The following is a 111,447-nucleotide window of genomic DNA, read 5'->3' as shown; positions in this document are numbered from 1 at the left end:
GTCGGCGCAGAGGGTATCGGCGCTCGCTTCATGGCGCGCGATGCAGGCGGCCAGCGCCGGATAGTCCGACAGCGGTTCACCCGGCAGCGACGGGTCGGGATTGTCTTCCATGCGGGCCACGCTGCCCGCCACGATGATGGCCCGCGACCGCACGAACACCTGGCCACGCACGGTGGTCAGTGCCAGCACACGGGTCTGCGACGCGGAAGCGAGTTCCTGAACTGCCGAGATCACGGAGATGTCGAGCATCGTATGGTCGCGGTGCCCGGTCATGTCCACCATGTGTTTCAGTAGGGAATCCATTGTCGATCTCTGGAAAGTAGTCACACAAGATTCTTCATACCAACATTGCGTCAAGCAATTCGCGTCCGTCTACAAGAAGCCAAGATTTATTTGGTGGCATGACGCTCTTTACCGCAGGGCGAGAGGCCTTTCCAAAGAAGAGCTAAGCAGGATAATGTCTTTTTGCCTAATAGGCAATTAACGTATGCAATATTTCATGTAAATACATGAGATTCATGCACTGCGTTGCAAAAAACTTGCCTTGACGAAGGCTTTCAATCCTGATCGCAACATTTGTTTGCGTCAGCCGTCATGTCAACAAGGTTTGATAATTTCCACATGGAAACTTGTGGCGCGTCAATTTGCCAAAACGTGGACGCTTTATAGTCAATGCAATGGCGCAGAAATTTACGGCAGGAAACATATTAGCAGGAATGGGCAATGTTTCACACCCGATTGTGCCAGGGACTTGTGATTCACTTTTGGGAGCTTGTCATGCATACCTTCCTGTCGGCAGTACAGCAGTTTGTTAAGGATGAGGATGGCATTACGGCAATCGAATATGGCTTGATTGCGGCCTTGATGGCTACCGCCATCACGGCCGGTTTCTTGCTGATCAAGACCAACTTGCTGGCCGTCCTCACCGACATTTCCTCGAACCTGGTGTTGACGCCCTAAGCGGGGGCCCGCCGCTGGCTGGCCGGTGGCGGGTTTTTTTTCGGGAGGTATGCCATGCCTGCATTTGCCTTGTGCGACCTGCTGTTGTTGTGCTTTGTGACGGGGGCCGCCGTCAGTGATTTGATCCGCCGCAAGATACCGAATGGTTTGGTGTTGTCCGGCATCCTCGCCGCGCTGGTCTTGCACCTGTGGCTGTGGCCGCAAAGCGTGCCGTCGTTGTGGCTGGGCGGCATGGCGACGGGCTTCTTCCTGTTTCTGCCTTTATACGTGCTGCGCGGCATGGCCGCCGGCGACGTCAAGCTGATCGCCATGGTGGGCGCTTTTGCCGGTCCCTGGCCCGTGCTGCAGATCTGTTTCGCCACCTTTGTGCTGGGCGGCCTGATGGCCGTGCTGATGATCACGTACCAGGGCAAGTGGCGTGCTTGCCTGGGCAATCTGCGCCAGCTGCTGTGGCCAATGATCGCGCGCATGGCCGGCATACCCCTGGCGCCCGCCGCACTGGGCAGCGGTGCCAGCGTGGGCAACATGCCGTACGGACTGGCCATTGCCCTGGGCTGCCTGGTGGTGCAAGGGCGGCATTATTTCTGATTGGCATTCATTGCTCTGAATCAATAGGCGCCAGCCCCCGCTCGCTAGAATGAATTCTGTTCAATGCAGTCTTAACCGGCTTGGAGACACAGCATGACCGAGGTCGTTTATTCCATGAGCAGCGAGAGTGCGCCGCGCCCTGCCGACGCGAACCTGATGCCGCCCTTGCCGCCGCAGCCGAAGAGCTTGCGCGAAACGGGACTGGAGCGGCCGTTGGTGGTCGAACTGATTGCCAAGCTGATGTTTGTGAGCGGCAAGACGCACCTGTCCGCACTGACGACGCGCTTGCGTCTGTCGATCAATGTCTTGCGCGAAGTGCTCGATTTCATGGTGGCCGAGCAGATGGTCGAAGTGGCCTGGCGCGGCGAATCCGAGATCGACGTGCAATACCAGCTGACGGGCGCCGGCAAGCACTGCGCCAGCACCTTCCTCGAGCGCTGCGCGTATATCGGCGCCGCCCCCGTCACCCTGGAAGCGTACCGCGCCATGGTGGCGCGCCAGTCGTGGCTGGCGCAGGAACAGCGCGTCGGCAGCGATGACCTGGCTGCCGTGCTGGGCAGCGCCCATGCGGGGCCGGGCATGCTCGACCTGGTGGGCGCGGCCCTGCATTCGGGGCGCTCGCTGCTGCTGTACGGTCCGCCCGGCAGCGGCAAGTCGACCCTGGCGCTGCAACTGGGACAATTGCTGCATGGCCTGGTGGCCGTGCCCTACGCCATCGTTGTCGGCCAGGATATCGTCCAATTGTACGATCCGGCGCAGCACCTGCCGCCCGCGCCGCAGCATGTCAGCCATGCGCGCCAGGCGCTGGAGCGGCGCAGCACCGATATTCGCTGGGTGCTGTGCCAGCGTCCCGTGATCCATGTGGGCGCCGAGCTCGACGCGGGCATGCTGGAACTGCGCCATGACGCCAGCGGCGGCTGCTACCAGGCGCCACCCCATGTGCGGGCAAATAACGGCATGATGATCATCGACGACCTGGGCCGCCAGCGCCTGGGCGCGCAAGAACTGCTGACGCGGCTGATGCAGCCGCTGGCGCGCGGCAGCGATCAGCTGGGCTTGCCCGGCGGCGTGCAGATCAGCGTGCCGTTCGACAACGCCCTGGTGCTGGCCACGAATGTGCCGCCGGGCGAGCTGTTCGATCCAGCCTTGCTGCGCCGCATCGGCTACAAGGTGCAGGTGGGACCGCTGGCCGAGAGCGCCTATCGCGCCCTGTTCCGCCAGCAGTGCCGTCTGGCCGGCATGGTCATCGACGAGCTGGCCCTGAACCACCTGCTGCAGCTGCATGGCGCGCAGGGACGACCCTTGCTGGCCAGCTACCCACAGGAATTGCTGGGGCGCATAGGCGACTTTGCCGGTTTTGCCGGCTGTGAAGCGCGTCTGACGGTGGCCGCCCTGGAGCAGGCCTGGAGCAGCCTGTTTGCCAGCTGCGACATGTCGGCCGCCAGCCTGTGTGAGCGTATCGCATGAAAAACCGACGCGCTCTGCTGATGATGGCCCTGGCGGTGGTGCTGGGCCTGCTGGCTGTGCTGCTGGCCTCGCACTGGCTGCTGCGCCAGACGCCGGCCGGCAAGGGCAAAATCGTCGTCGCCGCCAGCGATGTCAACCTGGGCCAGCGCCTGACGCCCGACATGCTGCGCCTGGCCGAATGGCCGGCGGCAAGCTTGCCGCAAGGCGCGCTGCAAGACCCGGCGACACTGGCGGGACGGGTGCTGAAAACCAGCGTGCTGCGCGGCGAACCGCTGAGCGTAGCCAAGCTGGCGCCGGTCGGCACCCTGGGCGGCCTGTCGGCCCTGATCACGGAAGGGCGGCGCGCCATCACCGTGCGCGTCAACGATGTGATCGGCGTGGCCGGCTTTGCCTTGCCGGGCAACTATGTCGACATCATCGTGAGCACCCAGCAGGATGCCGGCGACCGCGCGTTTCCGCAAAGCCGCAACATTTCCAAGATCGTCCTCGAACGCATCCTGGTGCTGGCCGTGGCGCAGGAAGTGGGACGCGACGAGACCAAGCCGCGCGTGGTCAATGCGGTGACCCTGGAGGTGACGCCGGAGCAGGCCGAAAACCTGGACCTGGCGCGCAGCGTGGGCAGCCTGTCGCTGGTGCTGCGCAACCAGGTCGACCCGCAACCGGGCGTGACGGCGGGTGCTACCAAGCTGACCCTGCTGGGCGGAGCGCACGAAGCCGAGCCCGCTCCCGCCGTCGCCGCACCTGTGCCTGCCGCCGCGCCGCGCCCGGTGCGCGTGGCGAAGGCGCCGCTGGAACCGCTGCGCCTGTGCAGCGGCGTCATCGACGGGACGCGCCAGTCGCGCGAATGTTTTTAGCTGCCTTGCTCAACCATGGATACGCTCATGAACCGCGCCCTGCTGACACTGTGCTGCCTGCTGTTGCCGCTTGCCGGCGCGGCGGCCGATCCTGGCCCGCGCTGCGGCGGAGAAGCGGCTACACCCGGCAACTTGCAGCTGCAGGTGGGCAAGTCGAGCATGTTGCGCCTGCCCGAGGCGGTGCTGGCCCGCAGCGTCGGCAATCCGGCGGTGCTGCAAGCCATGCTGGTGGCGCCCGACACTTTATATGTGGTGGGCGTCGACGTGGGCAGCACGAATATGATCATCCAGGGACGCAGCGGCGTGTGCAGCGTGGTGAACGTCAGCGTCAGCATGGACCCGGCCGGCTTGCAAGCCACCCTGACGGCCCTCATGCCGGAAGAAAAAGCCATCCGCGTGACGGCCGTGGCCGATACCCTGGTGCTGTCGGGCACGGTGCAGGATGCGGGCGCCGTGCTGCGCGCCGTCGAGCTGGCGCACGCGTATGTGCGGCGCGCTACGCCGCCGCTGGCGCTGCCCAAGCCCGCCGATGGCGCTGCCTTGCCGCTCGCCGCCACGGCGCCCGCTGGCGGCGCGGGGGGCGCGAACAGCCGCGTCATCAATATGCTCGACGTCAGTGCGCCGCAGCAAGTGATGCTGGCCGTGCAGATTGCCGAAGTGTCGAAGTCCCTGCTGGAACGTCTGGAAGTAGGCGCCACCTTGCGTTTTGCGTCCGGCAGCTGGGCCACCACCTTGCTGTCGAATTTCCTCAGCGGCACGGCCAATGGCTTGCTCGACGTGCGCAAGTCGAATGGCCAGCAGCTGACCATCGAAGCGCAGAAACAGGATGGCCTGGTGCGCATCCTGGCCGAGCCGACGGTGATGGCAATCAGCGGGCAGGAAGGCAGTTTTTTGGCTGGCGGCAAGATCTTCATTCCTGTCGGCCAGGACAACAACAAGATCACGCTGGAAGAGCGCGAGTATGGCGTCGGCCTGCGCTTCACGCCCACCGTGCTGTCGGGCGGGCGCATCAACCTGAAGGTGGCGCCGGAAGTGTCGGAACTGTCGCGCGAGGGGGTGGGCATTTCCGCCGCCGGCGTCAGCGGCCGCTCGATCCTGCCCGTCATCACCACGCGGCGCGCCTCGACCACGGTGCAGCTGTACGACGGCCAGAGCTACGCTATCGGCGGCTTGATCAAGAACAACCAGGTGAGCAACATCACGGGCGTGCCCTGGCTCAGCGAAGTGCCCATCCTCGGCGCGCTGTTTCGCAGCACGGATTTCCAGCATGACCGCACGGAATTGCTGTTCGTCATTACCGCGCACCTGGTGAAACCTTTGCCGGCCGACGCCGTGCTGCCGACGGCGCAGCTGGCGCCCCCTTCGCGCACGGACTTGATGTTGGGCGGCAAGATGGAAGGGACGCTGGCGCCGCCGTCCGTGCCGCCGCCCTTGCCGGCACTGCGCGCGGCCACTGGTTTCGAGTTGAAATGAGACGGGGAGAGATGCCATGCCGAACTCGCTTTTGATGTCGCTGCGGCGCCTAGCGGCGGCGCTGCTGGCGCTGCTGCTGGCCGCCTGCGCGCATGGCAGCACGCCGCAGCTGGACCGGCGCTTCGGCGACGCCGTGCGCCTGGCCATGGCGCAGCAGGTGCGCGAGCCGGCCAGCGCCGGCAATCGCCTGCCGGCCGATGGCCTTGATGGCCCCAGCGCGCACGCCGTCATGCAGCGCTACCGCGCCTCGTTTGCCGAACCGAACGGCCAGGCGCCGCAGCCCGTGCAATTCATGCTGGGAGGCGGTAATGGCAAATAGACGCCAGCGCCAGCGTGGGGCGATGCTGATCGCCTTTTCCATCCTGCTCATCGTGGTGTTGGGTTTTATCGGCCTGGCGCTGGACGTGGGGCAAGTCATCGGCCGCAAGGCGGAATTGCAAAACCTGGCCGACAACGCGGCGATGGCGGCGGCGGCGGAACTGGTGGGCACGCCCGAGGGCCTGCTTGTTGCTGTGATGAAAGCCAAGAGCAGTGCGGCCGACAGGAGCGCATGGCGGCGCCGCATGGAGGGCGCCATCCTGTCGGACGCCAGCATCCGCTTCGCCAGCGCGCCCGACGCGCCCGCCAGCGAGTGGCATGCGGCGGGTGCCGTGCCCGATCCTGCCACGGCGCTGTTCGTGCGCGTCGATACGCAGGCCAATGACCCGTCGCTGGGTCGGGTGGCGACGGCGTTCCTGGGCGCCTGGTCGCCGGCGCTGCGCACGCTGGACACGGGTGCGCGCGCCGTGGCGGGGCGTAGCAGCTTGCACCTGATGCCGCTGGCTGTCTGCGCGCTGTCGGGCAGTGCCGCCAGCTCGCGCACGAATGCGGCCTTGCTGCCGGCCGTCGAGCTGCTGGAATATGGCTTTCGCCGCGGCGTGGCGTATAACTTGTTGAAGCTCAATCCGCACGGACCGGCGGCCGAACATTTCGTGCTCAATCCGCTGGGCCGGCCGGGCATGCTGGGATCGTCGTTGCAGGTCAGCGAATCGAGCGTGTTGCCGTTTGTCTGCAGCGCCACGGTGCTGTATCCGCGCATCGGCAGTGCGTCGGTGCACGTGCACCGGCCCTTTCCCGTCGCGCTGTGGCCGGCCTTCAACGCGCGCTTCAACCAGCATGCGGGCAGCGGCTGCCATCCGGTCGTGGCGCCGCCCGACACGAACATCCGCGCGTATCCGAATACGGCGGCGAACTGGTGGATGACGAATGCGCCCGATGCGCCCAGTGCCCTGAGCACGGGCAATCCGCTGCTGTCCGTGGCCGATCCGGAATCGAAAGCGACGCCTCCCACGGTCGGCAGTTATGGACCGCTGTGGTCGTTTGCCAGGGCAGCCAAGTACAGCAACCCGAAGCCGGCCGGCGGTTATCTGCCGTTTGCCACCAGCGACTGGCCCAAGCTGTATCCGGCCACCCCGGCTGCCCCGGCTGCCAAGTCCAGCTATCCCACCGACAAGTCGCCGTACCTGACGCTGGCTTACCAGACGGCGCCGGCCGGCAACACGGGGGGGGCGCAGCGGCGTTTGCTGCACATCGCGCTGCTGGCCTGTCCCGTGCCGGCCGGCAGTGACGTGCTGGCCCAGGTGCGCGGCATCGGCCGCTTCTTCATGACGGCGCCGGCCAGCAATGGCGTGCTGAGCGCCGAATTTGCCGGCCTGGCCACCGAGGGATCGCTGATCGGCCCGGCGGAGTTGCTGCAATGAAGCCGCTCTGCCGCGCGCTACGCCGCCAGGGCGGTGTCGCCGCCATCGAGCTGGCGCTGATCCTGCTGTTTTTCATGGGACTGCTGCCCTTCGTGCTGCTGTTCGGCCGCGCGCTGCTGGTGTACACGGCCCTGCAAAAAAGCGCGCACGATGCGGCGCGCTACATGGCGACCATGCCGCTGCCGCAGATGGCCAAGTTCGACACGGCGAACCAGGGCGCCGCCTTGGCCCGGCAGATGGTGGCCGAGGCGATGGCGGAAAGCTGGCCGAACATGAACTCCGCATGGGTCAATGTGGACTGCGTGTACGCCGATGATTCCTATGCCTGCGGCAGTTACGCGACGGCGCCGCTGCAGGTGCGCATCAAGGTCACCGTGGACATGCCCGTTGATTTTCTGCCTGAGCTGACCCGCAAGTGGCTGCCGCAGCTGGCGCCGATCCCCTTGCGTGCCAATGCGACATTGCGCTATGTCAATTAACCTGCGCCCCTGCCGGCAGCGCCAGGGCGGCGTTTTCGCCGTCGAATTCGCCATGCTGGCGCTGCTGTTTTTCCTCTTCCTGTTTGCCATGCTGGAAGTGGCGCGCGCCGTGTACCTGTGGAACATGGTGCATGAGATCACCCGGCGCGCGGCGCGCGCCGCCGCCGTCACCGATTTCAGCAATGCCGGCGCGCTGCAGGCCGTGCGCACGCAAGCCGTGCTGCGCGCCACGCCGGGCGCGTTGCCGCTGGGCGGCGGCCTCAGCGACGCGAATGTGCACATCGATTATTTGTCGGAGAGCGGCGGCGGCGCCGCGCTGGCAGCAGTGCCGGTGACGGTGATGCCAGGCTGTCCGCAACGCAACCGCATCAATTGCCTGGATGATCCGCATGGCGCCAGCTGCATCCGCTTCGTGCGCGCGCGCCTGTGCCTGCCGGGCGATGGCGCGCGCTGCGAGAGCGTGCCGTACCGGCCCGTCCTGCCGCTGCTGGGGATGATGTTTCCCTCCGGCGCAGGCGCCATACGTTTTCCCAACGGGACCACCATGGCGGTGGCCGAGTCGCTTGGCTATTCGGACAATCCCGGTTTTTGTCCATGAGCGCCGATCCGCGGGCGCAGCCGAATGTGTTGTATTAAATGAAGGAGGGGCGATGAAAGCCTTGATGATTACCCGCGACGCCAGCTTGCACGATGAAATCGCGGCGCAAGGCGCGGCCCGCATGCCCGTGCTGCGGCTGCTGGAACGGCGTAGCGGCCTGCGCGACGCCGTCGAGCGCATGCTGCCCGAAGCGCCCGAGCTGGTGATCGTCGACGCCAGCGGCCTTGACGCCGAGGAGGCGGACTTGCTGGAACGGCTGGCGCGCCAGTATCCGCTGGCCGTGCTGATGCTGCTCACGCGCGGCCAGCAGCAGGATGTGCTGATCCGCGCCATGCGCGCCGGCATGCGCGAAGTGCTGCAGCTGCCGTTGGTGCACAAGGCTTTCCATGAAGCGATGGACCGCGTGGATATCCAGGCCGGCGTGACGCAGATGCGCGACGGCAAGGTCCTTGCCTTCATTTCCTGCAAGGGCGGCAGCGGCGCCACCTTCTTGTCGACGAATTTTTCCTACGCGCTGGCCAGCCTGGCCGGCTGCAAGGTGCTGCTGATCGACCTGCACGGCCAGTTCGGCGACGCCACCCTGTATGTCTCGGACCAGAAGCCGGCCATGACCCTGTCCGACATCTGCGCCCAGATCGCGCGCATGGACGGCGCCTTTCTCGCCTCGTGCCTGGTGCACGTGACGCCGAACTTCGGCGTACTGGCGGCGGCCGACGACCCGGCGCACAAGGTCGACATGCAACCCGAGCACATGGACCGCATCCTGGCCGTGGCGCGCCAGCACTACGACTACATCGTGCTCGACGTGGGGCGCCAGATTGATGCGCTGTCGCTGCGTGCGCTCGACAACGCCGACGCCATCTACCCGGTGCTGCAACTGGCCTTGCCCGACATCCGCGACGGGCGCCGCCTGCTCGACATTTTCCGCTCGCTCGGCTATCCGGGCGAGCGCCTGCGCCTGATCGTCAACCGCTATGAAAAGGGCGGGCGCCTGCGCCTGGCAGACCTGGAACAGGCGCTGGGCGCGGAAGTGGTGCACACGGTGCCCAACGATTACGTCGCCGCCACGGACTCCGTCAACCAGGGCATCCCGTTGCTGCAGCTGTCGCGCACCAGCGCCGTGGCGCGCAGCCTGGCCGAGCTGGTGGAGCTGGTGACGGCGCGCCGCGTGACGGAAAGCCGCGGCCTGTTCGACCGCCTGTTCAGCCGCAGCGAGGCTTAGGACAGGGAGATATGTCAAGGCTCCCGCCGGGGGCCATCATGGGAGCCGAGATGACTTTACGCGAACGCCTGGCGGCGAATGAAACGGTGCGCCCCGCCAGCAATGGGCAAGGGGCGCTGGCGCTGCACGCTTACCAGGAGCTGAAGAAGACCATGCACCAGACGATACTCGACCGTATCGACCTGGAGCGCCTGAAACGCCTGACGGCCGAGCAGTTCAAGCACGAGCTGGCGCTGCTGGTGCAGCGCGTCATCGAGGAAGAGCGCATCGTGTTGAACCAGCACGAACGGCATAGCCTGGTGCTCGACATCCAGCACGAGATGCTGGGCTTTGGCCCGCTGGAACCCCTGCTGGCCGATGCCAGCGTGTCCGACATCCTGGTCAATACCTGCGACAAGGTGTATGTGGAGCGGGGCGGGCGCTTGCAGTTGACGGACGTGACCTTTCACGACAATGCGCACCTGATGAAGATCATCGAAAAGATCGTCTCGCGCGTGGGACGGCGCGTCGACGAATCGAGCCCGATGGTCGACGCGCGCCTGCCGGACGGCTCCAGGGTCAACGCCATCATTCCGCCGCTGGCCGTCGACGGCCCGATCCTGTCGATCCGCCGTTTTGCCGTGCAGCCGCTGACGATCGCCAACCTGCTCGACTACAAAAGCCTGACGCCGCCCATGGTGCAGGTGCTGCAGGCGCTGGGTCAGGCCAAGGTCAACATCCTGATTTCGGGCGGCACGGGCAGCGGCAAGACGACCCTGCTCAACGTGCTGTCCGGTTTCATTCCCGGCAGCGAGCGCATCGTCACCATCGAGGATGCGGCCGAACTGGCGCTGCGCCAGCCGCACGTGGTGCGCCTGGAAACGCGTCCGCCAAATATCGAGGGCAAGGGCGAAGTGAGCCAGCGCGCGCTGGTGCGCAATGCGCTGCGCATGCGGCCTGACCGCATCATCCTGGGCGAGGTACGCGGCGCCGAGGCGCTCGACATGCTGCAGGCGATGAACACGGGCCATGAGGGTTCGCTGGCGACCATCCACTCGAACACGGCGAGGGATGCGCTGGCGCGGCTGGAAAACATGGTCGGCATGGCCAGCGTGAACCTGACGCCGCGCGCCACGCGCCAGCAGATCTGTTCGGCCGTGACGGTGGTGATGCAAGTGTCGCGCCTGACCGATGGCGCGCGCAAGCTGGTCAGCCTGCAGGAAGTGACGGGCATGGAAGGCGACATCATCGCCATGCATGAAATCTTCCGTTTCGAGCAGACGGGCGTGGATGCCGATGGCAAGGTGCAGGGCCACTTTTGCGCCACGGGCGTGCGGCCCCGCTTCACGGAACGCCTGCGCATGTTTGGCGCGCCGGTGCCTGACAGTGTCTTCGACCCGGACCGTATCTATGAATAGAAAAAGGGACGCATCATGGACCTGGTCTTCTACGGCTTTGCCGTGCTGTTGTTCGCCGCCTGCATCCTGATGGTGGAAGGCGCCTGGCTGTGGTGGGCGGGCACGCACGGCAGCGCGGCGCGGCGCATCAACCGGCGCTTGCGGCTGATGGCGGCGCGCGGCGAGGCGGGCGGGGAGCGGGTCTCCATCCTCAAGCAGCGCCGCTATGCGCGTGCGCCTGGCCTGGAGCGTTTGCTGCGCCGCGCGCCGCAGGCGGCGCAGCTCGACCACCTGCTGCTGCAATCGGGCTTGTCCTGGTCGGTGGCGCAATTCATCGGCGTCACTGCTGCCCTGTTGCTGGCGGCCTTGCTGCTGTTGGTTGCCTGGTCCATGCCCTTGCCTGGCGCCTTGCTGCTGCTCTCCAGCGCCGTGAGCGGACCGTGTCTGTTGGTGCTGCGCGCGCGCGCGGCGCGGCTGAAAAAGATCGAGGCGCAATTGCCGGAAGCGGCCGATTTCCTGGCCCGCGCGCTGCGCGCCGGCCACTCGTTTTCGAATGTGCTGCAAATGGTGGGCGATGAATTGAGCGAGCCGATCAGCGGCGAATTCAAGATGGCGCATGAAGAAATCAATTACGGCGTGCCGATGAACGAGGCGCTGCAAAACCTGGCCGCGCGCATTCCGCTGACGGACTTGCGCTACCTCGTCATTGCCGTGCTGGTGCAGCGCGAATCGGGGGGCAACTTGGCCGAAGTGCTGGTCAGCATCGCGCGCATCATCCGTGCCCGTTTGAAACTGCTGGGACAGGTGCGCGTGCTGTCGGCCGAGGGGCGCATGTCGGCCTGGGTGCTGGGACTGATGCCGGTGGTGATGATCGGCGTCATGGCGCTGGTCAACCCGCAATACATCCGCCTGCTGTGGACCGATCCCAGCGGCATCAAACTGCTGTGGTACGCGGCCGGCATGGTGGCGCTGGGCGTGGTCTGGATGCGCAATGTGATACGGATCAGGATATAACAACAGGGGGGTGGCATGAACGGTTCGCAACTGCTGTTTCTCGTGATTGTCTTCGTCGTGGTGGTGGCGCTGGCCCTGCTGGCGTGGCTGATCTTCTTTCCCGGCACCTTGCGCCAACGCCTGTTTGGCGCCATGGCGCCGGCCGCCAGCGACGCGGTGGCCGACCATGGCTGGGTGGAGCGGGTGGCACGCGTGGCGCAGCCGTTCAGCAAGCTGTCGCTGCCGGAAGAGGGCTGGGAGCGTTCGCCGCTGCGCACGCGCTTCATGAACGCGGGCTGGCGGCAAGCGAGCGCGCCAGCTCTGTACTTTGCGGCGAAAACCGTGCTGGCCCTGCTGTTTCCCACCGTCTTGGGGCTGTATGCGGCCAGTGCCATGGCGGCGCAGTTGCGCAGCGTGCTGCTGTTGCTGCTGTGCGTCAGCGCCACCGTCGGCTATTACCTGCCGAACCTGGTACTGGCCAGCACGGCCAAGCGGCGCCAGCGCGACATCTTCGAAAACATCCCCGATGCGCTCGACTTGCTGACCGTGTGCGTGGAAGCGGGCCTGAGCCTGGAGCGCGCGCTGGTGAAGGTGTCGGGCGAAATCCACATCAAAAGCGTGGTGCTGGCGCAGGAATTGCAGCTGGTGCTGATGGAAATGCGCGCCGGCTTTTCCAAGGAAAAGGCGCTGCGCAACCTGGCCCTGCGCAGCGGCGTGGAAGATGTCGATACTCTCGTCGCCATGTTGATTCAATCGGAACGTTTCGGCACCAGCATGGGCGATTCGCTGCGCGTGCATTCGGAAAACCTGCGCAGCAAGCGCAGTCTGCTGGCCGAGGAGGCGGCGGCGAAGATCGCCCTGAAACTGCTGTTCCCGCTGATCTTTTGCGTCTTCCCCACTCTGATGCTGGTGCTCATGGGGCCAGCCGTGATCGAAGTCTATCGCGTGCTCGTGCCGGCCATGGCCAGCCGCTGAAAGGAGTCACCATGCGCTTGACGCTCTCCCGCCTGGCCGCCGCCTGTGCCTGCCTGGGCCTGGCCGCCTGTACCACGCAATTGGCCCATGTACCGGTGCCGGCGTGGCCTGACGCCGATGCCGCCTATGTGGCGGGGCGCCAGCATTTCGAGCGGGGCGATCTGCCCGCTGCGCAAGCGGCCTATGAGCTAGTCCTGCGCCATGTGCCGCGCCACGTGAACGCGCGCAACGGCCTGGCCGTGCTGCACGCGCAGCGGGGCGAACAGGACGCGGCCATCGCCCAGTGGCAGGCGCTGACGCAGGAAACGGGCATGGCGCGGCCGCAGCAGGCCTATCTGTTCAGCAATCTCGGCCATGCCTATTATCTGAGCGGGCGCGATGCGCAAGCCTTGTCCGCGCTGGAACAGGCGTGTTTGCTCGATCCGCTCAATGCGCTGGCCTGGCGGCATCTGGCGCAGGTGCTGGAGCGCCTGGGACAGCACGAGCGCGCCGCCCTCATGCGGCGCCAGGCGGCCAGCTTGCAGGAACGCGACTTGCGGCGCGACATGGACTTGTTGCGCGGCGCGGTGCCGCAGCAGCTGGTGTCCGCGCCTGCGCCGGTGCAGGATGCGCCCGCCATGGCGCGCGTGGAGATCACGCAGAGCGATGGCATGGCGCAGCTGCGGCGCGTGCCCGTCGCCGCGCCGCTGCGGTCCGTGGCGGCGGCTGGTGCGCCGCATTCGCGCCTGGAAATTGTGAATGGTAACGGCGTGCCGGGCATGGCCGCCGCGCTGGCGCGCAGCCTGGCCGGCGCTCCCGTGCAAGTGGTGCGCCTGGCCAATGAAACCCGCTTCCAGGTAGCGCGCACGCGCGTCGAATACCGGCCCGCGCAAGAACAGGCGGCGCGCCAGCTGGCCCGCCAGCTGGGGACGCAGGTGCAGACCCAAGCCGCCGACTGCCCTGCCAGCGAGCTGCGCCTGGTACTGGGGCGCGACCTGCGTGACCCGGCCGTGTTGCACCGCTATTATCTGCAGCAATTGCAGCTGGCGCGCCAGGCGCTGGCACGGCTCGGTTAGAACGCCTCTGCTGGCGTAAAAAACACGCGGCGCCTTGGCGGGCGCCGCGTGTTCGAGCATGCCGGTTGCTATGCCGGTTGTTATGTCGGCTGGCGCCGGCGCGTGAAGGCCAGGGCGGCCAGCCCCAGGCCCAGCAGGAACAGGCTTCCCGGCTCCGGCACGGCCAGGGGATCGATGACGACGATGTCGGTGCGCGTGGATTTGGAAAAGTTCAAGGTATAGCTGCCGGCGGGCATGGCGAAGTTCGAGGTCAGGGAAAACAACGCAAAGCCATTCGTGAAGGCGCGCCCGGTAGCGGGGTCATTCGTGCCGGCCGTCAGGTTCAGGCTGAAGGGGTCGAGGCTGCCGGCGCCATGGTTGCCGTTGATATCGCTGCCATTGTTCGGGTTGCCGTCGGGAGCGAACTGGAAGATTACGCCATCGGCATTCGCGTTCGACAGGCAGCCGACGGGGCTGGCGCTGTTGCAGGAGATATTGAAGATATCCATGATCGACACGCTCGACTTGTCGCCCAAGGTCGTCACGCTGGTGCGCAGGTCGCGCCGTCCCATGAAACTGAAGGTGATGAAGCCGGCGCTCGACAGGCTCAGGTTGATGGAACCGGTGAGCGTGTCGCCGGCCATGGCCGTGGCGGCGCCGACGGTGTTGCGCTGTGCTTCCGCCACGGCGCGCACGGTGGCGCCGCCATTGAGCATGTTGCCGAAGGCGTGCGCATCGCCGCGTGCGAATTCCAGCGTGGTACTGGGACTGGGTGCGTAGCGGTTTTGCGGCAAGCCGCTGCAGCCGCCGCCCGAACACACTTGCAGCACGTCGGCATTGGCGGCCGGCCCGGTATTGACGGCGCGCGGATTGACGGCTACGCCACCCTCGAAGAAGGCGCTGTCGCTGGCATTGCGGTTGGCGCCCGCCAGCGACAAGCTACCGGTACTAGTGGTGATGCGGAAATTGTTCAACTCATTGACGGCCAGGCCGTAGGCGCCGGCCTGCGCCTGGCCGCTGGCCAGCAGGCTTGCCGCCGCCAGTGCGCCCAGCCAGCCCAGGGTCTTGCTTCGTGTGTGATCGACGTTCATCGCAGCCTCTTATCGTGGTCAGTCTCGGAAAATCCGGGGGACAAAGAATCCAGAATGACTTGCCTGGATTCATTTCGTAGACACAGATAAGCAGCTTGCGTGCCACACAAAAAAAGTAAATTGAATCAACTACTTGCGTAAAGCGAACTGAGCTGGATAGGGCGAACTGTAAGAAAGGCCGACGCCGCTTGGCGGGCGGCGTTGGCCAGCCTCAGGTACCGCGGTGATAGCCCAGGTGGCCACCCGAATTGCTTGCGCAACCGCAACCGATGCGCGCCACTTCCTCACCGTCCGTCAATTTCCAGTTGGTAATGGTCGTGTGCTGCCAGTCGATGTCGCTTTTCTTGACAGGTTTTACCGTCAGCGTGCGTTGTTCTGCATCCGTGTATTCCATCAGCTCCTCGTCATCGGCGATGTCGAAATGGCGGTGGATCAGGGAAATGCCGAAGCGATCGAGTGCGCCGTAGCGTTGCAGCACGTCGCGCAATTCGCGGAAGCAGGCCAGATCTTCGGGCAGCAGCGGGTCGACGGCGGAAATATCGGCAACGGGTTGCCATTGCATGGCATGGATGTTCAGGCTGTGCATGATAGGCTCCTGTGCCCCGTGATGAGTGGCCCAGGCTGTCGGAGGGGCGCCGGCACGCCTGGCGAAATACCCATCGTGGCCGCAAAGCTGGTTCGGCGCTTGCGCCAGATCAAAGGTGCGGCACATCGTATCTCGTCCGATAATTGCCCGGTAAAATAGGCCATGGCAAACAAAACCCCCACCTTCCCCGGCGCGCGCACGGGCCGCGGCCAGGTCCTGGCCGTGCTGCTGTCGAACCGCGACCAGTCCGGCACCGAACCCCTGCAAGGCCGCGTCTCCCTGGCCGCCATCGTCAAAGCGCTCAAACGCAAATACCACTGGCCCATCGAGACGCACAGCTTTCCCGCCAACACGCAGGACGGCCGCGCCAGCTGGGCGACCGTCTACAGCTTGCCGGAAAAGGTGATTCAAGCCGCGCTGGAGGCCGGCGGCCGGGAGTGGCTGGAGAGCCAAACAGTGGTCGGGCGACGGTGAGCGTGCCGCAATGCGTTATTCGAGCCGGAAGCCGACCTTCAGCGTGACCTGGAAGTGCGCCACCTTGCCATCGACAATATGGCCGCGTGATTCGCTCACTTCATACCAGTCCATGTGCTTGACCGTGAGTGCCGCCTTGGCAACGGCATCGCGTATCGCCTGATCGCTGCTCTCGGTCGATGTGCCAACCAGTTCGATCAGCTTGTAAGTGTGTGCGGACATGATGTTTCCCCAGGTAGGCAAGCCAGACATCGGAAAGTTCTTCTTCGCCAGCAAGTGCCCATAGTGCGCCTAAATGCGCTGGACGTCATTGCGCGGTGCAGCAATGCGTCACGGGAGTGGTTCGCAGGAGGGCGAAAAGAAAAAAGGGCTACAAGCCGAAGCCTGTAACCCTTAGCTTTCCTACTGAATTCTGGTGCCGACTGCCGGTTTCGAACTGGCCACCTGATGATTACAAATTCCTCCGCGCCAATAACACTGGATGACACTATCTAATGAAATCAGGCACTTACCCTGTATGAGCTAACACTGCTGCCTTGGTGAGCTAACAGTAGCGTTGACACTTCGTTGACATGACTTACCACGCACTACCTGAGACTAGTGTGAGCATCGACGTAAATGCAGGGTCGCGGGCCGGCCGGCATCGTCGCTGGCCGGGACGACCGGCCAAAACGCTCCTGCATGCCACCGCGATGCAAAAGGGTTCCGCTTCGCTACAGCCCTAACGGGCCTCAAATCGCCCTTTTTCTGGCTGGTTTGTCGTCAATGCCGGTTTGCCACAAAGAAGCAACGTCGTATTGTCCGATAGACCCTAACTCACAGCAGCTCGGATAATTTCTTGTCAGTGCCAGATTGCAACGTGACAATACTGTTGGGTTCAGACGCAAACCAGACAAACGAGTTCCAGGCTAAGTTATGCACGAGCGCTCGATATTGACTAGCACTTCGGTCAGCGAACGCCGTCACGTATGCCAAATTCGTAGTTTCGAATCCTGCTTCAAGTGCGATGGCCTCCAACGCCACTTTACGTTGCTGGCTTATCGGGCCGTCCGAATGGACAACCTCAACGAAAACAACCAGTATATCTCCACTAACTGGACTGAGATCAACCAGGATAACGTCCGGAAGGCTCTTGGACTGATCAATATGCAGATGCAACTCCGCTACTAGTGTTTCATCAATGATTTTGTTTGCGCTCTCGGACAACCAGAGCACGGCTGGTTGCTCAAGGAAGTTGACGGCAAACTGCTCCACGACGGCCTTCGTGATATTTGAGCTTTCCCCATGTGCGAGAGTAATCGCAGCACCATTTGGAAACATGACCGGCACTCGGTGGGTCGACGCTGCAGCATTTCTCCGAATAATTGTTGCCCGTGCGCGCGCAGTGGCCGAAAGGAATCGCAATTGCCATGCAGCTATTGCGGCAACCAACGCCTCGTCTTGCAAACTCTCATCGAAAAGAGCAGCAAACTCAGATCTAAGGGCATATTTCGGTTTTGATGATGTTGTAGGCACACCAGGTCGTTCCATGACTGCTTGGTTTGGTATCAATCCTTGTGCGATTCCTTCATCTCGAATTTGTTCGCGGGAATTGACAGCATACCAAGCTGTGGGGGAGCGATTCTTCTTCCTGTTGGAAAGCATATGTACACACCATGCTTCGCGCTCAGTATGGTCTATGAGGGCAAGCTGCTCGTCTGACATATCTGTGACTTGGCTTGGACGTATCCATTTTTCAGTGCCATAAATAGCACCGCAGTAAAGCATGACCAGCACAGTTTTCGCGGTCGCCTCCCTAATGCAATATTGTCTGTGTTCGACCCCTTCAATAAATATCAACGGCAAGCGCTCAAGGACGGTAGCAAGTGATGGAACAATCGGCCACGTCATTCGCACATCCCATAGAAACGTTCGATGGCGTTCTGAATGGTCAGTGGATTCGCTCGATTCTGTATCAGCGTTTGGAGTTGCTTCATCTGCGGTGTAGTAGGTAAGGGTAAGGCATTTAGCTCATAAGCCGAAACCGCAACGCTTCCGCTGATACAACGGAAAGCAATATCTGCCGCTCTTGAGTTTAGCAGTGCAGCAATAGTCTCCGGCAAGAGTTCTGTCTTGGCATCGCGCGCGTAGACCATATTGACGTGGTTCTCGACCACAACAGCGCCATGCTTAGCAAGAAAGTCGGTAGGTAACGCTGCACATATGAGGCGCCGCTCTTGCTCTTTGGACGTGGTTCGTTGGACCAACACGCACTCTCTTTTTGTCAGTAAATGCTCTTGCTTGCTAAGTATTTCGATAGCAGGAGCATGATTTTTTTTCTTGGCAGAAAAGATAAACTCAGCATTGGCAATTGACTCAGCCCATACGAGGGGATATACCTTCTTCCCTTTTATCTTTTCCTTCAATTGTGACTTGTGCCGATTCCAGACTAGAGGCCCTGTACTAACGTCGTAGCCGAGATCTGTGAGTCGCGTACTCATTTTTCGCAGCGCGCAGAAAAATGACGCCTGCTCAATTGAGCGTGGTAACAACCATGGACCACCGTCGGCGTCGAGACTGTACTCGCCAATCAATGTTGCGATGGCTTTGTCGTGCGAACCTGTCGTTACTTGCGATACCGTTACGGCGGATTGGGCCGCTTTTTTTCGATAGGACGTAAGTGCAGTTTCCTGCAGAACGTCATCAAAAACTCCATCTCGCCCGAACACGATGTCTATCGCATGAGCAGGTGCCTCTTTACATAATAATGCGCGAAGCGCCTTGAAATATTGGCCGCCCAAAAAGGAGGTTGGCGTAACATAAGCAATGACGCCATTAGGCTTACAGAGCCTCAATGCCAGGTCGGTGAATACGCCGTATAAGTTGGCGTGACCAAAAAGGCTACGCGAAAATTTTTCACGGAGAGGTTCCGAAAGCGTTGTTCTACCGTACGGCGGATTTCCAATAATCAGATCGAAAGTACCAAAAGTGGCATCAAGTTCCAGCGAGTCACCAACGCTAACCACTTTTGGAGTACGTTTACCGCTCGCGATAACCAAATCAAGTAACATAACCTCTAACAGAACCTCTGACATCCACGCAGCAAAGGCATCAATTTCGCTGCCACGAAGCCGAGCCATTATCCGTCGGATGGTCAGTTCAGGAGCGCCGCTCGGAGCTGCTTTGAGCATACGTGCTGCTACAGGAGCGAGAAATGCCCCTCCGCCACATGAAGGGTCACATACGCTGTGTTTTGCTGGGTCAAAGCCCGCAGCAATGGCAAGATCGATTAGTCGCTCAGATAACGATGGCGGCGTGTAAAAAGCGCCAAGACTCGAACGCATCGATTCTGGAAGCATCACTGTATATACGCTACCAATGAGGTATCCCGCGTTAGCAGCCGGAAATTGTGTAACGAGTATGCCAATTTCTTGCGCGAGTTTCATTGCAACCGGATCAGCGTCGGTCAATTTGAGTGGCGGCGACTTAATTTTCAGTCGCTTACCCTTTGCGAGCACGACCGCGTTCCAATAGCTGCATACCATCGCGATACAAAATACTTGCACCAAGGCCAACCGATCAAGTTCATCAAGGCCCTCAGCGTAGCCGCGGGCCATTGACTTCATGACAACGTATTGTTGTGTCGAGGCATCCAACGCAGTGGGGGACTGCTCTAGGTTCTGTTGCATAATCGCGCTCATAATTAATCTCCGCGCCAAACTGGCATTTCATGTGTAAAACTACTGTATATAACAACAGGCTCCATGGCAAGGTACTCTTGTTATTGCGACCACACACTAATGACTAGCGGCACTTGTTGAGGGCTTCCTTCGCCTGGTGGCATAAGACGACGAATCCTCATTTGATAGAGGATGCCTTAATTGGACTGTTTTCCTAATGAACAGTTGCATAACAGTTCAAAAATACAACAAACCTTCCATTATAGCGTATGCGTCAAAGGGAGTGAGCAGGGGAAGTTAAGTAGTGAAGTCAGTTTTCGCCTCCGCGAAGTTGCGCTGTACGTAAGAATACTTAAACACACCGATTGTCTTTCAAACGATGAATCGCTGTCTTGAAAGAATGAAAATATTGGAATTTCTATCAGAAATTGATTTGTAGTAGGGTGTGTGTGAAAACACGTGTTGTGCACTGCACCTCTGTTTCCAAGTATCGGCGTAGTCCTCCAGGACTACGCCGATACTCAAGCGCTTTCACTCCCCAACTGGCGTCTCGAAGACCGGTAGCGATCCTTTCAAAAACTCATCAAGGTCGATCTCGCCCTCAATGAAATACCTTGCGTGCTCTAGGCATAACGCACTAGGAGTGAAGCCTTCCAGGCCCACGGATGCACGTGCGAACTCCATTGCGCGTCTCCGACGCTCGCGTTCTTCGTGTGAAATATGAGTCATTCTAAGAAAATTCCTATTTCCCCACTGCAAGTATTCGTAGAAAATTCGATGTCAATATATCTATTATTGCGGGCTTCTAAACGCCATTCTGGCAGACTTCGTGTTTTCACACACACGATTGTAACTGGCATCAATGCAATATAAGGGTTCTTGGTAATACCAAGAAAATTCCCATTATAGTTACGCCTTCACGCTTAGTTGTTGGTCCTCGCAGATAACACTAGGACGAGTTCTGTTTGCATGCTGTTATTAGAGGTGACCGACCACGATGAAGGGAGGAATGGAAGCCCCGAGGAGGAGTCCGAAGACTGGCTGTCGTTGAGGCCGCCAAGCAACAGCACTTCGCCATCGGCTACCGTAATCGTCGTTTTCACCTGACGTTTTATAAGCGTAGGTGAGCCGCTGACCCCAGTCGACGTTGCCTTGAAGCTACTGATCTGGCCGTCAATGGCGATCTTGACCTTGCCACTGCCAAGCACCTTGGCGACGACATCCACGATCACACCCGAAGGACGATAGACGACGTTCTGTACCGGGTTGCCTGCATTGTCCTTGCTTGTGCTTGATACCGTCGGCGTCTCGTCACCGAAGGTGATATTCATTGGCTCATAGTCGTCTCCAGACACGCGGCTATTCGATACCTGTTTAAAGCGGCCGTCAGTCTTCAAAGCATCGATCACCAACTCGAAATTGGCGTTTTTGATACTGACAGCCGAGCCAGAATTCACAGTACCGAGCGCAACTCCCAACTTGGCACCTAAGACGTTTGCGAGCAGAGAAATGCCACGGCCACTCGTATCGTTGCGTGACACTTCGATCCAGGACGCCGATACGGTTAATCCCTTGGGTGTAGTGTCAGCGGTATCGAGCAGTACGTGCAGCTTTTCGAGCGTTGCCTTCGAGCCAGTTAGTACCAGATGTGGGCCAGCCCGGACAGCAGATCGAGGGCCAAACGCCGCGATGGCTATAGCCACCATGAAATCAGCATCGCGGTTCTGCGGGGTGAAGACGACCGATTCGTCGTCGTCCTTTCGGCTAGCGGCGGCATGATCAACTGCTGGGGGATCGGAGGGATGGGTAGCAGAACCGCCCTCTGACGTACTAGGACGGTCCACAGGCGATGCGAATGAACCGAAGGTGGCCAGGCTATTCGGCGGTGGACCTTGTGGCTCGTTTGCGGCTGCTTGACGGTTCAACGAAAGGTAGTAGATACCTCCCTTGAGCGTCGTGGCGATCCCTTCACGCAGTAGCAAGTCCTCAACGAAGCGTGGTAGCTCAGCGGCGTCAATATTCTTTACATTGATCGTAATTCGTTTGTCGATTCCGATTACGTCGGGGGAGACCACGAAGTCACGGTGCATGATCGCCTTAAACATGGCTTCGCCGAACGCCATCAGCGGCGTGGCATTGAAGCTCAGCGAGACAGGAGCCGGGGCCGGGGCGGCAATAGCCAAGACCGGGGCGAGGATCAGGGCCGACAGGAAGCGTTTCATTGCGCGCCTCCTCTGACCCATAGACCTGTCTCAATTTCGGCCTCCCAGCCGCTGGCGCCGGAATTGAAGCGCAGCGGCGACACAACACGGCCATCCGAGAGAACCACGCTCACCGAACCGGAGTTAGTAAGAAACCCTTTGCCGGTAATGGTCTCGGAGAACTTGACCGGCCTTGCAGCATCGGCCAAAGCGGCAGAAGGTGCGAAAAACATCGGCCTGAGTATATGGGAGCCTACACCGCCCAGTACGAGGCCAAATATTAGAGCGATTGCGAGAAACTTGGTCATATGCTTGTGTGGTGGTTTGGGAGGGTTTGGGCGGACCGCGAGCAGTTCGTAGTCCTGGGGAATACGTACAGGGCCAACGAAGCCAGGGCGGATGCCGGTGCGGGACTGCAAGTGCCAGCTAGGCAGCAAGCAATGAATAGCATGCGGGTAGCTATCCGAGAATACTTGTGTGGTGTTATAGGCTCGGTTCAGGTCATCCCCCCGGAAGTGCCAGCGGTCCGCTACGACGCCTTCAGGAGAGCAGCCGAGGCGCACCACGCCGATATGCATGCGGGGCAGTGAGCCATCGCTGAAGCCAGCCGTGACCAGCTTGAAGGCAGCTGAAACAAACGGCACTTTCATCCGGTCGAGGCGGCTCATGCGCACCACGTACTCGAACAGGCTGTCGCGCAACTGCTTGTCAATCTGGCTGATGTTTTGGCAGATGAAGTACACATCCCATCCGTACTTACGTGCATGGATTGCCCATTCCAGCAGCTCCTTACGTCCGCCAGCTTGGAAGTCCCGAGTATTCAACCAGGACGCGCATTCGTCGAGGAACAACGCCCCGTTGTGCGACTCGTCGAAACCGGGGAGAAGCTGCGGCGCGGGCGGCGTGTACTCAAACCCCTTGGCGGTGTATTTGAGAATAGGCTCGAAGTCGATAAAGCGGTTGCCTGACCCGATGGCATACAAATCAGCCGACGTAGGTTTGTCCGGTACCCGAATGACGGTCTGCTTCGACTGCCCCGGCATCATGTGTTCCATGAAAATATCGCAGTTGGTGGCCACCCGTTTGCCAGCGCGCAGGTAGTCGCGCAGCAGCTTCATCGCGCCTTTGCCTTTGCCGGATCCGAGCTTGCCGGTGATAGCATAGACTGCCATATCACACCAGCTTGTCGAGGATGGTTTTCTTGTACGTGTAAAGCGCGCAGGCTGCCCACACGCTGCAATACACGCTGGCGAGCGTATAAGTGACCGGGTTGAAGCCCAGCGACAGGCCGACGGCGAACATCGGGTGCGACTGGCTGATCGACTGGATCACCGGGCCGCAGACAACGTTAGCGCACACCTGACCCGCTGCCCACAGTGCGGCGACCATCGCGGTCAGGGTGGTGACGGCCCAAATGCGCATACCGATTTTCGAGGTGTTCTCGAAGCCGAAATAACCAATGAGAGTTGCCCACATGATGAAGCTCCTAGTTGACGGCCAGTGCGGCCCGAATTTGCTGGACGCAGCCCAGCAGACAGAAGAAGGCCAGCACGCCGTTGATGAACGTCTGGAAGGTGTTGAACGACGAGCAGACGTCCATCATCACAGCCCCGGTGCCGTTGGGACTGTCAATCATGGGATTGACGCATGCGGCGGTCGGTATGTTTGGTATGAACGACCAGTAAAAGCGGTTCGACGCGACGCTCACCTGCGATTGCGAAGATGTGTTCCACGCGGCGATGTTGTCCGTCCACGACTTGGTTTGATCGGTAGTGGCCTGATCGGTGGGGGTGGTGATCTGGCATCGCGGTTGCGATGTACCACCGCATGCCGTGCTGGTAGTCTGAGCGTTTGCCGGAGCTGTCAGTGCAGCACACGCGGTGATCAGGGCCAACAGGAGGGGAAAAAGTCGTTTCATGGTCAGTCCCGGATGGCAGATTGAATCTGATGAACGCAGCCGTAGACACACATCACTGCCAGCACGGCATTGATGAAGAAGGACAGCCGGTCGAACCAGATGCAGATATCCATGTTCACCGTCACGTTGCCGATGGGGCTTTTCAGCGAAGGGTTCTTGCAAGACGCCGTGGGAATCGAGGGGATGAACGACCAGGTGAACATGCTCGAGCTGATGCCGTCCATCTTCCCCTTCATGCCCGTGTCGGCGGCCCGGTTGGCAGTTTGCGTCTCGTTCGACTTGATCCAAGTCGGGTTGTCGCCTGGCTCAGTCACGGCGCACATGCCTTGACCGGGGCCGCCGCAGCCCAATCCGTTATCGGGCTTCGGGGGCGGTGTGATGTTGACGTGCACGATAACGTAGCCACCGGTGCCTGGGTCGTATACGCCTGTGTCGAGGCCCGCCTTGCTGCCGTCAGACTTCGTGATGTTGATGTCGAAGCCATTGCCAGCGTTGGCCCCGACATCGACCGACTGCGAGCCGTCAGCCGCCGCGATAGTGAGCTTGGTTGTGTCGGCCAGCCCGTCGCACGCGGCGTTCGCCTTGTCCACGTTGAAGCCTTTCGTGGCCGGGTCGAATAGGATTTCGCAGGGGGTATCCACCGGCTTCTTGACCTTTGTTGCGTCGGTGAGGCTACACTGGTAGTTGCCGCTGGCGTCCTTACCGCCATCAGCGTATCCGGGATCACAAGCGAGCGTTACATCGGTGGCTTGGTCGTACAGGTGGGCGATACTCACATACCTGAAAATGGCTCCCATGCAGCAGTCGATAACTACTGTATTGACGGACTTGCCGCCGTTGTACAGCTGGAGGTATTGCTCCGTAGCCCGTATCTGCATCACGCAGTCGGGGCCGGGGCCGGGGGCCGATGAGCAAGTGGTGTGCAGCGCGATAAACGGTATGGCCTTGGGAGGGGCCGGTGCCTTCTGCGGCACGACTTCGATGCCTGTGACGGGGCCGCCGCGCGACACCGAGCCGTTGTACTGCGCGATCTGAACGGCGGGATCGACGCCAGCCGCACCGACGTTGAACTCCCTGGGGGCCTGCGTCAGCACGCCGATATCACCGGGGCCAACCGGAACGCCTGGAATGCCCTGCGCGGTCGGCGGCGGTCCCTTGCCTGCGGCGGCGATGGTCTGCTTGGGTGTCACGTCACGCTTGCCCGCTGCCGGGTCGTTGAATTTCTTCGGGTCAGGGTTGTCCCGCTTGGTGTCCGGCCTAAGGCTGACCGTGATGGCGGGCTTCGGCTGCGCGGTTGATGGAATGGGCGTCTTGGACGTGCACGGAGCGTTGAGCGCGAACTTATTGCAGTCCCACCAGAGGATCGCGCTGATGATGCCGGTCTGACCTGCGATCAAGTCACCGATCAGGATCGAGCCGCCCGTCAGCTCCAACAGCCAAGCGGCGATGAGGGGAACAATAGCCTTGGAATCGCGCACCGGCGCGAAAGCCAGCGCCAGAGCCACGACCGTGACCGCAAAGGGTTTTTTATACGAAACCATAAGAGTGAGCGCCATAAAAAACGGCCAGAGTCGTTAAACGCTGGCCGAGGTGGAATCGAGAGGAGGATTAACCGGCTTTGCTAAAGGCCTTTTTCATCATCTTGATACCCCAGAAGCCGCCAGCAACCAGCACGGCGACGGCGAATGCAGCGGTGATGTAGGTTTGCGCTTGCGTGGACAGTGCAGTGATGGCGTCAACGCCTGGGTCGCCAGCGGCGAAAGCTGCGCCGGTAGCAGCCATTGCAGAGGTAGCCACCAGGACTTTTTTGATGATTGCTTTCATGTGTATCTTTCTGAAAAATGCCGTTGATGAAACCCCGGTTTGGCAATGCCGGGGAGTACTGCAAAATTTTTTCGTGACCATTTACCTATTCCAGAGCCTCGATGGCCTGGCGAGCAATACGCCGAATAGCGCCGCCTGCATAGCCAAGTCCGAAAGCGGTGAGACAGTAGCCAACTACCTGATAGATGCTCATTTGTGATCCACAATGCGATGGATGATGTACTTAATGAGATAGACGACGGTCACAAATAGTCCAGTCAGGAAGAGGATCGGCCAAACGGACTTGAGCAAAATCATCGTTGCCCCCCAGCTATCCACCCAAGAGCAAAAATGACGACTACGGCTATACACATGATCAGTTCAGGTGTCATCGCGTCCATTTAGAAATCCTCTTTATTTATTCTTCGATGAGATCCAGCGTATGCTCGACTGGAACTACTTTGACTACCTCGCCGGTTTGCTTATCCTTTGTTTCATATGGTTTGCGCTGAAAACCGCCCAGCGCACACGGTACTGAGATTTCTTCGCCCTTATCGCCCAAACGAGCCTTGCTACGAATCTCCACCATCTGCGGACGGGAATAGACATCGGCCGCAGGTGTGATCACTTGCGTGTAACGCTTTCCTTCATAGGTTTTTGAGCCTTCGATACGTCCGCTCACCATCACCTGCATTGCCTTGATAGCCTGATGGCCCTTCTTGTCGTCCATCTTCATCATTACGTTTGATTCCGCCATTTTTATTCCCCTAAACTATCTGCATAATTTCCGGCTTGCGTGGTACTTCTCACGATTGCGCGCCGGTACAAAGCACAATCGCTTGATAAAAAATTGCATCCATTCTTATTAGGCCGTGGCCCGCGCGAAGCCATGACTGACATCTAGTGGGGGTTCCGATATTTCCCCCGCAGGTACGCTAAGTGCGTACTTGGCGCACCTGGTTGGCGTTTCTTGTGGCGCATGTACAGCCCAGCGTGGTCAACCTTGATGCAGGGCTTGCCGGTGTCCGGGTGAAAGCTCCGGCCATCATCGAATGACAGAGCGGGAATTCTATTTTTTGGCTGATACGCTGGCTCGGCTTTTGCCGGCTGCGTACACTTATTTACACTAGTCCGAGGAACTGCAAAGGCCACCCCTGCCCGCGCCCCTGATCGATCGATGGTCCACTGGTAGCGGACTGACTCATAAACGGCATGCGGCTGCGCCGCCAGATACACACCCACGGGCCTGTAGGCGTCCACAAGCTCATAGCGTCCTTCTACCGACTCTTCCCTTGTCGCAATTTTGATCGTGCAGTCACGTCCGCATTGCGGCCCGCCCATTGCACGAATAAATGCGGCGAAGTCGGCTTGCATGGCCACAGCTGGATCGTCGGATATGATTTTCTGGCAGGCCAAGTGCGCCGCACGTATTTCAGCCGGCGCGTTTTGCACTATCTCGCCGGCCACGCGGCGCATTTCGCGCCAGACGCCTATCGGCGGACCGCCGATAGGCTGAAACTGGCGGATACCCCACACCTGCGCCCAATAGGTGACGCGCTGGGAGGCGGTAAATTCCGCATTGCCGAACAGGTCGGGTGCAATGATGTAGGTCTGGCCGTTTTCGAATACCTTGTGGTCGCCCACGCCGAAGCCGTCAATATTTTTGCTGATGTACTTGGCGATGTAGCCGGCAGCTGTACCCTTCCCTACCTCGATATTGACCAGCTTAACGCGGTTTTTCAGCGCCCCGGCTTCATCGCCATCTTCGGCCATGGCGTAGGCATAGATGATCTTTTCCATGGCGGCCTGCTGGTGCGGTGCGACGAACAGCAGCATGTGCCAGTGTGGACAGCCATCGGAATGCGGTTCAGCGATGCGAAAGCCGTAAGGCCGAATATTGAGTCGGTGCAGCGCAGAACGGATCAACTTCCACACGTTGACCAGGTAGGCTTGCGCCTCGCTTGGCGTAGGACTGCCGAACTCAACATATTTCTCGTTTGTGCCGCCCACCGAGTGGTATTTGCTGGGGCATGTGATGGTCCAGAACATGGAAACGTGGGTCAGATCGCCGGCTACCTCTTCAAAGCCGCGTATGCGCAGCATCAACTCACCGCGGCGGATCGTTTTATTGCTCACGCCCAGCGCTGCCAGCTTATCCAGGCTGTACACGTCGCCGTGCTCATTGGTGGCCGTGGCCGATTCCAGAATTTTTTGATTTGCGGCGTTTTGCGCAGCCTGCGCCATGCACGTTTCGCGGCTGACATAGGGATCAGCGCGCACGTAGGTCAGGCCCAATTGAATCGAAGTGTGCTCAAACCGGCGCATCAATTCCTTGCGCAGTGCACGACGCCACCATGCATGGTCGCCGGCACGGGCGATATAACCGCCTACCGAATTAGATACCGGAGGCTTGACGCCGCGCCTGGCGCATATCGCATCAATGCCGGTCTTGATGGCATGGGCGTCATGAAGGCGGGCGCATACCGCATAACACTCGCGTGCGGCCTGCAATGCGGCCACCGAGATAGCACGCGGCCCGGTCATGATGCCGTTTTGATCGGCCAGCGGCAGGCGCTCATCGTGAGCCAGTACGGCATCGATCACCTCGCCGCGCCGGCAGTTTAGGCCGCCAAACAGGCGATGCACGGCATTGGCCATGCGCGACGGAATCCCCATGTCCAGCATCAATGCACCTTGCTAGTCAGGTTGGACGCATGCCCGCCGCACATGCATTTTTGTATAGCGGTAAGCTCGCACAGCAACTTTTGAAGCGCACTCCAAACGATATCTCGCTCGGCCGTATCAAAGGACATTAGACCGCTATTGGCGCGCGCCACAGGAAAATTTGGCGCTGTAACGGCGACGATGCGAGCTGCGATTGACGCACGCGACCAGTAAATGGTACGAACGGCTTCTGCATCAACAGCACGAATGGAGGGGGGTAAGCTAATCATTTGCGCAGAACTCGTCATGTCAATTACTCCTCAGAAATCAAAGTACTCTGACGAACAGGTCCGCCCTCGGCGGACACACGGCAAAATTCGCCCGCGCGCGCTGTCGCGCACACGGTCGAATCTCGCGTTGTCACAGTACAAACTCCTTGCGGCTAAGTTCGCGCTGAAGTGCCACCACGTTAATTAGGCGACGACGACCAAGCGTGACCGTTGGCAAAATCCCACGGTTGAGGTGACCGAGCACAACGCCAGGAGGGAGGCCGACAGCCTCAGCAAATTTTTCCAGCGTCATGAGTCCTACTATGGCCGTCGCCTGATCGAGTTGAATAGGTGCCGATATCGCCTCCGTACCGTGTACTTTTTGCATGGTGATGTTCCTCATTGCGACGACCTCAAGTAAGATATGGCATAACATCCAAGAGCTTTGGATAATATCCAATTAAATTGGATGAGGCCCAATAATATTGGATATTATCCAAAATTGTCAAGGAGCATTAACGATGGCTACGAACACAACCGAGAGAACTCGCGAATTCATGCGGTACTTCAATTCCAACTACGGGTGGTTTGAGGATTTGACTGGAGTCCCGGCAAGCAAATGGCGGGACCTGGATAGAGGGAAGACGAAGGCAGTTACAGCCGAGATGATTGACGCTTTCGGCAAGAGCTGGCCGGAATACGTTTTCTGGCTCGTCACGGGCGTGCCGTCGACGCCGCGAGGACAATGCACACCAAGTGAATATCTGGATTTGACCTACGGTACAGTTCGGGCCTTGGAGCATGGCGCACGGAGATTTTGGCGTAACGAACAGGGTGTTCTATGCCCAGGTGAGATGTCGTCAGGGCATCCGGAAGAATCGATCAAGCATGAGATAGCTATAGCTGCTGGCTTTCTCTACTTTTCTGCCGTCGTCAACGAGTCCGAAGCCGCAAGATTGGCCGAGCAGTTCCAACATCAGTTTTTTAATCCTTTGAAAGCGGGCGAGGAAACCGTGATTGCACTTGGTGACCTCAAAAACTGGGTAAACCAATTTCCACTTATGTTGGAATAAATAGAGTTATGAAATGACGATCAAGAAAACTGAGGCCGGTTGGCTTGTGGATATCCAACCTGGTGGACGTGGCCACAAACGAATTCGAAAGACACTTCCCACAAAGGCTGAGGCCCTTCAGTTTGAAGCTTGGGCGAAAACGCAGGTTGTACAGAATGACGGTTGGGTAAAGCCCAAGAAGAACATTACCAAATTGTCCGAGCTTATCGAACTATGGCAGTCGCATCATGGCGTTCAGCTACGCCACACGCGTACATATGGAACGCTGCTTCGGATTTGTGAGGCGCTTGGCAATCCAATTGCCGAGCACCTGAAATCTGAGCATTTCGCAGCGTATCGTTCGGCCCGGCTGGCCGAAGGAGTCACAGCAAATACAATCAATCGGGAGCATGCATACCTGCGTGCGGTATTCAACGAGCTGATCCGTTTGGGATTCTGGACAGAGAACAATCCTTTGGCCAAACTTCGCCAGTTCAAGATTGCGGAGCGTGAACTGTCGTATTTGAACGACGATGAGATTCGTGCACTGCTTGCCGCACTGGAGGCGCGCAAGGATCGAGATGCGCTTCTGATTACAAAACTTTGCCTGGCATCCGCTGCCCGATGGAACGAAGGCGAATCGCTGCGTATTTCTCAACTCCACAGCGGAATGATTCATTTCACCCAAACGAAGACAGACAAGAACAGATCGGTCCCCATTGACGACGCGCTTGCCGACGAGATACGGGAATTCCATAAAGCGGGGAGTAGGGATGCGTCCGGCAGAATATTCAAAAGCTCGGTCGGAGCTTTTCGAATGGCCATAAAGGAATCGAGCATCGAGCTGCTATCCGGCCAGCTCACGCACGTCTTACGCCATACGTTCGCGAGCCATTTCATGATGAATGGCGGAAACATCCTGACGCTGCAGAAAGTTCTGGGTCACTCCAGTCTGCAAACTACAATGATTTATGCCCACCTCAGTCCTGGACATCTTCAGGAAGCCAAGATGTTGAACCCGTTGACGCGGTTGACAGTTGGTTGACACTTGACCAAAAGAAAAGGGCTTACATCTCTGTAAGCCCTTGATATTCTTGGTGCCGACTGCCGGTTTCGAACTGGCCACCTGATGATTACAAATCAACTGCTCTACCAAATGAGCTAAGTCGGCAAAAACTGCGCGTTGCGAATTATACGCTATTTAATGCGTGTCAGGGTCGGGCGGCCGCCTTTTTTTGGTGGCTCGTCGTCGCCGGGCGTGGCGTTGTCGCGTTGTTCGGGGGAACTGGTCGGCACGGACGACAGGGTCGGGGCGCTGGCGGCCGGGGCGAGCGCTGGCGGTGGCAGGTCGGCCGAGGCGGGGCTGTCCGTCGGTTGCACATCGGGGTCATCGTTGCCCAGCACGGGCTCGAAGGCCATGCCCTGGCCGTTTTCGTTGGCGTAGATGGCCATCACGTTGTCGACCGGCACGTAGATTTCGCGCGAGACACCGCCAAAGCGGGCGTGGAAGCGGACGGCGTCGTTGTCCATCTTCAGGCCGCTGGTGGCGCCGAAGCTGATGTTGAGCACGATCTCGCCTTTTTTCACGTATTCCATCGGTACCGTGGTGCGCGAATCGACTTTGACCGCGAGATAAGGCGTGTAGCCGCTGTCGGTGCACCATTCGTAGATGGCGCGCAGCATATAGGGTTTGGTTGAGATTTCAGACATGGTAGGCACTGTGAGGCGGGAGCGCCCCCGCAAGGCGGCGCACCGGTAATTCAAAAGACACAGATACCCCGGCAAGCGTGGCTTGCCGGGAATATCTTAACGACGCATCACTTTCTCGGAAGGCGTCAGCGCTTCGATGTACGCAGGACGCGAGAAGATGCGTTCGGCGTATTTCATCAGCGGTGCAGCCGTCTTCGACAGTTCGATGCCGTAGTGGTCCAGGCGCCACAGCAGCGGCGCGACAGCCACGTCGAGCATCGAGAATTCGTCGCCCAGCATGTACTTGTTTTTCAGGAACAGCGGCGCCAGGGTCGTCAGGCGGTCGCGGATTTCCGCGCGTGCCTTGTCGTGGGCCTTGTCGTTGCTCTTGGCGCGTTCGCTTTCCAGCACGTGCACGTGCACGAACAGTTCTTTTTCGAAATTGAACAGCATCAGGCGCGCGCGGGCACGCATCAGCGGATCGGCCGGCATCAGTTGCGGATGCGGGAAGCGCTCATCGATGTACTCGTTGATGATGTTCGATTCATACAGGATCAGTTCGCGCTCGACCAGGATAGGCACCTGGCCATACGGGTTCATGGTCGAAATGTCTTCCGGCTTGTTGAACAGATCGACGTCGCGCACTTCGAAGTCCATGCCTTTTTCAAACAGGACCAGGCGGCAGCGTTGCGAAAATGGGCAGGTTGTACCCGAATAGAGAACCATCATTTTTTATAGTTCCTTAGAAACAAAGGGGGTGAAGCCGCGAACGGCTCACCCCAGGTCGCTTGTCCACTCATGCGGACAACACAGAAACAGGCATAAACCGGCCTATGGCCGGCGCCTCACTTATTTGACTTCCTTCCAGAACGACGCGTTAAGGCGCCATGCCAGCAAAGCAAAGACCGACAGGAACAGCAGCACCCACACGCCCAGGCGTTTGCGTGTTTGCTGTGCCGGTTCGGCCATCCACTCCATGTAGCCGACCAGGTCGGCTACTGCATTGTCATACTCGATCTTGTTCAACGTGCCTGGCTTGACCTGCTCGAAGCCAGCAAATTTGTGGATCTTCTTGCTCGGCTCGTGGGGATCCGTCTCTTCCACGAACTTGGCAGTCTGGACACCTTGCAATTCCCATAATACATGCGGCATGGCAACATTCGGCACGACCATGTTGTTCCAGCCGGTCGGACGAGTGTCGTCTTTATAGAACGTACGCAGGTAAGTATACAGGTAGTCGCCGCCTGTGCCAGCGGAAGATGATTTCGCGCGCGAAATTACCGACAAATCCGGCGGTACGACGCCAAAGAAGGCCTTGGCGTCCTGCGGTGCCAGGGCCGTGGTCATCAGGTCGCCTACTTTATCGCCTGAGAACAACAGATTCTCCTTGATCTGGGTTTCCGTCAAGCCCAGGTCGCGCAGGCGGTTGTAGCGCATCGACACGGCGGCGTGGCAATTCAGGCAATAATTGACGAACAATTTGGCGCCATGTTGCAGCGCTGCCATATTGGTCTGGCGATCAGGTGCCTTGTCCAGCGGAAAGCCGCCTTCGCTGGCGAGAGCCATGGCGGGCACGAAGGCCAGGATGGCGAGCAGTTTTTTTGCAATCTTCATATGATGTATGTCCTTTGAGCGTGGCGTGAGAGCGGCTTAGTGCGGGTGAAACGTCACACGCGACGGCACGGTCTTGAACTTGCCCATTGCACTCCACCATGGCATCAGCAGGAAAAAGCTGAAGTAAATCAGGGTGCACACTTGCGACACGATGGTTTTCGTATCCGTTGGCGCCTGGGTGCCGAGGTAGCCCAGGATCAGGAACGACAGGCCGAAGATGGCGTACACATATTTGTGCCAGGTCGGACGGTAGCGGATCGATTTCACCGGCGAATGGTCGAGCCATGGCAGGAAGGCCAGGATCACGACGGAACCGCCAAAGAACACCACACCCCAGAATTTCGCGTCCAGCACCTGCGGCAGCATGCCGATGATGGCGACGATGGCGATGCCGGCGATGGCCGACTTGACGGTCGTCGACAGGCGCGACTTGAGCCAGATGAACACCACGTAGGCCGCCACGACACCCATCAGCACGTACATGAAGTCGGCCGTGGTGGCACGCAGCACCGAGTAGAACGGCGTGAAGTACCAGGTTGGCGCGATATGCAGCGGGGTCTTCAGCGAATCGCCGGGCAGGAAGTTGTTGTATTCCAGGAAATAGCCACCCATTTCCGGCGCGAAGAACACGACGGCGCTGAAAATGACGAGGAAGATCGACACGCCGAACAGATCGTGTACGGTGTAGTACGGATGCGACGGGATGGAATCGACCGGGTGGCCATCGGCGCCCAGGTTTTCCTTCACTTCGATGCCGTCCGGGTTGCTGGAGCCGACTTCATGCAGGGCGATCAAGTGCGCTGCAACCAAGCCCAGCAGTACCAACGGGATGGCGATCACGTGGAAGGCGAAGAAACGGTTCAGCGTGGCGTCGGAAACGACGTAGTCGCCGCGGATCCACAGGGACAGGTCAGGGCCGATGAACGGGATGGCGCCAAACAGGTTGACGATCACTTGGGCGCCCCAGTATGACATCTGGCCCCATGGCAGCAGGTAGCCGAAGAACGCTTCGGCCATCAGGCACAGGAAGATGGCGAAACCGAACAGCCAGATCAACTCACGTGGCTTGCGGTACGAGCCGTACAGCAGGGCGCGCGTCATGTGCAGGTAGACGATGATGAAGAAGGCCGAGGCGCCCGTCGAGTGCATGTAGCGCACCAGCCAGCCCCACGGTACTTCGCGCATGATGTACTCGACGGAATTGAAGGCCAGGGCCGCATCCGGTTTGTAGTGCATGGTCAGGAAGATGCCGGTGACGATCTGCAAGACCAGCACCAGCATGGCCAGCGAGCCGAAGATGTACCAGAAATTGAAGTTTTTCGGGGCGTAATACTTGCCCCATTGGTCATTCCACAGCTTGGTCAGGGGAAAACGGTCATCGACCCAGCCCAGCGCTTTTTCGGCGACGGGAGCGTCTGCCGGGAATTTCGTTTCTTTAAAAGCAGCCATGATCAAGCCTCGCCTTTCTCGTCTTTACCTATCAGCAATTTGGTGTCGCTCAGGTACATATGGCGCGGCACTTGCAGGTTGTCCGGGGCCGGCTTGTTCTTGAACACGCGGCCTGCCATGTCGAAGGTGGAGCCGTGGCAAGGGCACAGGAAGCCGCCTTCCCAGTCATCTGGCAGCGACGGTTGCGGGCCGGGGGTAAATTTCGAGGAAGGGGAGCAGCCCAGGTGGGTGCAGATGCCGACGGCGACGAGAATTTCAGGCTTGATGGAGCGTGCCTCGTTCATGCAGTACGGTGGCGTAAATTCGTCGGGGTTGCGTTGGGAATTGGCATCGGCGACTTTGCCATCGGTTTGTTTGAGCGACGCGATCATTTCCGGCGTGCGCTTCAGAATCCAGACCGGCTTGCCGCGCCATTCGACGGTGCGCATTTCGCCGGGTTGCAAGGTGGTGATGTCTACTTCGACCGGCGCGCCCGCCGCTTTCGCGCGCTCCGACGGCTGGAAGGTGCTTACCAAGGCTCCCGCGGTTGCCAATCCAACTACACTGCCCGCCGCGCACGTGGCGACGAGCAAGCCGCGACGGCCTGAATCGACCTGCTTTTCGTTACTCATGCAAACCCCAATCAGTCAAAATGCGAATCTTTATTATGAGTGGCAGCCGCGAAAAACCCGTCGCCGAAGCTCTTTCCCACTGATTGCCGCAACCCGCATCTTTGTGCGGTAAAGTGGCAACATCCCTGCGGAACTTCGGTCAATGGCGCAGCCCGTGCCAGTTTCTTGTTGATTATCCAGTAGCGGATAAACCCGTTACTGGCAACCGCAAATTATAAGTGAAGCAAACAACGAATAAAACAAAAACGTTGCTTGTACCATAATTTATATACTTTTGCAGGAGGTGGCTAGTTCTTTCGAACTAGATGCGCCCGGCTGTGCCCGAATTGGTCCTGCCAGCAACCACAAGTTGGTGGCACTGGGAATCAATAGTATGATCGGCATGTTTTTTATACATATCCGAAGGAGAAATTCATGGCAATGATGAAGGAATTTAAAGAATTTGCAATGAAAGGCAACGTTGTCGATCTGGCGGTCGGTGTCATCATCGGCGGCGCTTTCGGCAAGATTGTCGATTCCCTGGTGCAAGACGTGATCATGCCACCCATTGGCCGCATTTTCGGCGGCCTCGATTTCGCCAATTACTACCTGCCCCTGAACGGCCAAGCCACGACGATGACCCTGGTGGAAGCGAAAAAGGCGGGGGCCGTGCTGGCCTACGGTAACTTCCTGACCATTTTGCTCAACTTTGTCATTCTTGCCTTCATCATCTTCCAGATGGTGCGCCTGATGAACAAGGCCCGCCGCAGCGAACCGGTCGCGCCGACAGCGGCGCCGGCCACGCCGGAAGACATCGTCCTGCTGCGTGAAATCCGCGACTCCCTGCAGAAGAACGGACAGAATAGCAACGATCTGGCAAAATAAGTCGTTCCGGCAATGGCCGGCTGACCTGGGCAGAGAACTGTATGCGACGATTCTGGTTATTGTTTGCGCAAACCGTGACGATCGCGTTGGCGCTGTACTTTGTGTATGGCGCGCTGCGCCCGGCCAGCCGGGTACAGCAGCTGGGCTCTGCTGCGAAACCGGTGCCCGTGGTGGAAACGGCGTCGAGCAGCCTGGCGCCCGGTTCCTATCGCGACGCGGCGGCGCGCGCCATGCCCGCCGTCGTCAACATCCTCACCCTGCAAGTGCCCAAGCGCGGCGCCCATCCGCTGGCGCGCGATCCCTTTTTTAAACGTTTCTTCGGCGAGCGCGACCCGGACGGCGAGGCTGACGAGGACTTGAAAAACAGCCTCGGTTCGGGCGTCATCGTCAGCCATGAAGGCTATGTGCTGACCAATAACCACGTGGTCGAAGGCGCCGACGAAATCGAAGTGGTGCTCACGGACGGGCGCAAGGCGCCGGCCAAGGTGGTGGGCCTGGATCCGGAAACGGACCTGGCCGTGATCAAGATCGACCTCGACAAGCTGCCCGTCATCGTGCTGGGCCAGTCGGAACTGGCACGCGTGGGCGACGTGGTGCTGGCCATCGGCAACCCGTTCGGCGTGGGCCAGACGGTGACCATGGGCATCATCTCCGCCCTGGGCCGCAACAATTTGCACATCAACAGTTTTGAAAACTTCATCCAGACGGATGCGGCCATCAACTTCGGCAATTCGGGCGGCGCCCTGGTCGATACGCGCGGCAATCTGATCGGCATCAATACGGCGATTTACTCGCAAAGCGGCGGCTCGGTCGGCATCGGCTTCGCCATTCCCGTCTCGACGGCCAAGACGGTGATGGAAGCCATCATCAAGGATGGCCACGTGGTGCGCGGCTGGATCGGCGTGGAAACGCAGGACATCACGCCCGAGCTGGCGCAAAGCTTCGGCTTGCAGCGCACCAGTGGCGCCATCATCGCCGGCGTGGTGCGCAACGGCCCGGCCGACAAGGCGGGCATCGTGCCGGGCGACATCCTGTTGACGGTGGAAGGCAAGCCCGTGGGCGACACCACGGAAATGCTGAACCTGATCGCCCAACTGCCGCCCGGCGGAAAAGCTAAAATGACGGTGCTGCGCAAGAATCGCGAAGCGGCGCTCGACGTGATGGTGGGCAAGCGCCCCATCCCGAAAGAGCTTTCCAAATAGTTGCTGATCGGAATTTGACACATGCATGTGCGTGATTTGACCCAATTTTTACGTGAACTGAGCGACAACAACAACCGTCCCTGGTTTGTGATGAACAAGCCCCGCTACGACATCCTGCGCGAGGAATTCCTGGCGCTGGTGACGTCACTCATTGCTGAACTCGGCAAGTTTGACCCGGCCGTGAAGTACTGCAATCCGAAGAAGGCCTTGTTCCGCATCAACCGCGACGTGCGTTTTGCGTACGACAAGAGCCCGTACAAGACGCGTTTTTCGGCCGCCATCGCGCCGAACGACATGCGCCGTCCTAGCAAGGCGGGCGGCCCCACGTATTATCTGCAGATCGATGGCCAGGGCAACTTGCTGTTCGGCGCCGGCGAATACATGCCGCCACCGGGACGCCTGAAGGCGCTGCGCGAGCATATGGTCAACGACGCGCCAGGTTTTTCCAAAGTGCTGAAAAATAAGCGTTTAAAAGCCCGTTTCGGCACCATCCAGAACGAGGGCAAGTTACAGCGCCCGCCCAAGGGTTTCGAGGCGGACGCCGAACATATCGAATTCATCAAGCTGAAGAGCTTTTTTGTCTGGACCGAAGTGCCGCTGCCCGTGAACGAACCCGAGAAACTGCTGCCGACCCTGGCGGAAGGCTTGAAGGATGCGTGGCCGCTGGTCGAGTGGATGCGCGGCGCGAAAGAGCCGGAGGAAGTCCCCGAGTAATTGCTGAAGGAGCACATGATGGCACTGGAGCACGCAAGTTCAGGGCAGGTGATCGAGGTACAGCGCAGGGACGGCGACGACCTGTCGCAGTTTTCCGCCATCGCGCTGGCCAAGACGGACGAGCTGGAATTGATCCGCATGTGCATGCCCAAGGGCAAGACCATGCCCGAGCATCATGTGCTCGGCGAAATCACCCTGCTGTGCCTGCAAGGGCAGGTGGCAGTGGACGCGCATGGCAAGGAGCAAGTGCTGGGGCCGGGGCAGATGCTGTATCTGCACGGCGGCCAGGCGCATGCGCTGGCCGCCCGAGAAGACAGTTTGTTGCTGCTGACGATATTGATGGCCAAGGCGGGGCGCTAGGCCCGGCCAGTTTTGTCTCAGGTGGCTTCGTCGCGTGGATCGCGCGACAGCAGTTGCTGCACCATCAGGTGCGGCAAATCGCCGTCAAACAGCACGCCGGCCACCGCGTTGGTGATCGGCATGTCGACACCCATGCTGCACGCCAGTTCGCGCACGGCCTTGGCGCAGGGCACGCCTTCGGCCACATGACCGAGTTCGGCCACGATGGTCTCCAGCGCCTTGCCTTGCGCCAGGCCCAGGCCGACCCGGCGGTTGCGCGAGAGGTCGCCCGTGCAGGTGAGTATCAAATCTCCCATGCCCGTCAAGCCCATGAACGTTTCCGTCTGGCCACCCAGCGCCGTGCCCAGGCGCGTAATTTCCGCCAGGCCGCGCGTGATCAGTGCGGCGCGCGCGTTCAAGCCCAGGCCCAGGCCGTCGGCCACGCCGGTGGCGATCGCCAGCACGTTCTTGACGGCGCCGCCCACTTCTACGCCCACCAGGTCTTCGCTCGCATACACGCGGATGGTGCCGCCATGCAAGGCCGAGACGACGGCGTTGCGCAAGGCCGCGCTATGCGAGGCGATGGTCAGCGCACACGGCAAGCCGCGCGCCACTTCCTGCGCGAACGAAGGGCCGGACAGGGCGCCGCCGGGGATATTGTCGCCCAGCACTTCCTGCACGATCTGGTGCGGTAGCAGGCCCGTGCCGCCTTCAAACCCTTTACATAGCCACACCAGGTTGGTGATGGCCTTGTCTTTCAGTTGCAACAGCAGGGGCCGCAGGCCTGCCACGGGGCAGGCGGCGATCAAGAGGCCGTGTTCGCCGCTGGCGTGCGCGACGGCGGCGTCGAAATCGGCGACTATGCGCAGTTGCGGCGGCAGGGTGAAACCGGGCAAATAACTGTTTTCGCCGCTGACGGCCATGGCGGCCATGGCGTCGCCATTGCGGCCCCATAGCAGCACGTCGTGGCGGCCGGCCAGGGCCATGGCTACGGCCGTGCCCCAGGCGCCGGCGCCCAGCACGGTAATGCGGCGCGGGGCAGCCTTGGTGGATGCGGTGGTATCGGGAGTGTTTTCAGGGGAAACTTGCATGCAACCTCAGTCTGGCAGGGGAAGGGGGACGGCGCGGCTGGCCGTTGCCCCGGTGAATCTGGCGGTGCTTACGATGCTTACAGGCCCCACACTTCGCTGGTCTTGACGTAGCCGCTCTGGCCATCCTTGTGGCGCACCTTGACCCAGCCGGAGCTGGGCTGCTCGCTCATTTCCAGCAGCACGCCCTTGTCGACGAGGATGAGGGGCGAGGCGGTGTCGTCGGGGCTGGCGCGTACCTTGAGGTTCGCAGCGCGCGCCACGACGTTGCGCTTGGCCGACAGGCCTTTGGCTTCCGTCCAGGCCATTTCGCCGCTGGCATCGCGTACCTTGACCCATTCGCCGTAGCTGAGCACGACTTCCAGCGGCATGCCGCGTGGCGCCACGTACAGCTTGCCGCCCTTGGCGGACGGCGCGTCATACAGAATCACGGGAGCTGCGCCCACCGTTTTGAAATCGACGGCGTGGCTGGCGGCGGTGGCCAGCAGCAGCACGGCGCCGGCCATCCAGCGGAACTTGCTCAAGAGCGCACTTTTCAACATGATATTTTTTGAACCTTAACGAAACACGGCGGCCAGGCCGCCGTTTCTTACCTGCAGTATAGAACACTCACAAAACCGTCGCGAGCGGCAGTGCATTGTGGCCGAGAAGCGCAGCTGTGCTAGAGCACAGCGAGCATCACGGCTTGCCAGGCGCGCCGCGCAGCAGGTTTGGTGAGATGTTCTTAGTGCGTTTCGCTGGCTGCTGGTGCTGCGGCAGCGGCGTCAGCAATAGCTTGCAGACGTTGTTGGTAGAACACTTCGAAGTTGATCTCGGCCAGGTGCACTGGCGGGAAGCCGGCACGGGTGATCACGTCGGCGATGTTGGCGCGCAGGTAAGGGTAGATGATGTTCGGGCAGCCGATTCCCAGCAGCGGATCGAGTTGATCGGCAGGAATGTTGCGTGCTTCGAAGATACCAGCTTGCTTGCCTTCAACCAGGAAAGCGACTTTATCGCCGACCTTGGCGGTCACGGTGATGGTCACGGTGGCTTCGAAGATGCCGTCGGCCAGAGGCGCAGCGCCCACGTCCAGAGCTACTTCGATCGCTGGTGCTTCTTGTTCCAGGAAAATAGCTGGGGAATTTGGTTGTTCCAGCGACATGTCTTTCAGGTAGACGCGTTGGATTTGGAAGACTGGTTGCAGATTTTCGTCAGACATGGAACGCTTTCTTTGTAAAGGACAAGAACGGCACACCGTTCAAATATGGTGCTTGCGGTATGTAAACCGCGCCGGGTAGGCGCGGCCAGATCAGGTGCGAGGGCAATTGTATCAAAACAATACGACAAAAAACCAAGCAATTTCTCGAACCCGCTTTATATCAGGCTGCCGTGCCGTTTAACAAGGGGTCCAGCTTGCCGGCTTGATCGAGCGCATACAAATCGTCGAATCCGCCCACGTGGGTATCGCCCACATAGATCTGTGGCACTGTGCGGCGGCCCGTGCGTTCCATCATCTTGATGCGCTCTTCCGGGTCGAGGTCGACGCGGATTTTTTGCACGCTCACGCCCTTGGCTTCCAACAGGCGTTCGGCGCGCACGCAATACGGGCACACGGCGGTGCTATACACAATTACAGGTACGGTCATGTCGATTCCTTCAGTTAAGGCCGGCTTATTTCGCCAGCGACAAGGTTTTCAATGGCAAACCTTGCTTTTTCCACTCGTCGAGGCCGCCTTCCAGGCTGGTGGCTTCCGCGAAGCCGGCTTTGGTCAGCAGGCCGACGGCCGTTGCCGAACGCGAACCTTTCTGGCAAACCACTACAATGGGGCGCGTTTTGAATTTTTCCAGCTCGCCCACGCGTTTTGCCAGTTCCGGCAGCGGCATGTTTTTCGCGTCAGGCAAGTGGCCGGTGGCGAATTCTTCGGCGCTGCGCACGTCGACGATGACGCTCTTGCCACGGTTGATCAGTTGCGTGACTTCCAGCACGGTCGCGCGCTTGCCGCGCATCGACAGCAGTGGCCAGAGGAGGGCGCCGCCGGAAATAATGACGATGGCAAACAGAAAAATGTGGTCGATAATGAATTTCACGTAGGGTCCAATGGTTTAAGTCAATCCGCGCATTATAAAATAGAAGCTGGACGAGGTCTTTTAACGTTTTGCTTTTTTGATTTGAACCCCTTGAGAAGATAGAACTATGTACAAAATCGTTTTCATGCGTCACGGCGAGTCCACCTGGAACCTCGATAACCGCTTCACCGGCTGGACCGACGTCGATCTGACGGAAAAGGGCGTCAACGAAGCCAAGGCCGCCGGCCAGATCCTCAAGCAGGAAGGTTTTACGTTCGACGTGGCCTACACTTCGGTCTTGAAGCGCGCCATTCGCACCCTGTGGCTGGCGCTCGACGAGATGGACATGATGTATTTGCCAATCAAGAACGACTGGCGCTTGAACGAGCGCCACTATGGCGCCCTGCAAGGCCTGGACAAGGGCGAGACGGCCGCCAAGTATGGCGACGAGCAAGTGCTGGTCTGGCGCCGCAGCTACGACACGCCGCCGCCGCCGCTGGAAGCTGACGACGACCGCGCCTCGTTCAACGATCCGCGCTACGCCGGCTTGCCGAAAGCGTCGATTCCGCTGACCGAATGCCTGAAAGACACCGTGGCGCGCGTGATGCCGTCCTGGGACGAAGAAATCGCCCCGGCCATCCGCGCTGGCAAGAAGATCATCATTTCGGCCCACGGCAACAGCCTGCGCGCGCTGATCAAGATGCTCGATGGCATCAGCGACAGCGACATCGTCGGCTTGAACATTCCAAACGGCCAGCCGCTCGTGTATGAACTGGACGCCGACCTGAAACCGATTCGTCATTACTACCTGGGCGACCCGGCAGCGATTGCGGCAGCGCAAGCGGCCGTGGCGAACCAAGGGAAGGCCAAGTAACTTGTTGTCTTTCTTCCGCGGCACAGCGATCGCCCCCTCTGCTGAACGACCCCTGCCGGCGTGGCGCGCCGGCGCCATGCTGTGCGCAGCGCTGCTGTTGTCGAGCGGCGCCGCACAGGGTGCCAAGCCCACCGAACGCAGCAAGCAGAAAGCGGCCGCGGAAGCACAACGTGCTGGATTGCAACAAAAGCTGACGGCGCTCAAGCGCGACATCAGCCGCACGGAAAGCGCCAAGGATGACGCGGCCGATACCCTGGCCGAGTCGGAAGAGGCCATTTCCAACGCCAACCGCGCCTTGCGCGACTTGGCACAGGAGCAAAGCGCGACGGGCGTGAAACTCAATACGCTGGGGCAAGAGCACCAGCAGCTGACGGCCACCGTCGAGAAACAAAAAGCGCAGCTGTCCAAATTGCTGCGTGAACAATATGTCGCCGGCAACGAAGACCGCATCAAGCTGCTCTTGTCGGGTGATAACCCGAACCGCATCAACCGCGACTTGCAACTGATGGCGTATGTGTCGCAGGCGCAGGCGCGCCTGCTGGAAGCCTTGCGCGCCAACTTGCTGGCGGTGGAGAAAAACCAGGCGGACGTGCAGAACGCCAAGGATGAACTGGAAGAAATCGCGCAGGAAGAGCGCGACCAGAAGGCCTTGCTGGTGCAGGAAAAGGCGCGCCGCGCCGCCTTGCTGACGAGCTTGTCGCAACGCCTGGTGGCGCAGCGCAAGGAAGTGGGCAATGTCGAGCGCGACGAACAGCGCATGGGCAACCTGGTCGACAAGCTGGCGAAACTGATCGAAGAGCAGGCCGCCGCCGCTGCGGCCGAAAAGAAACGCCAGCAATTGCTGGCCGAGCAGCGCGCCGCCGCCAAAGCGGCCGCCGACGCCAAGATCGCCGCGGAAAAACGCGAACGCTTGCTGGCCGCGCGCGCCAAGGCCGCCCAGGCGCAGGCCGAACGCGAACGCATTGCGAAAGAGCAACAGAATAAATCGGGCAAGATCAAGCCGCAGACGCCGCCACCGCCGCCCGTGAAACTGGAACCGATCGATGACGACGAGCCGCCGCAAGTGGCCAAGGTGGCGCCTAAGTCCGAGCCGAAGGAACCGGAGCCCGAACGCCCAAGCCTGGGCCCGGCCGCGCCATCCGGCGCCTTTGCCAGCCTGAAAGGCCAGCTGCGTGCGCCCGTGGCGGGCAAGATCGCCGCCCGCTTCGGCAGCAAGCGTGGTGACGGCCCCAGCTGGAAGGGCGTGTTCATCCGCACGGGCGAAGGCAACGAGATCCACGCCATCGCCGGCGGCCGCGTGGTGTTTTCCGACTGGCTGCGCGGTTTCGGCAATTTGATCATCGTCGACCATGGCGGCCAGTACATGAGTATTTATGGCAATAACCAGTCCTTGCTGAAACGGGTGGGCGATGCCGTCAAGGGTGGCGACGCCATTGCCAGCGCGGGCAACAGCGGCGGCAACGAGGAATCAGGGCTATACTTTGAATTGCGCCATCAGGGCCGCGCCTTCGACCCCGCCACCTGGGTGAAGTTTTAAGTTTCCACCATTGCTGCGGCAGCGAATTTGTAGATTGCGAAGAATACATGGGTATCAAAGTCAAAAGTATGGGCCTGATCGGTCTGGGCGTATTGGCCGGCATCGGCATGTCGCTGCAGTTCCCGGCCGTGGCGCAGAAGATCACGAATGCCCCGCTGCCGCTCGACGAACTGCGCCAGCTGTCCGATGTCTTCGGCCTGATCAAGTCTGATTATGTCGAGAAGGTGGAAGACAAGAAACTCTTGACGGAAGCCATTTCCGGCATGGTTTCGTCGCTGGACCCGCATTCTGTCTACCTCGACAAGAATGCTTTCAAGGAAATGCGCGAAAGCGTGCAAGGCAAGTTTGTCGGCATCGGCATCGAAGTGAGCATGGAAGACGGCTACGTGAAAGTCGTCTCGCCCATCGAGGACAGCCCTGCCGCCAAGGCGGGCATCCTGGCGGGCGACCTGATCACCCGTCTCGACAACATCCCGCTGAAAGGCTTGCAGCTGGAGGAAGTCATCAAGAAGATGCGCGGCCAGCCTGGCACCAAGCTGGTGCTGACGATGTCGCGCAAGGGCGAAAGCAAGCCGCTGGTGTTCCCCATCGTGCGCGAGGAAATCCGCGTGCAAAGCGTGAAGGCCAAGATGGTCGCGCCCGGCTATGCCTGGCTGCGCATCGCCCAGTTTCAGGAACCGACCGTCGATGACATGGTCAAAAAGATCAACGCGCTGTATGCGCAAGACCCCAAGCTGAAGGGCCTGGTGCTGGACTTGCGCAACGATCCCGGTGGCGTGGTGCCGGGCGCCATCGGCGTGGCGACAGCATTCCTTCCGGGTAACTCCGTGATCGTCTCGACCAAGGGCCAGTTGCCGGAGTCGAAACAGGTGTTTTATGGCCGCCGCGAATTCTATGCGCCACCGGGCGCCAAGGCCGACCCGCTGGCCAAGCTGCCGGCCGCGCTGAAAACCGTGCCGCTGGTGGTGCTGGTCAATGCCGGTTCCGCGTCCGCGTCGGAAATCGTCGCCGGCGCCTTGCAGGATTACCAGCGCGCCACCGTCATCGGTACTCAGACGTTCGGCAAGGGTTCCGTGCAAACCTTGCGCCAGATCACGGCCGACACGGCCGTCAAGCTGACCACGGCCCGCTACTACACGCCGAAAGGCCGGGCCATCCAGGCGCGCGGCATCGTGCCCGACTTGCTGGTCGATGAAACGGCCGAAGGCGATGGCTGGAACAGTCTGCGCGTGCGCGAGGCGGACCTGGAAAAACACTTGAGCAGCAACGATGGCAAGCCGGAAGCGGCCAAGCCGACCATGGATACCATGCAGGAACAGCTGGAAGAAGAGCAGCGCCTGATCGCCACGGCGAAAAAGCGCAAGCCGCTCGAATACGGCGCCAAGGATGACTTCCAGCTGCAGCAAGCCTTGAACCACTTCCAGGGCTTGCCGGTGCAGCTGGCCAAGGTCGACGCCAAGGGCGAAAAGATCAGCGCCAAGCCGGAAATTGCTTCCGATATCAAGGCGGACGACAAGAAAATCCCTGTGCAAAAACCGTAGTCGCCGCCATGAACGACCATCAGCTGCTGCGCTATTCGCGCCATATCCTGTTAGACGAGATCGGCATCGAAGGCCAGCAAGCCTTGCTCGATGCGCATGTGCTGGTGATCGGCGCGGGCGGGCTCGGCTCGCCGGCCGCCATGTATTTGGCCGCCAGCGGTGTCGGCAAGCTGACCCTGGTCGATGACGATACAGTCGACCTGACCAATCTGCAGCGCCAGATCGCCCACACGACGGCCCGCGTGGGCCAGCCGAAAGTGCTGTCGGCGCGCGAAACCTTGACCGATATCAATCCCGAGATTGATATCGTTGCCTTGCAAGAGCGCCTCGACGGTGCGCGCCTGGCTGAACTGGTCTTGTCGGCCACGGTGGTGCTCGACTGCACCGACAACTTCGCCACGCGCCATGCGGTCAACCGCGCCTGCGTGGCAGCCAGGGTGCCGCTGGTGTCGGGCGCCGTGATCCGTTTCGATGGGCAAGTGAGCGTGTTCGACCCGCGCACGGGCACGCAGCCATGTTATTCCTGCCTGTTTCCGCAGGAGCAGCAGTTCACGGACGAGGCGTGCTCGAGCATGGGCGTGTTCGCGCCGCTGGTGGGCGTGGTGGGCGCCATGCAGGCGGCCGAGGCGCTGAAACTGGTGATGGGCGTGGGGCAATCGCTGGCCGGGCGCCTGCTGTTGCTCGACGGCTTGCACATGGAATGGAGCAGCATGCAGGTCGCGCGCGACCCCGGCTGCGCCGTTTGCGGTGTAGTGGTCTTGCCGGCCTGACAGCCCCCGCACAAATTTTTCCCCATATGACAGGCTTTGTCATATTTCCGCTTTATACTCTGCACTCATTACTCACCTTCTTCTCTCTTTCTTATGCAAAACGCAGCAAACCATCCGACCCGCCAGCGCCGCGCGCGCGGCTTCACCTTGATCGAAATCATGGTCGTGGTGGTGATCATGGGCATCCTCGCTTCGCTGGTGGTGCCCAAGCTGATCGCCCGCACGGGCGAGTCGAAAGTGGCGGCGGCGAAAGTCGACATCGCCACCGTGATGCAAGCCTTGAAACTGTATCGCCTGGATAACCAGCGTTACCCGACCACCGAGCAGGGCTTGCAGGCGCTGATCGAGAAACCGACCACGGGACCGGCCGCGAATGGCTGGAAGGCGGGCGGCTACCTGGAAAAGATGCCGAAGGACCCATGGGGCAATCCGTATCAGTTCCTGTCGCCGGGCGTGAAAGGTGAAGTCGACCTGATCTCGCTGGGCGCCGACGGCCAGCCTGGCGGTAGCGGCGACGATGCCGATATCGGCTCCTGGGAACTGTAAGTTTTCCATTGCATGCCTGCCATGACCACCGGTCGCCAGCTGCGCCAGCGCGGCTTCACGCTGATCGAATTGCTGGTGGTGATGGTCATTATCGGCGTCACCCTGGGCCTGGTGTCGCTGAACGCCATGCCGAATGGCCAGCAAGCCCTGCAAAAGGAAGCCGAGCGCATCGCGCTGCTGCTGCAACTGGCGCGCGATGAAGCCATCGTGCGCAGCCGGCAGGTGGCGTTCGAAGCTGACGAAAATCAATACCGTTTCCTGGTCCTCAATGAAAAGCTGTGGCAACCCGTGACGCAGGACGATTTGCTGCGCGAGCGCGCGTTTGCGAATACCCCCATGCTGCTCAGCGTGCAGCCGTCGAACAGCGTGGCCCAGCCGCTGCGCATCATCTTCGGCCGCGAACCGGTCGACAAGCCTTTCGTGCTGACCCTGGCCAGCGGCGAGCGCAGCGTGGCCATCCGCGCCGACGGCATCGGCCATTTCACGGTCGAACAATGATGGGCCTCTCCCGACAACGCCGCCAGCGCGGCTTCACTTTGCTCGAAGTATTGGTAGCCCTGGTCATCGTCGGCACGGCCCTGGGCGCCTCGCTGCGCGCCGTGGGCAGCCTGACGCAAAACAGCGACGGCTTGCGCAGCGCCATGATGGCCACCTGGTCGGCGGAAAACCACCTGGTGCGCTTGCGCCTGGCGAAGACTTTCCCGCAGACGGGCAAGCGCACGGTCGACTGCCCGCAAGGCGATTTAAAACTGATTTGCGAGGAGGAAGTGGTGGCCACGCCGAATCCCCGCATCCGGCAAGTGCGCGTCAACGTGTATGACGTGCAATACCCGGCCCGGCGCATCGTGCGCCTGGTCTTGCTGGCGTTCAACGACTGATGGCGCGCCGCAATCACGCCGCCGCCGGTTTCACCTTGATCGAGCTGCTCGTGGCGATCGGCATCCTGGCCATGGTCGCCGTGCTGGGCTGGCGCGGCCTGGACAGCATCATGCGTTCGCGCGAAGTGCTGACCAGCCAGCTGGAGCAGGCGCGCGGCATGCAACTGGCGTTTGCCCAGATGCAGAGCGATTGCGACCACCTGGCCGGTGCCGGCCAGGGCAATACCCTGCTGAATGGCCGCATCAACCTGTCGGCGGAAAATGACCGCCTGACCCTGGTGCGCCTGGCTGCCTCGGAACAGGAGCCGCAGCAGTTGCAAGTGGTCACTTACCGCCTGCGCGGCGGCGTGCTGACGCGGCGCGAGTCGAATGGCACGCGCGACCTGGCCGTGCTCGACACCCTGTGGCAGGCGGCGCGCGACGATACCGATACCTCCAACGCCGACGTGGCCCTGATGCGCGGCGTTGACAGCATGGTCATGCGCGGCTGGAGCAATGGCGCCTGGAACGTGCTGACGGCCGGCGCCACCATCTCCCCGCAAGTGCCCGGCCTGGAAGTGACGCTGCAAATGCCGGGCCAGGACGCGGGCCTGTCCAAAGTCTTTTTATTGGGGCCGGGATGAAGCGCTTTTCGCTCCCCGCGCGCCAGCGCGGCGTGGCCGTCATCACGGCCTTGCTGCTGACGGCGCTGGCCATCACGGTCGTCGCCAGCCTGTTCTGGCAGCAACAGGTGCAGGTGCGCTCGATGGAAAACCAGCGTCTGCGCCTGCAGACGCAGTGGGCCATGCGCGGCATGGTCGACTTCGCCCGTTTCTGGTTGCGCCAGGACAACCCCACGCAGACGGCGCTGGACGGCGTGTGGGCCACGCCCATCGAGGAAGCGCGGCTCGACGATTACGTCGACCGCGAAAAGGTCGACACGGAAAAATTCGATGCCACCGTCTCGGGCCGCGCACTCGATGCGCAGGCGCGGTTTAATATTACCAACCTGGCCACCACGGGCGTCGTCAACCCACCCTACGTGGAGGCGTACCGGCGCTTGCTGGCCAACTTGCAGCTCGATAGTTCCCTGGCGCAGGCCACGGCCGATGCCGTGCTGCGCGCGCGGCCGAAACCGCGTGCCCCCGACAGCGGCACCGATGGCAAGACGCCCGCTGCCCCCGCCGCCACGGGAGGCAGCAGCGAACCGGTGGCGTTCACCCAGGTCGAGGATTTGCTGGCCGTGCCAGGCTATACGCCGCAAGCCATCGAGAAGCTGCGCGACTTCATCATCGTGCTGCCGAAACCGACCGCGGTGAACGTGAATACGGCGTCGGCCGAGGTGCTGTCGGCCATCACGGACATGTCGGTGTCCGAGGCCAGTGCGCTGACCTTGAGCAATCCGCGTAAAAAGTTTGTCGATAGAACAGATTTCCAGAATAATATCAACGGCAAGATGCCGATCGACGGTGTGGAGATTGATGTGAAAAGTCAGTACTTCCTGACCGTCATCCGCGTTCGGCTGGACCGTGCCGCCCTCGATGCCGTGGCGCTCGTCAATCGAAAAACGGATCCGCAGCGCACCACCAGCCTGGTCTGGTTGCGGGAAAATTAACAGCTGAAAGCGAGTCATTTTGACAATATTGTATATCCGTCACCCGGCCAAGGCGTCCACCGACAGCGCGCCTGCCTGCTCCTTCGTGCTGGCCGGCGACGGCGGTGCCCTGTTGCAGCAGGGCAGCGCGCCGCTGGGCAGCCTGGGTCAGCTGATTACCGGCGCGAAGCAGGTGGTATTGCTGCTGGCGGCGGCTGACGTGACGCTGCTGCGCCTGAAAACCCCGCCGCTGGCCGGCGCCCGTCTGCGCGCGGCTTTGCCTGGCCTGGTGGAAGAACATATCCTCGGTGACACTCAGGATTGCCTGCTGGCCGCCGGCGCGCCCGATGCTGCCGGCATGCGCACGGTCGCCGTGGCGCAGCGCGCCTGGGCCGAGGTACTGGTCAAGGCCTTGCTGGCGCAGAGTGCGCGCAAAGTGGCGCTGCTGCCGTCGCAGCTGTGCCTGCCCTTGCAGCCGGGCAGCGTGACGGCCTCCTTGCAGGCGGCCGGCGACGGCCTGGAACTGGCCTTGCGCCAGGCGCCGCAAGAGGGCTTGGGCCTGGTGTTGCCGTCCCAGCCGCAGCAGGCGCTGCTGACGACGCGCGCGTTTGCCGGCGACGTGCCGCTGACGGTGTACGTGGCGCAGGCCGAGCTTGCGCAATATCAACAATTGGCCGCCGGCATGGAAGGCGTGACGCTGGAGCCGGATCACTGGGCGCACTGGATCGCCGGTGCAAAAAATGCGGGACTGGACCTGGCCCCCGCGCTGGGCACGGCCACGGGATCGGCCACCGAATGGCGCCGCTGGCGCTGGCCGCTGCGCCTGGCGCTGCTGGCCGTGATCGTCAACCTGGCCGGCATGAATATCGAATGGATGCGCTTGAAGCGCGAGGCAGCCACCGTGCGCACCTCGATGCAGCAAACCTTCAAGGCCGCGTATCCGAACGAAGCGCCCGTGTATGGGCTGGAAGCGGAGCAGATGCGGCGCAATATCGCTGCTGCCCGCCTGCAAAGCGGGCAAGCCAGCATGGATGACTTCACCAGCATGAGCGCGGCGCTGGGCGAGGCGCTGGGCGGCCTGGCCGGGCGCGGCGTGGTGGCGTCACTGGAATACCGCGAGCGCAGCCTGATCGTCAAGCTGAAGCCGGACATGGTCGACGCCAGCGCCCAGGCGCAGGTGCGCGACGGCCTGGCCGCGCGTAAGCTGGCCCTGAATGAAACGGCGCCCGGCGTGTGGAAGATCACGCCGGCCACGGGAGCAAAAGCATGAGTACAGCCGTAAACAAGATCCGCGCCGCCCTGACGGGGCAGGAGCAGAACCTGCAAACGTTCTGGGCGGAGCGCACGCAGCAGGAGCGCAAGCTGCTGGCCATCGGCGGCGTGGTGGCGGGCTTTGCCCTCGTCTACGCGGTGTTTTTCGAGCCGGCCTGGTCGGGCCGCATCGCCTTGCAAAAGAGCTTGCCCGAGCTGCGCCAGAACGCGGCCCAGTTGCAGGCGCTGGCGCGCGAAGCGGGGGAACTGGCACGCCAGGCGCCCGTGCAGGTCGCTCCCATGAGCCGTGAAAGCATCGATGCCTCCTTGAAAGCGCGCGGCCTGGCGCCGCAATCGTTGTCGCTGACGGGGGAATACGCGCGCGTGCAGCTGAACGGCGTGCCGTTTGCCAGCGTCATGCTGTGGCTGGACGGCTTGCGCCGCGAAGGCCGCGTGGCGGTGCAGGAAGCGAAAATTACGGCGCAGGGCAAGGCGGGGCTGGTCGATGCCAGCCTGACCCTGCACCAGAGCCCGGGCGCGACGCGATGATGCGCTTGCTTGGCTGGCTGCTGGCCATCATCGTCAGCGTCTGCATCACCCTGCTGGTGTTTTTCCCGGCCGGCTGGGTCGCGGGCATCGTGGAAAAGCAGACGGGCGGACGTTTGACCTTGGGCGACGCGCAAGGTACCCTGTGGCGCGGCTCGGCCTTTATCGGCGGGGCGGCCAGCGCGAATGGCGCCGTGACGCCCCTGCTGCCGGGGCGATTCAGCTGGCGCATTTCGCCCTCGGTGTTGTGGGGATCGGCGGACGTGGAATTGCAGAATGCGCAGGCGCTGTCGCAGCCGGTGAACCTGCGCGGCTCCTGGTCGCACTGGCAGGTCAGCCCGGCGGCCCTGCTGCTGCCGGCCGATGGCCTGGGCGGCTTGGGTGCACCATTAAATACCGTGGCGCCGACGGGCAGCATGCGATTGTCGTGGAGCACGCTGGAACTGGCTTTGGCGCAGCGGCAGTTTTCCGCCGTCGGCCGCACCACCTTGCAGATGACGGACATGGCGTCGCGCCTGTCGTCGCTGCGTCCGCTGGGCAGCTACGAGCTTGATTTCGATTGGCAGGGGCAGCAGGCGACGTTGACCTTGCGTTCCATCAAGGGACCGCTGCTGCTCGACGGCAGCGGCAGCCTGCAACAGGGGCGCATGCAGTTTTCCGGCCAGGCCCAGGCCGCAGCAGGATATGAAGAGACCTTGGCGAGTTTGTTGAATTTGCTGGGACAGCGCCGTAGCAATAGCGAAAAAAACATCATCGCCTTAGAGTTCAGACAATGAAAAAACCATCCGTGAGCCCAAATAAATCCACCTTCTCGCTGCGCCGCCTGTCGGCCGCCGCCTTGCTGTGCTGTTCCGTGGCCAGCATGCCGGCACCCGTCTGGGCCGCGCCCGGCGATGAAGCGGCGCTCAATTTCGTCGGCGCCGACATCGAATCGGTGATCAAGGCGGTGGGCCATTACACCAACATCAATTTCGTCATCGACCCGCGCGTCAAGGGCACGATCACGCTGGTGTCGGAAAAATCCATCAGCAAGACACAGGCCTTCGGGCTGCTGGCATCGGCCTTGCGCCTGCAGGGCTATGCGGTGGTTTCCGGCGACGGTTACGCGAAAGTGGTGCCGGAAGCGGACGCCAAGCTGCAATCCGTGCCGACCCAGGTGGGCAACGGCGCCAGCCAGGTGAAGGGCGACCAGATCGCCACCCAGGTGTTTTATTTGAACTACGAATCGTCGGCCAACCTGCTGGCCGTGCTGCGCCCCCTGATTTCGCCGAACAACACGATCAACGCCAATCCGGGCAACAATTCGCTGGTGATCACCGATTACGCGGATAACCTCAAGCGCCTGGCGAAGATCATCGCCGCGCTCGACGTGCCCGCCTCGACGGACCTGGACGTGATCCCCGTGCGCTATGCGATCGCTTCCGACCTGGCCTCGATGGTGAATAAACTGATGGAAGGCGGGAATGCCGGCGCGGGCGCGGGGGCCGACGCGGGCAAGGTCTCCGTGCTGGCCGACCCGCGCACCAATTCGCTGGTGCTGCGCGCACCGTCGGCGGCGCGCGCCAACCTGGCCAAGTCGCTCATCTCGAAGCTGGACCAGCCCACCACGCAGTTGGGTAATGTGCACGTGGTGTACCTGAAGAACGCGGACGCCACCAAGCTGGCGCAGACCCTGCGCTCGGTAGTGACGTCGGACGGCACGGCCGCTTCGGCGCAGCAGGGCACCAGCAACCAGGGCACGAATAACCAGATCAGCCAGAACAACAGCGGCATGAACAGCACAGGCCTGGGAGGCAATACGCAAAGCGGCGGCACGGGCGGCGCTTCGCTGAATAACGGGCCGCAGCAGCTGTCGTCGGGCGGCGCGGCCGGTTTCATCCAGGCCGATGCGTCGACGAATACCCTGATTTTGACCTGCAACGAAGCTGTCTACCGCAACCTGCGCGCCGTGATCGACCAGCTCGATGTGCGCCGCGCCCAGGTCTACATCGAGGCGCTGATCGTCGAAGTGACGTCGGCCAAGGCGTCCGAGTTCGGCGTGCAGTGGCTGGGTCTTTCCGGCGACAGCGGCAGCAACTACCGCGTGGGGGCGCTGCAGTCGTTCGCTTCCGGCACCAGCAACAATATCGGCGCCATCGCCATGGGCAAGGGCAAGGTATTGCCGACGGGCGGCCTGAGCCTGGGCATCTTCAAGCAGATCAACGGCGCGCTGGGCCTGGGCGCCGTGGCGCACGCGCTGGAATCGGACGGCAACGCGAACATCCTGTCGACGCCGAACCTGATCACCCTGGACAATGAACTGGCGACCATCAAGGTGGGCCAGAACGTGCCTATCCTGACGGGCCAGTACACCAGCACGGCCGGCACCAATACCAATCCGTTCCAGACCATCGACCGCAAGGAAGTGGGCCTGACCCTGAAGGTGCGCCCGCAGATTTCCGAAGGCGGCACCATCAAGCTGGGCATCTATCACGAGACGTCGAGCGTGGACAAATCCACGTCGACGGCCGTCAGCGGCATCACCATCAACAACCGCGTGATCGAAAACAATGTGTTGGCCGACGATGGCCAGATCATCGTGCTCGGTGGCTTGATCGAGGACAGCACGGGCGACAATGCGGAGAAAGTGCGCGGCCTGGGCGATATCCCCCTGATCGGCAACCTGTTCAAGTACCAGACGCGTGAGCGCAAGAAAACCAACCTGATGATCTTCCTGCGCCCCGTTATCGTGCGTAACAAGGAGCAGAGCGGCAGCCTGGCGGCCGACCGCTACGACTACATGCGCTCGGCCGAGACGGCCGCCGTGCCGGCCACGGGCAATCTGATGCTGAAAGACCTGGGCACGCCTGTGCTGCCGGCCCTGCAGGATGGCCAGCCGGTGGGCGGCAACATGGTGACGCGCCCCGTGCCGCCGGCACCGACGCCGCCGCCAGGCGCGCCGGCCAATGCGGCCATGCCACCGCAGCCCCTGCTGCAGCAATACCAGCAGCAGCCGCAGTCACAGCAGCAGAAGTGATGGGACAGCCATGAGTAATCTGCTTCCCTACGCCTACGCGCGCGATTTCGGCTTGCTGGCCCGGCCCGGCGCAGTCGATGGCGCCCCCGTCGACGTGCTGGTGGCCGCATCGACCGCGCCGGCGGCCATTGCCGAAGTGTCGCGCCGTTTCGGCCAGATCCAGTTGACGGTCTTGCCGCGCGGCGAACTCGATGCGGCCATCGCCGGCGCCTACGCGGGCGGCGGCGGCGACGCGTCGCAGATGGCCGATGAATTCGACGCCGACCTGGACTTGACCAAGCTGCTGCAGGACGTGCCGGCCATCGAGGATTTGCTCGAATCGTCCGACGACGCGCCCGTCATCCGCATGATCAACGCACTGCTCACGCAGGCGCTGCGCGAAGGCGCTTCCGACATCCACATCGAGCCGTTCGAGCAGACGTCCGTCGTGCGCTTTCGCATCGACGGCAGCCTGCGCGACGTGGTACGTCCCCGCAAGGCCATCCACGGTTCGCTGATTTCGCGCATCAAGATCATGGCGCAGCTCGACATCGCGGAAAAACGTTTGCCGCAGGACGGCCGCATCACCCTGCGCGTGGGCGGCAAACCCGTCGACGTGCGCGTCTCGACCCTGCCCACCGGGCATGGCGAACGGGCCGTATTGCGCTTGCTGGACAAGGAAGCGGGCCGCCTCGACCTGCAGCACCTGGGCATGAGCGCACCCATGCTGAAGCAGTTCGATGGCTTGATCACGCAGCCGCACGGCATCGTGCTCGTCACGGGGCCCACCGGCTCGGGCAAGACCACCACCCTGTACGCGGCGCTGTCGATGCTCAATGCCACCACCACGAACATCCTGACGGTGGAAGACCCGATCGAGTACGACCTGGCCGGCGTGGGCCAGACGCAAGTCAATCCGCGCATCGACATGACATTTGCCAAGGCGTTGCGGGCGATTTTGCGGCAAGATCCCGATGTGATCATGATCGGCGAGATCCGTGACCTGGAAACGGCGCAGATCGCCGTGCAGGCTTCGCTGACGGGCCATCTGGTGCTGGCGACCCTGCATACCAACGATGCGTCGGCGGCCGTCACGCGCCTGCTCGACATGGGCATCGAACCGTTCCTGCTGTCGTCGTCGTTGCTGGGCGTGCTGGCGCAGCGCCTGGTGCGCAAATTGTGCGGCTCCTGCAAGACTTTCGACGGGCAATACTGGCAGGCGGTCGGCTGCGAGCATTGCGGCCAGACGGGCTACCAGGGCCGCGTGGGCGTGTACGAGCTGCTGCGCACGACGGAGCAGATCCGCGCGCAGATCCACAACCGCGCTTCGGAAGCGGACGTGCGCGCCGTCGCCCTGCAGGACGGCATGACGAGCATGCGCGACGACGGCGAACGCTGGCTGCGCGACGGCACCACCACGCAGGCTGAATTGCTGCGCGTGACCAAAGACTAGGCCCGCCACCATGCCCGCATTCCGTTATGAAGCCGTCGATGCCCTGGGCGCCACCCGCAAGGGCGTGCTCAATGCCGACAGTCCCCGTGCCGCGCGCGCCGAGCTGCGCGTGCAAGGCCTGGTGCCGCTGGCCGTCGAGCCGATTTCCGCGCAGGTCGACGCCGCCGGCGTCACCAAGCGGCGCGGCTTCGGCGAGCGCTTGTCGAGCACCGAGCTGGCCCTGTTTACGCGCCAGCTGGCCAGTTTGCTGGAAGCGGGCCTGCCGCTGGAACAGGCGTTTTCCGCCCTGCTGGAACAGGCCGAGCGGCCGTATTTGCGCGACCTGATCGCCTCGATCCGCTCCGAAGTGATCGGTGGCGCCGCGTTTTCCGACGTGCTGGCGCGCCATCCGCGCGATTTCGCGGAAATTTATCGGGCGCTGGTGGCGTCGGGCGAGCAGATCGGCCATTTGTCGCGCGTGCTGTCGCGCCTGGCCGATTACATCGAGCGGCGCAATGCGCTGGTGCAGAAGGTCAAGCTGGCGTTTACCTATCCGGCCATCGTCACGGTGGTGGCGTTTTCCATCGTGATTTTCCTGCTCACCTACGTGGTGCCGCAGATCGTTTCCGTGTTCGCCAATACCAAGCAGAAGTTGCCCATGCTGACGGTGATCATGCTGGCGCTGTCGGACTTCGTGCGCCACTACGGCATCGTGGTGGGCATCGTCCTGATTGGCGCCTGGTTCGCCTGGCGCCGCGCCCTGCAGCAGCCGGCCTTGAAACGGCGCTGGCATACCTGGCTGCTGACGGCACCCTTGTACGGCAAGTTCGAGCGCAGCTTGAACACGGCGCGTTTTGCCAGCACCCTGGCCATCACCACGGGCTCCGGCGTGCCGATCTTGCGCGCGCTCGACACCAGCCGCGATACGCTGACCAATGTGGCGATGCAGGAACTGGTGGAAGAAGCCAGCGGCGCCGTGCGCGAGGGCGTCAGCCTGGCGCGCGCGCTGTCGGCGCAAAAGCATTTTCCGCCCATGCTGATCCACATGATACGCGCCGGCGAAATCACGGGCGAGCTGCCGGCCATGCTGGAACGCGCCGCCAGCGCGCAGGAGCAGGACCTGGAACGCCGCACCCTGACCATTGCCGGCTTGCTGGAGCCGGCCCTGATCCTGGCCATGGGCGTGGTGGTGCTGCTGATCGTGCTGGCCGTGCTGATGCCGATTATCGAAATCAATCAGCTGGTCAAATAAGAGACTCAAGGAAGCCATGAAGCGTTTGCCTCAATTTACAAGTTTGCTCGCCGTCGTGGCGCTGTCCGTGTCGCTGGCCTACTGGGCCATGCAGCTGTTCAAGGCACCGCAACGCCCCATCAATCCACCCGCCGTGCCGGTGGTGCAGGATGCCAGCGTGGAGGCGGGCGCCTCGCTGTTCGGCGGCCAGGTCAGCGTGGCCACGGCCAGCAACTACCAGCTCAAGGGCGTGGTGGCCGCCAGCAATGGCCGCGGCAGCGTGGCCATCATCTCGACCGACGGCAAGCCGTCCGTGGCCCTGCCGGAAGGCGCCGAGGTGGTGCCGGGCGTGACGGTGCTGGAAGTGCATGCGCGCCATGTGCTGCTGCGCGATGGCGGCGTGAGCAAGCGCATCGATCTGGTGGCCGACGACAAGGCGCTGGCCTTGCCGGCGCAAGTGTCTGCCACCCCGGCACCGACCCCTGCGCCCGTCACGAATCTGGTGCCGCCGCCGCTGCCGATGGAGCAGCAGCGTCAGGCGACCATGATGCCGGCGCCGCCGCAGGTGACCACCAGCACGCCGCCGTCGAATTAACGCTGTTCTTATCGTATTTTGCCGATGGCGCCATGCCGCCATCGCTACAGGAGTCTTCATGTTCTCGATCCGTGCCGTCCTGGCGGGCTGCGTGGCGGCGCTGTGCGCCTTGCCGCCAGCTGTCGCAGCCGACGTCCCCGCTGCCACAGCCGCCACTACTTCTACCTCCGTTTCCACCCTTGCCGTCCCCCCGCCTGTACCGGCGCGCCCGCGCATCGCGTTGGTGCTGTCGGGCGGTGGCGCGCGCGGCCTGGCGCATATCGGCGTGCTGAAAGTGCTCAAGGAGCTGCATGTGCCGATCGACATGGTGGTCGGCACCAGTATGGGCGGCGTGGTGGGCGGCGCGTATGCGGCCGGCGCTTCCGTGGCGGACCTGGAAAAGATGGCGCGCGAGACTAACTGGGCGCGCGTGGTGGCCGACCGGCCGCCGCGCGACGAGCTGGCTTTCCGCCGCCGCGAGGAAGATTTATTGCTGCCGTCGCGCATCGAATTTGGCGTGAGCCGCAATGGCATTTCCACGCCGCCGGCCGCGGCCAGCAATGCGGCGCTGGAGATGGCCTTGAACCGTCTGCTGCCGGCCGGCATGCGCGACCGCCCCGCCAGCCAGCTGCCGCTGCCCTTCCGCTCGGTGGCCTCTGACCTGGTGAATGGCGAGCTGGTGGAACTGGTCGACACGCCCCTGTTCCTGTCGATGCGCGCATCGCTGGCCGTGCCGGGCGTGTTTGCGCCCGTGCGCGTGAATAACCGGCTGGTGGTCGATGGGGGCCTGGTGCGCAACCTGCCCGTCGACATGGCGCGCGCCATGGGCGCCGACATCATCATCGCCGTCAACGTGGGCACGCCGCTGGCGCCGGAAAAAGACCTGGGCAGCGCCATCGGCGTGGCGCAGCAGATGCTGCAAATCCTCACGGAGCAGAACGTGCAGCGCTCGCTCAAGGAATTGCAGGCGCAGGATATCCTGGTGGCGCCGGATTTGACGGGCGTGAGTTTCCTCGACTTTGAAAACTATGCGCGTGCCATGCGCGCCGGCGAGCAGGCGGCGCAGGCCTTGGCCGCCCGCCTGGCGCCGCTGGCCCTGCCGCCGGAACAGTATGCGGCGCGCGAGCAGCTGCGCCTGGCCGCGCCGGCCTTGCTGGACGTGGCCTTGCCGCTCACGCGCCTGGCCGTGGAGAGCGAAGGCGACATCAATCCGCGCATCCTGCAGGCGCAATCGGGCCTGGTGGAAGGGCAGGCCGTCAGCCAGGAAGATGTGCTCAAGGCGGCGGCCAGGCTGTATGGCCGCGGCGATGTGGCGCGCGTGGAGACGGACGTGGTCGATGCCGGCGACCAGCGCGCCGTCACCATCAAGGCGGTCGAAGCGCCGTGGGCCAGCAACCGCCTGCGCGTGGGCCTGGAACTGGCCAGCGATTTCAGGGACAGCAATAATTTCGCCCTGAAGCTGCTGCATGCGCGCTCGAACCTGAACAGCTGGGGCGGCGAGTTGCGCACCACGGCGCAGATCGGTAATACGCGCGGCTATGGCGTGCAGTTTTGGCAACCGCTGGGCGCCGGCAACCCGTGGTATATCGCGCCGCAGCTGCAATACACCTCGTCGGCGATGGATTTGTTCGACCAGGGCCGGCGCAGCGCCCGCCTGGCCTATAACGGCCAGACAGCTGCACTGGTGCTGGGACGCCAGTTCGGTACCTGGGGCGATCTGCAGTTCGGCGTCGCTCGTACGGAAGTCAAGGGCAAGCTGGCGATTCCGGCCGACCCTACGCAGCCGGAGTCGCGCGCGCTGGGCACCACGCAGTTCGTGCGATTTCGCGCCGATACGCTCGATTCGCCGGGCTTTCCCACGCGCGGCGTCTTGCTTGAGGCTACCTGGGCGCGCGATACGACCACGGGGGCGGGCGAGGCGGCCCTGGGCCAATCGTCCATCACGGGGTTGAAGGCTTTTGGCCGCGGCAACTGGGCCGGTCACGTGTATGGCGAATGGGCGCGCTCACAGCGTGACGAAGCGCCGCTCAATCTCGGTGGTTTCCTGCGCTTGTCCGGCACGGAATTTGATTCGGTGAGAGGACGCAGTATCGCCTTCGCGCGCTTCGTGATGGCGCGCCGCATCGGTTCCTTGCCCAGCACTCTGGGCGGCGTCGTGCGGGCCGGTTTTTCGCTGGAAATGGGCGGCGGCTTCGACCAAAGCGAGCGCTGGAAAGCCAGCAAGTTCACGCAGGCCAGCAGCGCCTTCATCTCCGTCGATACGCGCTTCGGTCCCGTGTACGTGGCATCGGGCGCGTCGAAGGGCGGCGAAAGCACCTTCTATCTGTTCCTGGGACCGGTCTGGTAAACGGCGCCTGGCGCGGCGGACGAGGCGGCCGCCGTGCTGCGGCGCAGGGCCGTGAAGGCGGCAAATTCCCATGAGCGAAAGCCCAGCAGCAGGGTAAAGCCGTCGCGCTCGGCGGGCGCCAGGCGCCGGTCGTTCTGGTGCAGCCGCGCCAGTTCTTCGGCCAGTTGGCGGATCTTTTGCACCAGTTCTTGCGCGCTCGACAGCGACAGGCGCGCCGGGATGCACATCAGGGTTTCGCCGGCGCCGTCAAAATGCCCGCTGAAATAATCGGCCACCACGTGTTCGCGGAAGTACTGCTGCACCGGGCCGTCGGCCAGCCAGTGGAAGGCGTTCGAGACGCGCAGGCTGTAGCGGTTCAGCGGCTTGAGCTCGATCAAACCCAGCCGGTCCAGTTCGGCCAGGCAGCCGATGCATTCGGCCTGCGTCAGCGCATACGTTTCCACCACCTGCTCGAGGCTCCAGTGGCCCAGGCAGCAGATCGCCACCAGCAGCAAGCGCGGATGCGCCACCAGCGATTTTTCCTGCACCAGGGTGAGCGTGTCGGCATGCGGCGTGATGTCGGCCGCGCCGCGCAGCACGTCTTCCATGGCGATGCCCGAGGCCTTGCAGATCAGGGCCAGGCGCGACAGCGACATGTCGTGCTGGCCAAACATGCGCTTGACGCTCGACTCGCTCATGGCGATGCGTTCGGCCAATACCTTATACGTGATGCCGGCGGCGCGCAATTGGGTGCGCAGCACGCGCAAAACCAGTTCAGGTGAACTCACGAGATATCCTTTTTTACAAGTTTGGTAGCGGATGACGGTACCGAATGTAGCCGTAAATGGCACTTTGCACAAGGTGATAGTACTTCTCGGCAAAAGAGATGACACTCCCGCTTGTGGCTCGCGCAGCGCGCTACAACCAGGCAATCCATCCACTTGTAGAGGTTATCCATGTTCTCCAAATTTCATTTTCCAGCGGCGGTGCTGGCACTGGCCGCCATCGCTCCCCTGCATGCCGCGGCGGCGGAACCGGCAACGGGGCCGTTCTATGCGGGCGCCAGCTATGGCTTTCGCGCCAGTAGCGGCCTCGATTGCGTGCCAGGACAAGGCGATTGCGACAAAAGCAGCAAGCGCAATGGCAAGGCCTACCTGGGTTACAGTTTCGACGCGCTGCCGTTTCAGGGCGGCGTGGCCCTGCCTTCGGTTGAACTGGTGGGGTATTTGGGCGGTGAAGTCAAATCCGGCTTCGACACGGGCGCCGGCAAGCGCGCCGGCCGTGGCAAGTTCACCGGCATCGGCATGCAAGGCGTGCTCGCCTACCAGTTCGATGCCTTCAGCCTGAGCGGACGCGCCGGCGCGGCCTATACGCAGGGCAAGGTCGATTATCTGGGCGGCGGTTCGGACAAGAAGGACAAGATCGGCTTGATCTATGGCGTCGGCGCGGCATATGCGCTGAACAGGAATTGGTCGCTGCACCTCGACTGGGACCGCGTACCTGTGAAGTACAACGACAGGCAAACGACCAAGGTCGACATGTTTTCGCTGGGCGCGTCCTACCGTTTCTGACGGCAGGCGGCCGGCAATGATGGCCTGATGGCGGACGCCCCAAGCAACGGGGTGTCCGCGGGCGGCCTATTTATCCGTTTCTACCTTCAGCAGCAGCTTCGCCAGCAGGCGTTTTTCCTGCTGGCGCTGGCCGGAAACGGTTTTCACGTGCGCGCCGGCGGCGCGCTGCAAGGCGGCCGTGGCGACCGGATTGCGCGGTTTTTGCGAGGGTTCGACGCGGAACTGCATTTTCTGCCGCGTCGCCAATGCCTTGTTTGCCATCGGTTTCCCCTCCCTGACTACAGCACGTAGCGCGACAGGTCCTCGTTGACCGACAGCGCTTCCAGGCGCTCGTTGACATACGCGGCATCGATCAGCAGCAGGTTTTCCGTGCTGCTGCTGCCTTCGCTGGCCGTAAACGACACTTCTTCCAGCAGTTTTTCCATCACTGTGTACAGACGGCGCGCGCCGATGTTTTCCGTGCGCTCATTGACCGAATAGGCGATTTCCGCCAGGCGCGTGATGCCTTCCGGCGCGAATTTCAAGGTCAGGTTTTCCGTCGCCAGCAAGGCTTCGTACTGCATCGTCAGGCAAGCGTCGGTACTGGTCAAAATACGCTCGAAGTCCGAAATCGACAGCGATTCCAGCTCCACGCGGATGGGGAAACGTCCCTGCAGTTCGGGAATCAGGTCCGACGGCTTAGCCAGGTGGAAGGCGCCCGAGGCGATGAACAGGATGTGGTCCGTGCGTATCATGCCGTACTTGGTGTTGACGGTCGTGCCCTCGACCAGTGGCAGCAGGTCGCGCTGCACGCCCGCGCGCGAGACGTCGGCGCCGCCGGACTCCGAGCGCGAAGCGATCTTGTCGATCTCGTCCAAAAAGACGATGCCGTTCTGCTCGACGTTCTGGATGGCCTTCTGTTTCAACTCATCTTCGTTGACCAGCTTGGCCGCTTCTTCCTCGACCAGCAGTTTTAATGCTTCGCGGATCTTGACCTTGCGCGCCTTCTTGCGCTGCCCACCCACGCCCGAGAACATGGACTTGATCTGTTCCGTCATTTCTTCCATGCCCGGTGGCGCCATGATTTCCATCTGCGGGCCAGCCTCGGCCAGCTCGATCTCGATTTCCTTGTCATCGAGCTCGCCCTGGCGCAATCGCTTGCGGAAGGTCTGGCGCGTGCTGTCGCCGCTGCCGCTGCCGCTGTCCACGGCCGCTGGCGTATTCGGCGTGAAGCCGAAGTCGCGTGCCGGCGGTACGAGGATGTCGATGACGCGGTCTTCCGCCGCATCTTCGGCGCGTGCGCGCACTTTTTTCATTTCCAGCGCGCGCGTCTGCTTGATGCCGATGTCGATCAGGTCGCGGATGATGGTGTCGACGTCGCGCCCCACATAGCCCACTTCCGTGAACTTGGTTGCTTCGATCTTGATGAACGGCGCCTCGGCCAGCTTGGCCAGGCGGCGCGCGATTTCCGTCTTGCCGACGCCCGTGGGGCCGATCATGAGGATATTCTTGGGCGTGATTTCATGGCGCAGGGGTTCGGCCACCTGCTGGCGGCGCCAGCGGTTGCGCAGGGCGATGGCGACGGCGCGCTTGGCCTTGGCCTGGCCCACCACGTGCTTGTCGAGTTCGGTGACGATTTCCGACGGGGTCATGTTCATGATCATAATGGCTTTCTATGCTTTGCTCGGGCGCGCTCAGGTTTAGTCCAAGGTCTCGATAATGTGGGACATATTCGTGTAGATGCACAGCTCGGCGGCGATGGTCAGCGATTTCTTGACCACTTCGGCCGGCGACAAGTCCGTGTTTTCCTGCAGCGCCTTGGCGGCCGACTGGGCATAGGTGCCGCCTGAGCCGATGGCGCCGATGCCGTCTTCCGGTTCCAGCACGTCGCCATTGCCCGTGATGACCAGGGTCGACTCGCTGTCGGCCACCAGCAGCATCGCTTCCAGGCGGCGCAGCACGCGGTCGGTGCGCCAGTCCTTGGCCAGTTCGACGGAGGCACGCAGCAGATTGCCCTGGTGTTTTTCCAGCTTGCCTTCAAAACGGTCGAGCAGGGTGAAGGCGTCGGCGGTGCCGCCGGCAAAGCCCACCAGGACCTTGCCCTGATACAACTTACGCACTTTGCGGGCCGTGCCCTTCATGACGATATTGCCCAAAGTTACCTGGCCATCACCGCCCAGGGCGACTTGCTTGCCGCGCCGGACGCAGAGGATGGTGGTGCCGTGAAATTGTTCCATAGTGACCTCAAAAGATTCGTGCCGATGCGTGCAGCGTCATGCGCTTGCGCGCCCATGGTTCAAAAGTGGGGATGGAAAAGGCAATTGCAAGCGGCACTTGCCGCTGCCGTGCTTGCTTCAGTGTAGTCGGCGCGGGACGAAAAAAAAGCACGCAACCGAGGTTGTGTGCTTTTTTTATCGCCCTTGCGGGGCCGCCGGGGCGGCCCCGCAAGGGGCGGGGCGATCAGTCGCCGTACAGCTTTTGCTTCAGTTCACGCCGTTGCTGGGCTTCCAGCGACAGGGTGGCGGTCGGACGGGCGATCAGGCGCGGGATGCCGATAGGCTCGCCCGTTTCTTCGCACCAGCCATAGTCGCCGGCGTCGATGCTGGCGATCGATTGCTGCACTTTCTTCAGCAGTTTGCGCTCGCGGTCGCGCGTGCGCAGTTCCAGCGCATGCTCTTCCTCGATGGTGGCGCGGTCGGCAGGATCCGGTACGAGCACGGTTTCACGCAAGTGTTCCGTGGTTTCGCCGGCGTTTTTCAGCAAGTCTTTTTCGAGCTGCTGCAGGCGCGCCTTGAAGAATGCCAGTTGTGCCGGATTCATGTAGTCATCTTCGCTCATGGCGCGAATTTGATCTTCGCTGATGAGAGGGATGTCTTGGTTGGCGGCCGGGGTCGATTTATTAGTTTTGGTCATAACTTCGCTTACCTTCGATACGACAGAGTTTTCAAATTGATCAGTTGATGCGGCGATACCGAGCAACTGTACAGGTTCCGCTTGGCATTGCTGTCCCGCTGTACTGCGTGCGACCTTGGCTTGCCGGCGAAAGCCAGGACTACCGGCCGGCTAAGGTGCCATGTTGATAACTTTTTACCGCTCTATGCCGGTCGCGCTATGCGCGCGACAACGGGCGTGTTGGGTGGATCGCTTGCATGCCTGGCATGCGGCCAGCGGCAGTTTGCCAGCATTTCATGACAGGCGAACGACATGGGCCGTTTTCGTCGCTGATTTTGGCACGCTTTGCTTTATATTGCCATCCCGATTTGTTGCCTAGCCGATCAGAGACGGCTACTTGTTGGTTTATACCAGCAAGATGGGTGTCGGACAGCGGGAAAGCGTGCTTAACTTTCCCTTTTGTTTCTGCTTTGCAAAGAATACTTTGCAAAACCCGGCTAGTTTATACCAAACATTGTTCGAGTCCGCGAATAAAAATGTCTTTTGGTAGATTCTTGCCAATAAACACCATTTTGCTGCCGCGCACTTCATTCTCGCCCCATTTGGCACCCAGGTCGCTGCCCATCAGTTGGTGCACGCCCTGGAATACCACCTTGCGTTCGGCACCCTGCATCAGCAGCACGCCCTTGTAGCGCAGCATGCGCGGGCCATACACTTGCACCAGACCGCCGAGGAACTCGTCAAGCTTGGCGCTGTCGAACGGTTGCGTGCTCTTGAAAACAAAGGCGGCGATATCGTCGCTGTGCTGCGCATGGTGGTGGTCTACATGGCCGCAATCGGTGGCGCAGGCGTCGCTGTGCTCATGTGCGTGCTCATGCTTGTGTTCATGTGCGTGATCGTGATCGTGCTCGTGCGCTTTGTCGTGGTCGTGGACGTGCGCCGTTTCCGTGGCCAGGAAATCCGGGTCCAGTTCCAGCTTTTCATTCAGGTTGAAACCGCGGATGTCGAGCACTTCTGCCAGCGGCGCGCGGCCGAAATCGACCTTGGCGATGGGGGCGCGGGGATTGATGCGCTTCAGGCGGCGCGTCAGGGTGGTCACGTCCTCTTCACTGACGAGGTCGGTTTTCGACAGCAGCAACTTGTCGGCAAAGCCCACTTGCCGCTGGGCTTCCTCGTATTCATCGAGTTGCTTCATCGCATGGCGGGCATCGACCACCGTGATAATGGCGTCGAGCATGTAGTGGCTGCCCACTTCTTCATCGACAAAAAAGGTTTGCGCCACGGGGCCGGGATTGGCCAGGCCCGTTGTTTCGATGACGACGCGGTCGAACGCCAGCAAGCCGGCGTCGCGCTTGCGCGCCAGTTCCGTCAAGCCCACGATCAGGTCGCCGCGCACGGTACAGCAGATGCAGCCGTTGTTCATCTCGATGATGTGTTCGTTGCTATCTTGCACCAGGATTTCATTATCGATGTTTTCCTGGCCAAATTCGTTTTCGATCACGGCGATGCGCATGCCATGGTCTTCCTGCAGTATGCGGTTGAGCAAGGTGGTTTTGCCTGCACCCAGGAAACCGGTGAGGATGGTGGTTGGAATCAGTGCCATGAAGGATGCCTATGCTGTAATCGGTGGTGCCGCCGCGCAAGCGGAAGAATGCGGACGATTATGCCGGAATTTTGCAAAAGCTTGCAAATGCGCGCCCATCCGCTTGATATGGATCAGGCTGGTCTACTGGCGCGGTTGCCTACTTGAGCTTGGCGCGCGGGTGCGCCTCGTCATACACGTGCGCCAGATGCTGGAAATCGAGGGCCGTGTAGACCTGGGTCGAGGTGATGCTGGAATGGCCCAGCATTTCCTGCACGGCGCGCAAGTCGCCCGACGATTGCAGCACGTGCGAGGCAAATGAGTGGCGCAGCACGTGCGGGTGCACGTTGGCGGGAATCCCGGTGGCCAGCGCGTGCGCCTTCAGGCGCAGCTGCAGTACGCGCGGTGAGATGCGCGTGCCGCGCGTGCTAAGAAACAGGGCGGCGCTGCCATCCCTGGCGGGCGGGCGCACGGCCAGCCAGCTGGCCAGCGCGACGAGGGCTGCCTTGCCGACGGGCACCTTGCGCATCTTGCTGCCCTTGCCCGTGACGATGACTTCGAAGCTGGCCATGTCAAGCCAGCCCAGCGAGGCAGGCTGACCGTCCTCGGCCTTGCAGTAATGGGTGTCCAGGCTGGTCAGTTCGGACACGCGCAAGCCGCTCGAATACAACAGCTCGAACATGGCGCGGTTGCACAGCTGCTCCGGCTCGGCGCTACCCTGCTGGTGTTGCGCGGGCGCCACGAGTCGCACGGCATCGTCCACCGACAGGGCTTTCGGTAATGTTTTGGCCCGCTTGGGGGCGCGGATGCCGTCGACAGGGTTGGCGTCGAGCTTGGTCTCGCCACTGAGCCAGTTGAAAAAGCCTCGCCACGACGACAGCTTGCGGGCGATCGAACGCGGGTCGAGGCCGCCGCTGTGCAGCTTGGCCGTGTAGCGGCGTATTTCGTTGTGGGCCAGCGCGGTCCAGGGCGTATTGCCGCTCAGTTCCAGCAAGGCGCGCAAGTCGCGCCCGTAGGCATCCAGCGTATGCGGCGACAGCTTGCGCTGCGTGGCCAGCTGCGCCAGATAGGCGTCGAGCCAATCGGCCTTGCCGCGCGCCTGGTCCATGGCTGACTCAGGCAGGTGAGCCGGCGCGCAGCGCGGCCAGGGCGGCGCTGGCCGTAGCGCCAATGTGCACGAGGAAGTCCGTGCCCATGCTGGACGTAAAGCGTTCGCTGTCGGGCGAACCGAGCACCAGCAAGCCGAAGGTGCCCGTGGTGCCGGGGGCGCGCAGGGCGATCATGACGGTCGATTCGATCTTGTCGGCCTGCAACCAATGCACGGCTTCGAAATCGCGGTTGCTGCCGCAGTACGGCGCTTGCAAGCTGTTGGCGAACATGCGCACGTCGGCCGTGACATCTTCCGTGAACCAGCCGTTGGCGTGTTCCGGCAGCACTTGCCACAGGCGCAGGCTGACATAGGGCACGTCGAAATTGCTTTGCAATGCATCGACCAGCACGCGCGGCATGGCCGCATCGCTGCGCACTTGCAGCATGGCCTGGTTCCAGCCGTGGAACTTGCTGGCGATGTCGCCATTTTCCTCGGCCAGGCGGCTCAGCTTGGACATGCGCAGTTCGAGCGCCTTGTACTTGTCACGCATCACTTCCATTTGCCGCTCCTGCAGCGAGATGGTGCGTCCCGTCAGCGGGCTGCTCAGCTTGACCTCGCCGAGCAGGGCGGTATGCTCTTCGAAGAAATTCGGGTGCTCGCTCAGGTACTGGGCGACGGTGCTGGAATCGAGTGTGGCGGTCATTGAGAATGTCTGTCAGTGAAGGATGAACACTTCATTCTAACCGAGAGTGCGGCGGCATAGGCGCAAAGGGCAGGACGCCGATGCATTTTCCGCGCGCGCATGAAAAAAGCGGCATGGTTGCCCATGCCGCCTTGCATTTCCTGGTCAGCTGTCACCCGTGGACGGTGACAGGCGGGCCATTAAAAGTTGTGGTGTACGCCCAGACCGATGTAGTTGACCGAGGTGGTGTTGTTGTAGTTGGCGACGCTGGCCGATTTCTTGTTCGAAATATCTGCGTACAGGTAGGTACGTTTCGACAGATTGTAGTCGTAGCCCAGCGATGCCTGCTTGGTCTTGGCGACGCCGTCCGGCGTTTTTTGACCGTAGCCAGCGCGGATCTTGCCTGGGCCGACGTCATAGTTCGCGCCCAGCACCCACGATTTGGTGTCGGTATTGACGATTTTGAAATTGCCGTCATCCTGGTGCTGGTACGTTGCCATCAGTTTCAATTCCGCGATCGGATTGAACGATGCGCCAACAGACCACAGCTTGGCTTGCAGGCCGTTACGCTCGTAGGCAGCCATGGCGGCGAACTGGGCGTAGTTGTAGGTTGCCGACACCGAGTACGGGTTCGATGCTGGCACCACGTTGGCTGGCAGGGCGAAGTTGCCGGTGGCATTCGTCGTCAGGTTGCGCACGGTGGCAGCGACGGCGGCGTTGTTGTTCGCTTCCTTGGCGGCCACGGTGGCGTTGAACTGGAAGCCGCTGATGACTGGCGAGTTGTAGAACACGGCGTTCGAGAAGCGGTTACGCGAGTTGCCTGGCGCGCTCAGCGGATCGCTGGTGTAGCCGGCCACGGTCAGGTCGGTCTGGAAACCGGCTGGCGTAGGCATGCCCGACCATGGTTCGAAACCGGTGCTCGTTTCCTGGAAAGCGGTCAGGCCACGGCCCAGGCGCACGGTACCGAAGTCGCCTTGCAGGCCGACGCGGCTTTGACCCTGGAACAGCGGACGCGAATTGGCGCCCGAGGTGTTTTCTACGGTACCGGTATCGGATTCATAGCGAATTTCCAGTTGGAAAATAGCTTTCAAGCCATTGCCCAGATCTTCCGTGCCCTTGAAGCCCAGCTTGTTGTTGTCGCGTTTGGTGACGGCAGTGGTGGAACCTGTCGCTTTACCCAGGCCAGCATCGATCGTGCCGTAGATTTGGACGGACGACTGCGCTTGTGCGGTTGCGGCAAAGGCGCCGAAGAGTGCGAGGGCAACGAGTGATTTTTTCATGTCTTATTCCCTATTAAAAGTGAGTTCCGTCCGAGATCCGAGCAGATTGAAATGCGCTAACTGCCGCGTTTCGATGAATGAACCTTAATTCGTCGGCGCGCAAGACGTGCGGGATTGGTCAAATATGCGTGAAAAGATTGGTGAAAAGCGTCATAAATCCATGGCCCTGTTGTATTTTTGTAACGCGCGGTTTCTGCCGACCCGGCGCCGATGGCCAGCGTTCTCCCATCGCCACGGTGGCGGCGCCTTGCCATCTTGGCGTGTTCTGGCCCGGAGATTGTTGCGTTGAATCAAGTTCTTAAGCGGGCTTTGGCGGATTTATGACACAAGGACGTTACACTAAGGGACGGCCTGCACGGATGGGCCCGGAGACGACGCACTATTATTAGAATCATTGACTCAATATCGAGAATCGATGGCAAATCGCGAAACATTAGGATTGATCAAGGGCGCACGCGCGGGCGATGTGGCTTGCCAGCTGGCATTGGGACGGCTGTATCTGTTTGGACACGGTGTGCCGCAAAGCTTGCCGACCGCCTTGCACTGGCTGGCGCGGGCGGCCCAGGAGGATAGCCAGGAAGCGTGCTTGCTGATTGGCACGCATGTGCCTTTCGACGTGGCGCAACCGGCAGCCAAGACGCTGATTCCGTATTACGCGCAGGCGTTCGATGCTGGCCTGGTGCAGGCGGGCCTGGTGCTGGCGCAACTGGTGCTGGGCAACGCCGCCAGCAGTTGTGAAACCTTGCGCGCCAAGGCGCGCGTGGCGCTGGACGCCGCCGTGCGCGCCGGCTTGCCCGATGCGCAATGGTTGCTATCCATGCAAGAAGGATCGTCCGCAGCGCCCGGGCCGGATACTAGCGTCGCTGGCGAGCCCGCCATCAATGGTGACGCGCCGCTGCACGCCTGGCTGGAGCAGGCCTGGAGCCAGGGCAACCATGCGGGCTTCCTGTCGCAAGGCTTGCCGTTGGCGCGCGAGCTGTTACAGCGCCAGGCGGCGGCCGGTGCGCGTACGATCGCCCTCGACGCGCAGCAGGTGCTGTTGCTGTCGCGTTGCGCCCAGGCACTGGCGCCTGGCGGCGATGCCGAGGGCTGGCAGTGTTGCGAGCTGGCCGCGCATGGCGGTGACCGCACGGCGCAGCTGGAGCTGGGACTCGGCTATGCGCGCATGGATGCGCATGGCCAGCGACTGGCCACGCGCAACGGCGCGGCCAATTTCAAGCGTGCCGTGCGCTGGCTGACGCAGGCGGGTGAGCAAGGCCTGGCCGAAGCCTGGTTTGTGCTGTCGCGCATCTATACAAAACCGGAGTTTTCCCAGCGCAATGTGGTCGAAGCTCATTCCTGCCTGGAGCGTGCCGCCGACCTGGGGCATGGCCCGGCCCAGCTCGAGTGCGGCATGCATGCCTGGCGCAATCGCCGCGATGGGGTCAACAACGATGTGCGTGCCGCCTATTGGTTGCTGCAGGCGCAGGCGCAAGGCAGCAGTGAAGCGGAGGCGGCGCTGGCGAAGATCGCGCCGCACGGCGCGCCCGGCGACTGGGGCCAGTACGCCGCCCTGCACGCCGATGGGCAATTGCGGCAGTTGGGCCAGAGCCACCCCCTGCTGGCGGCGCGGCTGGAGCTGGCGCGCCGCTTTCATCTGTCACGTGCCGAGGCGCTGCTGCTCGATCTCCATGCGGCCGACCAGGGGCATTGTTTGTTGATCGATATCAGCGCCACGCATGGGCGCGGCAAGCGGCGCCTGGTATTGATCCGCACGGCGCAGGAGCGCCAGCTGCTCGATCAGGTGGTGCGCCTGTTCGAACGCGTCGATTGCGGCGTGACGGGGCCGGAAGGCAATTACCGGCAACGCCTGTACCGCCTGAAGTGCTACCTGGCCGAGCTGGGTGTTGCGCAGGAACAGCAGTTCCTGGTGGCATGATGTGAGGCGGCTTGCGGCGTTGACTACAGTTCGATCGTGCCTTCGAACACGGTTACGGCCGGGCCCGTCATCAGGACAGGCTGGCCCGGGCCTTGCCAGGCGATCGAGAGTTCTCCGCCGCGCGCGCTGATGCGCACCGGGGAATCGAGCCGGCCGCGCAGGATGCCGGCCACGGCAGCGGCGCAGGCGCCCGTGCCGCAAGCGAGCGTTTCGCCCGCGCCCCGTTCATATACGCGCAGTTTCACGTGATGGCGGTCGATGATCTGCAGGTAGCCGGCGTTGACGCGGCGGGGAAAGCGCGGATGGTGCTCGATCAGCGGGCCCGATTGTTCCAGGTCTTGCGCGTCGACATCCTCGACCACTTGCACGGCATGCGGGTTGCCCATCGAGACGACAGATACCAGCACGGGGCTACTGTGGCCGGGCAGCGCCAGGTCCAGCGGCCACAAGGTGTCCTTACCCTCGGCCACGCCAGCCAGGTCTGTTATATCGAACGGCACCAGCGCGGGTTCCAGCACGGGCGCACCCATGTCGACCGTGATGCTGCCATCGCGCTCCAGGCGGGGCGCAATGATGCCGGCCATGGTTTCCACGCGGATGCTCGCCTTGTCGGATAACCCTTTTTCGCTGACGAACTTGACGAAGGCGCGCGCGCCGTTGCCGCATTGTTCGACTTCGCCGCCATCGTTGTTGTAGATGCGGTAGCGGAAGTCGCAGCCGGGCAGGCGCGGTTTTTCCACCACCAGGATCTGGTCGGCGCCAATGCCGAAACGGCGGTCGGCCAGACGCTGCCACTGGGCCGGCGTGAAGTCGATATCTTGATTGATGGCATCGATGACGATGAAGTCATTGCCGGCGCCATGCATCTTGGTAAAGTGGAGTTTCATGTTCTGCCGTATCACTTGTGCTGGTTATAGAACGAGGCTTCGCCTTCCGGACGCGTCTTGAAGCGTTTATGGGTCCAGAAATACTCGGCCGGCGCTTCGCGCACGCGCTCTTCGATGAATTCGTTCATGCGGCGCGTGGCGGCCGTGATGTCGTCGCCCGGATAATCGTCCCAGGCCGGGTAATAGGTCACTTTCCAGCCCTGGTAATTGGGCAGGAAGGTGGCGATGACGGGAATGACTTGCGCCTTGGCGGCCAGCGCCAGGCGCGCCGTGGCCGTCAGGGTGGCGGCGGGCACGCCGAAGAAGGGCACGAATTCCGCATCCTTTTCGCCGAAATCCATGTCCGGCAGCATGAAATAGGGCAAGCCGTCGCGCAGGGCGCGCAGAATTGTCTTGATGCCGTCCTGGCGCGTAAACAGCTTGGGCGGCTTGAAGCGCGAACGGCCATTGCGCAAGGCCTGGTCGAAGGCGGCGCTCTTTTGCTGCACATACATGGACGAGGCGGAAATTTCCATGGCCGTGGCGGCGCCGGCCACGTCGAGGCAGACAAAGTGGGGACACAGCAAGATGGTGGGCTTGGCTGCGATCTGCTGGCCCGGGAAGGCGGGCACCTTCCTGATCAGGCGGTTCAGGCGCGCTTCCGAGGACCACCACAGGATGCTGCGCTCCCACACGCTGCGCGAATACGCCTGGAAATGCTGGCGCGCCAGCGCCACGCGTTGCTGTTCCGTCAATTCCGGCATGCACAGGCGCAGATTCGTCAGGGCAATCTTGCGCCGCGTGGGCATGGCGATGAACAGCACGCTGCCGACGGCCACGCCGAAGCGGCCGAGGATGGGCAAGGGCAACCAGTGCAGCAGCCACATGAAGGCGATCAGCAGTCTCATGCCTGCTCCTTGGCGGCATCCGGCGTGGCGGGCGTGGGCGGCGGCGCGCCGCGCGGCACCTTGTAGCGATTGTAGCTCCACAGGTATTGCGCGGGACTGCGCGCGATCAATTGTTCCATGGCCGCATTGATGGTGCGCGCCTGCTCCGCCGAGGTGCTGTCGAGGGATGCGGTGAAGGGCACGAAATGCACGACATAGCCGCGCCCGCCCGGCAGGCGCTCGGCGTAGGTGATGATGACTTCGGCGCCGCCCATCTGCGCCAGCTTGGCCGGCAGGGTCATGGTGTAGGCGGGGCGGCCGAAGAAATCGGCCCACACGCCTTCGCCCTCTTGCGGAACCTGGTCCGGCAGCAGGCCGATGGGCTGGCCTTTTTTCAGGCATTTGGCAAAGATGCGCACGCCCGACATGTTGGCCGGCGCCAGCATCAGGTTTTCGCGCGCGCGGGCCCCTTCGATCAGCGGTTTCAGGGCGGCGCGCTTGGGCGGACGGTACATCACGGTGAGCGGCGTGCGCAGCGCGATCTGCTGGGCGACGATTTCAAAGCAGCCCAGGTGCGGCGTCAGGAAGACGATGCCGCGGCCGTGCTGCAACGCTTTTTCCACCAGCTCCCAGTTTTCCACCGTCGCGTGGCGCGCCACGCGTTCGGCTGGCGCGCACCAGATGAAGGGCAATTCCAGCACGCTCTTGCCCGCTTCGGCCACGGCCGTGTGCAAGTGTTGCGAAAACCCCGCACCTTGCATGTTCTCGCGCATGCGGCGCCGGTAGGACGGGGAAATGGCGTAAATCACCCAGCCGAGCGCAGCGCCCAGGCCATGCAGGACGGGCAGGGGAAAGATGGATAAGAAGCGGAAAATTGGGACTAACATGAATAAGCTGTTTCCAAGAATGGCGTGTTGCTGTGCCAAAATTTTTTAAGAAGCGTAAAATACCACGTATGCAGTAACCGCTGAGTTAATAGACAACTTGCGAAGCGGAATATAAATATCGCTAAAGCGTCGCAGGCAACATCCTCTTTACTGCGACAGAACATTCACATAGTAATCAGGAGCTTGCAATGCCAAACGACTATCTCTTCACTTCCGAATCCGTCTCGGAAGGCCATCCCGACAAGGTTGCCGATCAAATTTCCGACGCCATCCTTGACGCCATCCTGGCCCAGGATCCGACCGCCCGCGTGGCTGCCGAAACCCTGTGCAACACGGGCCTGGTGGTGCTGGCTGGCGAGATTACCACTCACGCCAATGTGGATTATATTCAAGTTGCGCGTGAAACCATCAAACGCATCGGTTACGACAATACGGAATACGGCATCGACTACAAGGGTTGCGCCGTGCTGGTGGCCTACGACAAGCAGTCGCCGGACATCGCGCAAGGCGTCGATGAAGGTGCAGGGATTGACCTGGATCAAGGCGCTGGCGATCAGGGCCTGATGTTCGGCTACGCCTGCGATGAAACGGCCGAGCTGATGCCTGCCGCCATCCACTACGCGCACCGCCTGGTCGAGCGCCAGTCGCAACTGCGCAAGGATGGCCGCTTGCCATGGCTGCGTCCGGATGCCAAATCGCAAGTAACCCTGCGCTACGTCGATGGCCGTCCCGTCGGCGTGCACACGGTCGTGCTGTCGACCCAGCATGCGCCGGAAATCTCGCACAAGCAGATCGAAGAAGCCGTCATCGAAGAAATCATCAAGCCCATCCTGCCGCGCGAATGGCTGACGGAGACCAAATTCCTCGTCAACCCGACGGGCCGTTTCGTCATCGGCGGTCCGCAAGGCGATTGCGGCTTGACCGGGCGCAAGATCATCGTCGACACCTACGGTGGCGCAGCCCCGCACGGCGGCGGCGCGTTCTCGGGCAAGGACCCATCGAAAGTCGACCGTTCCGCAGCATATGCGGCCCGCTACGTGGCAAAAAACATCGTCGCCGCCGGCCTGGCGCGCCAATGCCAGGTGCAGGTCAGCTACGCCATCGGCGTGGCCAGGCCGATCAACATCACCGTCTACACGGAAGGCACGGGCGTGATTCCTGACGCGGAAATCGCCAAGCTGGTGCTGGCGCACTTCGACCTGCGTCCAAAAGGCATCGTGCAAATGCTCGACCTGCTGCGCCCGATCTACCAGAAGAGCGCCGCCTACGGCCACTTCGGCCGCGAAGAGCCGGAATTCACGTGGGAGCGCACCGACAAGGTCGCCCTGCTGCGCGACGCTGCCGGCCTGAAATAATCTAGTCCGCTTGCAAGAAAAGCGCCCCGGCCATCTGGTCGCGGGCGCTTTTTTATGGGCGCTCACGCGACGGCGCGTACCGAACGGCGCTGCCATGGGGATACGCTGCAATTTATTGCAAATAAACTAATTTTTGAATTGCATGACCTTGTTGCGCGCACGCTCGCTGCTTGTTGTTCTGGTGGCTAGATTGGGCCTGTCCGTTGTCGTGGCAGCGCCGGCCACGCTGACGGTGGGACAATGGCTGGACAAGGCAGAAGGGGGCGACGGCCATGCCGTGCTGACCCTGGCCGCGGCCGGCAAATTTGTTTTCCCTGATGGCTCGCTGGCAACGCCGGTGCAGATCAGGCCTGAACTCACCGAGTTGATGGGGCAAATGTCGGCACGCCAGGCCTTGCATGTGCTCACCATTTATGCGGACAGTGGTTTTCTCGCCACGGATCCCGATGCCTGGCGCTCGAATATCAAGCCCGATCCCGTGCTCACCTGCAAATGGGCCATGCGCGCCGCGAATTACCCGACCGACGGCAGCAAGGCCGATAAAGACATGCTGCCCATCCTGCGCGCCTGGCCGATGAAATGGCGCAGCGCCTGGACGCTGTCGAGCGCGCCAGCTGTCTCAGCCAGGGCAAGAACTGGCCGCGGAAACCGTAGGACGCCCGCGCGCGTCGCGGGCCTGCCCGGCGGCCGGCCCGCTTGACTAATGGTTGCCGTCGGCGCAAGGCCAATGTTATGATGCAGGGTCCGAGGAGCGTTGCGACGAAGAAATTCGCCAGGCTCGGAATATCCTGCAACTGCGCTCACGTACCTTTTTCAACTGAAAGGAGGGCGTGATGAACGCCGTACTCAAATCGCAACACGACTACACCATCGCCGATATCACTCTGGCCGCATGGGGCGACAAAGAAATCAAGATTGCTGAAACGGAAATGCCTGGCCTGATGGCCATCCGCGAGGAATTCGCGGCAGCGCAGCCCCTGAAAGGCGCGCGCATCACCGGTTCCATCCACATGACCATCCAGACCGCCGTGCTGATCCATACCTTGGAAGCACTGGGTGCGCAAGTGCGTTGGGCATCGTGCAACATTTACTCCACGCAAGATCACGCTGCTGCCGCCATCGCTGCCGCCGGCACGCCTGTTTTCGCCGTCAAGGGCGAGTCGCTCGATGACTACTGGGAATACACGCACCGCATCTTCGAATGGCCGAACGTGGATGGCAAGGCTGTCTACTCGAATATGATCCTCGACGATGGCGGCGATGCCACCCTGCTGCTGCACCTGGGTGTGCGCGCGGAAACCGATCTGTCGGTGCTGGCCAACCCGGGTTCGGAAGAAGAAATCTGCATGTTCAACTCGATCAAGCGGCATCTGCTGGTCGACCCGACCTGGTACTCGAAGCGTCTGCCGGAAATCCTGGGCGTGACGGAAGAAACCACCACCGGCGTGCACCGTTTGTATCAAATGCACAAGGAAGGCAAGCTGGCTTTCCCTGCGATCAACGTGAACGATTCCGTCACGAAATCGAAGTTCGACAACCTGTATGGCTGCCGTGAGTCGCTGGTCGACGGCATCAAGCGCGCCACCGACGTGATGATCGCCGGTAAAGTGGCCGTCATCGCCGGTTACGGTGACGTCGGCAAGGGTTCGGCCCAAGCCATGCGCGCCCTGTCGGCGCAAGTGTGGGTGACGGAAGTCGATCCGATCTGCGCACTGCAGGCGGCGATGGAAGGCTACCGCGTGGTGACCATGGATTACGCCTGCGAACACGGCGACATCTTCGTGACCTGCACGGGCAATTACCACATCCTGACGCACGATCACCTGACGCGCATGAAAGACCAGGCCATCGTCTGCAACATTGGTCACTTCGACAATGAAATCGACGTTGCTTCGCTGAAGCAATACGAGTGGGAAAACATCAAGCCGCAAGTCGACCACATCATCTTCCCGTCGGGCCGCCGCATCATCCTGCTGGCCGAAGGCCGCCTGGTCAACCTCGGTTGCGGCACGGGCCACCCGTCGTACGTGATGAGCTCGTCGTTTGCCAACCAGACGATCGCCCAGATCGAACTGTACGCGAACACGGCCAATTACCCGGTCGGCGTGTACACCCTGCCAAAACACCTGGATGAAAAAGTCGCCCGTTTGCAACTCAAAAAGTTGAATGCGCAGCTGACGGAACTGACGCAAGAGCAAGCCGACTACATCGGCGTGCGTCAAGAAGGCCCCTACAAGCCAGAGCATTACCGTTATTAATCGATAGTCCGGGGCTGTAACTCACCCTCTGAGGGCCGGCGCCCACCGCCGGCCTGACCCTACTTTTGACAGGCTAGAGAAATGCGCTTGCTACTGATTTGGTTTATCAATGCGGCAGCCCTGTTTGCCGTCCCATACCTGATGCACTCGGTGACGATGAGCAGCGGCTGGACCGCGCTGCTGGCCGCTGCCGTGCTGGGACTGGTCAATGCACTGATCCGCCCCTTGCTGATCTTGCTGACCCTGCCCGTGACGTTTTTGTCGTTGGGCCTGTTCATCCTGATCATCAATGGCTTCATGTTCTGGCTGGTGGCGCAGATGATCGACGGTTTCCATGTCGCCAGTTTCTGGTCTGCCGTGGGCGGTGCCATTTTGTACAGCATCATTTCCTGGGCCCTGTCGACCTTACTTTTGAGTAATGACGATGGAAAAGCATAATTTCAGTATCGAGTTTTTCCCGCCGAAAACCCCGGAAGGGGCGGAAAAGCTGCGCGCTACGCGTGTCAAGTTGTCTGAATTGCATCCGAAGTATTTCTCGGTGACCTTTGGCGCCGGTGGCACCACGCAGCAGGGTACCCTGGACACCGTGCGCGAGATCCTGGCGGCCGGCGAACAAGCCGCGCCCCATCTGTCTTGCGTCGGTGGTTCACGCGCATCGATCCGCGCCGTGCTGGCCGACTTCAAGGCGGCCGGCGTGAGCCGTATCGTGGCCTTGCGGGGCGACTTGCCGAGCGGCTACGGCGCCTCGGGCGAGTTCCGCTACGCCAACGAGCTGGTGGAATTCATCCGCGCCGAGACGGGCGACCATTTTCATATCGAAGTGGCCGCCTATCCGGAAGTGCACCCGCAAGCCCGGTCGCCGCAGGACGACCTGAACGCGTTTGCGCGCAAGGTGCAGGCCGGCGCCGATGCGGCCATCACCCAGTACTTCTACAATGCCGACGCGTATTTCCAGTTTGTCGAGCAGACGCAGAAGATGGGCATCAACGTGCCTATCGTGGCCGGCATCATGCCGATCACGAACTACACGCAGCTGATGCGCTTTTCGGACATGTGCGGCGCGGAAATTCCACGCTGGGTGCGTCTGAAACTGGCCAGCTTCGGCGACGACAGCGCCTCTATCAAGGCCTTTGGCCTGGACGTGGTGACGGGCTTGTGCGAACGCCTGCTGGAAGGCGGCGCGCCAGGCTTGCATTTCTATAGCATGAACCAGGCGGCCGCCACGACGGCCTTGTGGCAGCGCCTGGTCAAGTAGTCCCCGCCTGATGCGTCAGTACAGATCGCCCTCGGTCACGATGTGATCGAGGGCGATGTCGTATGTGCCACTGGCAAATGATGCCTTCAAGCAGCCGTATGCCACTCCCAAGGTGCGGGGCCGCGGCGCGTGTTCCAGCGTGCGGTCGTAATACCCGCCGCCATAGCCGAGGCGATACCGTTCTCCATTGAATCCCAGGCAGGGCACCAGCAAGGTGGCTGGCGCCGGGCGCAGGCGCAACTGGGCCGGCACGGCCACGCCCATGCCATCCTTGACCATCGCTACACCGGGCGTCCAGTCGGAAAATGCCAGCGGCGCATGCTTTTCCAGCACCACCGGCAAGCTTAATTGCACGCCGCGCGCGGCCAGCTGCGCATACGCGTCGTGCAAGTCCGGCTCGCCATGCAGGGGCCAGTACACGCCCAGTTCCCCGATGTTTTCCTGCGTGCACCAGTCGAGCAGGCGCTGCGCGATGGCCGCATCCCACCCTGCGCGCGTGGTCTCGGGCAGGGCGCGGCGGGCCGCCAGCAGGGCCTTGCGCAAGCCGGTTTTGTCCTGTGGCGCAATGGGTGGCCGTGTAGCCGGATCGCATGTTATTCTAGGGTCGCTATTCATATCACCATCAAGTTAAGATTGAGAGTCGTACATTGATTTCCCCACTGAAATGGATTGCCGGCACGATGCTGTGTGTTGCATCGGCCTTGTCTCCCCTGGCTGCCCTGGCCCAGGTGTCCGCCACCGTCTCTCCTGCCGCACCCGACACGCGCAGCGAGGACGATGCCTTCCTGCTGCTGCGCGACGCCGCGCGCAAGGATGACGCCGAAAAAGCCGACTTTTATGCGGGGCGCCTGACGAATTACCAGATTCCATCGTATGTTGACTATTATCGGCTGAAACCGCGCATCAAACAGCTGACCGAAGCGCAATTTCGCGATTACCTGAACCGCTACAAGGGCAGCGCCATCGCCGACCGTTTCCGCAACGACTGGCTGCTGGAGCTGGGCCGCAAGCGCGACTGGGTTGTGTTTGATGAGCAATATCCGCAATTCGCCCTCGATGACGACACCCAGCTCAAGTGCTACGCGCTGATGTCGCGCGCGGCCAAAGGCCAGAACGTGGCATCCGAGGCGCGCAACCTGCTGGTGTCGCCGCCCGGCTATGGCGAAGCGTGCGGCAGCCTGATCGCGGTCTTGGCGCAAAATGGCCAGTTCGACGCGAACGACCTGTGGGCGCAGATCCGCCTGGCGGGCCAGACGAATGCCACGGGCCCGGCGCGCCGCATCGCGCTGCTGCTGGGCGCGTCCGACGCGAAGATGGCGCAAGCGATCGACTTGCCGGCGCTGATGCTGGCCAAGGGACCGGGGCCAAGTCGCGCCGACCACGAAATGTACCTGGTGGCCGTGGGCCGCATGGCGAAAAGCACCCTGAAACTGGGCGTGGTGGCGCTGCAAAAGGCCAGCGGGCAACTGACGCCGCAGGAGCAAGCCATCGGCTGGGCCAACTTGGCCTTGCAGGCATCGTATTCGCTGGCGCCGGAAGCGTTTGAATATTGGCAAAAAACCAATGGCGCCCCATTGACCCAGGAGCAGATGCAATGGAAAACGCGCATCGCCTTGCGCGAAGGCAACTGGCCCGTGGTGAAGTCGTCCATCCAGGCCATGCCGACTTCCTTGCGCACGGACCCCACCTGGGTCTACTGGCTGGCGCGCGCGCAGCAGGCGGAAACGCCGGGCCGCCCGAACGCGCAGGCCGACACCCTCTACCGAAGTATCAGCGAGCAATCGAATTTCTACGGCTTGCTGGCCAATGAAGAGCTGGGCAACCACCTGGTGCTGCCGCCGCCGGGCCAGCCCATCACGCCGGTGGAAATCGCCGCCATGGCCGCCAATCCGGGGCTGCAGCGGGCCTTGAAATTTTTCAACATGCGCCTGCGCTTCGAAGGCACGCGTGAGTGGAACTGGGAATTGCGTTCGATGACGGACAGGCAACATCTGGCGGCTGCGGAATTTGCGCGCCAGAACAATGTGCTCGACCGCATGGTCAACACCTCGGACCGCACGCGCCTGGAAGTGGACTATACGCAGCGTTATCCGACGCCACATGACGACGTCATGCATCCGGCCACGCAAACCCTGGGCCTGGACAAGGCCTGGGTGTATGGCTTGATCCGCCAGGAATCGCGCTTCATCATGGATGCGCAGTCGCACGTGGGCGCGTCCGGCCTGATGCAGGTAATGCCGTCGACGGCCCGTTATGTCGCCAAGAAGATCGGCCTGACCGATTTCGTCACGGAAACCTTGAGCGATGTGCGTACCAACGTCTTGCTGGGCACGAATTATCTGAACATGGTGCTCGGCGGCCTCGATGGTTCGCAAGTGCTGGCCAGCGCCGCCTACAACGCGGGGCCGGGACGCTTGCGCATCTGGCGCGCCACCATGACGCGCCCGCTGGAAGGCGCCGTCTTCGCCGAAATCATTCCGTACACGGAAACGCGCGGCTACGTGAAAAACGTGATGGCCAACGCCACGTATTACGCGGCCCTGTTCGAGAAGCGCCCGCAGTCGCTGAAAGCGCGCCTGGGTACCGTGGGACCGAAAAACAGCGCCATCGCGGCCGATTTGCCTTGAACCATACCTTTGATACCCGACCATGCAAACGACTATCCTTGACCCCAGCCTGACGCAAACCCTGGCCGCCGCGCGCGAACCGGGCCTGACCCTCATCATCGGCAACAAGAATTACTCTTCGTGGTCGATGCGCCCGTGGGTGGCCATGACGGCCTTCGGCATCCCGTTCCAGGAAGTGCGCGTGCTGCTCGACCAGAGCGACACGGCCACGAAAATCGCCGAATATTCGGCCTGCGGCCGCGTGCCCGTGCTGCTGGCCGGCGAAATCACGATCTGGGACAGCCTGGCCATCTGCGAATACCTGGCCGAGCAGTTCCCTGACAAACACATGTGGCCGCAAGACGTGGCCGCGCGCGCCATGGCGCGCTGTGTCTGCGCGGAAATGCATTCCGGCTTTGCCGGATTGCGCACGGATATGTCGATGAATATCAAGGCCAAGTTGCCGGGACGGGGCCGCACGGCCGCCGCGCAGGCGGACATCGGCCGCATCAGCGAAATATGGGAAGAGTGTCTGTCGCGCTTTGGCCACCATCAGTTCCTGTTTGGCGAGTTTTCCATCGCCGATGCGTATTTCGCCCCCGTCGTCATGCGTTTCCGCACGTATGGCGTGAGCCTGGCGCCGGCGCTGAACGCGTATTGCGAGCGCGTGCAGGCGCACCCGGCCGTCGCACGCTGGATCACGGAAGCGCTGGCGGAAACGGAAGTCGCGCCTAAGCACGACGCGGAATTACCTGATTAAGAAAAGAGCAACATGAAGATATACACGGTCGGTGGCGCGGTGCGCGACCAACTGCTGGGCTTGCCCGTGAAAGACCACGACCACGTCGTCGTCGGCGCCACGCCGGAAGACATGCTGCGCCAGGGTTTTCGCCCCGTCGGCAAGGATTTCCCCGTGTTTTTGCACCCGAAGACGCAGGAAGAATACGCGCTGGCCCGCACGGAACGCAAGACGGCCCCTGGCTACCGGGGCTTTGTCTTCCATACGGCGCCCGATGTCACGCTGGAAGATGACCTGGTGCGGCGCGATCTGACCATTAACGCCATCGCGCAAGCCGAGGACGGTAGCCTGACGGACCCCTTCGGCGGTATCGACGATATTCGCAACAAAATCTTCCGCCACGTTTCCGACGCGTTCGGCGAAGACCCCGTGCGCATCTTGCGCCTGGCCCGCTTTGCCGCCCGTTTTAGTACTTTCACTGTCGCGCCCGCCACACTGGCCCTGATGCGCCAGATGGTGGCCGACGGTGAAGTCGATGCCCTGGTGGCCGAGCGCGTGTGGCAGGAAGTGGCCAAGGGCTTGATGGAAAGCCACCCTTCGCGCATGCTGGCGGTGCTGCACGAGTGCGGCGCCCTGGCGCGCATCATGGGGGAAATCACGCTCAGCGAACATTTGCTGCAGGTCATCGACCATGCCGCCGCGCAAGGTGTGGACTTGCCCGTGCGTTTCGCTGCCCTGATGCTGCATGTGAGCAAGGATGCCATCGCGCAGCTGAGCGAGCGCTTGCGCGTGCCCAATGAGTGTCGCGAGCTGGCCGTCATGGCGGCGCGGGAACGTGAGCATATCAATGGCGCGCTGGAGTTGCACGCCGAAGCCATCGTCGCCTTGTGCGAACGCTGCGACGGTTTGCGCAAGCCGCAGCGCTTTGCGCAACTGCTGCAAGCGGTGGCCTGCGACGGGCTGCTCACCGGCGACTTTGCGCCGGCGGCGCGGCTGCAGGGTGGGCTGGACGCGGCGCGCGCCGTCAACGCAGGGGCGCTGGCGCAAGGTTGCGCAGAGCCGAAACGCATCCCCGAAGTCATCCACGCGGCCCGGGTGGGCGCCGTGCAAGCATTCCTGGACCAGGCTTGAATGGCGGGAATAGGCTACAATGGCGCCACAATGTTGCGCTGCACAATATCGGCCTGACGTGCCGCCGCACCGCCCCCAGGAGTCGTCGTGACCTTACCCAAGCTGTTTCAAAATCCGTTTCGCCGCTGGCTCAGCCTTAGCGGCGGCGGGCGCCCGACCGTGCTGGTCAAGCAGTTGCATGAGCGCGACCGGCGCCGCATGATGAAGCATTTCCTGTCGCTGGAGAAAAGCGACCGTTTGCTGCGCTTCGGCAGCACCTTGCCCGATGAATTGGTGGCCCAGTACGTACAGAAGATGGATTTCTCGCGCGACATGATTTATGGCGTCTACAACAGCTTGTTCAAGCTGGTGGGCGTGGGACACCTGGCGTTCGCGCCGAAAGACAAGTCGCCGGCGAAAAGTGTCGTCACGGACAAGGAGCAGGTGGCCGAGTTTGGCGTGTCCGTGTCGAAATCCATGCGCGGCATGGGCGTGGGCTCGAAACTGTTCGAGCGGGCGGCGATTCACTGCCGCAACAACGATGTCGATACCCTGTACATGCATTGTTTGTCGTCGAACAAGACGATGATGCATATCGCCAAGAAAGCGGGCATGGAAATCCAGCGCGACTATGGCGAAGCCGATGCCTATTTGAAACTGTTGCCGCCGAATCCATCCAGCATGCTGCAGGAAGCCGTGCAGGAGCAGTTCGCCATGTTCGATTACACGTTCAAGGCGAACGCGCGCGCCGCATTCAAACTGTGGGATCGCTTGCCGGGGCGCAAGAAGAAGCCCGAGCCACCATTACAATAAGGGCAGGGCCGTCGTATCCTTGATGCGCTGCAAGGCAAAGCTCGATTTCACGTCCAGCACGGCCGGGTGGCGCAGCAATGTTGCCATCATGAAGCGCGAAAAGTGCTCCATGTCTTCCACGTGCACGCGCAATAAATAATCCATTTCGCCCGTCATCGCATAGCACGCCACCACTTCCGGCCAATGCGCCACCGCCACGGCGAAGTCGGCGCGCGGCGAAGTATTCGTCACCAGGTTGGGCGCCAGTACGCGCGCCGTGCTGTGGGCGGTGGCGTCGCTGTGCTTTTCCAGGCGTACATTCACGTAGGCGAGCAAGCCCAGGCCGATCTTTTCCGGGTCCAGCAGGGCGACATACTGGCGAATCACGCCCGCTTCTTCCAGCCGTTTGACGCGGCGCAAGCATGGCGACGGCGACAGGCTGACCTGTTCGGCCACGTCCTGATTCGACAGGCGGCCATCGGCCTGCAGGACGGCGAGGATCTTGCGGTCCGTTTTATCCAGCGTAATTTTGCTCATGCTTCCTCCGGTGGTTCTCGTTTCACGCAATATTATTGCGCAAATCATGATTGTTCGGGAGATCTTTGGCATTTAATGCCCGTGACCCACGCCTATACTGTGCGCTACTTCTTGGAGGAGACATCATGCAATTTCAGCCTTGGGATAACCCGATGGGTACCGATGGTTTCGAGTTCGTCGAGTATGCAGCACCAGACCCAAAAGCATTGGGCAAGCTGTTCGAGAACATGGGCTTCACGGCCATCGCGCGCCACCGTCACAAGGATGTGACCCTGTACCGTCAGGGCGACATCAATTTCATCATCAATGCCGAACAAGATTCGTTCGCGCAGCGTTTTGCGCGCCAACACGGCCCATCCGTATGCGCCATCGCCATCCGTGTCGACGACGCAGCCTTTGTGTACCGCCGCGCGCTGGAACTGGGCGCCTGGGGTTTCGACAATAAAACGGGGCCGATGGAGCTGAATATCCCCGCCATCAAGGGCGTGGGCGATTCGCTGCTGTACTTCGTCGACCGCTGGCGCGGCAAGGGCGCCGATAAGCCGGACGCGGCCGCTCCGGGCGGCATCGGCGACATCAGCATCTATGACGTCGACTTCGTCGCCATTCCCGGTGCCGTCGCCAACCCGGTCGGCCACGGCCTGACCTACATCGACCACCTGACGCACAATGTGCACCGTGGCCGCATGAAGGAATGGGCGACGTTCTATGAAAGCCTGTTCAACTTCCGCGAAGTGCGCTATTTCGACATCGAAGGCAAGCTGACGGGCCTCAAATCGAAGGCCATGACTTCCCCCTGCGGCAAGATCCGTATCCCCATCAATGAATCGTCGGACGACAAGTCGCAGATCGCCGAATACCTGGACCAGTACCATGGCGAAGGTATCCAGCACATCGCCCTGGGCACGGATAATATCTACACCTCCGTGCAAGGCATGCGCGATACGGGTATCGATTTCCAGGACACGATTGAAACCTACTATGAGCTGGTCAACCGTCGCCTGCCAAACCATGGCGAGCAGCTGGAAGAACTGCGCCGCCTGCGCATCCTGATCGATGGCCACAGCACGGAAACGGAACGCGAACTGCTGCTGCAAATTTTTACGCAGACGGTGATCGGCCCGATCTTCTTCGAAATTATCCAGCGCAAGGGCGACCAGGGTTTCGGTGAAGGCAATTTCCGCGCCCTGTTCGAGTCGATCGAGCTGGACCAGATCAAGCGCGGCGTGCTGAAAGATACGAACGCGGCGTAATGTTGCTTTGTGACAAATAGTAGTTAAAAGAGCACCAAAAAGGTAAAAACGCGGGAGTGCAGCGCAGCAAAGAATTGCGCGCATTCCTGTGGTAGTCTACGACAAACAAGTCATTTTTCCGCACCGGCATTGCTCACAAAGCGCGGCCGGTACGTGTGAGTTCAACCGACTTTGCACGCGTAGCACAGAGAATAATGGAGACAAGTAATGAATGCACCAATCAAGGGCTCGAGTCTTGAGCCGGGCGCGCACGCGTCCGAAATTTCCCTGAACGACAAATACACGCTGGAGCGTGGCCGCGCCTTCATGACGGGCACGCAAGCGCTGATCCGCCTGCCCATGCTGCAGCGCGAGCGCGATTTGAAGGCTGGCCTGAATACGGCCGGCTACATCACCGGTTACCGCGGTTCGCCTGTGACGTCCGTCGACATGACGGCGATCAAGGCCAAGAAATACCTCGATGAACACCACGTCAAATTCCATCCGGGCCTGAACGAAGACCTGGCCGCCACGGCCGTCTGGGGCACGCAGCAAACGAATCTGTTCGAAGACGCGAAATACGACGGCGTCTTCGGCATGTGGTACGGCAAGGGCCCCGGCGTCGACCGCTGCGGCGACGTTTTCAAGCACGCCAATAACGCCGGCTCCGCCAAGCATGGCGGCGTGCTGGTGCTGGCCGGCGACGACCATGCGGCGAAATCGTCGTCCACGGCGCACCAGTCCGACCATATCCTGAACGCTTGCGGCATCCCCGTGCTGTACCCGTCGTCGGTGCAGGAATACATCGACTACGGCTTGCACGCCTGGGCCATGAGCCGCTACACAGGCCTGTGGGTATCGATGAAATGCGTGACAGACATCATCGAGTCGGGCGCCGCCGTCGATTTCGACCCGGACCGCGTCCAGATCGTGCTACCGACCGACTTCGAGATGCCGGCCGGTGGCTTGAACATCCGCTGGCCCGACACGGTGCTGGAGCAAGAAGTACGCATGAACAGCTACAAATGGTATGCGGCGCTGGCGTATGCGCGTGCCAACAAGCTCAATAAAATCATCTGGGACAGCCCGAAGGCTCGCATCGGCATCATCACGGCCGGCAAATCCTACCTCGATACGCGCCAGGCGCTGGCCGACCTGGGCATCGACGAGCAGACGGCGTCCGACATCGGCATTCGCCTGTACAAGATCGGCATGACCTGGCCGCTGGAAGCGGACGGCGTGCATGAATTTGCCAAGGGCCTCGACGAAATCCTCGTGGTGGAAGAAAAGCGCCAGATCCTCGAATACGCGCTCAAGGAAGAGCTGTACAACTTGAAGGATGGCGAGCGTCCGCGCGTGGTCGGCAAGTTCGACGACACGGGCGAATGGAGCAACCAGAAGGGCACCGGCCACGGCGACTGGCTGCTGCCGGCCACGTATGAGCTGAACCCGGCCATGATCGCCCGCGCGATTGCCAGCCGCATTTCGCGCTACTACGCGGGCCATCCGGTCGAGCAGCGCGTGAAGGAACGCATCGCCTACCTGGAAGCCAAAGAGAATGTGCTGAAAGCGATCAGCGTGAAACCCGATCCGCAAAAGGACCGCACGCCCTTCTTTTGCTCCGGCTGCCCGCACAATACCTCGACCAAGGTGCCGGAAGGCTCGCGCGCGCTGGCCGGCATCGGCTGCCACTACATGGTGCTGTGGATGGACCGCGAGACGTCGACGTTTACCCACATGGGCGCCGAAGGCGTCACCTGGGTGGGGCAGGCGCCGTTCACGAATGAAAAGCACGTGTTTACCAACCTCGGTGACGGCACGTACTTCCACTCGGGCATCCTGGCCATCCGCGCAGCCGTCTCGGCCAAGGTGAACATCACCTACAAAATTCTGTTCAACGATGCGGTGGCCATGACGGGCGGCCAGGAATTCGATGGCCCCCTGTCGCCGGCCATCATTTCGCGCCAGATCGCCGCCGAAGGCGTCGGTCCCATCATCGTCGTCACCGACGAACCGGAAAAGTATCCGGACGATTACGCCTGGGCCGAAGGCGTGACCGTGCGCCACCGTTCGGAACTGATGGACGTGCAGCGCGAACTGCGCGACATGCCCGGCGTGTCGGCCATGATCTACGACCAGACCTGCGCCTCGGAAAAACGCCGCCGCCGGAAACGCAATGAATACCCGGACCCGGCCAAGCGCGCCGTCATCAACGAAGCCGTCTGCGAAGGCTGCGGCGACTGTTCCGTGCAATCGAACTGCCTGTCGGTGGAACCGCTGGAAACGGACCTGGGGCGCAAGCGCCAGATCAACCAGTCGTCCTGCAACAAGGATTTCTCGTGCACGACGGGCTTTTGCCCCAGCTTCGTGACGGTGGAAGGCGGCGGCTTGAAAAAACCGAAAAAAGCGGCGAGCGCCGACAAGGATGCGCCAGCCGCACCGGCCTTGCCGACACCAGTCATTCCTTCGACGGCGGAGCCATTCGGCATTTTAGTGACCGGCATCGGGGGCACGGGCGTGGTCACCGTGGGCCAGATCCTGGCCATGGCGGCGCATGTGGAAGGCAAGGGCTGTTCCGTGCTGGACATGAGCGGCCTGGCGCAAAAGGGCGGCCCCGTGATGTCGCACGTGCGCCTGGCGGACCGCCAGGAAGACATCCACTCGACGCGCGTCGGCACCGGTGCGGCCGATCTCGTGATCGGCTGCGACTTGATCGTCACGGCCAGCCGCGACGCCCTGTCGCGCATGGGAGAGGGACGCAGCTGGGCCATGATCAACTCGACCAGCTCGTCGACGGCCGCCTTCGTGAAGAACCCGGACTGGCAATTCCCCGGTGCTTCCGCGCGCATGGAAATTGAAAAGGCTTGCGGCAGCGACCACGTGGACTTCATCGACGCGGGCCAGATCGCCACGGCGCTGATGGGCGACTCGATCGCGACGAACATGTTCATGCTCGGTTATGCCTGGCAAAAGGGCAAGGTGCCGCTCACCGAAGCGTCCATCATGAAGGCCATCGACTTGAACAACGTCTCGGTGGCGTTCAACAAGGCCGCCTTCAATTGGGGCCGCGCTGGCGCCCACGATACGGCCAGCCTGGTGCGCATGACGACGCCGGCGAAAGTGGTGGAATTCAAGCGCATCGACACGCTCGACGACATCATCGAAAAAAGAGTCGCCTTGCTGACGGCCTACCAGGATCGCGCGTATGCGCAGCAGTACCTGGACTTCGTCGGCCAGGTGCGCGCGGCCGAAATCGCCCTGAATGGCCCGCACCTGCGCTTGACGGAAGCCGTGGCCCGCTATTTCTACAAGCTGATGGCTTACAAGGACGAGTACGAAGTGGCGCGCCTGTACACGGACGGCGCCTTCCAGGCGAAGATTGCCGCCATGTTCGAAGGCGACATCAAGCTCAAGTTCCACCTGGCGCCGCCGATCATGGCAAAAACGGATGCGCAGGGCCATTTGATCAAGAAGGAATATGGCCCGTGGATGCTGAAGGCCTTCGGCGTGCTGGCCAAGTTCAAGGGCTTGCGCGGCACGGCCTTCGACGTGTTCGGCCATACGGCCGAGCGCAAGATGGAGCGCGCGCTGATTCTTGAGTACCGCGCCACGGTGGGCGGCTTGCTGCCGAAACTGACGACGGCCAAGCTGGCGCAAGCCGTGGCCATTGCCAGCATCCCGGAAGACATCCGCGGCTATGGTCACGTGAAGGAGCGTCATTTGAAGGCGGCGAAAGAGAAGGAAGCGAGTCTGCTGATCGCCTTCAACGCGCCGACGCCGCTGCCGCCCATCGTGGCAGCACCCGTGGCGGCCACTGTGGCGTGATGGTGTGAGCGTGACGTTGTAGCAATGGCGCCTGCGGGCGCCATTGTGTCAAAGAAAACAACGCCTGTTTGTAAAACGCATTATAATTTTTCGATAATTTCTTTATGGAAAGTTTGTTATGCGTTCCCTGCGTTTTTCCTCCCTGGCAGTGCCCCTTGCTCGTCCTGTTGTCCTTTCCTTTACATTGCTGTTGAGCGCCTGCGGCGGCGGTGGCGGCAGCAGCGACAGCGCGGCCGTCGTGCCGCCCGTGACGCCGACGGGTCCCACGGCGCTGGTCGCTTCCTCCACGGTCGCGAACCGCTGCGAGGCGCCGCGCAGCGGCAGCAGCATCGACAAGCAGGGCACCTTGCTCGATGAACTGACGTGGGTGCGCAGCTGGATCGATGAAACGTATCTGTGGTACCGCGAAGTGCCAACCTCGTACCAGCCGCAAAGCTTCACCACGCCCATCGCGTATTTCGACGTGCTGAAAACAACGGCCACGACGGCGTCCGGCAAGCCCAAGGACCAGTTCCACTTCACGTATACGACGGCCGAATGGGAAGCGGCGCAGAATGGCATCGAACTGGGCTACGGCATGCTGCTGGCCTTGACGCGTACCACGCCGCCGCGCCAGGCGGTGATCTCGATCGTCGAACCAGGTTCGCCGGCGGCCCTGGCGGGCTTGCAGCGGGGCGACCTGCTGCAAACCATCGATGGCGTCGATTTCGTCAATGCTGCGGACACGGCCAGCGTGAAGATCATCAACGCGGGTCTGTTCCCTACAGCGCAAGGCACGCATGCGCTGAGTTTCAGCCGTGACGGAACGGTGCGAAACGCCACCCTGCAGGCGGTCGAGGTCAGCACCAGCGCCGTGCAGAACGAGCGCATCATCGACACGCCCACGGGCAAGGTAGGCTATCTGACCTTCAACACCCACAATAATGTCGCCGAGCGCCAGCTGGTCGAGACCATGCGCCGCTTCCAGGCGGCCGGCATCAGCGACCTGGTGCTCGACGTGCGCTACAACGGCGGCGGCTATCTGGATGTCGCCAGCGAACTCGCTTACATGATTGCCGGTCCGCAAGTCACCACCGGCAAGATTTTCGAGCAGGTGCTCTTCAATGACAAGACCCGGTCGAAAGCGCCCGTGCCATTCCATGCGCAAAGCCAGGGCTTTCCCGGCCCGAATCCCCTCCCCAAGGGCACGCCCTTGCCCTCGCTGGGGCTGACGCGGGTGACCTTGCTGACAACAGGCAATACCTGCTCGGCCAGCGAAGCCATCATCAACGGCTTGCGCGGCGTGGACGTGCAGGTCAGCCTGATTGGCGGCACGACGTGCGGCAAGCCCTACGGTTTTTATCCTGCACCGAATTGCGGCACCACCTATTTCTCCGTGCAGTTTCAGGGCGTCAACGCCAAGGGCTTTGGCGACTTTGCCGACGGCATGGCGCCGACCTGCGACGTGACGGACGATTACCAGCACCAACTGGGCGACGCGGCGGAAGGCATGCTGGCGGCGGCGCTGCGCTACCGCAGCAGCGGCAGCTGCACGCCGGCCACAGGCGCGACCAGGTTGTTGAGTTCGATGCAGAGTCCGGCCGACACGGCCATGCGCCTGCTGCGGCCGGCCTACAAGGAAATTGCCATCATTCGCCGTTAAAGCGTCTGCTTCTGCCATGATCTTGCGATAGTGCCTGGCGTTTTCCTGCTCATGAATCTTTCCATATAACAATTTTGATATATGGAAAGATGAATCCATTCGTTCTGTAATTGCTGGCATCTTGATATCTTTCACCTTCTCCCTAACCTTGAGAAGCGCAAAGATGCCTATACAATTCAAGTTACCACCGCTCACCATCGCCGTACTGGCCATTCTGGGCGGCTCCGCATGGCAGGCGCAAGCGCAAACGCAAGCGCCCGCAGCGGATCAGCAGCCAGCGGCCACCCCGCCAGCCGTCGTGGTCACCGGTTCGCGCATTCCCCGCGCCAGTCTGGAGGGACCATCGTCCGTCACCATCCTGACCGGCGATGAAATCACCAAGCAGGGGTACAAGAACGTCTTCGATGCGCTGACTAACCAGGTACAGAACAGCGGCTTTACGCAAGGCGAGGACTTCGGCAACACCTTCACGCCGTCGGCCAATACCATCAGCCTGCGCGGCCTGGGGCCGAACCATACCTTGATCCTGTTGAACGGCCGCCGCCTGGCCGACTTCCCCGTCGCCTATGAAGGCACGGTCAACTTCACCAACCTGGCGAACATCCCGGCTAGCATCGTCGACCGCATCGAAATCCTCAACGGCGGCGCCTCGGCCATCTATGGCTCGGACGCGATCGCCGGCGTGGTCAACGTCATCCTGAAAAAGCAGACGGAAGGTTTCGATATCAACGTCAAGGCGGGCGGCACCACGCGCGGCGGCGCCGGCAACCAGCGCGTGCAGCTGACGGGCGGCGGCAATTTCGACAAGCTGCATACCTTGTTCAGCGTGGAGCTGAGCCAGCGCGATCCGCTGTCGAGCCTGCAGCGTGACTTCATGGCCACCCGCTCGGGCACGCCGACGAATATCGCGTCGCGCCGCGTGGTACAGGCGGGCACCTCTGGCAGCTACGTGGACCTGGGCGATACCTGTAGCCAGTTTGGCGACCTGTTCGGCGGCAGCGTCGTCAAGTACCCGGCGAAGAACGGCAGCTATTGCGCCAGCCCGAAAGTCGGCCCCACTTACTGGACCACGCAGACCAAGAACCGCAGCCAGAACGTGTTCGGCAGCGCCAACTATGAGCTGTCGCCGGAAACGACCCTGTTCGCCGACTTCCTGATCGGCAAGAACTCGACGGAAAACAATACGCGCGGCCCGACGTGGACGTCGTCGTCGACGGGCAGCAGCTATTTCCGTAACCAGAATACCAATCGCTACGAAGCGTGGACGCGCTATATCTCGCCCGAGGAAATGGGCGGCGTGGAGCGCTACAACCGCAAGTGGGACGACCTGGCCACCGCCATCTCGCTGGGCGCCAAGGGCCGCATTCCCGGCACGTCATTCTGGCAGTATGAAGCGAACTACAACGCCTCGGTGTACAAGAGCGAAAGCCACACGCCGCGCGCGCTGGCCAATATCGACAGCTTCTTCCTGGGGCCGAAACTGGGCACCGACGCTGCCGGCGTGCCGATCTACGCACCGGATCCGGCCCGCTTGTCGCGCCGCGTGACGGCGGCCGAATTCGACAGCATCACGGGCAATTCCGACAGCGACGACAAGGCCTGGACGAACACGCTGAGCCTGGCCACCAATGGCGACCTGTTCCAGCTGCCTGCTGGCGTGGCAAAGATCGCCACCATCGCCGAAGTGGGCAAGCAGGGCTTCAGCAATGTTCCCGATGCGCGCCTGAACGACGGTTATTTCAACGTCGCCACCAAATCCGATATCACGGCCGGCACGCGTACCCGCTATGCGCTGGGCGCGGAAGTCAACCTGCCGCTGCATGAAAAGCTGACCGGTACCCTGGCTGGCCGTTATGACCGCTACAGCTTTGCCGGCCGCCATGAGGGCAAGTTCACCTACAACGGCGGCCTGGAACTGCGTCCCGCACCTGAGCTGTTGTTCCGTGCCAACTACGCCACCAGCTTCCGTGCGCCGGACATGAACTATATCTACAAGGCGCGCGGCACCGGTTACTACTCGAGCACCACCGACTACTACCGCTGCGGCGCCGCCGGTCAGAGCATCGACAAGTGCGAATTTGCAAACAAGTCGCCGGGCGCCGACTATGTGCAGAATGGCAGCCGCGACCTGCAATCGGAAAAAGGCAAGTCGTTCGGCGTGGGCGCCGTCTGGTCGCCAAGTTCGAATTTCGACGTCTCCGTCGATTACTGGAACATCAAGATCGACGACCTGGTGACGAACCTGAGCGCGGACAAGATCCTGCGCGACGAAGCCGATTGCCGCCTGGGCAAGCTCGACATCAATTCGCCTACCTGCGCCGATACCCTGGGCCGCGTCGAGCGTTTCGCGGCCAATGCCCTGAACCGCGCCGGCGAGATCAAGACCATCACCGTCAATCCGATCAACGCGGCCAAGCAGAGCAGCAGCGGTATCGACATCAGCGTCAAGTATTTGCTGCGCACGGCGGACTATGGCCGCTTTGCCTTCAAGGCCAATTACGCCAAGGTGCTGAGCAATAAATCGCAGCAATTTGCCGGCGACGAAGAGATCGACGAGCTCAAATCGCTGAACAATTCGGATTGGCGCGACAAGCTGAACCTGAGCGTCAACTGGGCTGCGGGCGACTGGTCGAACACCTTGCTGGTCAGCCGTTACAGCAAGATCCCGAACGGCGGCGGTACCGGCTACCTGACGCCGACGGCGCTGGCCAACATCAGTACCGTGTACCGCATCAACGACCGCGCCACTTTGTCGCTGATCGTCAACAACGTGTTCGACAAGATCAAGCGCGACGACAGCGGCGGCTGGCCGTACTACCCGGTGGGCAGCTATAGCCCGCAAGGACGCCAGGGTTGGGTAGAATTCAACTACCACTTTGGCTCGTAGTCACGCTTGCCAAAGCAAGGCCGGAGCAGCTGACGCTGTTCCGGCTTTTTTATTTTTCACGGCGTTTTTACCTGACCGCGCCTCTATAATTGCCCGCTTGTCCCCCTTGATGGAGCTAGCCCGATGCTACGCCATGTCCTGCTGTCCGCCGCCGTGTTTTCCCTGTTTTCCGTCAACGCGCATGCCGCGCGCGATATGCGGCTGTTTTCCCTGAAAACGGCGGCCGAGTACTCGGGTTTCCAGCAGACGGGCCGCTACGAGGAAGTGGAAGCCTTGTGCCGGCGTTTCGAGGAGCACCATCCGAAACAGGTGCGCTGCTTTGAATTTGGCCGCACGCCGGAAAACCGCCCCATGCTGGCGTTGGCCGTTTCCAACACGGGCGCGCTGACGCCGGAGGAGGCCAGGCTGCGCAAGATACCGGTACTGCTGGTGCAGGGCGGCATCCATGCGGGCGAAATCGACGGCAAGGATGCGGGTTTTCTGGCCCTGCGCGAAGTATTGGAAGACAAGGCAGGCGCCGGCGCGCTGGACAAGCAGGTCGTGCTGTTCGTGCCCGTGCTGAATGTCGACGGCCATGAGCGCTTTGGTGCGTGGAACCGCCCGAACCAGCGGGGCCCGCAGGAGATGGGCTGGCGCAGCACGGCGCAGAATTTTAATTTGAACCGCGACTACATGAAGGCCGACTCTCCCGAGATGCAGCACATGCTGGCGCTGGTCAATGCCTGGGATCCGCTGGCGTATGTCGACCTGCACGTGACGGACGGCGCCCAGTTCGAACCCGATATCTCGATCCAGGTCGAACCCGTGCATGCGGGCGATGCGGCCTTGCGCACGGCGGGAACGGCGTTGCGCGACGGTGTGCTGGCCGACCTGGCAAAGCAGGGTTCCGATCCGAAGCCGTTCTACATGTCATTTGCCGAAGAAGACAATCCGCAGTCTGGTTTTGTCGATTCGACGCCGAACCCGCGCTTTTCGCACGGCTATTTCCTGTTGCGTAACCGTTTCGGCGTGCTGGTGGAAACCCACTCGTGGAAGGACTACCCGACCCGTGTGCGCATCACGCGCAACACCATCATTTCCCTGCTGTCGCAAATGGCGCAGCACGGCGCCGTCTGGCGACAAACCGCCACGGAAGCGGACCTGCGCGCGACGCAGCTGGCCGGCAGTGCACTGCCCCTCAGCTACAGGACCACGGAGAAAAGCCGCATGATCGCGTTTCGCGGCTATGCCTATACGCGCACGCCGTCCGAAGTGTCAGGCGCGCTGATGACGCGCTATGACGAAAAGACGCCGCAAATCTGGAACGTGCCGCTGCGCGACGAGATCGTGCCCGACCTGCAGGTGGTCGCGCCGAAGGCCGGCTACCTGGTGCCGCGCGCGCAGGCGGCCATGGTGGGCGCCAAGTTGCGCCAGCACGGCATCGCCTACCAGGAAATGAGCAGCATCTTCGCCAGGCAGAATGTGGAGGTCTTCCGCGCCACGCAAGTGAAGTTCGGCGCGCAGTCGTTCGAAGGACGCCAGACGGCAGCGGTACAGGGCGAATGGCAGAAGGAAGAGCGCCTGGTCGATGCGGGCATGCTGTACGTTCCCGTCAACCAGCCGAAGGCGCGCCTGGTGATGGCGCTGCTCGAGCCGCGCGCACCCGACTCGCTGCTGGCCTGGGGCAGCTTCAACACGGCGTTCGAGCGCAAGGAATACATGGAGGACTATGTGGCCGAGGATGTGGCGCGCGCGCAGTTGGCGGCCGACCCGGCGCTGGCGGCGCAATTCCGGCAGAAGCTGGCCGACGAGCCCGAGTTTGCAAAGAATCCTCACGCGCGCCTGGAGTTTTTCGCCCGCCGCCACGCCTCGTGGGATGAGCGGTTGAACCTGTATCCGGTCATGCGCGTCGACGTGGCGCCCGTCAGTTTCATGGATTTATAAGGCCCATGATGTGATGGACTTTGTCACACCCGCATTCCACAAGCTGTACACGGATTTTTACATCAAGCTGGTCAACAAGGCTCCCGCGCTGTGGGGCTATCTGTACCATGCCAGCCACGCTGCACCACGCGATAGTGCGCCGTGGCATCGAGCGCCTCAACACGCGCGCTGCGCCAGGGACAGCTGGCCTGCCCCGTCTGGGTACAGATCACCGACTTCGATTTGCACCGCATGTGCGTGCACGAACGGATGCCGGGCTATTTCGCCGCCACCAACGAAGTGGCGTTCCGCATGCGCCACGAAGGCATTCCCGCCGACCGCATCCACGTGACGGGCATTCCCATCATGCCCGCGTTTGCGCAGGCGCCGTTCTTCAATAATAAGGACGCCATGATGTTGCATGTAATACTTTTGACCCTCGTCCTGGGGCTGGCCGCCACGCCGGCCGGGGCACAACCATCGCCGCCACGCCATCCTGACTGGGCGACGCCGCTGCCGCTCGTGTCCAACCTGCACCAGGTCATGCCGGGCCTGTACCGCAGCGCCAGGCTTGACAGCGCCGACGTGGCCCAGTTGCAGGCGCTGGGCGTGAAGACGGTGATCCGCCTGCGCTCCGTCCACTCCGATCCGCAGGTGCTGGAAGGCAGCGGCATCCGCGCCGTCCGCATTCCCATCAATACCTGGGCCATCCGCGACCGGCATGTGATAGCGACCATGCGTGCCATCCGCGCCATCCGCGCCGCCAGGCAGGACGGGCCCGTCCTGCTGCACTGCCTGCACGGCGCCGACCGCACGGGCATGATGGCCGCCATGTACCGCATGCTGTACCAGGGCTGGCCGCGCGAGAAGGCGATCGATGAGCTGAAAAAGGGCGGTTACGGCTATCACACCGTGTGGAAAAACATCGAACGTTATCTGTCGCGCGTGAATGTCGACGAACTACGCGCGCGCATCGACGCGCCGCAGCCCTGATCCCCGCCGGCGCGCCACTTCAGGCATGATTGCGATTCCAATCACGTTTTTCCGGAATCCGCATGGAACACCACAGCTTTCTCATCAACATACTGTTTTACCTGGTGGCGGCCATCATCATGGTGCCGCTGGCCAAGCGCCTGGGCATGGGCGCCGTGCTGGGCTATCTGGTGGCCGGCGTCGTCATCGGTCCCTGGGGCTTGGGCCTGATCAAGAATGTCGAGGTGATCCTCAGCTTTTCCGAATTCGGCGTGGTGCTGCTGTTGTTTTTGATCGGCCTGGAGCTGGAGCCGAAGCGTTTGTGGTTGTTGCGCCGGCCCATTTTCGGCTGGGGCGGGGCGCAGGTGGGCGTGGTCAGCACGGGACTGTGCGCCGTGGCCATGGCCTGCGGCGTGGACTGGCGCACGGCGCTGGTCGGTGCGCTGGGACTGTCGTTGTCGTCGACGGCCATCGTGCTGGCCACGCTGGGTGAACGAAAATTGATGAGCACGCCGGCCGGTTCCGCCGGCTTTTCGATTTTGCTGTTCCAGGATATCGCCGCCATTCCCATGATCGCGCTGGTGCCGCTCTTGGGCGGGCTGGTCACGCATAGCGGCGAACCGGGCTGGCTGCGCGTGGCCAAGCTGGCCGCCGTGCTGGCGGCGCTGGTGATCGGCGGGCGCTTTCTCGTCAACCCCATCCTGCGCTTCATCGCCAAAACAGACTTGCGCGAAATCTTCACGGCCTTTGCCCTGCTGCTGGTGATCGCCATCTGCGTGCTGATGGAATCGGTGGGCTTGTCGATGGCGCTGGGTACCTTCATGGCGGGCGTGCTGCTGGCCGACTCCGAATACCGGCATGAGCTGATCAGCGACCTGGAGCCGTTCAAGGGGCTGTTATTGGGCCTGTTTTTCATCGCCGTGGGCATGTCCGTCGATTTCAGCGTGCTGCGCGCCCAGCCGCTGCTGATACTGGCCCTGGTGGCCGGTCTGCTGGTGGTCAAGATCGCCTTGCTGTACCTGCTGTCGAAGTTTGTCGACATTCCCCGCGGCCAGCAGCTGTTCTTTGCGCTGCTGCTGTCGCAAGGGGGCGAATTCGCCTTCGTCGTGTTTGCCGCCGCCGAGGCCGCGCATGTCTTTGCGCCGCAGACGGCCGCGCTGCTGGTCGTGGTGGTGACCTTGTCGATGGTGGCCACGCCCTTGCTGCTGCTGGCGCACGATAAATTTGTCGCGCCGCGGCTGCAAGGCGAAAAGAAGCGCCGCCCCGACGACCATATCGAGGCGCAGGACAACCCCATCGTCATCGCCGGCTTTGGCCGCTTCGGCCAGATCATCGGCCGCCTGCTGGCGGCCAATAAAATCGGCGTGACGGTGCTCGACCACGATCCGGACCAGATCGACCTGCTGCGCAAGTTCGGCTTCAAGGTGTTTTATGGCGACGCCACGCGCGTGGACCTGCTGGTGGCGGCCGGCATCGAGAAGGCGAAGGCGCTGGTGATCGCCATCGACAATGTTGACGACAGCCTGGCCTTGGTCGACGCCGTGCGCCTGCGCCTGCCCGAACTGACTATCCTGGCGCGTGCGCGCAACGTCACGCATTACTATGAATTGATGAAGCGGGGCGTGACCCTGATCGAGCGCGAGACCTTCGCCGCGGCGCTGCTGCTGGGCGAGCAGACCTTGCAGCAGGTGGGCTTCAGCGCGGAGCGGGCGCAGCGCGCCGCCGGCATCTTTGGCCGGCATAACCTCAAAACCCTGCTGGAAGTGGCACCGCATTTCCAGGACCAGCAAAAAGTCATGTCCCTCACGCGCCAGGCGCGCGAGGAGCTGGAAGACATGTTCGAGAGCGATGCGGCAGTGTTTGCCGCAGCGGAAATGCCGGGGTCAGACCCTCAACAACGTTAATTCATAGCTCTGAGTTAACTCTTCCGGGGACTGACCCCAGCCGTTCGGACGTTGGGGTTTTACTTCCCCCGCTTCGCTTGACTCGCCTCGATCTGGTCCATGATGCCGTTCATGCGCGCCACCAGCGCCTGGTACGGTTTCGGCGAGGCCAGGTCGACGCCGGCCGCTTTCACCAGATCGTACGGGTAGGCCGAGCCGCCCGCTCCGAGCATCTTCAGGTAGACGGCCAGTGCACCCGGTTCCTTGTCGAGGATGCGCTGCGCGAAATCCTGCGCCAACGTTCCCTGGGGCCGCCCCGAGTTCTATTTTTCGCGGCGCTAATCGACAGTATTATTTATTTTTCTGCTCATTGTTTTTCATTTCAATCAGCATCCACCGTAAACTACGCAGGAACTTTCCACCTTTATCCAGTGATTGAAATCTCATTCCGTGTACGTGGTAGCCTAGTATCAGTATCCATAGAAACAAAAAAATGAACGGAATTATTTTCAGCCATATTTTTTGATCAAATGGTCCGATAAAATCCGATATTTTTGGGTTCATAACATAAAAAAGTGCACCGAAAAATAATATGGTGATTGGATGGCGAAAATATGATGCGGTGAAGGGCAATGCGTCCTCATGGATTGCTTTGCTAAATTCGACGCATTTTTCAATTTGCTGAATGCTGGGGTTGATCTTTTCCATCGCTGTCTCGAAGAACCACATTGTGCGTAACAATTCGTATTGAATCGATTTTAGTTGAAGAGCTTTTTTGCTTGCTACACCTATTTTTTTATAGTCTGATGCCAGCCCTTTTTCGATGCAGATATCTACTATAAGATAATCGATGAAGGTCAGGAAAATGACAAGTGCGATGCTGAGAAGGTCAGAAATTTTATTGTCCTGAAAGCTGAGAAGTAATACCGCTATCATCAGAATTTTTGTCATCCAGATTATAAAGGTGAAGCTATTTTTTTCTTTTGGAAAATATGCTGCTTTGATGCGTTTCAAACCGACCGCAGTCAGATAAATTTGGTATAGCTGGCCATGCAGTTGCATGATTTCAAGTCTGTCTCTTGTTTTAGGTACGACAAGCTTTTTTTTGAATATTTTCCTGTTATCTTCAGCAATCATTTTTTACCTCTCAAGGGTCAGTGGCCTGCGTAATGGGATGCCATCGTCGTTTTATCATCAAGCATGAACTGGCTCATGCAAGTAGATCAAACAGAGGGAGCGGAAATGGTTCTGATGGAAGGAAATTGAAGAAAGCGCACGTGCGATGATGATCACCTGTCGGGCATGCGGCAGGCCAACGGACTGATACCCCTGGCAGACCGGCTAATACGGTGTACCGTTCAGCATTGTTTTGCGGCCAAATGGCTGGCATTTATAGCAAGTGGCCATCCGAACAAACTGACGGGAATGGGAGATGAACCGGGAGAGGAAGCTCCCCCGGATACAGCTGTCTGCTTGCTATTTCTTGCCCAGCAAGTCGAGCAGGATCGACGTTTCCGCCGTGATCGCCGCCTTGATGGTTGGCTGGTACTCGGGTGCCCATTGCGGCGAGTGCGGGCCGGCCAGCGGTTTGCCGCTGGCCTTGGCGGCGGCCAGCTTGCCTGGCTCCACCGCGCCGATATGCAGCAGCACCGCCTTCACGCCGGCCTGGCCGTAGTTGGCGAAGTCTTCCGACGTCATCTTGGCCGGCATTTCCGTCACGTTGGCCGCGCCCAGCGATTTTTGCAAGGTCGATACCATGCGCAGGGTCAGGTCCGGGTCGTTGTAGACGGCGTCCGTGCCGGGACGAATTTCCACCAGCGGCTCTTTCGGCGCGCCGGCGGCGAACGCCTCGCCCTTGACTTCACGCGCGATGCTGGCCAGCACGCGCTTGCGCACGGCATCCTTGAAGGTGCGCACTGTCAGCTGCATGGTGACCTGGTCGGGCACGATGTTGGCCTGGGTGCCGCCATGGATGCTGCCCACCGTGATGACGACGGGGTCCATCGGATTGTTTTCGCGCGAGACCAGCGTTTGCAGTGCCAGCACGATGCGCGCGGCCATCACGACGGGGTCGCGCGTGTCATGCGGTGCGGCGCCGTGGCCACCCTGGCCATACACGGTGATGCTGATGGTGTCGGCGGCGGCGCGGAAGTAGCCGGCATGGTAGCCGACCGTGCCCGATGGCAGCGTGGCTTCATCGTGGAAGGATAGCGCGTAGTCCGGTTTCGGGAAACGCGTAAACAGGCCGTCCTTCAGCATGGCGGCCGCGCCCAGCAGCGGTTCTTCGGCCGGCTGGCCCACCAGCATCAGCGTGCCGCTCCAGTGCTGGCGGTTGTCGGCCATCAGCTTGGCGCTGCCATACCAGGCCGACATGTGCACATCGTGGCCGCAGGCATGCATCACCGGCACGCTTTCGCCGGCCGCGTTTTTCGTCACCGCGCTGCTGGCAAACGGCAGGCCGGTTTTTTCCAGCACGGGCAGTGCGTCGATTTCCGTGCGCAGCATGACGACGGGGCCGGGGCCGTTGCGTAGGATGGCGACGACGCCCGTGCCGCCGACGCCGGTGGTCACGTCAAAACCGAGCGCCTTGACCTTCTCGGCCAGTTTTTTTGCCGTTTGCACTTCCTGGAACGCCAGCTCCGGGTGGCGGTGCAGGTCCAGGTACAGGCTTTCGACGGCCGGGTAATTGGCCGCGAGCTGGGCCGCGATGGCGGGTGGCAGGGCTGCGCCATGGGCGCTGCCGACACAGGCGAGGGCAGCGGCGAGGGTGATTTGTTTCAGGGACAATGCGGAAAATTTCATAGATTTCTTTGAGAGCCAGACGAGCGGACACGCACGGCTCGCCTGTAGTTGCAGAAGAGACTTTTAACTTAACAGAAACATTTCTCAAAATCAATAAACCATCTACATATATTTCAACAATGTATAATCTGCAAGATAAATAATTCCTTAAGGAATTAAAAATATCTTCAACGCATGATTTTAGAGAAAAGACACCATGGGCTTTATCGCAAATATCAAGATCGGCAAGCGCCTGAGCATCGGCTTTGTCCTGATCCTGGCAATGACCGTTCTGATCGCTACAATGGGCGTGTGGCGCCTGAATGAGGTGGCGACGTCCACGCGTGCCATGATGGCCGAACCGCTGACCAAGGAACGCCTGATTACCGACTGGTATGGCTTGAACTTTGCCTCGATCCGCCGCACGGCCGCCATCGTCAAGAGCAGCGACCCGGCGCTGGGACCGTATTTCAAGGAAGACTCGGCCGCCTCGGTGAAGAAGGCGGCCGAATTGCTCAAGCAGATCGAGCCGCTGGTCGCGGGCGACAAGGAAAAAGCCCTGTTCGCCAAGATTCTCGAGCAGCGCAAGGTGTACAGCGCCTCGCGCGACGGCGCCGTCAAGGCCAAGGCCGATGGCGACATGGAGGGCGCGGCGAAAATCCTCGACACCTCGTTCACGCCGGCCGCCAAGGTTTACCAGGATTTGCTGCAGGAACTGGTGACCTTGCAGCGCGAAAGCATCGATGCCACAGCCAAGCAGATCGACGCCTCGGCCGTGCATGACACCACCGTCATCAGCCTGCTGACCCTGTTCGCCGTGGCGTTCGGCGTGTTGTGCTCGTGGCTGCTGACGACGGGCATTACGCGTCCGCTGCGGCAGGCGCTGGCGCTGGCCGAAACGGTGGCTGCCGGCGACCTGACGCAGACTGTTGTCACGACGGCGAAGGATGAAATGGGGGCGCTGCTCACGGCCCTGGGCAATATGAACAACAACCTGGTCAGCATCGTCAGCCAGGTGCGCAGCGGCACGGACAGCATCGCCACGGCATCGTCGGAAATCGCCGCCGGCAACCTGGACCTGTCATCGCGCACGGAACAGCAGGCCGGTTCGCTCGAAGAAACGGCCTCGTCGATGGAAGAACTGACCAGCACCGTCAGGCAGAATGCCGACAATGCGCGCCAGGCCAACCAGCTGGCGATCACGGCGGCGGGCATCGCCAGCCGCGGCGGCTCGGTGGTGGCGGAAGTGGTGGCGACCATGGGCTCGATCAACGAATCGTCGCGCAAGATCGTCGACATCATCAGCGTCATCGACGGCATCGCCTTCCAGACGAATATCCTGGCGCTCAATGCGGCCGTGGAAGCGGCGCGGGCCGGCGAGCAGGGGCGCGGTTTCGCCGTCGTGGCCGGCGAAGTGCGCAACCTGGCGCAGCGCTCGGCGGCGGCGGCCAAGGAAATCAAGGGCTTGATCGACGATTCGGTCAGCAAGGTGGGCGTGGGCGCCAAACTGGTCGACCAGGCCGGCGCGACCATGGATGAAGTGGTCTCCAGCGTCAAGCGCGTGACGGACATCATTGGCGAAATTTCCAGTGCCAGCCAGGAGCAGACGCACGGCATCGGGCAAGTCAACCAGGCCATCACGCAGATGGACCAGGTGACCCAGCAAAATGCGGCGCTGGTGGAAGAGGCTGCGGCCGCAGCCGGTTCTCTGCAAGAGCAGGCGCACGGCCTGGCGCAAGTGGTCAGCGTATTCAAGCTGCGTGCCGGGGATGGCGCGCAGCGCCGGCCGGCCCCAGTGGCACGTCCTGCGCCGGCGCCGCGTGTTGCTGTGCGCAGCATTGCCGTCAAGGCGAAGCCGCCGGCTGCCGCGAAAGCGCTGGCCGGCGACGACTGGGAAGAGTTTTAAATTCGGACAGACGATGGCGCCATCGCCATGATGGCGCCTTGCGTCAGGGTCAGCCTTGTTGCAGAGGGATGGTGCCGAAGGTGGCCGGCGTCGAGCACGGCTCTTCGTCAAAGGCGATGTCGCCCATGGGGTTGGCCATGCCATCGGCCTTCAAATCCTTGAAGCCGAACAGTTTCGGGTCCATCAGGTGGGAAGGCGCCACGTTCGACAGCGACGAGAAGATGCTTTCCACGCGGCCGGGGAATTTCTTGTCCCATTCTCGCATCAGGCCCTTGATCTGCTTGCGCTGCAGGTTTTCCTGCGAACCGCACAGGTCGCACGGGATGATGGGGAAGCCTTTGACTTCCGCATAGCGCTGCGTGTCTTCTTCCTTCACGTAGGCCATCGGGCGGATGACGATGTGCTTGCCGTCGTCTGATTGCAGCTTGGCCGGCATGCCTTTCAGTTTTCCGCCGAAGAACATATTCAGGAAGAAAGTTTCCAGGATGTCATCGCGGTGGTGGCCCAGGGCGATCTTGTTGGCGCCCAGCTCGTCGGCCACGCGGTACAAGATGCCGCGGCGCAGGCGCGAGCACAGCGAGCAGGTGGTCTTGCCTTCCGGGATCAGGCGCTTGACGATGCTGTAGGTATCCTGGTTTTCGATGTGGAAGGCCACGCCCAGTTCCGTCAGGTAGGCGGGCAGGATTTCCGGTGGGAAGTTCGGCTGTTTCTGGTCCAGGTTGACGGCGACGATGTCGAAGTGAATCGGCGCGCGTTCGCGCAAGGTCATCAGGATGTCCAGCAGCGCGTAGCTATCCTTGCCGCCCGACAGGCACACCATCACCTTGTCGCCGTCTTCGATCATATTAAAATCGCCGATGGCTTGCCCCACCAGGCGGCACAAGCGCTTGTGCAGCTTGTTGTTTTCCAGGGCGATCTTTTCCGCTTTCTTGCGCGCCAGTTTCTGCGCTTCCACGTTGGCCGGGAATTCCACGGCCGTTGTCGTCGTTTCCATCACTGCGTTGTTGTTCATGTTGCTCATACTTCATCCTTGATCTTGAATACTTCCACGCCCACGCCTTCGCAGTCGGGATACACGTCCGGTTTCATGCTCGACACGCGCGCGGCGCGCACGCGCGGGTGCGCCAGCATGGCAGCGAGCACGTCGTCGACCAGGCTTTCCTGCAGCTGCACATGGCCTTGCGCCATGCGCTTGGCGATGGTTTCGCGCATGAAGTCGTAATCGACCACCTCTTCCAGCTGGTCATCCTTCGGCGTCGACAGGGCCAGGGGAATGTACAGGTCGACGTTGATGAGGACGCGCTGCTCGCCCTTTTTCTCGAAGTCGTAGACGCCGATGTTGATGAGGACTTCGTAATTGCGCAGGAACAGGCGGCGGCAATCGGCCAGGCGAGGGTGGGACAGGGCGGACGACATAGTTTTACCTTTTAGGGGATGCTGGAATACTGGTTGTTTGGTAGGGCTGTTGATTATTTGGTCAAAAACATGACGTCGCGCGGCAGCCCGATCAAATGCTGGCCGCCATCGACCAGCAGGGTCGTGCCCGTCAGCGCGCGCGCGCCGGCCACATAACAGACGCAGTCGGCCACATCCTCGGGCGTGCTGGAACGTCCCAGTGGCGTGTTTTCATGCGCCTTGGCAAAGTTCGCTTCCGTCTGCTCGCCGGAGACCATGGTGATGCCGGGGGCAATGCCCACCACGCGCACTTTTGGCGCCAGCGCCTGGGCCAGCATGGTGGTCGCCGACAGCAGCGCCGCCTTGGACAGGGTGTACGACAAAAAATCAGGATTGAGATTGTACAGTTTTTGATCCAGCAAGTTGATGACCACGGCTTGCCCGCCGCTTGGGGTGGCCTGGTACAGCGCTTGCGCCAGCAGGATGGGGGCGGCCAGGTTGGCGTGCATGTGGGCGTCGAGCGCGGCGACGGAAAAATCGCCGGCATTGTCGTATTCAAACAACGATGCGTTGTTGACCACGCAAGTTACCGGTCCCAGCGCCGCCTGTGCCTGCGGCAATAGTTGGCGCACGGCGTCTTCCCGCGCCAGGTCGCAGGGAAACGCTTGCACGCGACGGCCCAGCGCAGCGATTTCCGCCACCAGGCTGAGCGCTTCCTCGTGCGAGTCGCGGTAATGCACGGCGATATCCCAGCCGTCGCGCGCCAGGCCCAGCGCGATGGCGCGGCCGATGCGGCGCGCCGCGCCCGTGACGAGGGCGACGCGGGGAGTGCTGTGTGGCAGTGTCGATGCTGGAGTCATGTCTTTATTTACTGTGCTTGTGTGTGAAGTGCGCCTGGCCGCCATGGCCTTCATAGCCGACACTGGCGCCGTGGCCCGCCGATTCGCTACAATGCGGGAATGTCTCTTCCCGCACCCGATAGCGACGCGCTGGCCGCGTCCCATGCCTTGCAGCACCAGATTGCCGCCGAAATCGCGCGCAATGACGGCGCCATTCCCTTTCTCCGCTTCATGGAGCTGGCGCTGTATGCGCCTGATCTCGGCTATTACAGCGGCGGCGCCGCCAAGCTAGGCAAAGATGGCGATTTTACAACCGCGCCGGAGATTTCGCCCCTGTTCGGCGCCACGCTGGCCCATGTGGCAGCCGCTATTATGGCGCAAACGGCCCCGCGCATCCTCGAATTCGGCGCCGGCACGGGCAAGCTGGCCTGCGATATCCTGACGGAAGCGGCCAGCGCCGGCATCCCTATAGAACAGTATGCGATCGTCGAATTGTCCGGCGAATTGCGCGCGCGCCAGGAGCTGGCGCTGGCCGCCTTCCCGCAAGTGGTGTGGTTCGACGGCTTTCCCGACAGTTTCGAAGGCGCCGTGTTCGGCAATGAAGTGCTCGACGCCATGCCCGTCAACCTGATCAGCAAGACGCCCGCCGGCTGGTGCGAACTCGATGTCAGCATTGCCGATGGCCAGTTCGTGTTTGTCGAGCGCCTGGCCGGCGCCGATGTGGCCGCGCAGATCGCCGCCCAGGTGGCCGAGGCCGATGCCTTGCCGGTCGGCTATGTCAGCGAAATCCACGGTGTCGCCTGCGGCTTCATGCGCTCGCTGGCGCGCATGCTGACCAATGGCAAAGGTGGCGCGGCCGTGCTGTTCGATTATGGCTTCCCTGCGCATGAGTATTATCTGGACTTGCGCGCCACGGGCACCCTGATGTGCCATTACCGCCACCACGCCCATGCGGAACCGTTTTATCTGCCCGGCTTGCAAGACATCACGGCCCATGTCGACTTCACTGCCATGGCGGTGGCGGCGCAGGATGCGGGTCTCGATGTGCTCGCGTACATGAATCAGGCGTCCTTCCTGCTGGGCGCTGGCATCGGCGACTTGCTGCTGCGCACCGATCCTGAGCAGGTCAAAACGTACTTGCCGCAGGCAAGCGCCGTGCAAAAGCTGGTATCGCCGGCCGAGATGGGGGAATTGTTCAAAGTGCTGGCGGTAGGGCACCGCGTGGAGTTGCCGGAAGCCCTGTTGTCCAGTGATCGCAGTCATCGCTTGTAAGCGCTGCAATATCAAGGCAGGGCAGTCTCGCCCTGTAATTTCCTGTCCGCCGGTGGTTATTATCTTGTCATATCGTTTATGATGACCGACACAGCACGGTTCCATCCTGCAAGAACCCGTCGCCGCGCACCGATTTCAAGATAGAACGATGGGAAAGATACACACACACTATGACAACCTGAAGGTGGCGCGCCTGGCGCCGCAGGAAGTCATACGTGCCGCGTACAAAGCCCTCAGCCAGAAATACCACCCGGACAAGAATCCCGGCGACGAAAAGGCCGCCCGCATCATGGCGATCCTCAACAGCGCCTATGGCACCTTGTCCGATCCACAACGCCGCAGGGAACACGACGAGTGGATCGCTGCCGAGGAGTGGGAAATCGAATGGCTGGAAAGCACCCACCAGGAAGAAGGCAAGAGCCGCGATGGCCGCGCGAAAGGCCATGCCCAGTCGCATGAGCACGCCTGGGCGCAGGACGTGCCGCCATCCAAGGACAAGCCGCGACGCGGCCTGCAGCCCGTCTGGCGCAACTGGCGCTGGTGGCTGAGCCTGCTTGTCTGTCTGTTGCTGGGCTGGTTAGGCGCCTTGCTGATGCTCGATACCTCCCAGCCCGTGCCTGCCGCGCTGGCATCGGCCTGGAGCGGCATGGCCCGCGATGGCGCCAAGCCCCATGCGCCGACGGCCACGTCAGTGGCCACTGCCGCGCCGGCGCCATCGAAAGGCGAGGCCGTGGCCGTCGACAGCTGGGCGGTGGGCAAACCGTATGCACCGGAACCCCAGGAAGCGAAGACGCCCGAGATCCGCGTGCTGGCCGTTTCCCAGCTGAGCCTGAAAGCCATCCAGCCCGCCTGCGATGGCGCAGTCAAGGCAGAGTCCGCATCGCTGGTGGCGCCGAACGGCGAACCCTGGCCTGTGCATTCGGGCTATGTCGATGGATTTCCGATCGGTAACAAGGGCGAGGAGCTGGCCGTCAGCATCGACAACAGCAACAATGCCGCGCCCATGTTCGTCAAGCTGTATGACACGGAGCGGCGCTCGAACGTGCGCTATCTGTACATCCTCGCTAACGACAAGCTGCTGGTGGAACAGCTCAGCGCAGGCAAGTATGAAGTGCGCTACCAGGCAGTCGGGCCGGGCCAGGACAATTGTGGCGGCACCACGCGCGGCGGTGCACCAGCGCCGGCGCCGGCCGCTGGCGAAGGCGGCACGCAGAATCCTGTTGTAAGCAGCATCTAATCTGATTATGCTTGCTATGCCTCAACGCAGCGTCCACATCGAACTTATCCATTAGGAGTATTCATGACCGACCTCAAAGCCGATGCAGATGATAACTGGCTGCTCGACGAGGATGAGCCGGTGGCCAGTCCTGCCGGGCTGGCCGCGCCCGACCAGCGCCTGTGGCGTGTCTTGATCGTCGATGATGATGTGGATGTGCATGCGGTCACGCGGCTGGCGCTGCGCAATGTCAGTTTCAAGGGGCGCGAACTGGAACTGTTCTCCGCCTACAGCGGCCGCGAAGCGTATGACATCCTGCGCGACACGCCCGATATCGCGCTGGTGCTGCTCGACGTGGTGATGGAAACGGATGACGCCGGCCTGATCCTGGCCAAGCGCATCCGCGCCGACCTGAACAACTCCATCGTGCGCGTCGTGCTGCGCACGGGCCAGCCGGGCCAGGCACCCGAGCAGCGCGTCATCATCGAATACGACATCAACGATTACAAGGCCAAGACGGAACTGACGACGCAAAAGCTGTTTACCACCGTCATCTCGGCCCTGCGCGCCTACGAGAGTCTGATGATGCTCGAGCGCAGTCGCATCGGCCTGGGCAAGATCCTCGCCGGCGCCACCAATCTGTACCAGATCCATTCGCTGCGCGAATTCGCTTCCGGCGTGCTGAACCAGGTCAGCGCCATCCTTGACGTGGGCGCCGACGGCGTGCTGTGTCTGATGCAGGGTGGCGCCGGGCGGCCCGAGGTGGTCGCCGCCACGGGCAGCTATGCCATGCTGGCCGAGTCGGAAGCCCTGCCGGCCGACCATGCGCTCACCCCCACCATCGCCAAGGCGTTTGCGGAAAAGCGTAGCCAGTTCGAGCATCCGGCCAATGTGCTGTTCATCCACACGGAAGGCAACCGCGAGCTGGCCATTTCCGTCACGCCGCCGTGGCCGCTGGCGCAGATCCAGCGCGACTTGCTGGAAGTGTTTTGCCAGCGCATCGCTGCCGCCTTCGACAACCTGTACATGTTCGGCCAGCTGCGCAAGGCGCAGGAAGCGACCGTGGTGGCGCTGGCCGACCTGGCCGAGTTTCGCGACAGCGACACGGGCGGCCATGTGCGGCGGGTGCAGCTACTGTCCGACGCCATCGCCCGGCGCATGCAGCAGCGCGGCGTGTACCCGGACGAGCTCACGCCGCAACTGCTCGACATGATCGGCCTGGCCAGCATCCTGCACGACGTAGGCAAGGTGGCCACGCCGGACGCCGTGCTGCTGAAACCGGGCAAGCATACCGACGAGGAGCGGGTGCAGATGCAGCTGCATGCCAGCGTCGGGCGCACCATCCTCGAGCGTGCCGCCAACATGGTCGACGGCGTCAGCTACCTCACGTATGGCGCGCAGATCGCCGGCGGCCACCACGAGCATTTCGATGGCGCCGGCTATCCGAACGGCATCGCGGGGCACGCCATTCCTGTCGCTGCACGCATCGTTGCCGTGGTCGACGTCTTCGATGCCTTGCTGCACGAGCGGCCCTACAAGGAGCCGTGGCCATATCCGCAGGTGCGTGAATACATCGAACAGCGCAGCGGCAGCCAGTTCGATCCGGAAGTGGTGACGGCGCTGCTGGACCTGATCGACAATGAGCCGCAACTGTGGCATCCGGAGCGCGCCACCGCTTGAGTTGCAACTTCCTTGTCAGTTTCCTTGGCGTTTTTTGGCACGACACCATTCCCTTGCGCGCGGCGCCGTCATATACTCGGCTGCCTCATGCTGGCCGGCGCCACGCACCAGTGTGGCGCGCCGCAGAGTTTTCGGACATTACGACATGAAAGAACTCAAGGGCCTTAGCGCACTGATCATCGAGCCGCATCCGGGCATGCGCGCCAGCCTGCACAATATGCTCAACCTGTGCGGCCTGGCGAAGATCGATGACGCGGCCAGCTCGGGCCAGGCGATCCGCATGCTGGGCAGCAAATCGTATGATTTGATCTTGTGCGAATACGATCTCGACGGCGGGCAGGATGGCCAGCAGATGCTGGAAGACTTGCGCCACCACAAATTAATGCACGCGTCGACCATGTTCTTCATGGTCACGGGCGAGGGCAGCTTCGCCAAGGTGGTCAGCGCCGTCGAGCTGTTGCCTACCGATTACATTCTCAAGCCATTTACCGCTGACAACATGTTGGAGCGTATCGGCCGCGCGCTGGACAAGCGCAATGCCTTCGTGCCCGTATATGAACTGATCGACGTGGGCAACGAGCGCGCGGCGATCGCCGCCTGCGCCGAGGGCGCCAGCCTGTATCCCCGTTACGCCACCGATTTCCTGCGCCTGCGCGCGGAATTGCATTTGCTGCTGGGCGAGGCGGCCGACGCCGAGCCGATCTACGCAGCCCTGTACGACGCCAAGGCCATCGGCTGGGCGCGTCTGGGGCAGGCCAAGACGCAGTTCCTGCTGGGCGAGTACGAAGCGGCGCAGGGCACGCTGGAAGGGCTGCTGGAAAACAACAAGCGTTTTCTCGACGCGTATGACTGGCTGGCGCGCACGCACTTGGCGCAAGGCAAGCCGGAACTGGCGCAGGCAGCCCTGAGCGAGGCGGTGGCCCTGTCGCCGCATGCCGTGCGCCGCTTGCGCCGCCTGGGCGAGGCGGCGCTGGCGGCCGACGATATCGAGATGGCGGAAAAAGCCCTGAAGCTGGTGGTCAGCAAGGCCAAGTATTCGGAATTCCGCGACCCGGAAGACCATGTGCGCCTGGTGCAGACCCTGGTGCGCAAGGGCGACCCCTTGCAGGTGGGCGCCGTGATCCGCGACCTCGACAAGTCGATGGGCGGGCAAAAGAATACGGAACTGTGCAGTGCCCTGTGCAGCGCCATGCTGCATGCACATACGGGCAACGAGGAGCGGCTGCGGCAATCGCTCGACGCGGCCCTGGCCGCCAACCGTCACAGCGTGGGCGGCTCGAACATGCTCAAGACGGAACTGGCGCGCCATTGCCTGGCGCATGGGCGCGAAGACGGCGCGGCCGAGGTGATGCGCGAAGTCATGCGCAATGCGCCCGACAGCGCGGCCATGACGCGCGCCATGGCCGTGTTCGAGCAGGCGGGGCGCGAGGAGCTGGCCAAGGCGCTGGCGCGGCAAAGCCGCCAGGAAGTGGCCGATATGGTGGCCGCAGGCGCCGCCAAGGCGGGAGACGGCGATTTCCGCGGTGCCGTCGATCTGATGGGTGAAGCCGTCACGCGCCTGCCCGACAATCCGCAAGTGGTCTTCAATGCGGCCGTGGCGGTACTGAAATGCCTGGAACACGAGGGGTGGGATGAGCGCATGGGGCAGCAGGCGTTGACTTTTATTGCCGGTGTACGCCGCCTGGACCCGCGCAACCCAAAATTGCCCGTGTTGTCCGGCCTGCATCAGCAGTTGTTGCGTAAATATAAGCCCCTTGGCAACTCCTGGATGCATCCGCCTGACGCCCGGTAAACAGGAAAAATGCGGGGTGAATGACGGAGAAATGCGGCTTGCCGGCAGGAGCGATAAAAAAAATGCGAAAAAAGTCGACTTTTTCGCGCCAACCCTTGCACATTCTCAAATCGGGAGCTTATAATCACGCCCCGAAGCAGCCAACTTCTTCTTTATACGCAAATGCAGCAGTCAGGCATCGGCAAATAAGGTTGACAGTTGTGAGTAGATGCTTCATACTCTGCGGTTCCCGCGGAGGGGTGGCCGAGTGGTTAAAGGCGACAGACTGTAAATCTGTTCTCTATGAGTACGCTGGTTCGAATCCAGCCCCCTCCACCAAGTTTTTGCAAGGAAAACTGGGTAGTAGCAAGTAAGTGAAGATAAAGTGAACGATACCTCGCGGGTGTAGCTCAATGGTAGAGCAGAAGCCTTCCAAGCTTACGACGAGGGTTCGATTCCCTTCACCCGCTCCAGTTTCCGTTCAGATGCTTGATGCATCGCATGCAACAAATTACAGCCCTTGTAGCTCAGTGGTAGAGCACTCCCTTGGTAAGGGAGAGGCCACGTGTTCGATCCACGTCAAGGGCACCAGAATTCGCAGCAGGCAGCACAGAAGCAATTCAAACCAGACCGTCGGGCGTGTGCCTGAGCAATCTAATCAAATCATTAGGAGTTCAAAATGGCAAAAGGTAAATTCGAACGGACCAAGCCGCACGTCAACGTCGGCACCATCGGCCACGTCGACCACGGTAAAACCACGCTGACCGCTGCAATCGCAACGGTTCTGTCGAAG

The 111,447-nt window shown here is 61.6% G+C and carries 109 protein-coding genes, 4 tRNA genes, 1 pseudogene and 1 riboswitch (1 of these 115 only partly in view); of the genes and pseudogenes, 67 read left to right on the top strand and 47 right to left on the bottom strand.

All coding sequences use genetic code 11. The features are described 5' to 3' along the window. On the bottom strand, positions 1-303 hold the 5' portion of the coding sequence (locus ACQ4WP_RS00570; protein WP_436518175.1) for a GGDEF domain-containing protein. It extends 744 nt beyond the left edge of the window; only the first 303 of its 1,047 coding nucleotides appear in the window; the start codon lies at positions 301-303; its stop codon lies beyond the left edge, outside the window. 474 nt (positions 304-777) lie between these two features. On the opposite strand from ACQ4WP_RS00570, the gene ACQ4WP_RS00565 reads away from it, so the two are divergent. The 14 genes from ACQ4WP_RS00565 (at position 778) to ACQ4WP_RS00500 (ending at position 13,779) form a co-directional block, all read left to right on the top strand. Continuing rightward, a complete protein-coding gene (locus tag ACQ4WP_RS00565; protein ID WP_034752975.1) occupies positions 778-960 on the top strand; it encodes a Flp family type IVb pilin in 183 nt (60 codons plus the stop codon). 54 nt (positions 961-1,014) lie between these two features. Next, the gene (locus ACQ4WP_RS00560; RefSeq protein WP_436518174.1) at positions 1,015-1,548 is read left to right on the top strand and encodes an A24 family peptidase; all 534 of its coding nucleotides are present in this window, start codon (positions 1,015-1,017) and stop codon (positions 1,546-1,548) included. A 93-nt stretch (positions 1,549-1,641) separates the two neighbouring features. Then, positions 1,642-3,015 (top strand): ATP-binding protein, encoded by a 1,374-nt coding sequence (locus tag ACQ4WP_RS00555; protein WP_436518173.1) that lies wholly within the window; start codon positions 1,642-1,644, stop codon positions 3,013-3,015. Beyond that, entirely contained in the window at positions 3,012-3,869 is an 858-nt protein-coding gene (gene cpaB / locus ACQ4WP_RS00550; protein ID WP_436518172.1) for a Flp pilus assembly protein CpaB, read from the top strand. Before ACQ4WP_RS00555 ends, cpaB begins: the two co-directional genes overlap by 4 nt. Positions 3,870-3,896: 27 nt before the next feature. Beyond that, complete coding sequence (locus tag ACQ4WP_RS00545; protein ID WP_436518171.1) at positions 3,897-5,342, top strand: type II and III secretion system protein family protein; 1,446 nt, start codon at positions 3,897-3,899, stop codon at positions 5,340-5,342. A 16-nt stretch (positions 5,343-5,358) separates the two neighbouring features. Further along, positions 5,359-5,661 (top strand): hypothetical protein, encoded by a 303-nt coding sequence (locus ACQ4WP_RS00540; RefSeq protein ID WP_436518170.1) that lies wholly within the window; start codon positions 5,359-5,361, stop codon positions 5,659-5,661. Beyond that, on the top strand, positions 5,651-7,081 hold the full coding sequence (locus ACQ4WP_RS00535) for a pilus assembly protein TadG-related protein (RefSeq protein ID WP_436518169.1): 1,431 nt from the start codon (positions 5,651-5,653) through the stop codon (positions 7,079-7,081). The genes ACQ4WP_RS00540 and ACQ4WP_RS00535 overlap by 11 nt, the downstream gene beginning before the upstream one ends. Then, the gene (locus ACQ4WP_RS00530) at positions 7,078-7,560 is read left to right on the top strand and encodes a TadE/TadG family type IV pilus assembly protein (protein WP_436518168.1); all 483 of its coding nucleotides are present in this window, start codon (positions 7,078-7,080) and stop codon (positions 7,558-7,560) included. Before ACQ4WP_RS00535 ends, ACQ4WP_RS00530 begins: the two co-directional genes overlap by 4 nt. Then, complete coding sequence (locus tag ACQ4WP_RS00525) at positions 7,550-8,158, top strand: TadE/TadG family type IV pilus assembly protein (protein ID WP_436518167.1); 609 nt, start codon at positions 7,550-7,552, stop codon at positions 8,156-8,158. The genes ACQ4WP_RS00530 and ACQ4WP_RS00525 overlap by 11 nt, the downstream gene beginning before the upstream one ends. Before the next feature lie 52 nt (positions 8,159-8,210). Next, positions 8,211-9,380 carry a CpaE/TadZ family protein gene (locus ACQ4WP_RS00520; protein WP_436510614.1) on the top strand — a complete coding sequence of 390 codons (1,170 nt, stop codon included), beginning with the start codon at positions 8,211-8,213 and terminating at the stop codon, positions 9,378-9,380. A 50-nt stretch (positions 9,381-9,430) separates the two neighbouring features. After that, entirely contained in the window at positions 9,431-10,777 is a 1,347-nt protein-coding gene (locus tag ACQ4WP_RS00515) for a TadA family conjugal transfer-associated ATPase (protein WP_436518166.1), read from the top strand. A gap of 15 nt (positions 10,778-10,792) precedes the next feature. Continuing rightward, on the top strand, positions 10,793-11,770 hold the full coding sequence (locus ACQ4WP_RS00510) for a type II secretion system F family protein (RefSeq protein WP_436518165.1): 978 nt from the start codon (positions 10,793-10,795) through the stop codon (positions 11,768-11,770). 15 nt (positions 11,771-11,785) lie between these two features. After that, on the top strand, positions 11,786-12,724 hold the full coding sequence (locus tag ACQ4WP_RS00505; RefSeq protein ID WP_436518164.1) for a type II secretion system F family protein: 939 nt from the start codon (positions 11,786-11,788) through the stop codon (positions 12,722-12,724). Positions 12,725-12,735: 11 nt separating this feature from the next. Beyond that, positions 12,736-13,779: a LytR C-terminal domain-containing protein gene (locus tag ACQ4WP_RS00500; protein WP_436518163.1), complete on the top strand. Its 1,044-nt coding sequence runs from the start codon at positions 12,736-12,738 to the stop codon at positions 13,777-13,779. An 80-nt stretch (positions 13,780-13,859) separates the two neighbouring features. Here ACQ4WP_RS00500 and ACQ4WP_RS00495 read toward each other — a convergent pair whose 3' ends face one another. Together ACQ4WP_RS00495 and ACQ4WP_RS00490 are read right to left on the bottom strand one after the other, a co-directional pair. Further along, entirely contained in the window at positions 13,860-14,849 is a 990-nt protein-coding gene (locus ACQ4WP_RS00495) for an EDSAP-1 family PEP-CTERM protein (protein ID WP_436518162.1), read from the bottom strand. A 211-nt stretch (positions 14,850-15,060) separates the two neighbouring features. Further along, complete coding sequence (locus ACQ4WP_RS00490) at positions 15,061-15,435, bottom strand: hypothetical protein (RefSeq protein ID WP_436518161.1); 375 nt, start codon at positions 15,433-15,435, stop codon at positions 15,061-15,063. Between the two features lie 162 nt (positions 15,436-15,597). On the opposite strand from ACQ4WP_RS00490, the gene ACQ4WP_RS00485 reads away from it, so the two are divergent. Next, positions 15,598-15,909, top strand: a complete 312-nt coding sequence (locus tag ACQ4WP_RS00485) for a hypothetical protein (RefSeq protein WP_436518160.1) — start codon at positions 15,598-15,600, stop codon at positions 15,907-15,909. Between the two features lie 15 nt (positions 15,910-15,924). Here the strand turns inward: ACQ4WP_RS00485 and ACQ4WP_RS00480 are convergent, their stop codons facing one another. From ACQ4WP_RS00480 to ACQ4WP_RS00435, 10 genes are all read right to left on the bottom strand, one after another. Continuing rightward, positions 15,925-16,131 (bottom strand): dodecin, encoded by a 207-nt coding sequence (locus ACQ4WP_RS00480; RefSeq protein WP_436518159.1) that lies wholly within the window; start codon positions 16,129-16,131, stop codon positions 15,925-15,927. 594 nt (positions 16,132-16,725) lie between these two features. After that, positions 16,726-17,799, bottom strand: coding sequence for a BsuBI/PstI family type II restriction endonuclease (locus ACQ4WP_RS00475; protein ID WP_436518158.1), 1,074 nt, complete (start codon positions 17,797-17,799; stop codon positions 16,726-16,728). After that, a complete protein-coding gene (locus ACQ4WP_RS00470; protein ID WP_436518157.1) occupies positions 17,796-19,589 on the bottom strand; it encodes an HsdM family class I SAM-dependent methyltransferase in 1,794 nt (597 codons plus the stop codon). The genes ACQ4WP_RS00475 and ACQ4WP_RS00470 overlap by 4 nt, the downstream gene beginning before the upstream one ends. A gap of 510 nt (positions 19,590-20,099) precedes the next feature. Continuing rightward, positions 20,100-20,252: an antitoxin VbhA family protein gene (locus ACQ4WP_RS00465; RefSeq protein ID WP_436518156.1), complete on the bottom strand. Its 153-nt coding sequence runs from the start codon at positions 20,250-20,252 to the stop codon at positions 20,100-20,102. Between the two features lie 239 nt (positions 20,253-20,491). Next, the gene (locus tag ACQ4WP_RS00460; protein WP_436518155.1) at positions 20,492-21,790 is read right to left on the bottom strand and encodes a type II secretion system protein GspD; all 1,299 of its coding nucleotides are present in this window, start codon (positions 21,788-21,790) and stop codon (positions 20,492-20,494) included. Further along, positions 21,787-22,941: a zonular occludens toxin domain-containing protein gene (locus tag ACQ4WP_RS00455; RefSeq protein ID WP_436518154.1), complete on the bottom strand. Its 1,155-nt coding sequence runs from the start codon at positions 22,939-22,941 to the stop codon at positions 21,787-21,789. The genes ACQ4WP_RS00460 and ACQ4WP_RS00455 overlap by 4 nt, the downstream gene beginning before the upstream one ends. A gap of 1 nt (position 22,942) precedes the next feature. After that, complete coding sequence (locus ACQ4WP_RS00450) at positions 22,943-23,245, bottom strand: hypothetical protein (RefSeq protein WP_436518153.1); 303 nt, start codon at positions 23,243-23,245, stop codon at positions 22,943-22,945. Between the two features lie 10 nt (positions 23,246-23,255). Further along, complete coding sequence (locus ACQ4WP_RS00445) at positions 23,256-23,687, bottom strand: hypothetical protein (protein WP_436518152.1); 432 nt, start codon at positions 23,685-23,687, stop codon at positions 23,256-23,258. Between the two features lie 2 nt (positions 23,688-23,689). Continuing rightward, the gene (locus ACQ4WP_RS00440; protein ID WP_436518151.1) at positions 23,690-25,243 is read right to left on the bottom strand and encodes a hypothetical protein; all 1,554 of its coding nucleotides are present in this window, start codon (positions 25,241-25,243) and stop codon (positions 23,690-23,692) included. A gap of 52 nt (positions 25,244-25,295) precedes the next feature. Next, complete coding sequence (locus tag ACQ4WP_RS00435; RefSeq protein ID WP_436518150.1) at positions 25,296-25,511, bottom strand: major coat protein; 216 nt, start codon at positions 25,509-25,511, stop codon at positions 25,296-25,298. On the opposite strand from ACQ4WP_RS00435, the gene ACQ4WP_RS00430 reads away from it, so the two are divergent. Further along, complete coding sequence (locus ACQ4WP_RS00430) at positions 25,498-25,710, top strand: hypothetical protein (RefSeq protein WP_436518149.1); 213 nt, start codon at positions 25,498-25,500, stop codon at positions 25,708-25,710. The two genes, ACQ4WP_RS00435 and ACQ4WP_RS00430, sit on opposite strands and share 14 nt — an antisense overlap. 198 nt (positions 25,711-25,908) lie before the next feature. Here ACQ4WP_RS00430 and ACQ4WP_RS00425 read toward each other — a convergent pair whose 3' ends face one another. From ACQ4WP_RS00425 to ACQ4WP_RS00415, 3 genes are all read right to left on the bottom strand, one after another. Next, positions 25,909-26,229 (bottom strand): single-stranded DNA-binding protein, encoded by a 321-nt coding sequence (locus tag ACQ4WP_RS00425; RefSeq protein ID WP_436518148.1) that lies wholly within the window; start codon positions 26,227-26,229, stop codon positions 25,909-25,911. Positions 26,230-26,390: 161 nt separating this feature from the next. Beyond that, positions 26,391-28,175: a replication endonuclease gene (locus ACQ4WP_RS00420; RefSeq protein WP_436518147.1), complete on the bottom strand. Its 1,785-nt coding sequence runs from the start codon at positions 28,173-28,175 to the stop codon at positions 26,391-26,393. 399 nt (positions 28,176-28,574) lie between these two features. Further along, positions 28,575-28,811, bottom strand: coding sequence for a hypothetical protein (locus tag ACQ4WP_RS00415; RefSeq protein ID WP_436518146.1), 237 nt, complete (start codon positions 28,809-28,811; stop codon positions 28,575-28,577). A 133-nt stretch (positions 28,812-28,944) separates the two neighbouring features. On the opposite strand from ACQ4WP_RS00415, the gene ACQ4WP_RS00410 reads away from it, so the two are divergent. After that, positions 28,945-29,496: a hypothetical protein gene (locus ACQ4WP_RS00410; RefSeq protein WP_436518145.1), complete on the top strand. Its 552-nt coding sequence runs from the start codon at positions 28,945-28,947 to the stop codon at positions 29,494-29,496. Between the two features lie 13 nt (positions 29,497-29,509). Further along, positions 29,510-30,520: a phage integrase gene (locus ACQ4WP_RS00405; protein WP_436518144.1), complete on the top strand. Its 1,011-nt coding sequence runs from the start codon at positions 29,510-29,512 to the stop codon at positions 30,518-30,520. A 50-nt stretch (positions 30,521-30,570) separates the two neighbouring features. Here the strand turns inward: ACQ4WP_RS00405 and ACQ4WP_RS00400 are convergent. The 6 genes from ACQ4WP_RS00400 to petA all read right to left on the bottom strand — a co-directional run bounded on the left by ACQ4WP_RS00400 (position 30,571) and on the right by petA (position 34,838). Continuing rightward, positions 30,571-30,646 (bottom strand) — tRNA-Thr (locus tag ACQ4WP_RS00400). 26 nt (positions 30,647-30,672) lie between these two features. After that, a complete protein-coding gene (locus tag ACQ4WP_RS00395; protein WP_436518143.1) occupies positions 30,673-31,185 on the bottom strand; it encodes a ClpXP protease specificity-enhancing factor in 513 nt (170 codons plus the stop codon). 96 nt (positions 31,186-31,281) lie between these two features. Next, positions 31,282-31,893, bottom strand: a complete 612-nt coding sequence (locus ACQ4WP_RS00390; RefSeq protein WP_010394154.1) for a glutathione S-transferase N-terminal domain-containing protein — start codon at positions 31,891-31,893, stop codon at positions 31,282-31,284. A 120-nt stretch (positions 31,894-32,013) separates the two neighbouring features. After that, positions 32,014-32,778 (bottom strand): cytochrome c1, encoded by a 765-nt coding sequence (locus tag ACQ4WP_RS00385; protein WP_436518142.1) that lies wholly within the window; start codon positions 32,776-32,778, stop codon positions 32,014-32,016. 36 nt (positions 32,779-32,814) lie between these two features. Next, positions 32,815-34,227: a cytochrome b gene (locus ACQ4WP_RS00380; RefSeq protein ID WP_436518141.1), complete on the bottom strand. Its 1,413-nt coding sequence runs from the start codon at positions 34,225-34,227 to the stop codon at positions 32,815-32,817. A 2-nt stretch (positions 34,228-34,229) separates the two neighbouring features. Further along, positions 34,230-34,838, bottom strand: a complete 609-nt coding sequence (gene petA / locus ACQ4WP_RS00375) for a ubiquinol-cytochrome c reductase iron-sulfur subunit (protein WP_426073455.1) — start codon at positions 34,836-34,838, stop codon at positions 34,230-34,232. A 414-nt stretch (positions 34,839-35,252) separates the two neighbouring features. Here petA and mscL point away from each other — a divergent pair, with 414 nt between their 5' ends. From mscL to ACQ4WP_RS00355, 4 genes are read left to right on the top strand one after another with little or no spacing between them, the layout of a single operon-like run. Next, positions 35,253-35,702: a large conductance mechanosensitive channel protein MscL gene (mscL, locus tag ACQ4WP_RS00370; RefSeq protein WP_436518140.1), complete on the top strand. Its 450-nt coding sequence runs from the start codon at positions 35,253-35,255 to the stop codon at positions 35,700-35,702. Between the two features lie 41 nt (positions 35,703-35,743). Continuing rightward, a complete protein-coding gene (locus ACQ4WP_RS00365; RefSeq protein ID WP_436518139.1) occupies positions 35,744-36,904 on the top strand; it encodes a Do family serine endopeptidase in 1,161 nt (386 codons plus the stop codon). 21 nt (positions 36,905-36,925) lie between these two features. Continuing rightward, positions 36,926-37,618: a DUF2461 domain-containing protein gene (locus ACQ4WP_RS00360; protein WP_436518138.1), complete on the top strand. Its 693-nt coding sequence runs from the start codon at positions 36,926-36,928 to the stop codon at positions 37,616-37,618. 15 nt (positions 37,619-37,633) lie between these two features. Beyond that, positions 37,634-37,978: a cupin domain-containing protein gene (locus ACQ4WP_RS00355; RefSeq protein WP_436518137.1), complete on the top strand. Its 345-nt coding sequence runs from the start codon at positions 37,634-37,636 to the stop codon at positions 37,976-37,978. A 17-nt stretch (positions 37,979-37,995) separates the two neighbouring features. Here the strand turns inward: ACQ4WP_RS00355 and ACQ4WP_RS00350 are convergent, their stop codons facing one another. The 5 genes from ACQ4WP_RS00350 to ACQ4WP_RS00330 all read right to left on the bottom strand — a co-directional run bounded on the left by ACQ4WP_RS00350 (position 37,996) and on the right by ACQ4WP_RS00330 (position 41,112). Then, positions 37,996-39,048 carry an NAD(P)H-dependent glycerol-3-phosphate dehydrogenase gene (locus tag ACQ4WP_RS00350; protein ID WP_436518136.1) on the bottom strand — a complete coding sequence of 351 codons (1,053 nt, stop codon included), beginning with the start codon at positions 39,046-39,048 and terminating at the stop codon, positions 37,996-37,998. 77 nt (positions 39,049-39,125) lie between these two features. Beyond that, the gene (locus tag ACQ4WP_RS00345) at positions 39,126-39,587 is read right to left on the bottom strand and encodes an SH3 domain-containing protein (RefSeq protein WP_436518135.1); all 462 of its coding nucleotides are present in this window, start codon (positions 39,585-39,587) and stop codon (positions 39,126-39,128) included. A gap of 182 nt (positions 39,588-39,769) precedes the next feature. Continuing rightward, positions 39,770-40,243, bottom strand: a complete 474-nt coding sequence (gene secB, locus ACQ4WP_RS00340) for a protein-export chaperone SecB (RefSeq protein WP_010394167.1) — start codon at positions 40,241-40,243, stop codon at positions 39,770-39,772. Between the two features lie 160 nt (positions 40,244-40,403). Further along, on the bottom strand, positions 40,404-40,670 hold the full coding sequence (gene grxC / locus ACQ4WP_RS00335) for a glutaredoxin 3 (protein WP_422727220.1): 267 nt from the start codon (positions 40,668-40,670) through the stop codon (positions 40,404-40,406). 25 nt (positions 40,671-40,695) lie between these two features. Then, a complete protein-coding gene (locus tag ACQ4WP_RS00330; protein ID WP_436518134.1) occupies positions 40,696-41,112 on the bottom strand; it encodes a rhodanese-like domain-containing protein in 417 nt (138 codons plus the stop codon). Positions 41,113-41,218: 106 nt separating this feature from the next. On the opposite strand from ACQ4WP_RS00330, the gene gpmA reads away from it, so the two are divergent. The 17 genes from gpmA to ACQ4WP_RS00245 all read left to right on the top strand — a co-directional run bounded on the left by gpmA (position 41,219) and on the right by ACQ4WP_RS00245 (position 59,186). Continuing rightward, positions 41,219-41,965 carry a 2,3-diphosphoglycerate-dependent phosphoglycerate mutase gene (gpmA, locus tag ACQ4WP_RS00325; protein WP_101483505.1) on the top strand — a complete coding sequence of 249 codons (747 nt, stop codon included), beginning with the start codon at positions 41,219-41,221 and terminating at the stop codon, positions 41,963-41,965. A 76-nt stretch (positions 41,966-42,041) separates the two neighbouring features. Further along, positions 42,042-43,502: a murein hydrolase activator EnvC family protein gene (locus tag ACQ4WP_RS00320; protein WP_436518397.1), complete on the top strand. Its 1,461-nt coding sequence runs from the start codon at positions 42,042-42,044 to the stop codon at positions 43,500-43,502. A gap of 47 nt (positions 43,503-43,549) precedes the next feature. After that, complete coding sequence (locus ACQ4WP_RS00315) at positions 43,550-45,043, top strand: S41 family peptidase (RefSeq protein ID WP_436518133.1); 1,494 nt, start codon at positions 43,550-43,552, stop codon at positions 45,041-45,043. Between the two features lie 8 nt (positions 45,044-45,051). Beyond that, positions 45,052-45,813, top strand: coding sequence for a HesA/MoeB/ThiF family protein (locus tag ACQ4WP_RS00310; RefSeq protein ID WP_436518132.1), 762 nt, complete (start codon positions 45,052-45,054; stop codon positions 45,811-45,813). 93 nt (positions 45,814-45,906) lie between these two features. After that, entirely contained in the window at positions 45,907-46,359 is a 453-nt protein-coding gene (gspG, locus tag ACQ4WP_RS00305; RefSeq protein WP_102123085.1) for a type II secretion system major pseudopilin GspG, read from the top strand. 12 nt (positions 46,360-46,371) lie between these two features. Continuing rightward, positions 46,372-46,857 (top strand): type II secretion system minor pseudopilin GspH, encoded by a 486-nt coding sequence (gspH, locus tag ACQ4WP_RS00300; RefSeq protein WP_436518131.1) that lies wholly within the window; start codon positions 46,372-46,374, stop codon positions 46,855-46,857. Continuing rightward, positions 46,854-47,237: a type II secretion system minor pseudopilin GspI gene (gene gspI / locus ACQ4WP_RS00295; RefSeq protein ID WP_436518130.1), complete on the top strand. Its 384-nt coding sequence runs from the start codon at positions 46,854-46,856 to the stop codon at positions 47,235-47,237. Before gspH ends, gspI begins: the two co-directional genes overlap by 4 nt. After that, positions 47,237-47,860: a type II secretion system protein GspJ gene (locus ACQ4WP_RS00290; protein ID WP_436518129.1), complete on the top strand. Its 624-nt coding sequence runs from the start codon at positions 47,237-47,239 to the stop codon at positions 47,858-47,860. Before gspI ends, ACQ4WP_RS00290 begins: the two co-directional genes overlap by 1 nt. Further along, positions 47,857-48,831 (top strand): type II secretion system minor pseudopilin GspK, encoded by a 975-nt coding sequence (gene gspK, locus ACQ4WP_RS00285; RefSeq protein ID WP_436518128.1) that lies wholly within the window; start codon positions 47,857-47,859, stop codon positions 48,829-48,831. Before ACQ4WP_RS00290 ends, gspK begins: the two co-directional genes overlap by 4 nt. A gap of 19 nt (positions 48,832-48,850) precedes the next feature. Further along, positions 48,851-50,080 carry a type II secretion system protein GspL gene (gspL, locus tag ACQ4WP_RS00280; RefSeq protein ID WP_436518127.1) on the top strand — a complete coding sequence of 410 codons (1,230 nt, stop codon included), beginning with the start codon at positions 48,851-48,853 and terminating at the stop codon, positions 50,078-50,080. Further along, a complete protein-coding gene (locus tag ACQ4WP_RS00275) occupies positions 50,077-50,610 on the top strand; it encodes a type II secretion system protein M (RefSeq protein WP_436518126.1) in 534 nt (177 codons plus the stop codon). The genes gspL and ACQ4WP_RS00275 overlap by 4 nt, the downstream gene beginning before the upstream one ends. Then, the gene (locus ACQ4WP_RS00270; protein WP_436518125.1) at positions 50,607-51,383 is read left to right on the top strand and encodes a type II secretion system protein N; all 777 of its coding nucleotides are present in this window, start codon (positions 50,607-50,609) and stop codon (positions 51,381-51,383) included. Before ACQ4WP_RS00275 ends, ACQ4WP_RS00270 begins: the two co-directional genes overlap by 4 nt. After that, positions 51,380-53,623: a type II secretion system secretin GspD gene (gene gspD, locus ACQ4WP_RS00265; RefSeq protein WP_436518124.1), complete on the top strand. Its 2,244-nt coding sequence runs from the start codon at positions 51,380-51,382 to the stop codon at positions 53,621-53,623. Before ACQ4WP_RS00270 ends, gspD begins: the two co-directional genes overlap by 4 nt. A gap of 10 nt (positions 53,624-53,633) precedes the next feature. Beyond that, the gene (gspE, locus tag ACQ4WP_RS00260) at positions 53,634-55,055 is read left to right on the top strand and encodes a type II secretion system ATPase GspE (RefSeq protein WP_436518123.1); all 1,422 of its coding nucleotides are present in this window, start codon (positions 53,634-53,636) and stop codon (positions 55,053-55,055) included. 10 nt (positions 55,056-55,065) lie between these two features. Then, on the top strand, positions 55,066-56,286 hold the full coding sequence (gene gspF, locus ACQ4WP_RS00255) for a type II secretion system inner membrane protein GspF (RefSeq protein ID WP_436518122.1): 1,221 nt from the start codon (positions 55,066-55,068) through the stop codon (positions 56,284-56,286). 16 nt (positions 56,287-56,302) lie between these two features. Beyond that, a complete protein-coding gene (locus tag ACQ4WP_RS00250; protein WP_436518121.1) occupies positions 56,303-56,860 on the top strand; it encodes a type II secretion system protein N in 558 nt (185 codons plus the stop codon). Positions 56,861-56,918: 58 nt separating this feature from the next. Then, entirely contained in the window at positions 56,919-59,186 is a 2,268-nt protein-coding gene (locus tag ACQ4WP_RS00245) for a patatin-like phospholipase family protein (protein ID WP_436518120.1), read from the top strand. Here ACQ4WP_RS00245 and ACQ4WP_RS00240 read toward each other — a convergent pair. Then, the gene (locus tag ACQ4WP_RS00240; protein WP_436518119.1) at positions 59,159-59,953 is read right to left on the bottom strand and encodes a helix-turn-helix domain-containing protein; all 795 of its coding nucleotides are present in this window, start codon (positions 59,951-59,953) and stop codon (positions 59,159-59,161) included. The two genes, ACQ4WP_RS00245 and ACQ4WP_RS00240, sit on opposite strands and share 28 nt — an antisense overlap. A 168-nt stretch (positions 59,954-60,121) precedes the next feature. Here ACQ4WP_RS00240 and ACQ4WP_RS00235 point away from each other — a divergent pair, with 168 nt between their 5' ends. Further along, the gene (locus ACQ4WP_RS00235) at positions 60,122-60,736 is read left to right on the top strand and encodes an outer membrane protein (protein ID WP_436518118.1); all 615 of its coding nucleotides are present in this window, start codon (positions 60,122-60,124) and stop codon (positions 60,734-60,736) included. 66 nt (positions 60,737-60,802) lie between these two features. Here ACQ4WP_RS00235 and ACQ4WP_RS00230 read toward each other — a convergent pair whose 3' ends face one another. From ACQ4WP_RS00230 to ACQ4WP_RS00195, 8 genes are all read right to left on the bottom strand, one after another. Next, entirely contained in the window at positions 60,803-60,997 is a 195-nt protein-coding gene (locus tag ACQ4WP_RS00230) for a hypothetical protein (RefSeq protein ID WP_034753063.1), read from the bottom strand. A gap of 17 nt (positions 60,998-61,014) precedes the next feature. Further along, the gene (gene hslU / locus ACQ4WP_RS00225; protein ID WP_436518117.1) at positions 61,015-62,373 is read right to left on the bottom strand and encodes an ATP-dependent protease ATPase subunit HslU; all 1,359 of its coding nucleotides are present in this window, start codon (positions 62,371-62,373) and stop codon (positions 61,015-61,017) included. A gap of 42 nt (positions 62,374-62,415) precedes the next feature. Further along, positions 62,416-62,952, bottom strand: a complete 537-nt coding sequence (hslV, locus tag ACQ4WP_RS00220) for an ATP-dependent protease subunit HslV (protein ID WP_010394217.1) — start codon at positions 62,950-62,952, stop codon at positions 62,416-62,418. A 223-nt stretch (positions 62,953-63,175) separates the two neighbouring features. Further along, the gene (dksA, locus tag ACQ4WP_RS00215; protein ID WP_034753066.1) at positions 63,176-63,628 is read right to left on the bottom strand and encodes an RNA polymerase-binding protein DksA; all 453 of its coding nucleotides are present in this window, start codon (positions 63,626-63,628) and stop codon (positions 63,176-63,178) included. 481 nt (positions 63,629-64,109) lie between these two features. Then, positions 64,110-65,210 (bottom strand): CobW family GTP-binding protein, encoded by a 1,101-nt coding sequence (locus ACQ4WP_RS00210; protein ID WP_436518116.1) that lies wholly within the window; start codon positions 65,208-65,210, stop codon positions 64,110-64,112. Between the two features lie 139 nt (positions 65,211-65,349). Further along, positions 65,350-66,297, bottom strand: a complete 948-nt coding sequence (locus tag ACQ4WP_RS00205) for a tyrosine recombinase XerC (protein WP_436518115.1) — start codon at positions 66,295-66,297, stop codon at positions 65,350-65,352. Between the two features lie 7 nt (positions 66,298-66,304). Beyond that, positions 66,305-66,982 carry a DUF484 family protein gene (locus ACQ4WP_RS00200; protein ID WP_436518114.1) on the bottom strand — a complete coding sequence of 226 codons (678 nt, stop codon included), beginning with the start codon at positions 66,980-66,982 and terminating at the stop codon, positions 66,305-66,307. A gap of 179 nt (positions 66,983-67,161) precedes the next feature. Continuing rightward, complete coding sequence (locus ACQ4WP_RS00195) at positions 67,162-68,241, bottom strand: porin (protein WP_436518113.1); 1,080 nt, start codon at positions 68,239-68,241, stop codon at positions 67,162-67,164. A 415-nt stretch (positions 68,242-68,656) separates the two neighbouring features. Between ACQ4WP_RS00195 and ACQ4WP_RS00190 the strand changes: the two genes are divergently transcribed. Continuing rightward, complete coding sequence (locus ACQ4WP_RS00190) at positions 68,657-70,159, top strand: tetratricopeptide repeat protein (RefSeq protein ID WP_436518112.1); 1,503 nt, start codon at positions 68,657-68,659, stop codon at positions 70,157-70,159. Positions 70,160-70,182: 23 nt separating this feature from the next. Here ACQ4WP_RS00190 and dapF read toward each other — a convergent pair whose 3' ends face one another. Genes dapF through ACQ4WP_RS00175 form a run of 3 tightly spaced genes read right to left on the bottom strand, consistent with a single transcriptional unit; the run spans position 70,183 to position 72,799 of the window. After that, positions 70,183-71,046 (bottom strand): diaminopimelate epimerase, encoded by an 864-nt coding sequence (gene dapF / locus ACQ4WP_RS00185; RefSeq protein WP_436518111.1) that lies wholly within the window; start codon positions 71,044-71,046, stop codon positions 70,183-70,185. 11 nt (positions 71,047-71,057) lie between these two features. After that, the gene (locus tag ACQ4WP_RS00180) at positions 71,058-71,933 is read right to left on the bottom strand and encodes an LpxL/LpxP family acyltransferase (RefSeq protein WP_436518110.1); all 876 of its coding nucleotides are present in this window, start codon (positions 71,931-71,933) and stop codon (positions 71,058-71,060) included. Next, entirely contained in the window at positions 71,930-72,799 is an 870-nt protein-coding gene (locus ACQ4WP_RS00175; protein ID WP_436518109.1) for a lysophospholipid acyltransferase family protein, read from the bottom strand. The genes ACQ4WP_RS00180 and ACQ4WP_RS00175 overlap by 4 nt, the downstream gene beginning before the upstream one ends. Before the next feature lie 188 nt (positions 72,800-72,987). On the opposite strand from ACQ4WP_RS00175, the gene metK reads away from it, so the two are divergent. The 5 genes from metK to metF all read left to right on the top strand — a co-directional run bounded on the left by metK (position 72,988) and on the right by metF (position 77,667). After that, complete coding sequence (gene metK, locus ACQ4WP_RS00170; protein ID WP_436518108.1) at positions 72,988-74,154, top strand: methionine adenosyltransferase; 1,167 nt, start codon at positions 72,988-72,990, stop codon at positions 74,152-74,154. A 142-nt stretch (positions 74,155-74,296) separates the two neighbouring features. After that, positions 74,297-74,854, top strand: a complete 558-nt coding sequence (locus tag ACQ4WP_RS00165; RefSeq protein WP_436518107.1) for a hypothetical protein — start codon at positions 74,297-74,299, stop codon at positions 74,852-74,854. A 40-nt stretch (positions 74,855-74,894) separates the two neighbouring features. Further along, a riboswitch (S-adenosyl-L-homocysteine riboswitch) is annotated at positions 74,895-74,963 on the top strand. Positions 74,964-74,987: 24 nt separating this feature from the next. After that, positions 74,988-76,412: an adenosylhomocysteinase gene (ahcY, locus tag ACQ4WP_RS00160; RefSeq protein WP_436518106.1), complete on the top strand. Its 1,425-nt coding sequence runs from the start codon at positions 74,988-74,990 to the stop codon at positions 76,410-76,412. 81 nt (positions 76,413-76,493) lie between these two features. After that, positions 76,494-76,850 (top strand): phage holin family protein, encoded by a 357-nt coding sequence (locus ACQ4WP_RS00155; RefSeq protein ID WP_077398738.1) that lies wholly within the window; start codon positions 76,494-76,496, stop codon positions 76,848-76,850. Further along, on the top strand, positions 76,837-77,667 hold the full coding sequence (metF, locus tag ACQ4WP_RS00150) for a methylenetetrahydrofolate reductase [NAD(P)H] (RefSeq protein WP_436518105.1): 831 nt from the start codon (positions 76,837-76,839) through the stop codon (positions 77,665-77,667). Before ACQ4WP_RS00155 ends, metF begins: the two co-directional genes overlap by 14 nt. Positions 77,668-77,682: 15 nt before the next feature. On the opposite strand, the gene ACQ4WP_RS00145 is transcribed toward metF, so the two are convergent. Beyond that, positions 77,683-78,282 (bottom strand): 5-formyltetrahydrofolate cyclo-ligase, encoded by a 600-nt coding sequence (locus ACQ4WP_RS00145; RefSeq protein WP_495542762.1) that lies wholly within the window; start codon positions 78,280-78,282, stop codon positions 77,683-77,685. 32 nt (positions 78,283-78,314) lie between these two features. On the opposite strand from ACQ4WP_RS00145, the gene ACQ4WP_RS00140 reads away from it, so the two are divergent. The 4 genes from ACQ4WP_RS00140 (at position 78,315) to ACQ4WP_RS00125 (ending at position 82,935) form a co-directional block, all read left to right on the top strand. Continuing rightward, on the top strand, positions 78,315-80,294 hold the full coding sequence (locus ACQ4WP_RS00140) for a lytic transglycosylase domain-containing protein (RefSeq protein ID WP_436518103.1): 1,980 nt from the start codon (positions 78,315-78,317) through the stop codon (positions 80,292-80,294). A 22-nt stretch (positions 80,295-80,316) separates the two neighbouring features. Continuing rightward, entirely contained in the window at positions 80,317-81,033 is a 717-nt protein-coding gene (locus ACQ4WP_RS00135) for a glutathione S-transferase family protein (protein WP_436518102.1), read from the top strand. Between the two features lie 12 nt (positions 81,034-81,045). Beyond that, positions 81,046-82,143: a tRNA nucleotidyltransferase/poly(A) polymerase-related protein gene (locus tag ACQ4WP_RS00130; RefSeq protein WP_436518101.1), complete on the top strand. Its 1,098-nt coding sequence runs from the start codon at positions 81,046-81,048 to the stop codon at positions 82,141-82,143. 87 nt (positions 82,144-82,230) lie between these two features. Further along, positions 82,231-82,935, top strand: a complete 705-nt coding sequence (locus tag ACQ4WP_RS00125; RefSeq protein WP_436518100.1) for a GNAT family N-acetyltransferase — start codon at positions 82,231-82,233, stop codon at positions 82,933-82,935. Here the strand turns inward: ACQ4WP_RS00125 and ACQ4WP_RS00120 are convergent. Then, the gene (locus ACQ4WP_RS00120; protein WP_070220829.1) at positions 82,927-83,451 is read right to left on the bottom strand and encodes an Lrp/AsnC family transcriptional regulator; all 525 of its coding nucleotides are present in this window, start codon (positions 83,449-83,451) and stop codon (positions 82,927-82,929) included. The genes ACQ4WP_RS00125 and ACQ4WP_RS00120 overlap by 9 nt on opposite strands. A 125-nt stretch (positions 83,452-83,576) precedes the next feature. Here ACQ4WP_RS00120 and hppD point away from each other — a divergent pair, with 125 nt between their 5' ends. The 8 genes and pseudogenes from hppD to kefC all read left to right on the top strand — a co-directional run bounded on the left by hppD (position 83,577) and on the right by kefC (position 97,815). Next, the gene (gene hppD / locus ACQ4WP_RS00115; protein WP_436518099.1) at positions 83,577-84,704 is read left to right on the top strand and encodes a 4-hydroxyphenylpyruvate dioxygenase; all 1,128 of its coding nucleotides are present in this window, start codon (positions 83,577-83,579) and stop codon (positions 84,702-84,704) included. Between the two features lie 207 nt (positions 84,705-84,911). After that, a complete protein-coding gene (locus ACQ4WP_RS00110) occupies positions 84,912-88,508 on the top strand; it encodes an indolepyruvate ferredoxin oxidoreductase family protein (protein ID WP_436518098.1) in 3,597 nt (1,198 codons plus the stop codon). Positions 88,509-88,626: 118 nt separating this feature from the next. Next, the gene (locus tag ACQ4WP_RS00105) at positions 88,627-90,150 is read left to right on the top strand and encodes a S41 family peptidase (protein WP_436518097.1); all 1,524 of its coding nucleotides are present in this window, start codon (positions 88,627-88,629) and stop codon (positions 90,148-90,150) included. Between the two features lie 163 nt (positions 90,151-90,313). Further along, entirely contained in the window at positions 90,314-93,037 is a 2,724-nt protein-coding gene (locus ACQ4WP_RS00100) for a TonB-dependent receptor plug domain-containing protein (RefSeq protein WP_436518096.1), read from the top strand. Between the two features lie 123 nt (positions 93,038-93,160). Then, positions 93,161-94,960, top strand: coding sequence for a M14 family metallopeptidase (locus ACQ4WP_RS00095; RefSeq protein WP_436518095.1), 1,800 nt, complete (start codon positions 93,161-93,163; stop codon positions 94,958-94,960). Positions 94,961-94,967: 7 nt separating this feature from the next. Beyond that, positions 94,968-95,323, top strand: a pseudogene (locus ACQ4WP_RS00090) (MGDG synthase family glycosyltransferase); the annotation flags it as partial. Next, on the top strand, positions 95,306-95,932 hold the full coding sequence (locus ACQ4WP_RS00085) for a tyrosine-protein phosphatase (RefSeq protein ID WP_436518396.1): 627 nt from the start codon (positions 95,306-95,308) through the stop codon (positions 95,930-95,932). The pseudogene ACQ4WP_RS00090 and the gene ACQ4WP_RS00085, both read left to right, overlap by 18 nt. Positions 95,933-95,994: 62 nt before the next feature. Continuing rightward, the gene (gene kefC / locus ACQ4WP_RS00080) at positions 95,995-97,815 is read left to right on the top strand and encodes a glutathione-regulated potassium-efflux system protein KefC (protein WP_436518094.1); all 1,821 of its coding nucleotides are present in this window, start codon (positions 95,995-95,997) and stop codon (positions 97,813-97,815) included. 59 nt (positions 97,816-97,874) lie between these two features. On the opposite strand, the gene ACQ4WP_RS00075 is transcribed toward kefC, so the two are convergent. From ACQ4WP_RS00075 to ACQ4WP_RS00065, 3 genes are all read right to left on the bottom strand, one after another. Next, entirely contained in the window at positions 97,875-98,093 is a 219-nt protein-coding gene (locus tag ACQ4WP_RS00075) for a hypothetical protein (protein ID WP_436518093.1), read from the bottom strand. Between the two features lie 52 nt (positions 98,094-98,145). Continuing rightward, a complete protein-coding gene (locus tag ACQ4WP_RS00070) occupies positions 98,146-98,931 on the bottom strand; it encodes a hypothetical protein (RefSeq protein ID WP_436518092.1) in 786 nt (261 codons plus the stop codon). A 339-nt stretch (positions 98,932-99,270) separates the two neighbouring features. Then, positions 99,271-100,596, bottom strand: a complete 1,326-nt coding sequence (locus ACQ4WP_RS00065; RefSeq protein WP_436518091.1) for an amidohydrolase — start codon at positions 100,594-100,596, stop codon at positions 99,271-99,273. Positions 100,597-100,792: 196 nt separating this feature from the next. Here ACQ4WP_RS00065 and ACQ4WP_RS00060 point away from each other — a divergent pair, with 196 nt between their 5' ends. After that, positions 100,793-102,481: a methyl-accepting chemotaxis protein gene (locus tag ACQ4WP_RS00060; RefSeq protein ID WP_436518090.1), complete on the top strand. Its 1,689-nt coding sequence runs from the start codon at positions 100,793-100,795 to the stop codon at positions 102,479-102,481. A 49-nt stretch (positions 102,482-102,530) separates the two neighbouring features. On the opposite strand, the gene ttcA is transcribed toward ACQ4WP_RS00060, so the two are convergent. From ttcA to ACQ4WP_RS00045, 3 genes are read right to left on the bottom strand one after another with little or no spacing between them, the layout of a single operon-like run. Beyond that, entirely contained in the window at positions 102,531-103,493 is a 963-nt protein-coding gene (gene ttcA / locus ACQ4WP_RS00055) for a tRNA 2-thiocytidine(32) synthetase TtcA (protein WP_436518089.1), read from the bottom strand. Positions 103,494-103,498: 5 nt separating this feature from the next. Next, the gene (locus tag ACQ4WP_RS00050; RefSeq protein WP_034753111.1) at positions 103,499-103,897 is read right to left on the bottom strand and encodes a dihydroneopterin aldolase; all 399 of its coding nucleotides are present in this window, start codon (positions 103,895-103,897) and stop codon (positions 103,499-103,501) included. 53 nt (positions 103,898-103,950) lie between these two features. Next, positions 103,951-104,736, bottom strand: coding sequence for an SDR family oxidoreductase (locus ACQ4WP_RS00045; RefSeq protein ID WP_436518088.1), 786 nt, complete (start codon positions 104,734-104,736; stop codon positions 103,951-103,953). A gap of 99 nt (positions 104,737-104,835) precedes the next feature. Between ACQ4WP_RS00045 and ACQ4WP_RS00040 the strand changes: the two genes are divergently transcribed. The 8 genes from ACQ4WP_RS00040 to ACQ4WP_RS00005 form a co-directional block, all read left to right on the top strand. Beyond that, positions 104,836-105,987 (top strand): class I SAM-dependent methyltransferase, encoded by a 1,152-nt coding sequence (locus ACQ4WP_RS00040; protein WP_436518087.1) that lies wholly within the window; start codon positions 104,836-104,838, stop codon positions 105,985-105,987. A 148-nt stretch (positions 105,988-106,135) separates the two neighbouring features. Then, on the top strand, positions 106,136-107,224 hold the full coding sequence (locus tag ACQ4WP_RS00035) for a J domain-containing protein (RefSeq protein WP_436518086.1): 1,089 nt from the start codon (positions 106,136-106,138) through the stop codon (positions 107,222-107,224). A gap of 63 nt (positions 107,225-107,287) precedes the next feature. Beyond that, positions 107,288-108,883 (top strand): DUF3369 domain-containing protein, encoded by a 1,596-nt coding sequence (locus ACQ4WP_RS00030; protein ID WP_436518085.1) that lies wholly within the window; start codon positions 107,288-107,290, stop codon positions 108,881-108,883. Positions 108,884-109,028: 145 nt separating this feature from the next. Further along, positions 109,029-110,675 carry a response regulator gene (locus tag ACQ4WP_RS00025; RefSeq protein WP_436518084.1) on the top strand — a complete coding sequence of 549 codons (1,647 nt, stop codon included), beginning with the start codon at positions 109,029-109,031 and terminating at the stop codon, positions 110,673-110,675. Between the two features lie 233 nt (positions 110,676-110,908). Next, positions 110,909-110,993 (top strand) — tRNA-Tyr (locus tag ACQ4WP_RS00020). A gap of 60 nt (positions 110,994-111,053) precedes the next feature. Next, positions 111,054-111,127: transfer RNA gene (locus ACQ4WP_RS00015), tRNA-Gly, on the top strand. Between the two features lie 43 nt (positions 111,128-111,170). After that, positions 111,171-111,245, top strand: a tRNA-Thr gene (locus ACQ4WP_RS00010). A gap of 88 nt (positions 111,246-111,333) precedes the next feature. Further along, positions 111,334-111,447, top strand: a 114-nt coding sequence (locus ACQ4WP_RS00005; protein ID WP_204317187.1) for a GTP-binding protein, incomplete at its 3' end; no start/stop codon positions are given.

The sequence above is a fragment of the Janthinobacterium lyxosi genome (assembly GCF_051380665.1).
GTDB lineage: Bacteria > Pseudomonadota > Gammaproteobacteria > Burkholderiales > Burkholderiaceae_D > Janthinobacterium.
The sequence above is the reverse complement of the archived record's forward strand: the minus strand, read 5'-3'. Positions and strand labels throughout refer to the sequence as shown.

Excerpts from the sequence above, each read along its gene's own strand:
- grxC (WP_422727220.1), bottom strand. The coding sequence starts at position 40,670 with ATGACCGTACCTGTAATTGTGTATAGCACCGCCGTGTGCCCGTATTGC.
- ttcA (WP_436518089.1), bottom strand. The coding sequence starts at position 103,493 with ATGAACAACAACGCAGTGATGGAAACGACGACAACGGCCGTGGAATTC.
- gspI (WP_436518130.1), top strand. The coding sequence starts at position 46,854 with ATGATGGGCCTCTCCCGACAACGCCGCCAGCGCGGCTTCACTTTGCTC.
- ACQ4WP_RS00380 (WP_436518141.1), bottom strand. The coding sequence starts at position 34,227 with ATGGCTGCTTTTAAAGAAACGAAATTCCCGGCAGACGCTCCCGTCGCC.
- ACQ4WP_RS00500 (WP_436518163.1), top strand. The coding sequence starts at position 12,736 with ATGCGCTTGACGCTCTCCCGCCTGGCCGCCGCCTGTGCCTGCCTGGGC.
- ACQ4WP_RS00435 (WP_436518150.1), bottom strand. The coding sequence starts at position 25,511 with ATGAAAGCAATCATCAAAAAAGTCCTGGTGGCTACCTCTGCAATGGCT.
- ACQ4WP_RS00465 (WP_436518156.1), bottom strand. The coding sequence starts at position 20,252 with ATGGAGTTCGCACGTGCATCCGTGGGCCTGGAAGGCTTCACTCCTAGT.
- hppD (WP_436518099.1), top strand. The coding sequence starts at position 83,577 with ATGCAATTTCAGCCTTGGGATAACCCGATGGGTACCGATGGTTTCGAG.
- ACQ4WP_RS00085 (WP_436518396.1), top strand. The coding sequence starts at position 95,306 with ATGCCCGCGTTTGCGCAGGCGCCGTTCTTCAATAATAAGGACGCCATG.
- ACQ4WP_RS00495 (WP_436518162.1), bottom strand. The coding sequence starts at position 14,849 with ATGAACGTCGATCACACACGAAGCAAGACCCTGGGCTGGCTGGGCGCA.
- ACQ4WP_RS00560 (WP_436518174.1), top strand. The coding sequence starts at position 1,015 with ATGCCTGCATTTGCCTTGTGCGACCTGCTGTTGTTGTGCTTTGTGACG.
- ACQ4WP_RS00425 (WP_436518148.1), bottom strand. The coding sequence starts at position 26,229 with ATGATGAAGATGGACGACAAGAAGGGCCATCAGGCTATCAAGGCAATG.
- ACQ4WP_RS00100 (WP_436518096.1), top strand. The coding sequence starts at position 90,314 with ATGCCTATACAATTCAAGTTACCACCGCTCACCATCGCCGTACTGGCC.
- ACQ4WP_RS00155 (WP_077398738.1), top strand. The coding sequence starts at position 76,494 with ATGCGCTTGCTACTGATTTGGTTTATCAATGCGGCAGCCCTGTTTGCC.
- ACQ4WP_RS00365 (WP_436518139.1), top strand. The coding sequence starts at position 35,744 with ATGCGACGATTCTGGTTATTGTTTGCGCAAACCGTGACGATCGCGTTG.
- ACQ4WP_RS00235 (WP_436518118.1), top strand. The coding sequence starts at position 60,122 with ATGTTCTCCAAATTTCATTTTCCAGCGGCGGTGCTGGCACTGGCCGCC.
- ACQ4WP_RS00145 (WP_495542762.1), bottom strand. The coding sequence starts at position 78,282 with ATGAATAGCGACCCTAGAATAACATGCGATCCGGCTACACGGCCACCC.
- ACQ4WP_RS00315 (WP_436518133.1), top strand. The coding sequence starts at position 43,550 with ATGGGTATCAAAGTCAAAAGTATGGGCCTGATCGGTCTGGGCGTATTG.
- ACQ4WP_RS00555 (WP_436518173.1), top strand. The coding sequence starts at position 1,642 with ATGACCGAGGTCGTTTATTCCATGAGCAGCGAGAGTGCGCCGCGCCCT.
- gspE (WP_436518123.1), top strand. The coding sequence starts at position 53,634 with ATGAGTAATCTGCTTCCCTACGCCTACGCGCGCGATTTCGGCTTGCTG.
- ACQ4WP_RS00545 (WP_436518171.1), top strand. The coding sequence starts at position 3,897 with ATGAACCGCGCCCTGCTGACACTGTGCTGCCTGCTGTTGCCGCTTGCC.
- ACQ4WP_RS00385 (WP_436518142.1), bottom strand. The coding sequence starts at position 32,778 with ATGAAGATTGCAAAAAAACTGCTCGCCATCCTGGCCTTCGTGCCCGCC.
- ACQ4WP_RS00050 (WP_034753111.1), bottom strand. The coding sequence starts at position 103,897 with ATGTCGTCCGCCCTGTCCCACCCTCGCCTGGCCGATTGCCGCCGCCTG.
- ACQ4WP_RS00540 (WP_436518170.1), top strand. The coding sequence starts at position 5,359 with ATGCCGAACTCGCTTTTGATGTCGCTGCGGCGCCTAGCGGCGGCGCTG.
- ACQ4WP_RS00060 (WP_436518090.1), top strand. The coding sequence starts at position 100,793 with ATGGGCTTTATCGCAAATATCAAGATCGGCAAGCGCCTGAGCATCGGC.
- ACQ4WP_RS00275 (WP_436518126.1), top strand. The coding sequence starts at position 50,077 with ATGAGTACAGCCGTAAACAAGATCCGCGCCGCCCTGACGGGGCAGGAG.
- ACQ4WP_RS00395 (WP_436518143.1), bottom strand. The coding sequence starts at position 31,185 with ATGTCTGAAATCTCAACCAAACCCTATATGCTGCGCGCCATCTACGAA.
- ACQ4WP_RS00105 (WP_436518097.1), top strand. The coding sequence starts at position 88,627 with ATGCGTTCCCTGCGTTTTTCCTCCCTGGCAGTGCCCCTTGCTCGTCCT.
- ACQ4WP_RS00360 (WP_436518138.1), top strand. The coding sequence starts at position 36,926 with ATGCATGTGCGTGATTTGACCCAATTTTTACGTGAACTGAGCGACAAC.
- ACQ4WP_RS00205 (WP_436518115.1), bottom strand. The coding sequence starts at position 66,297 with ATGGACCAGGCGCGCGGCAAGGCCGATTGGCTCGACGCCTATCTGGCG.
- ACQ4WP_RS00180 (WP_436518110.1), bottom strand. The coding sequence starts at position 71,933 with ATGAGACTGCTGATCGCCTTCATGTGGCTGCTGCACTGGTTGCCCTTG.
- ACQ4WP_RS00355 (WP_436518137.1), top strand. The coding sequence starts at position 37,634 with ATGATGGCACTGGAGCACGCAAGTTCAGGGCAGGTGATCGAGGTACAG.
- gspD (WP_436518124.1), top strand. The coding sequence starts at position 51,380 with ATGAAAAAACCATCCGTGAGCCCAAATAAATCCACCTTCTCGCTGCGC.
- ACQ4WP_RS00505 (WP_436518164.1), top strand. The coding sequence starts at position 11,786 with ATGAACGGTTCGCAACTGCTGTTTCTCGTGATTGTCTTCGTCGTGGTG.
- gspK (WP_436518128.1), top strand. The coding sequence starts at position 47,857 with ATGAAGCGCTTTTCGCTCCCCGCGCGCCAGCGCGGCGTGGCCGTCATC.
- ACQ4WP_RS00390 (WP_010394154.1), bottom strand. The coding sequence starts at position 31,893 with ATGATGGTTCTCTATTCGGGTACAACCTGCCCATTTTCGCAACGCTGC.
- mscL (WP_436518140.1), top strand. The coding sequence starts at position 35,253 with ATGGCAATGATGAAGGAATTTAAAGAATTTGCAATGAAAGGCAACGTT.
- ACQ4WP_RS00520 (WP_436510614.1), top strand. The coding sequence starts at position 8,211 with ATGAAAGCCTTGATGATTACCCGCGACGCCAGCTTGCACGATGAAATC.
- ACQ4WP_RS00440 (WP_436518151.1), bottom strand. The coding sequence starts at position 25,243 with ATGGCGCTCACTCTTATGGTTTCGTATAAAAAACCCTTTGCGGTCACG.
- ACQ4WP_RS00245 (WP_436518120.1), top strand. The coding sequence starts at position 56,919 with ATGTTCTCGATCCGTGCCGTCCTGGCGGGCTGCGTGGCGGCGCTGTGC.
- ACQ4WP_RS00025 (WP_436518084.1), top strand. The coding sequence starts at position 109,029 with ATGAAAGAACTCAAGGGCCTTAGCGCACTGATCATCGAGCCGCATCCG.
- ACQ4WP_RS00175 (WP_436518109.1), bottom strand. The coding sequence starts at position 72,799 with ATGTTAGTCCCAATTTTCCGCTTCTTATCCATCTTTCCCCTGCCCGTC.
- ACQ4WP_RS00120 (WP_070220829.1), bottom strand. The coding sequence starts at position 83,451 with ATGAGCAAAATTACGCTGGATAAAACGGACCGCAAGATCCTCGCCGTC.
- ACQ4WP_RS00510 (WP_436518165.1), top strand. The coding sequence starts at position 10,793 with ATGGACCTGGTCTTCTACGGCTTTGCCGTGCTGTTGTTCGCCGCCTGC.
- ACQ4WP_RS00350 (WP_436518136.1), bottom strand. The coding sequence starts at position 39,048 with ATGCAAGTTTCCCCTGAAAACACTCCCGATACCACCGCATCCACCAAG.
- ACQ4WP_RS00070 (WP_436518092.1), bottom strand. The coding sequence starts at position 98,931 with ATGATTGCTGAAGATAACAGGAAAATATTCAAAAAAAAGCTTGTCGTA.
- ACQ4WP_RS00415 (WP_436518146.1), bottom strand. The coding sequence starts at position 28,811 with ATGCAAAAAGTACACGGTACGGAGGCGATATCGGCACCTATTCAACTC.
- ACQ4WP_RS00475 (WP_436518158.1), bottom strand. The coding sequence starts at position 17,799 with ATGACGTGGCCGATTGTTCCATCACTTGCTACCGTCCTTGAGCGCTTG.
- ACQ4WP_RS00420 (WP_436518147.1), bottom strand. The coding sequence starts at position 28,175 with ATGCTGGACATGGGGATTCCGTCGCGCATGGCCAATGCCGTGCATCGC.
- ahcY (WP_436518106.1), top strand. The coding sequence starts at position 74,988 with ATGAACGCCGTACTCAAATCGCAACACGACTACACCATCGCCGATATC.
- hslU (WP_436518117.1), bottom strand. The coding sequence starts at position 62,373 with ATGAACATGACCCCGTCGGAAATCGTCACCGAACTCGACAAGCACGTG.
- ACQ4WP_RS00470 (WP_436518157.1), bottom strand. The coding sequence starts at position 19,589 with ATGAGCGCGATTATGCAACAGAACCTAGAGCAGTCCCCCACTGCGTTG.
- ACQ4WP_RS00035 (WP_436518086.1), top strand. The coding sequence starts at position 106,136 with ATGGGAAAGATACACACACACTATGACAACCTGAAGGTGGCGCGCCTG.
- dapF (WP_436518111.1), bottom strand. The coding sequence starts at position 71,046 with ATGAAACTCCACTTTACCAAGATGCATGGCGCCGGCAATGACTTCATC.
- ACQ4WP_RS00405 (WP_436518144.1), top strand. The coding sequence starts at position 29,510 with ATGACGATCAAGAAAACTGAGGCCGGTTGGCTTGTGGATATCCAACCT.
- ACQ4WP_RS00130 (WP_436518101.1), top strand. The coding sequence starts at position 81,046 with ATGAAGATATACACGGTCGGTGGCGCGGTGCGCGACCAACTGCTGGGC.
- ACQ4WP_RS00045 (WP_436518088.1), bottom strand. The coding sequence starts at position 104,736 with ATGACTCCAGCATCGACACTGCCACACAGCACTCCCCGCGTCGCCCTC.
- gspH (WP_436518131.1), top strand. The coding sequence starts at position 46,372 with ATGCCTGCCATGACCACCGGTCGCCAGCTGCGCCAGCGCGGCTTCACG.
- ACQ4WP_RS00200 (WP_436518114.1), bottom strand. The coding sequence starts at position 66,982 with ATGACCGCCACACTCGATTCCAGCACCGTCGCCCAGTACCTGAGCGAG.
- ACQ4WP_RS00430 (WP_436518149.1), top strand. The coding sequence starts at position 25,498 with ATGATTGCTTTCATGTGTATCTTTCTGAAAAATGCCGTTGATGAAACC.
- ACQ4WP_RS00530 (WP_436518168.1), top strand. The coding sequence starts at position 7,078 with ATGAAGCCGCTCTGCCGCGCGCTACGCCGCCAGGGCGGTGTCGCCGCC.
- ACQ4WP_RS00190 (WP_436518112.1), top strand. The coding sequence starts at position 68,657 with ATGGCAAATCGCGAAACATTAGGATTGATCAAGGGCGCACGCGCGGGC.
- ACQ4WP_RS00230 (WP_034753063.1), bottom strand. The coding sequence starts at position 60,997 with ATGGCAAACAAGGCATTGGCGACGCGGCAGAAAATGCAGTTCCGCGTC.
- ACQ4WP_RS00525 (WP_436518167.1), top strand. The coding sequence starts at position 7,550 with ATGTCAATTAACCTGCGCCCCTGCCGGCAGCGCCAGGGCGGCGTTTTC.
- ACQ4WP_RS00040 (WP_436518087.1), top strand. The coding sequence starts at position 104,836 with ATGTCTCTTCCCGCACCCGATAGCGACGCGCTGGCCGCGTCCCATGCC.
- ACQ4WP_RS00270 (WP_436518125.1), top strand. The coding sequence starts at position 50,607 with ATGATGCGCTTGCTTGGCTGGCTGCTGGCCATCATCGTCAGCGTCTGC.
- ACQ4WP_RS00135 (WP_436518102.1), top strand. The coding sequence starts at position 80,317 with ATGCAAACGACTATCCTTGACCCCAGCCTGACGCAAACCCTGGCCGCC.
- metK (WP_436518108.1), top strand. The coding sequence starts at position 72,988 with ATGCCAAACGACTATCTCTTCACTTCCGAATCCGTCTCGGAAGGCCAT.
- ACQ4WP_RS00490 (WP_436518161.1), bottom strand. The coding sequence starts at position 15,435 with ATGCACAGCCTGAACATCCATGCCATGCAATGGCAACCCGTTGCCGAT.
- ACQ4WP_RS00210 (WP_436518116.1), bottom strand. The coding sequence starts at position 65,210 with ATGGCACTGATTCCAACCACCATCCTCACCGGTTTCCTGGGTGCAGGC.
- ACQ4WP_RS00290 (WP_436518129.1), top strand. The coding sequence starts at position 47,237 with ATGGCGCGCCGCAATCACGCCGCCGCCGGTTTCACCTTGATCGAGCTG.
- secB (WP_010394167.1), bottom strand. The coding sequence starts at position 40,243 with ATGTCTGACGAAAATCTGCAACCAGTCTTCCAAATCCAACGCGTCTAC.
- ACQ4WP_RS00535 (WP_436518169.1), top strand. The coding sequence starts at position 5,651 with ATGGCAAATAGACGCCAGCGCCAGCGTGGGGCGATGCTGATCGCCTTT.
- metF (WP_436518105.1), top strand. The coding sequence starts at position 76,837 with ATGGAAAAGCATAATTTCAGTATCGAGTTTTTCCCGCCGAAAACCCCG.
- kefC (WP_436518094.1), top strand. The coding sequence starts at position 95,995 with ATGGAACACCACAGCTTTCTCATCAACATACTGTTTTACCTGGTGGCG.
- ACQ4WP_RS00515 (WP_436518166.1), top strand. The coding sequence starts at position 9,431 with ATGACTTTACGCGAACGCCTGGCGGCGAATGAAACGGTGCGCCCCGCC.
- ACQ4WP_RS00030 (WP_436518085.1), top strand. The coding sequence starts at position 107,288 with ATGACCGACCTCAAAGCCGATGCAGATGATAACTGGCTGCTCGACGAG.
- ACQ4WP_RS00110 (WP_436518098.1), top strand. The coding sequence starts at position 84,912 with ATGAATGCACCAATCAAGGGCTCGAGTCTTGAGCCGGGCGCGCACGCG.
- ACQ4WP_RS00250 (WP_436518121.1), top strand. The coding sequence starts at position 56,303 with ATGAAGCGTTTGCCTCAATTTACAAGTTTGCTCGCCGTCGTGGCGCTG.
- ACQ4WP_RS00460 (WP_436518155.1), bottom strand. The coding sequence starts at position 21,790 with ATGAAACGCTTCCTGTCGGCCCTGATCCTCGCCCCGGTCTTGGCTATT.
- ACQ4WP_RS00445 (WP_436518152.1), bottom strand. The coding sequence starts at position 23,687 with ATGAAACGACTTTTTCCCCTCCTGTTGGCCCTGATCACCGCGTGTGCT.
- ACQ4WP_RS00410 (WP_436518145.1), top strand. The coding sequence starts at position 28,945 with ATGGCTACGAACACAACCGAGAGAACTCGCGAATTCATGCGGTACTTC.
- petA (WP_426073455.1), bottom strand. The coding sequence starts at position 34,838 with ATGAGTAACGAAAAGCAGGTCGATTCAGGCCGTCGCGGCTTGCTCGTC.
- ACQ4WP_RS00455 (WP_436518154.1), bottom strand. The coding sequence starts at position 22,941 with ATGGCAGTCTATGCTATCACCGGCAAGCTCGGATCCGGCAAAGGCAAA.
- ACQ4WP_RS00485 (WP_436518160.1), top strand. The coding sequence starts at position 15,598 with ATGGCAAACAAAACCCCCACCTTCCCCGGCGCGCGCACGGGCCGCGGC.
- dksA (WP_034753066.1), bottom strand. The coding sequence starts at position 63,628 with ATGACCAAAACTAATAAATCGACCCCGGCCGCCAACCAAGACATCCCT.
- hslV (WP_010394217.1), bottom strand. The coding sequence starts at position 62,952 with ATGGAACAATTTCACGGCACCACCATCCTCTGCGTCCGGCGCGGCAAG.
- ACQ4WP_RS00165 (WP_436518107.1), top strand. The coding sequence starts at position 74,297 with ATGACCTTGTTGCGCGCACGCTCGCTGCTTGTTGTTCTGGTGGCTAGA.
- ACQ4WP_RS00095 (WP_436518095.1), top strand. The coding sequence starts at position 93,161 with ATGCTACGCCATGTCCTGCTGTCCGCCGCCGTGTTTTCCCTGTTTTCC.
- gpmA (WP_101483505.1), top strand. The coding sequence starts at position 41,219 with ATGTACAAAATCGTTTTCATGCGTCACGGCGAGTCCACCTGGAACCTC.
- ACQ4WP_RS00450 (WP_436518153.1), bottom strand. The coding sequence starts at position 23,245 with ATGTGGGCAACTCTCATTGGTTATTTCGGCTTCGAGAACACCTCGAAA.
- gspF (WP_436518122.1), top strand. The coding sequence starts at position 55,066 with ATGCCCGCATTCCGTTATGAAGCCGTCGATGCCCTGGGCGCCACCCGC.
- ACQ4WP_RS00320 (WP_436518397.1), top strand. The coding sequence starts at position 42,042 with ATGCTGTGCGCAGCGCTGCTGTTGTCGAGCGGCGCCGCACAGGGTGCC.
- cpaB (WP_436518172.1), top strand. The coding sequence starts at position 3,012 with ATGAAAAACCGACGCGCTCTGCTGATGATGGCCCTGGCGGTGGTGCTG.
- ACQ4WP_RS00480 (WP_436518159.1), bottom strand. The coding sequence starts at position 16,131 with ATGTCCGCACACACTTACAAGCTGATCGAACTGGTTGGCACATCGACC.
- gspG (WP_102123085.1), top strand. The coding sequence starts at position 45,907 with ATGCAAAACGCAGCAAACCATCCGACCCGCCAGCGCCGCGCGCGCGGC.
- ACQ4WP_RS00065 (WP_436518091.1), bottom strand. The coding sequence starts at position 100,596 with ATGAAATTTTCCGCATTGTCCCTGAAACAAATCACCCTCGCCGCTGCC.
- ACQ4WP_RS00565 (WP_034752975.1), top strand. The coding sequence starts at position 778 with ATGCATACCTTCCTGTCGGCAGTACAGCAGTTTGTTAAGGATGAGGAT.
- ACQ4WP_RS00345 (WP_436518135.1), bottom strand. The coding sequence starts at position 39,587 with ATGTTGAAAAGTGCGCTCTTGAGCAAGTTCCGCTGGATGGCCGGCGCC.
- ACQ4WP_RS00310 (WP_436518132.1), top strand. The coding sequence starts at position 45,052 with ATGAACGACCATCAGCTGCTGCGCTATTCGCGCCATATCCTGTTAGAC.
- ACQ4WP_RS00195 (WP_436518113.1), bottom strand. The coding sequence starts at position 68,241 with ATGAAAAAATCACTCGTTGCCCTCGCACTCTTCGGCGCCTTTGCCGCA.